Genomic DNA, 113577 nt, shown 5'->3' on the forward strand with positions numbered 1-113577 from the left:
CGCGGCCACACCCGGCCGGCCCGTCAGCGGAGGCGCTGGCTGATGACCTTCGAGACGCCGTCGCCCTGCATCGAGACCCCGTAGAGCGCGTCGGCGACCTCCATCGTCCGCTTCTGGTGCGTGATCACGATCAGCTGCGAGCTCTCCTGCAGCTCCTCCATGATCCGGATCAGCCGCTGGAGGTTGGTGTCGTCGAGGGCGGCCTCGACCTCGTCCATCACGTAGAACGGGCTGGGCCGCGCCTTGAAGATGGAGACCAGCAGGGCCACGGCGGTCAGCGAGCGCTCACCGCCCGAGAGCAGCGACAGCCGCTTGACCTTCTTGCCCGGCGGCCGGGCCTCGACGTCGACGCCCGTGGTCAGCATGTTGTCCGGATCCGTCAGGATCAGCCGGCCCTCGCCGCCGGGGAACAACCGCGAGAAGACCCCCTCGAACTGGCGGGCCGTATCGCGGTAGGCCTCCGTGAAGACCTCCTCGACCCGCTGGTCTACCTCCTTCACGACCTGAAGGAGGTCGGCTCTGGTCTTGCGCAGGTCCTCCAGCTGCTCGCTGAGGAACTTGTGCCGCTCCTCCAGCGCCGCGAACTCCTCCAGCGCCAGCGGGTTGACCTTGCCGAGCTGCTGGTAGGCCCGCTCGGCCGCCTTCAGCCGCTTCTCCTGCCGGGCGCGTACGAAGGGCTCCGGCCCGGCGTCGGGATCCGGGGCCTCCCCGTCCGCGGACGGGCTCGGCGGCACCGGCTGGTCGGGCCCGTACTCGGCGACCAGCCCCGCGGCCGCCATCCCGAACTCCTCCAGCGCACGGCTCTCCACCTGCTCGATCCGCATGCGCTTCTCGGCGCCGAGCACCTCGCCGCGGTGCACGGAGTCCGTGAGCTTGTCGAGCTCGCCCTTCAGGCCGCGGCCCAGTCCCCGGGCCTCGTCGAGCTCGCGCTCGCGCACGCCCTTCGCGTACTCGGCCGACGTGCGCTCCCCCACGGCGCGGGTCAGCGACACCTCGATGTGGGCGAGCAGCTGGCGGGCTCCGGCGGAGACGGCCGCGGCCACCTTCGCCTCGTACCGCAGCCGTTCCCGGCGGCGTTCGGCCCTGGCCCGGGCCTCCCGCTCGGCCCTGGCCCCGCGGTCGAGGGAATCGGCCCGGCCGGCGAGCCCCTTGACCCGCTCCTCATGGGTCCTGAGCTGCAGCCGGGCCTCCATCTCGGTCTGCCGTGCGTTCGCCCCGTCGGCCGCGAGCCGGTCCCTGCGCGAGGTGTCCGGCTCCTCTTCCGCGGGCATCTCCTCGGCGACGGCGAGCCGTTCCGCGCACTCCTCTACGTCGGCCAGCGCCTGCTCCAGCGCATCCTGCGCCGTGGCTGCGGCCGCGGCGGCGCGCTCGGCTTCGCCCAGCGCCCCCTTCGCCTGCCCGGCGAGCCGGCCGAGCTGCTGCGCGACCCCGGCCCGGGCCCGCTCGGCGGCCCGCCGGAGCTCCCCGAGCTCCTCGACCCGGGCCCCGGCCGCCACCCGGCGCGCATCCGCGGACTCCTTCTCGCCCGCCAGCACCAGACACCGGCCGTCCAGCCGTGCCAGCTCCGCCGCCGCCTCGTCGACGGCGGCCTGCACTTCGATCAGGCTCGGCACCCCGGCGGACCCGCCGTGCGCGAGGTGCGCCCCGAGCACGTCCCCTTCACCGGTCACGGCCACGAGTTCGGGCCGCGCGGCAACCAGCGCCTCGGCCTCATCGAGCCCCCCGACCACCACGAAGTCCCGCAACACCCACGCCACGGCCCGCACCACTTCGGCGTCCCCCTGCACGAGCCCCCCGGCAGCAACGGCACGCACGAAGTCCCCACCAACCACGGAGACCGACCCCACCCCAGCCACCCCAGCCACCACTTGAGGCACGGGGCCCGGCACACCCAACCCCGCCGCCACCTGAGGCACGGGGCCCGGCAAATTCAGCCCCGCCGGCGTTTGAGGCGCGGGGTCTGGGGCGGAGCCCCAGTTTCGGGAAGGGGCGGGGTGGGGGAAAACCGCCCCCGCCGCAACCCCACCGGCAGCCCCAACCCCGGAAACCCGCTCCAGGCCCACGGGGCCCACGCCGGCCCCCGGGCCCGAGTCCGGGGCCTGGGCCTGGGCCGGGGCCGGGGCCGGGGCCGACGCCGGATCCGGGGCCTGCCCCGGGACTCCCGCTCCGCCCCCAACCACCGAACCGCCGGAGGCCACCGCCTGCCCCGGGACTCCCGCCCCACCCCCAACCACCGAACCGCCGGAGGCCACCGCGCCGGGAGCAATCAGGAACGCGGCCCTCCCCGCCTCCCCGTCCCGCAGGTACCGAATCGCCCCGGCCGCCGCCGCCGTGGACGTGACGGCCACCGCGTCCGCCACCGCACCCAGCGCCGCCGCCACGGCGACCTCGTACCCCGGGGTCACGGACAACCGCTGCGCCGCCGGACCCAGCAGCCCCTCCAGCCGCGCGGCGAGCAGCTCCGCCGTACCGTCCTTGCGGCGCAGCCCCATCGCCAGGGCATCCCGTCGCGCCGACACCGCCGCCTTCGAACGCTCCGCCGCCGCCAACGCGTCCCGGGCCTCCCCGAGTCCGGCCTCCGCCGCCGCCAGCTCGGCCCGCGCCGCCTCGTACTCCCCCGGCCCCGAAGCGGAACCGGAAGCATCAGCCGCCCCCGGGGACCCCGGGGACTCCTCCTCCCCGACCTCCCGCGCCAGCGCCTCGTACTCCTCGCGCGCCTCTTCCGCCCGCGCCCGCGCCCCGTCCCGCGCCACGACCAGCCGGTCGATCTCCGCCTGGGCCGCGCCCGCGCGGGAGCGGGCCGCGCCCAGCCGGCCCGTCAGCCGGGCCAGCGCCTCGCGCCGGTCGGCGATGGCCCGCGCCACGTCCCGTAGCCGCCGTTCCTCGTCGGCCAGCGAGCGCTCCAGCTCGGCCCGGTGGGCGACCGTGTCCTCCAGGGCCCGCGCGGCGGCCTCCAGCGCGGCCGTCAGTTCCGCCTCCTGCTCGCGGATCCGGGCGGCCTCCTTCTCCATGTCCTGCGGATCCCGGCCGTGGCGCTCGTCCTCGGCCGGCGCCGAAGCGGAGGTGACCCGGGCGTCCGCCAGCGACACCGTCCCGCGCACCCGTTCGGCGAGCTGCGACAGCTCGTACCAGGTCTGCTGCGCCCGCTGGAGCCGTGGCGCGAGTTCGCGTACGGCCTCCTCCAGTTCGGATTCCCGCCGCACCGCCGCCGCGAGCTGCGCCTCGGCCGCCTCCTTGCGCTCCTTCAGGGCCGCCTCGTCCGCGATCTCCGCGTCGAGCGCGCCCTTGAGCGTCACGAGGTCGTCGGCGAGCAGCCGCAGCCGCGCGTCCCGCAGGTCCGCCTGGATCACCGCCGCGCGCCGGGCCACGGCCGCCTGCCGGCCCAGGGGCTTGAGCTGGCGCTGCAGCTCGTTGCCCAGGTCCTGCACGCGCGCGAGGTTGGCCTGCATCGCGTCGAGCTTGCGCAGCGCCTTCTCCTTGCGCTTGCGGTGCTTGAGCACTCCGGCGGCCTCCTCGATGAAGGCGCGGCGGCCCATCGGATCGGCGTGCAGTACGGAGTCCAGCTGGCCCTGTCCGACGATGACGTGCATCTCGCGGCCGATGCCGGAGTCGGAGAGCAGTTCCTGGATGTCGAGGAGGCGGCAGGTGTCACCGTTGATCTGGTACTCGCTGCTGCCGCCGCGGAACATGATCCGCGTGATGGTGACCTCGGCGTACTCGATGGGCAGCGCGCCGTCGGAGTTGTCGATGGTGAGCGAGACCTCGGCGCGGCCGAGCGGCGGGCGGCCGGTCGTGCCGGCGAAGATGACGTCTTCCATCTTCCCGCCGCGCAGGGACTTGGCCCCTTGTTCGCCCATGACCCAGGAGAGCGCGTCCACCACATTGGACTTGCCGGAGCCGTTGGGGCCCACGACACAGGTGATGCCCGGCTCGAAGCGCAGGGTGGTTGCGGAGGCGAAGGATTTGAAGCCACGCAGGGTCAGGGACTTGAGGTGCACGCCGCCGGACTCTACCTTTCACGTTCGGTTTCGCCCATGAAGGTGCAGGGCAGATCAGACGTTAAAGGAATGGGCCCCCACCTGGCGCAACGCCGCCTGACGGCCGCGTCCGCAGGTGGGAAAGGCGGCATGGAGCGGAACGGAAAGAAAGAAGGGACGCCGAAGCGTCCCTTGCAGATCATGCGGTTCTGTTGATCGAGCGACGAGGGAGCGCGGATCAGGTGAGCGCAGGCTCCGCCTGGGGTACGTCGAGGTCGATGCTGTCAAGCAGCGAGTCTCCGTGCTGTGCGGCGGCCGCGTTCAGAGCGTCGTTTTCGGACTGAATTCGTCCGAGCTCGGACTCGAGGTCCTGGACGCGCTGCTGAAGCCGTCGCATCTCGGCGAGGAGTCGCGGGTCGGAACCGCCGACGTAACCGAGAAGCGCCTTTGCCATGATGGATGGTCCTCCACACTGAGTGACCGACCGAAGCGGTGTGGGTCGTGAGGGAATCGCACCCGCGGATGTCCGGCAGCGACTGTCAGTCACTGCATCGATCTTTGGCTGACACTGTGTACTGCCAGCACTGCCAAACAGCTCAGGTGCGCGGGGCTTCCAGCGTCTCACCAAAAAGTTTGACGGTCAACACGATCACGCCCCGTATCGGCGGGCATCCCGGCCCCCGCAAGGGGCGTGGAGATCATCCTCGTCTCCGAGCCTTCCACGGATCGGCCGCCCCGGCAACGCGTCGGCGACGAATGCGCAGTTCCGACCGCATGCGAACCATCCGGCGATGTGTTCAGTACATGATCAGTCGATCGCTCACCGGATCGCGAACCCGTCGTAGCCGCCGCGCGGTGTGCCCCAGATCTCTGTCACCCCGTCCACGTTCCCGGGCGTGTCGGCGCCGTGCAGCCACGCCAGGAGCCGGTGGCAATTCTCACGTTGACCTTCGGCCACCACCTGTACTCGCCCGTCGTCCAGGTTGAGGGCGAAGCCGGCCAGTCCGCCGATCTCCATGGCGTTGGCCCTGGTGAACCAGCGGAAGCCCACTCCCTGTACACGGCCGCGCACCCAGGCGGTCATGCGCACATCTTCATTCATGCCTGAACGCTAACCGGGCAAACATTTCCGGGTCACCTCACCCCCTGTCGCCATGGCGTACAGTCGCGCAGCAATGAGCTCACCCATTTGGGTGAGTAAAGGTTGATCTTGAACCGCTGATCCCGCAGTGCTGATCTCAAACCCCCAGGAAGGTGAGCCGCGATGGGACGCCACCGACTCCACGCCGCGCCGCGCCCCGGCGGCAAGCGCCGCGCCGCCCTGCGAGGCGGTCTGCTCGGCGCATCCGTGGCCGTCGTCCTCGGCACGGCAGCCGTCACGACGGGCGTCGTCCCGGTCGGATCCTCCTTCCCCTACGTAGGGGTCACGACCGCGGGCTCCGACGCGAAGACCGCGGAGGCGAAGGCCAAGGCCTCGCCGAGCCCCGAGAGCGCGTTGCAGCAGCAGGGCGGCCTCGCCAACCTGTCCGGCCGGGCTTCCGCGGGAGCGAGCACCCCTTCCTCCTCCCCCACCCCCTCCGCCTCGCCGTCCCCGTCGGCCACCCCTTCCCCGTCTCCCTCCAAGGAGCCGTCGAAGACCCCGGAGGCGAGCCCCACCCCGACCCCGGTGAAGCCGAAGCCTTCCACGCCGAAGCCTTCCGCCCCCGCGGCCCCGGCGGCCCCGCCCACCTCCGCCGGCCACTCCGCCGAGGAGTCGGCCGTACTCACCCTGGTGAACCAGGAGCGCGCACAGGCCGGGTGCGGTCCGGTCCGGGCGAACCCGCCGCTGGCGGGGCTGGCCGGAGCCTTCAGCAAGGACATGGCCGTCCGTGGCTTCTTCGACCACACGGACCCCGACGGCAACAGCCCGTGGGACCGCGCCACCAAGGCGGGCATATCGGGGATGGGCGGCGAGAACATCGCCCGAGGCCAGGGCGACGCGGCGGCCGTGATGAAGGCCTGGATGAACAGCCCGGGCCACAAGGCCAACATCCTCAACTGCGAGTTCCGCACCCTGGGCGTCGGCGTGTACAACGCCGCCGGCGGCCCCTGGTGGACCCAGGACTTCGGCTTCTAGCAGCAGCTTCCGGCAGCACAACGGGCGGGGGCACGGTCGCGCGCGGCGGATATCGCCGCGCCCGACCGTGCCCCCGCCCGTTTCTCCGTACCGCGCCCCTGCCGGACGGTCAGCGCCCGGCAGGGCCGTACGTCAGACCATCAGCCCCTCAGACCGAGGCCAGGGCGGCGCGGCCGGCGAGCAGGACACGGGTCTGCTCGGTGACGCGGCCGCCGAGGTGCTCGGCGGTGGCGATGTCGGCCTTGTGGACGAACTCGGGACCCTGGTCACCGTTGGACTGGGCGGCGGCGCCGTCGAAGAAGCCGAGGCGGTTGAGGTCGTTCTCGGAACCGGTGCTGGAGTTCCAGCCCGGCTTCAGGCCCAGGTTGACCCAGCTCATGCCGTGCTGGGAGGCCAGCGTCTGGAAGTAGTCGAGGGTGTTGCCCTTGTCGCCGGACTTGGACCCGGAGTTGGTGAAGCCCGCGGCGACCTTGTCCTGCCAGCCGCCCGCGAACCAGATCTTCGAGCTGGCCTCGGCGAAGACGTGGAAGGCGCCGGAGGCGGTGCCCATGTAGGTCGGAGAGCCGAAGACGATCGCGTCGGACGCGGTCAGGAGCTCCCACTTCGCTTCATCGATCTCGTCGACCTTGATCATGTGCACGGTGGCACCGGCGTCGAGGGCGCCGGCCTTGACGGCCTCGGCGATCACGGCGGTGTGGCCGTAGCCGGAGTGGTAGGCGATCGAGATGACGGGGGTGAAGGTGGTTGCAGACAAGGCGGGTCTCCCTCGGAAAACACCGTGGGGGGTCACGGCGTTGCGCGGTGTGTTAACTACCTCGAGGAAAGCACTAACTTTTTGAAAGCGCAACCTGGATGGCTGGCGCTGCGCAGTAGTAGGCTGAAATCATGCAGACTCCAGGGTGTGGCGAGGCCGGGGACGACGGCACGCCCGAACAGGCCTCCGACTCCTTCGGTGCTTTCGATGTGTTCGCTCGCACGTGCCCCTCCCGCGAAACGCTGGAACACGTCACGGGTCGCTGGGGCAGCCTCACGGTCGGTGCCCTGTCCAAGGGGCCGTGCCGGTTCAACGAGCTGCGCCGCCGCGTGGACGGTATCAGCGAGAAAATGCTCTCCCAGACGCTGCACGCGCTGGAACGCGACGGCATAGTCAACCGGGAGGCCCAGCCGACCAACCCGCCCCGCGTCGACTACGAGCTCACCCCGTTCGGCGCGGAGGTCGCGCAGCGCGTGGACGCGCTCATCGGGCTGCTGGAGGGCAGCATGCCCGCGGTGCTTTCTTCCAGGTCCGCCTACGACGCCACGCGCGAAGGCCGCTGGCAGCGCGGGCAGAAGTAGCTCGACCGGTTCATCCAGGGCCGGCGCCTCATCGGGGTGCCGCAGCGGCGGCAGGGCTCGTCCTCCCGCCCGTAGGCATCGAGCGAACGATCGAAGTAGCCGGACTCGCCGTTGACGTTGACGTAGAGGCTGTCGAAGCTGGTGCCGCCCACGGCGAGGGCCTCGTTCATGACGTCCCGGACGTGGCCGAGGAGTTCCGTGCTCCGGGGGCGCGTGAGCGTGGCGGTGGGGCGCTCGTAGTGCAGCTTGGCGCGCCAGAGCGATTCGTCCGCGTAGATGTTGCCGACCCCGCTGATCAGCGACTGGTCGAGCAGCGCCCGCTTCACCGTGGTGCGCTTGGCCCGCAGCGCCAGGTGGTAGGCCGCCTCGTCGAAGAGCGGGTCCAGGGGATCGCGCGCGATGTGCGTGATGACGTCGGGCAGCCCGTCCTCGCTGTCGGGGACACAGGGGTGCAGCGACAGTCCGCCGAAGGTCCGCTGGTCCACGAAGCGCAGCTCGGTCCCGGCGTCGTCCCCGAACCGCACCCGGATGCGCAGGTGCTTCTCGTCGGGCGCCCCCTCGGGCTGCACGAGGAGCTGCCCGCTCATCCCGAGGTGCCCGAGCACGGAGTGTTCGCGCTCCTCCAGCGGCAGCCACAGGTACTTGCCGCGCCGCTGCGGCACCCCGAAGGTCTCCCCCGTGAGCCGCGCCGCGAAATCGGCGCCGCCGCCCTCGTGTCGCCGTACGGCCCGCGGGTGCAGGACCTCGACGGCCGTGACGGTCCGCCCGGCCACCCAGCGTTCCAGCCCGCGCCGCACCACTTCGACCTCGGGCAGCTCGGGCACGGTGTTCCTCCGGAGGGTTCGGATCGGGCTCTCTCCCGCGAGCGTACCGACTGCCCCTGCGGGGCTCGTCCCCCACCCGCCCTTCCCCGGGCCCTGCCCGGACACCCCCTGGAACCCCGGCGGGGCCGATCGCGTCCGGAAACGGGTCCGCCCCGCCACCTGCCGGAGCAGGGGGCGGGGCGGGGAGTTCCCGGAAGAACGGTTCAGGCGTTCGGCGCCGGGTCGGCGGGGGTCGTCGCCCCGTCGGCCTCGTCCGGAGCCTCGGCCTCGGTCGCGGCCGGAGCCTGGACCTCGGCCGGAGCGGCGCCGGACACGGAGCCCGCAGCGGTACTGATACCGCGCCACGCGGACTCGGCGGCCTGCTGTTCCGCTTCCTTCTTGCTGCGTCCGACACCGGAACCGTAGGAGGTCCCACCGACGCGCGCGGCGGCGGTGAAGGTCTTCTCATGGTCCGGGCCGGTCTCGGTGACCAGGTATTCGGGAACGCCCAGACCCTCGGCCGCCGTGAGTTCCTGGAGACTGGTCTTCCAGTCCAGGCCGGCACCGAGGTTCGAGGACTTCTCGATGAGCGGATCGAAGAGCCGGTGAACCAGCTCCGAGGCCGCGTCGAGGCCCTGGTCGAGGTAGACCGCGCCGATCACCGCTTCAAGGGTGTCGGCGAGGATGGAGGCCTTGTCCCGGCCACCCGTACCCTCTTCGCCCCGGCCGAGCCGGATGAAGGAGCCGAGTTGGAGGCCGCGGCTGACCTCCGCCAGTGCACGCGAGTTGACTACCGCGGCCCGCAGTTTGGCCAGTTGGCCTTCCGGCAGGTCGGGGTGGGTCGTGTACAGCGTGTCCGTGACCACCAGGCCCAGCACGGAGTCCCCGAGGAACTCCAGCCGTTCGTTGGTGGGCAGACCGCCGTTCTCGTACGCGTACGAGCGGTGGGTCAGCGCACGCACCAGAAGGGCGGACTCGAGTCGATACCCGAGCCGCCCTTCCAGAAGCACGTGGGACGAGGCCGCGTTGTTACTGACTGCCTGCTTCTCAGCGTTGGACAGCTCAGACATTGCGCCTCTCACCAGCCGCTCAGACCTCGAGGACCTGGCGCTTGTTGTAGGTGCCGCAGCTCGGGCACGCAATGTGCTGGAGCTTCGGCTCCTGGCAACGCTCACACGAAACCAGGGTGGGGACCGCAGCCTTCCACTGCGACCGGCGGTGGCGCGTGTTGCTGCGCGACATCTTCCGCTTCGGAACAGCCACGGCTACTTCTCCTGCTTCTCGGCGGCGCTCTGAACTCCGTCGGAGGCAGTGCCGCTCATATTGTCCTTCTCGACGCCCTGATCGGTGACGAGTCCCTGCAATGCCGCCCAACGGATGTCGACGGCGTCATGGTGGTGGTCCGGGTCGTCGTTCAGGCTGAGCCCGCAATCGGGGCACAGTCCGAGACAGTCCTCCCGGCACACCGGCTGCAGCGGCAGTGCAAGCACCACCACGTCGCGCAGCACGGATTCGAGGTCGAACAAACCGTCCTCGAGAAAGAGCGTGTCCTCGTCGTCCTCGGCGTCGTCGGCCGGCTCCGCCTTGGAGCGGATCCGGTCGTCGGCGTCAGGGTACGAGAACATCTCCTGGAAGTCCGCCTTGAGCTCACACTCGACGGCCTCCAGACACCTTACGCATTCCCCGGTTGCCGAGCCACGGGCGGTGCCTGTGACAAGCACCCCTTCCATGACCGACTCCAGGCGGAGCTTGAGGTTCAGCCGACTGCCTTCCGGCACTCCGATGACTCCGGCGAGACCGAGGTCCGCCGGCGCCGCGATCTCACGGGACAGCCGCAGCATGGCACCAGGACGCCGACCCAGCTCGTGCGTGTCGAACACGAGGGGGTTGCGGTGGTCGAGGTGGGTGTTCAGGGCTGTTCCCGCTTTCACAAAATCACTGGAGACTGCTGAAGATCAAGATTTCCGCCACTCAAGGGCAGCATGGATCGCGGTGCATACGCGCGACCGAAGAGCCAGGATACCCGCCGCTTCGCTCTGAGCCCAATCCAGGTCCGGAAGCGATCAGCGGCCCTGCTCGTACTGGCGCAGCTGGTCCAGATTGATCATGCTCGTGTCGAAGAAGCTGGTCTCGTCGAGCGCGGCCTGCTGGTCGTGCGTGCCCTGCTGGGGCTGCTGGTAGCCGCCGTACGGGTCGGGCTGCTGCTGCTCGTACGAGACGGCGTACGGGTCGGGCTGCTGCTGGACCTGCTGGTAGCCGGCGTAGGGGTCCTGGTACGCGTAGGCGTCCTGCTGGACGGGCTGGTGGACCGGCTGCTGGTAGGCGTAGGCGTCGTACGCCGGCTGCGGCTCCGGCTGGGCCTGTGCGGGGATCAGCGGCGCCTGCGGCTCGGCCAGCCCCGCCAGGAAGTCCGCGTCGCTGGAGGAGCGCGACTGCTGGTGCCCCGCCGCGTCCTGGGCGGCCATGTGCACGCCGAGGTCGTCGGTGGCCACGCGGCCGAGCAGCTTCTGCCGGCCCCGGCCGACGGCCTCCAGGGTCTTGGAGAGCACCGCTTCGAAGGTGGCCAGCTTGGTGTCCACGTAGTCGTCGGCCTGCCGGCGCTGCGTCTCCGGGTCGTGGCTGCGCTCGGGCGCCTCGGCGTCCGGGTAGCCCTGGTCGTCCAGGCCGGGCCCGCGGCCGAGCAGCTTCTCGCGGCCCCGGTCCACCGAGCCGATGGTCTTGGTGAGCACGACCTCGAAGTTCGCGAGCTTGCTGTCGACGTAGTCGTCGGCCTCGGCCTTGACCTCGTCCGCCTCCCGGCGGGCCTCCGCCAGGATCCGGTCCGCCTCGTCCTGGGAGCGCCGCGCGACCTCGGTGTCGGAGATCAGCGAACCGCGCTGGGCGTGCGCCGACTCGATGATCCGGTCGGCTTCGCGCCGGGCCTCCTCGACCATCTGCTCCCGGCCGCCGATGAGCTCCTGGGCCTGTGCGAGCGAGCCCGGCAGGGCTGCCCGTACCTCTTCCAGCTGGGCGAGCAGCTCCGCGCGGTTGATCACGCACGAGGCCGACATGGGCATGGACCGGGCGCTGCCGACGGCCGCGACGATCTCGTCGAGCTTCTTCTGCACGTCCATGGGTGCTCGCACTCTCTCGGCCCCGGGCGGTTCCCGAGACGGACGGGACGACTGTAAGGCCACCGGCCCGGGAGCCGACACCGGCTGACTTCGGGTCAGGGGGCGCCGGCGGCCGGGCTCAGCGCCGGGGCAGGCGCTCCAGCAGCGCCGCGTGCACGTGTGCGGGCAGCAGGTGGGCCACGTCCCCGCCCCAGGCCGCCACTTCCTTGACCAGGGAGGAGGACAGGAAGCTGTAGGTGGGGTTGGTCGGGACGAAGAGCGTCTCGACGCCCGACAGGCCCATGTTCATCTGGGCCATCTGCAGCTCGTAGTCGAAGTCGCTGACGGCGCGCAGGCCCTTGACGATGGCCGGGATCTCGCGCTGCTTGCAGTAGTCGACGAGGAGCCCGTGGAAGGACTCGACCACGATGTTCCCGTAGCCGGCGGTCGCCTCGCGGATCAGCTCGATCCGCTCCTCGACGGTGAAGAGCCCCTGCTTGGACTGGTTGATCATCACGGCGACGTGGACCACGTCGTAGAGCCGCGAGGCCCTGCCGATGATGTCGAGGTGTCCGTTGGTGATGGGGTCGAACGACCCCGGACAGACGGCGCGGCGCAACTGCATTCCCTCGTTCCCGGGTGCGGGCTTCATGACTCTTCGCTGATGGAGGCGGCGCGACCGTACCAAAGGGTGCCCTCGCCGTACTTCCTGGAGCGCAGCGGCTCGAAGCCGTCCGGCCACGGGAAGGCCCCGCTGCGGGTCCTGCGCTCCACGGTGACGAGCGCGTCGTCGGTGAGCCAGCCATTGGACCGGAGTGTGAGGAGGATCTCGCAGAGGTCGGCGTGCTCCACCTCGTACGGCGGGTCCAGGAAGACCACGTCGTACGGCTCCCCGTGCGCGGCGCCGGCCGCGATCTGCTCGGCCTTGCCGGACCGGAATTCGGCGCCGGGCAGGCCGACCGACTTGATGTTGTCCTTGATCGCCTTGGCGGCCTTGGCGTCGGGCTCGACCAGCAGCGCGTGGTCCGCGCCGCGGGAGAGCGCCTCCAGGCCGACGGCGCCGGAACCGGCGTAGAGGTCGAGGACGCGGGCCCCCTCGACTCCGTGCAGCGACTCCAAGGTGGAGAAGAGACCCTCGCGCATCCGGTCCGAGGTGGGGCGGGTGCCGGTGCCGGGCGGTACGGCGAGGCGTCGCCCGCCGGCGCTTCCGGCGATCACGCGGGTCATCTGGGGTCCTTCGGTGGGCGGGGCGGAGGATGGTGCAGGGCTTCAACGATAGGTCGTGCCCGTCACCCCTTCTCCAGGTACTGCTCGCGCTCGGTGTCCAGCAGGGCGTCCAGGGCGGTCCGCAGCCCCGGCAGCTCCGTGAGCTCGGGGTCCGCGGCGACCACGCGGGTGGCCTCCTCCCGGGCCTGGGTGATGACCTCCTCGTCCTCGATGACCGCGAGCATCCGCAGCGAGGAGCGCACTCCGGACTGGGCCTGGCCGAGCACGTCGCCCTCGCGGCGCTGCTCCAGGTCGATGCGGGAGAGCTCGAAGCCGTCCAGGGTGGCGGCGACGGCCGCGAGCCGGGCCCGGGCGGGGCTGGCCTCGTGCATCTCGCTGACCAGCAGGCACAGTCCCGGGGCGGAGCCGCGGCCGACGCGGCCGCGGAGCTGGTGGAGCTGGGAGACGCCGAAGCGGTCCGCGTCCATGATCACCATGACGGTGGAGTTCGGGACGTTCACCCCGACCTCGATGACGGTGGTGGCGACCAGCACCTTGACCTCGCCCGCGGTGAAGCGGCGCATGACGTCGTCCTTGTCGGCGGGGTCCATCCGCCCGTGCAGCACCTCGACGGACAGTCCCGCGAGCGGGCCCCGGGTGAGCTGCTCGGCGATCTCCAGCACCGCGAGCGGGGGCCGCCGGTCGCCGTCGTCCTCGGCCGCCTTCTTCTTGGCGCCCTTCGCTCCCTTGGCGCCCTTGCCGTTCTCGTCCTCCCCGTCGCCGATGCGCGGGCAGACCACGTACGCCTGGTGGCCGTTCTCCACTTCCTCGCGGACCCGCTCCCAGGCCCGGGCCAGGAAGTGCGGCTTGTCCTTGGCCGGCACCACGTGCGTGGCGATCGGGGAGCGGCCGGCGGGGAGCTGGTCCAGTACGGAGGTCTCCAGATCGCCGAAGACGGTCATGGCGACCGTGCGCGGGATCGGGGTGGCCGTCATGACGAGCAGGTGCGGGGGCTGCTTGCCCTTGGAGCGCAGGGCGTCGCGCTGTTCCACGCCGAAGCGGTGCTGTTCGTCGACGACGACCAGGCCGAGGTCGTGGAACTGCACCTTGTCCTCGATCAGGGCGTGCGTGCCGATGACGAGCCCGGCCTCCCCGGTGATCAGGTCGAGCAGCGCCTGACGGCGGGCGGGCATCCCCATCGAGCCGGTGAGCAGCACCACCTTGGTGCCCCGGTCGGAGCCGCCGAGCATGCCGCCCTCGGCGAGCTCGCCCATCATCTCGGTGATGGACCGGTGGTGCTGCTGCGCGAGCACCTCGGTGGGGGCCAGCATGGCGGCCTGCCCGCCGGAGTCGACGACGGCGAGCATGGCCCGCAGCGCGACCATCGTCTTCCCGCTTCCGACTTCGCCCTGGAGGAGGCGGTGCATGGGGTGGTCGGTGGCGAGGTCGTCGAAGATCTCCTTGGAGACGGTCCGCTGGCCTTCGGTGAGGGTGAAGGGGAGCTTGGCGTCGAAGGATTCGAGGAGGCCGCCGGGGGTGGGACGCCGGGGTACGGCCGGGAGCTGGGAGTCGGCGTGCCGGCGGCGGGCCAGGGCGACCTGGAGGACGAAGGCCTCGTCCCATTTGAGGCGGCCGCGGGCGTCCTCGATGTCGGCCTTGGTGACCGGGCGGTGGATCTTCAGCAGGGCCTCGGTGAGCGGGACCAGTCCGCGGTCCTCGCGCAGGGCCGGCGGCAGCGGGTCGACGACCTCCTGGGCCGTGGGGAGCACCGCGTCCAGGCACTTGGCGATCTTCCAGGACTCCAGCTTGGCGCAGGCCGGGTAGATCGGGATGAGCTGGCTCGCGAAGGCGGCGGCCGCGTCCCGGTCGGAGGCGTCCTCGCCGAGCGGCTCGTAGGCGGGGTGGGCGAGCTGGAGCTTGTGGTTGAACATGCCGACCTTGCCCGCGAACATCGCGCGGCTGCCGGGCAGCAGTTCCTTGTGCGGTTTGTGGACGCCGGAGCCGAAGAAGACGAGCTGGAGCCGTCCGCTGCCGTCGGTGATGGTGACTTCGAGGCGCTTCCCGCCGCCCCGGCTGCCCTGGTACGTCAGCAGCCGCGCGTCGGCGACCTGCGCGACCACCGTGACGTGTTCGTCGATCTGGTCGGCGAGTTCGGCCAGCGAGGTCAGCTCGCCGCGCTCCGCGTACCGCCGGGGGTAGTGGTGGAGCAGGTCCAGGGCCGTGTGCAGGCCGAGCTGCTCGGCCAGCACCTTCGCGGTGGCGGGGCCGAGGGTCTTCTTGAGGTCTTCGTCGAGCGCGGGCACGTGTTCCATTGCACACCATCGCGCCGACAACCCGGCTATTCCACCCCGATGAGCAGCGGCGCCGACCAGCGGCCGCCCTGATAGGTGACGGTGTCCACGGCGAGGTGGCCGTGCTGGACGTACGCCTCCAGGCGCTCGGCCAGCTCGTCCGGAACCTCGGGGCCCAGGACCAGGGTGACGAGTTCGCCGCCGGATCCGAGCATGCGGGCCAGGACGGCCTCGGCGGTTTCGGCCAGGCCCGTGCCGATGACGGCGATGTCGCCGTCGATGAGCCCGAGCACGTCGCCGGCCTGGCAGATGCCGGCCGAGGTGAAGGACTGCCGTTCGGCGATGGCGAGTTCGCCGTAGCGGGTGGCTCCGGCGGCCGCCGTCATGGCGACCACGTCCTCGTCGAAGGTGCCGTCCGGGTCGTGCACGGCGAGCGCGGCCAGGCCCTGGACCTCGGAGCGGGTGGGGATCACGGCGACCCGTACGCCTTCGGTGCGCGCCTGCTGGGCGGCGGCCGCCGCGACCGCGCGCAGTTCGGCGCCGTTCGGGAGCAGGACGACCTCGCGGGCGTGCGCCTCGCGGATGGCGTCGGCCAGTTCGGCGATGGCCGGCGGTTCTCCGGGCCGGGCGAGCAGGGTGGTGGCGCCCGCCTCTCCGCACAGCCCGGCCAGCCCCTCGCCCTGGACCACGGCGACGACCGCGCGCTGGGAGCGTTCGCCGCGGGCCCGGCGGCGTTCGTCGCCGAAGTGCGTGATGCGGATCCGGTACGGCCGCCCGGCGTCCACCCCGGCCTCCACGGCCGCGCCGGGGTCGTCGACGTGGACGTGGACGTTCCAGAGCCCGTCGCCGCCGACCACCACGAGGGAGTCGCCGAGGGCGTCGAGCCGGTTGCGCAGCCGGTCGACTTCGGTCTCGGCGGCCTCCAGCAGGTAGATCACCTCGTAGGCGGGTCCGCCGTGCTCCTCGGGGCAGGGCTCCTGCGGCCTCGGGACGGGCACGGCCCGGCCGCGTACCGGCTCGGGGGCCGGCTCCCGCCCGGACAGCGCCTGCCACAGGGCCCCGAGTACGGCGACCAGTCCGCAGCCCCCGGCGTCGACCACTCCGGCCCGGCCCAGTACGGCCAGTTGCCCCGGGGTTTCGGCGAGGGCCGCGCGGGCTCCGTCGTAGGCGGCCCCGGCCACGTCGGCTGCGGTCCCGGCGGCGCGGGCGGCGGTCTCGGCGGCTTGGGCGGCGGCGGTGGCGACGGTGAGCATGGTGCCCTCCACCGGGTGCGCGACGGCCCGGTACGCCTCCTCGGCGGCCCGGGTCAGCGCCTGCGCGAGCAGCCGTGCGGGATCGCGTCCGGCGTTCTCGTCGCCGAGTACGTCGGCCACTCCGCGCAGCAGCTGCGCGAGGATCGTCCCGGAGTTGCCCCGGGCGCCTATCAGGGCGCCGTGCGCGAAGGCCCGGACGGCCTCGGGGAGGGAGGTCGCCGCTGTGCCGTCCGTCACTGCGTCGAGGAGGTCCCCGAGCTCGCGGTCGGCCGATTCGGCGGTCAGGTAGAGGTTGGTGCCGGTGTCCGCGTCGGCGACGGGATAGACGTTGATCGCGTCGATGTCCTCGCGGGCGCGGCCCAGTGCGGCCAGGGCCAGCGAGCTCCAGGTGCGTACCGCTTCGGCGTTCAGGGGGTACGGCTGAGGCTGGTGCGCCACCGGGCGTTCCTCCTTGTGCGGGCCAGGGTTCACCGCAGGGTAACGAAGGACTGCCGGGCGGGCGGGACCCCGGGGCGGGGGCGGCCGTGGACATGGTAGTTTTCTTGGACCGAGGCAGTCGTTGTATGCTGCTCCGGTTGCCCGATGAGAGTCGGGCCATTCCCCCCGGCAAACCACTTCAGATCTCTGATACCGGTGCGCCGGGATTCACTGTAAGTGCATCTGAAGTCTTTGGAGTGACCTGTGGCTGCCAACTGCGACGTTTGCGCCAAGGGGCCGAGCTTCGGCAACAGCATTTCCCACTCGCACCGCCGCACCTCGCGTCGCTGGAACCCGAACATCCAGCGTGTCCGTGCCGTGGTCAATGGGACGCCGAAGCGCCTCAACGCCTGCACCTCGTGCATCAAGGCCGGCAAGGTCTCGCGCTGACGCCTTCCGTCGTAGCGCAGCCCTTTCCGGTTGCTGAGAAGGCCGGTCCACCTGGTGGACCGGCCTCTTGCTTTGCCTGATCGAACATGATCAAACCTGTAGGGCCTGCTCCATCCCGTGATCCACGGGGCGGAGCAGGCCCTACAGGCGTTTCGGCACGCGTTCCGGCACGGGCCGGGTTCAGCGCCACCGCCAGGCGTGGTCCACCGGTCCGATGCCCGCGCCGAGGGCGAACCCGGCGGCGATGGCACCGGTGACGTACTCCTTGGCCTCGGCGACGGCCTCCGGGACGGTCCGGCCCTTGGCCAGGCCCGCGGCGATCGCGCTGGCGAGCGTGCAGCCGGTGCCGTGGGTGTGCCGGTTGTCGTGGCGGGGGGCCCGCAGCCAGCGTTCGTCGGTGCCGTCGGTCAGGAGGTCCACGGCCTCGTCGCCGTGGGCGGCGAGGTGGCCGCCCTTGATCAGCGCCCACGCGGGCCCGTACGCGAGGACCGCGTCGGCGGCCCGGCGCATGTCGTCCTCGCTCTCCACGACGACTCCGGTGAGCTGGGTCACCTCGTCCAGGTTCGGCGTGGCCACGGTGGCCCGGGGCAGCAGTTCTTTGCGTACGGCGTCCAGCGCGGTGGCGGCGAGGAGCGCGTCCCCGTGCTTGGAGACGCCGACGGGGTCCACGACGGCCGGGGCGGCGGTCGCGGCGAGCAGCTCGGCCACGGTCTCCACGAGGGCGGCGGAGGACAGCATGCCCGTCTTGACGGCCTGGACGCCGATATCGTCCACCACGGCCCTGTACTGGCCCTTCACGGCCTCCGCGGGCAGCTCCCAGACGCCTTTGACGCCCAGCGAGTCCTGCGCGGTCACAGCGGTCACCACGCTCATGCCGTGGACCCCGAGCGCCAGCATCGTCTTGAGGTCGGCCTGGATGCCCGCGCCGCCGCCGGAATCGGATCCGGCGACGGTCAGGCACAGCGGCGGGTGCGGGCGGGGTACGGGCATCCCACTCATCGCGGGGTGTCCTCCGCGGCCGCGTCCCCGCCGAAGTGGTCCCAGCCGCCGGTGGAGGCCCAGGGGGCTCCGTCGACGGTCACCTGGGGCAGGGCGGAGCGGTTCTGGACCTCGCCGATGACCTTCCAGCGGGCCGGGAGCTTCACGTCCGGCGGGAAGGTGGCGACGATCGCGTGGTCCTCTCCCCCGGTCAGGACCCACTGGAGCGGGTCCACGCCGACGGCCTGCCCGATGTCGTGCATCTGCGTCGGGATGTCGACGGCCGCCGAGCGCAGGTCGATCCGTACCTTGCTGGCCTCGGCGATGTGCCCGAGGTCCGCGATCAGGCCGTCGCTGACGTCGGTCATGGCGGTGGCGCCGAGTCCGGCGGCGGCGGGGCCCGCGTGGTACGGCGGCTCGGGGCGCCGGTGGGCCTCGACGAAGGCCCGCGGCGAGCGGAAGCCGCGCGAGAGCACCGCGAAGCCGGCCGCGGACCAGCCGAGCCAGCCGGTCACGGCCACGACGTCGCCGGGCTGGGCGCCGGAGCGCAGCACGGGTTCGTGGTTGCGCAGGTCGCCCAGCGCGGTGATGGCCACGGTGATGATGTCGCCGCGGACCACGTCGCCGCCGACCACGGCCGCGCCGGCGACCTGGCATTCGTCGCGGATGCCGTCCATCAGCTCGGTGGGCCAGGTGGCCGGCAGCTCGGCCGGGACGACGAGGCCGAGGAGCAGCGCCGTCGGCACCGCGCCCATGGCGGCGATGTCGGCGAGGTTCTGCGCGGCGGCCTTGCGGCCGACGTCGTAGGCCGTGGACCAGTCGCGCCGGAAGTGCCTGCCCTCCAGCAGGATGTCCGTGCTCGCCACGACCCGCCGGTCGGGGGCCGACACCACCGCGGCGTCGTCGCCCGGGCCGACCCGGACCGCCGGGGTGGTGGTGAGCCGTGAGGTGAGCTCCCGAATGAGCCCGAACTCCCCCAGCTCGCCCACAGTGCCCTTCATCGCTGTGCCCCTTCTTGCCCAGTCCGCTTGCGGTCGCGAGCCGTCACAGCTCTGGGTACCGTCAACAGATACGTCAACTTCTGCTCTCCGTACGCCCCGCCCTGCGCGCGGCCGGACCCGCGGGTCTCCCCGCGGCGCTCGGCGACGCGGTACCGTGGCGTCCCTTCTTCCCCGGGCCCACCCGTCATCCCCGGGCCCACCCGAAGGGTAGGGGAAATGATCCTCGTGGCCGCCCTGGAGGTTCCGTGGTACAGGCGTACATCCTCATCCAGACCGAGGTGGGCAAGGCGTCGTTCGTCGCCGAGTCCATCGCGCAGATCGCGGGGGTGATCCAGGCCGAGGACGTGACGGGCCCGTACGACGTGATCGTGCGCGCCCAGGCCGACACCGTGGACGACCTCGGCCGCATGGTCGTGGCCAAGGTCCAGCAGGTGGAGGGGATCACCCGCACCTTGACCTGCCCGGTCGTCCATCTGTAGCCCCCGTCTACTCTTGGCCGGTGATGTCACGACACCGCCGGCCCTTCTCTCTGCTCGCCGCACTGACCGCGCTGGCCGCCGCTCCGGCGGCCCTCGCGGGCTGCGCCCCGGGTGAGTCCGGGGCCCGGGTGGAACCGCCGTCCGCTCCGCCCGCCGACGTCGCGGGTCTCTGTGCGGCGCTGCACAAAGAGCTCCCCGGGACGGTGGCGAAGCTGGACCGGTCCTCGACCGTGCCGGAGTCCGACCTGACCGCCGCGTGGGGCGGCTCGGCGATCGTACTGCGGTGCGGTGTCGGCAAACCCGTGAAGATGCTGGATCCGAAGCAGGACGGCATCGAGGTGAACGGTGTCGGCTGGCTCGTGGAGCGGCTGGACGACGGCGGGGTCCGGTTCACCACCGGGCTGCGGCTGGCGTACACGGAGGTCTTGGTCGACAAGGAGCATGCCACGGATGCGGGGATGCTGGTGGGCCTGTCCGCCGCGATCGCCAAGACCGTTCCGGTGGGCATCTCGTCTTCCTGACCTTCCCGGACCCGCCCGCGCGGACGACGACCGCCCACCACCTTCCTCGTGTGAGGGGGCGGCGGGCGGTCCTCTTCCGTGTGCGGCTTCGTTCCCGGGGCTAGCGCAGTCCGGTGGAGCGGCGCAGGGCGGCCTGGATCAGGCGGTCCACCAGCTCCGGGTACTCGATGCCCGACTTCTGCCACATCAGCGGGTACATGGAGATCGGCGTGAAGCCCGGCATGGTGTTGATCTCGTTGATGACGAAGGTGCCGTCCTCGGTGAGGAAGAAGTCGGCACGCACCAGGCCCTCGCAGGACGCGGCGTCGAAGGCCTCGATCGCGAGCTTCTGGACTTCGGCGGTCTGCTCGGGGGTGAGCGGGGCCGGCACGATTCCGGAGGCGGAGTCGATGTACTTCGCCTCGAAGTCGTAGAAGTCGTGGCTGGAGACCGGCGGGATCTCGGCGGGCACGCTCGCGCGCGGTCCGTCCTCGAACTCCAGGACCCCGCACTCGATCTCGCGGCCGCGCAGCAGCGCCTCCACGATGATCTTCGGGTCGTGGCGGCGGGCCTCGCGGATCGCGGCGTCCAGTCCGGCGGGCTCGTCGACCTTGGTGATGCCGATCGAGGATCCGGCGCGGGCCGGCTTGATGAACAGCGGCCAGCCGTGCTCACCGGCGAACTCCGCGATGCGGGCGAGGGCGCCCTCGCGGTCGTTCTCCCACTCGCGGGGGCGGATGGTCACGTACGGGCCGACGCGCAGTCCGAAGGACGTGAAGACGCGCTTCATGTAGTCCTTGTCCTGGCCGACGGCCGAGGCGAGGACGCCCGAGCCGACGTACGGGACGCCGGAGAGCTCCAGAAGGCCCTGGAGGGTGCCGTCCTCGCCGTACGGGCCGTGCAGGACGGGGAAGACGACGTCGACCTCGCCCAGGGCCTTGGGAACGGCGCCCGGCTCGGTGTAGACGACCTCGCGGCTGGCCGGGTCGACGGACAGCACGACGGCGCCGTCCTCGGAGTCCGCGAGCTGGTCGACGTTCGGGAGCGTGCCGCCGGAGATGGCCATCCGGGCGGGCTCGTCGGCGGTCAGCGCCCACCGGCCGTCCGTGGTGATGCCGATGGGCAGCACCTCGTACTTGGAGCGGTCGATGGAGCGCAGGACGGCGCCCGCGGTGACGACCGAAATGGCGTGTTCCGAGCTGCGGCCGCCGAACACGACGGCCACGCGGGGCTTGCGGCCCTGCTGCTCAGGGGTCTGGGGGAGGTTCTCGCTGCTCATATCGCCACGAGGGTACCCGCTCGTGCGTCCGGAAAGCAGTCAGCGCCGTTCCGGTTTGGCGCTGCGTCCCATGAGTTCCTTGAGCGCGACCAGGGTGGGCTTGCCGTGGTGGACGATGTCGACGACCGTGTCGGTGATCGGCATGTCCACTCCGTGGCGGCGGGCCAGATCGGCCACGGACTGGCAGGACTTGACGCCCTCGGCGGTCTGCTTGGTGACCGCGATGGTCTCCTCCAGGGTCATCCCGCGGCCGAGGTTGGTGCCGAAGGTGTGGTTCCTGGAGAGCGGAGAGGAGCAGGTGGCGACGAGGTCACCGAGGCCCGCGAGGCCCGAGAAGGTGAGCGGGTCGGCGCCCATCGCCAGGCCCAGGCGGGTGGCTTCGGCGAGGCCGCGGGTGATGAGCGAGCCCTTGGTGTTGTCGCCGAGGCCCATGCCGTCGGCGATGCCGACGGCGAGGCCGATGACGTTCTTGACGGCGCCGCCGAGCTCGCAGCCGATGACGTCGGTGCTCGTGTACGGGCGGAAGTACGGGGTGTGGCAGGCGGCCTGGAGGCGCTGGGCGGCGGCCTCGTCCACGCAGGCCACCACCGAGGCGGCCGGCTGCCGGGCCGCGATCTCGGCGGCCAGGTTGGGGCCGGTGACGATGGCGATGCGCTCGGCCGGGACCTTCGCCACCTCTTCGATGACCTCGCTCATCCGCTTGGCGGTGCCGAGTTCGACGCCCTTCATCAGCGAGACGAGCACGGTCTCGGGTGCCAGCAGCGGGGCCCAGGCGGCGAGGTTGCCGCGCAGGGTCTGCGAGGGCACGGCGAGGACCGTGAAGTCGGCGCCGGCCGCGGCCTCGGCCGGGTCGGTGGTGGCGCGGATGTTCGCGGGGAGTTCGACGTCGGGGAAATAGTCCGGGTTGGTCCGGCCGCCGTTGATGGCGTCGACGAGCTCTTGGCGGCGGCCCCACAGGACCACCTCGCAGCCGGCGTCGGCGAGGACCATGGCGAAGGCCGTGCCCCAGGAGCCGGTTCCGAATACGGCTGCCTTCACGGGACGTGTCACTTGTTGCCCTCCCCTGCGGCCTTGCGCCGCTGCTGCGCCCTGGCATTGCGATGGTCGTACGGCTGCGGGGGCGCACTCTCGCCCCGCAGTTCCTCCAGCAGCCCGGTGATGGCCGCCATGATGACTTCGGTGACCTCCCTGAGCACGTCCGGGGTGGGTTCCCGGTCGTAGTACGCGGAGAGGTCAACGGGCGGCCCGGCGAGGACCTGGAGGGTTTTGCGCGGGAACAGGCGGACCTTGTTCTCCTTGGCGTAGGGCGGCATCGCGAGATTCGCGCCCCACTGGGCCACCGGAATGACGGGGGCCCTGGTCATCAGGGCCACGCGGGCGGCGCCGGTCTTGCCGGCCATCGGCCACATGTCCGGGTCCCGGGTGAGGGTGCCTTCCGGGTAAAAGGCCACGCATTCGCCGCGTTCGATCGCGTCCACGGCGGCCCGGAATGCGTCCAGGGCGTTGGTGGACTCCCGGTAGACGGGGATCTGGCCGGAACCGCGCAGGATCGCTCCGACAATGGGGACCTCGAAGAGGGCCGCCTTGCCGAGCAATCGGGGCACCCGGCCGGTGTTGTACTGGAAGTGCGCGTAGGACAGCGGGTCCAGATACGAGTTGTGATTGACGGCGGTGATAAATCCGCCCTCGGTCGGAATGTGTTCCATTCCCCGCCAGTCCCGCCTGAAGAGCACTACCAGCGGCGGTTTCGCGATGGCCGCCGCAAGGCGGTACCAGAAGCCGATTCTGCGGCGGGACACTCGGACACCTTCCTCTAGGACCGGTGCGCGGCTTGGGCACCCCGGGGACGGACAAGTGTGGCCCCGGGTCCGGTCTCTGTCGAGAACACCGTACGCCCCGGACACCCGGACCAGACCCCGGGTCGCCCGGCATGAGGTGACAATGGGGCTCCGCATGACCCGGCCATGACCCGCACATGGTCTGAGCGGCGCGCGAGCGTGCCGGAGGGAAGGGGTCCGTCACGAACGCCGTCTGGAGTCTGGTGGTCCCGCTGAAGCCGCTCGCGGTGGCCAAGAGCCGCCTCGCGGCGGCCGTGGGGGCGTCCCGGCCGGGGCTCGCCCTGGCGTTCGCGCTGGACACCGTCGCGGGGGCGCTGGCCTGCGCGGCGGTCGCGGATGTGGTGGTCGTCACGGACGATCGGGCGGCCGGGGCGGAACTGGCGCGGCTGGGGGCCCGGATCGTGCCGGACTCCCCGGCGGCCGGGCTCAACGCGGCGCTGGCCCATGGGGCGCGGGAGATACGGGCGGGCCGGCCGGGGGCGGCGGTGGCTGCCATGAACGCGGATCTGCCGGCGCTGCGGCCACCCGAATTGCTACGCGTGCTCGAAACCGCTTCGGCATTTCCCCGGGCATTTCTGGCGGATGCGGCGGGAATCGGGACGACCCTGCTTTCCGCTGCTCCGGACGTGGAATTGGCGCCCTCGTTCGGCGGCCCCTCACGAGCCCGGCATTCGGCCTCGGGCGCCGTGGAAATGGCCCTCTGCGGCGTCGAGAGCATCCGCCGGGACGTGGACACGGGGGCGGATCTGCGCACGGCCCTGGCCCTCGGTGTGGGGCGTCATACGGCCCGATACAGTGCCCGTATGCAGGCGACCGCGTACACGTACGACTCCCAGACCCGCAGCGGCAGTGTGCTGCTGGACGACGGCACCCCGGTGCCCTTCGAGGCCCCGGCGTTCGACGCGGGCGGCCTGCGGCTGCTGCGTCCCGGACAGCGGGTCCGGATCGAGACGGACGGCGAGGGCGCGGGCCTGCGGATCACCCTGGTCACCCTGCAGACCTTCTGACGCCGGACCTCTCGCACGCACCGCGGGCCGGCTTCCCCGCCGTGGGGAAACCGGCCCGGCGTGTGTGACTCGTTGCCCTACTTGGTCTTGCGGGCGGTGGTCTTCTTCGCGGTGGCCTTGCGCGTCGCCGTCTTCTTGGCGGGCGCCTTCGTCGCAGCGGTGGCCTTCTTGGCCGCCGGGGCGGTCTTCTTCGCGGTGGCGGTGGTCTTCTTCGCCGTCGCCGCGGCCTTCTTGACCGTGGCCTTCTTGGCCGCGGGGGCGGCCTTCTTCGCCACGGCGGTCTTGGCGACCGTCTTCTTGGCGGTGGCGGTGACCTTCTTGGCCGTGGCCTTCTTCGCGACCGTGGTCTTGGCCGCGGCAGCCGCCTTCTTCGCGGGTGCGGCCTTCTTCGCGGCGGCCTTCTTGACCGTCGCCGAAGCACCACCGGTGAGGCTGCCCTTGGGCGCCTTCTTCACCGATACCTCGCCGCCCTTGGGCAGCTTCTTGGTGCCGCTGACCAGGTCCTTGAAGCCCTGGCCCGCACGGAAGCGGGGAACAGAGGTCTTCTTGACCCGGACGCGCTCACCCGTCTGGGGGTTGCGGGCGTAACGGGCCGGGCGGTCGACCTTCTCGAACGAGCCGAAGCCCGTGACCGAGACCCGGTCGCCCGCGACGGTCGCGCGGACGATGGCGTCCAGTACCGCGTCGACGGCGTCCGCGGCCTGCTGACGGCCGCCCAGCTTGTCGGCAATCGCTTCTACGAGCTGCGCCTTGTTCACGTCTTCCCCTTCGGAGACTTCGCCAGAACGAATGTGTTCAAGCTTATTTCGCACGTTAGGCGGATATATACCGCAAATCAAACACGAAACGGGCTTATCACCCTAGTGCCGCAACGTTGTAGGCCGTTACGGAGTTCCTTCGCATCAGTCGCCTTCAGGGAATCGACCCTCGTCGAGGTCCTTCATCAACCTGTCCAGGCGCCTTGCCGCGTCGGCGAGATCATGCTTCGCCACGGCCGTGACGACCAACAGCTTCCGGGACAGCGCCATCCTTACGCCCTCCGGGACTTGCAGTGTGCGCACCCTTGTGTGTGCTTCTTTCAATCGGTCGGCGACAAGTCCGTAGAGCTCAAGTTGACTGTCGCGTTCCATGCACAGATTGTGCCATCTGGGGCGAGTTGTCGCCTCACGGGGCCTCAACACACGACTGTGCCCCCTGCCGGATGGCAGGGGGCACAGTGTTGCCTATGTGATCACCCAAAGGCGAATAAGCGCTGATCAGGCTGGAATCACGCCTGAATCGTGCTCGGCTTGAAGGCCGGCCGGACGCTTTCGTAGGTGGCGATGTCCCCTTCGTTCTGAAGGGTGAGAGAGATGTCGTCCAGACCCTCCAGCAGCCGCCAGCGGGCGTTGTCGTCGAGTTCGAACTCCGCTACGACGCCTTCGGCTCGGACCTGGCGGTCGACCAGGTCGACCGTGATCTCGGCGGTGGGGTCGGCCTCGGTCAGCTTCCACAGCTGCTCGACGGTCTCCTGCGGCAGGACCACGGTCAGCAGACCGTTCTTCAGCGAGTTGCCGCGGAAGATGTCGGCGAAGCGGGAGGAGATGACCGTCTTGAAGCCGAAGTTCTGCAGGGCCCAGACGGCGTGCTCGCGCGAGGAACCGGTGCCGAAGTCGGGGCCGGCGACCAGGACGGTCACGCCGGCGCGCTCGGGGCGGTTGGTGATGAACTCCGGGTCCTTGCGCCAGGCCTCGAAGAGCCCGTCCTCGAAACCGTCGCGGGTGATCTTCTTGAGCCAGTGGGCCGGGATGATCTGGTCGGTGTCGACGTTGCTGCGGCGCAGCGGGACGGCCCGGCCGGTGTGGGTGGTGAAGGCTTCCATCGTTCTCAGACTCCTGCGGGCGCGGTAGCGGCGGACGACCCAGCCAGGTCGGCGGGCGAGGCCAGGTGGCCCAGCACCGCGGTGGCGGCGGCCACCTGCGGGGACACCAGGTGGGTGCGCCCGCCCTTGCCCTGCCGGCCCTCGAAGTTGCGGTTGGAGGTGGACGCGGAGCGCTCACCGGGCGCCAGTTGGTCGGGGTTCATGCCCAGACACATCGAGCAGCCCGCGTGCCGCCATTCGGCGCCGGCCTCCTTGAAGACCTTGTCCAGGCCCTCCGACACGGCCTGCAGGGCGACGCGGACCGAGCCCGGGACGACCAGCATCCGTACGCCCTCGGCGACTTTGCGGCCCTCGATGATCCCGGCGACGGCGCGCAGGTCCTCGATGCGGCCGTTGGTGCAGGAACCTACGAAGACGGTGTCGACCTTGATGTCGCGCAGCGGCTGTCCGGCGGTCAACCCCATGTACTCCAGGGCCTTTTCGGCGGCGTTGCGCTCCGAAGCGTCCTCGTACGAAGCAGGGTCGGGGACGTTGGCCGACAGGGGCGCGCCCTGGCCGGGGTTGGTGCCCCAGGTGACGAACGGCGACAGCGTGGTGCCGTCGATGACCACCTCGGCGTCGAAGACGGCGTCGTCGTCGGTGCGCAGGGTCTTCCAGTACGCGACCGCCGCGTCCCAGTCCTCGCCCACGGGGGCGTGGTCGCGGCCCTGGAGGTAGTCGAAGGTGGTCTGGTCGGGGGCGATCATGCCCGCGCGGGCGCCGGCCTCGATCGACATGTTGCAGATGGTCATGCGGGCTTCCATCGACAGCTGCTCGACGGCCTCACCGCGGTACTCCAGGATGTAGCCCTGGCCGCCGCCGGTGCCGATCTTGGCGATGATCGCCAGGATCAGGTCCTTGGCGGTGACGCCCTCGGCCAGCGCGCCGGTGACGGTGATGGCCATCGTCTTGGGGCGGGCCAGCGGCAGCGTCTGGGTCGCCAGCACGTGCTCGACCTGGCTGGTGCCGATGCCGAACGCCAGCGCACCGAAGGCGCCGTGCGTGGAGGTGTGCGAGTCACCACACACCACGGTGGTGCCCGGCTGGGTCAGACCCAGCTGCGGTCCCACGACATGGACGACACCCTGCTCGACGTCGCCCAGCGAGTGCAGGCGCACGCCGAACTCGGCGCAGTTCGACCGCAGCGTCTCCAGCTGGGCCCGGGAGACCGGGTCCGCGATCGGCTTGTCGATGTCGATGGTGGGGGTGTTGTGGTCCTCGGTCGCGATGGTGAGGTCCAGGCGCCGGACCTTGCGGCCGGCCTGCCGCAGGCCCTCGAAGGCCTGGGGGCTGGTCACCTCGTGCAGCAGGTGCAGATCGATGAAGAGGAGATCGGGCTCGCCCTCGGCGCGCCGGACGACATGGTCGTCCCAGACCTTCTCCGCGAGTGTCCTACCCATCGCTTTCCCTCCGGCCGGCCGGTTGTGCCGGCGCTTGATAGAGATCTTGTGCGCCTGATCGCCCGTACCCCACGTCCCGGACGACGGCTCGGACCCAGTGGTTCGTGGACCCGCACATACAGACTCGCTGGTTCTTGGAAAAATTGAACTTGCGTTTCACAGTGTGAGACGCGAATATCGTTTCATGGACAACTCTAGCGGCGTCGGCGTTCTCGACAAGGCAGCTCTGGTATTGAGCGCACTGGAGTCCGGTCCGGCCACCCTCGCCGGGCTGGTCGCGGCGACAGGGCTCGCACGACCCACGGCACATCGCCTTGCCGTGGCACTGGAACACCACCGGATGGTGGCGAGGGACATGCAGGGCCGGTTCATCCTCGGACCGCGGCTGGCGGAACTCGCCGCCGCGGCCGGCGAGGACCGCCTGCTGGCCACGGCCGGACCGGTGCTCACCCACCTCCGGGACGTGACGGGAGAGAGCGCGCAGCTCTACCGGCGTCAGGGCGACATGCGCATCTGCGTGGCGGCCGCGGAGCGGCTGTCGGGCCTGCGGGACACCGTCCCGGTGGGCTCCACGCTCCCGATGAAGGCCGGTTCGGCCGCGCAGATCCTGATGGCCTGGGAGGAGCCCGAGCGGCTCCACCGCGGCCTGCAGGGCGCACGCTTCACGGCGACGGCGCTCTCGGGTGTACGGCGTCGCGGCTGGGCGCAGTCGATCGGCGAGCGGGAGCCCGGCGTGGCCTCCGTCTCGGCGCCGGTGCGCGGCCCCTCGAACCGCGTGGTGGCCTCCGTATCGGTCTCCGGGCCGATCGAGCGCCTGACCCGCCACCCGGGGCGCATGCACGCCCAGGCCGTCATCGACGCGGCCGCCCGGCTGACCGAGGCCCTGCGCCGCTCCAGCTGATACCCCTCCCCCATTCCCCCCGGGCCCGGGGGCGCGTGAGACGCCGCACACGTCCGCACACGCGCCTCCGGGCCCGTACTTCTTGCGCCCTGTCCGGAAACGACGAAGAGGCCCTCCGCGATGAACGCGGAGGGCCTCTTCTGTGCGTACCCCCGACCGGATTCGAACCGGCGCTACCGCCTTGAGAGGGCGGCGTGCTAGGCCGCTACACAACGGGGGCTAGCTGTTACTGCGGTACTGCGCTGGGCTACCAGGACTCGAACCTAGAATAAGAGAACCAGAAACTCTCGTGTTGCCAATTACACTATAGCCCAAAGGTCTAGACCAACTAGACACCGTACCCCCGACCGGATTCGAACCGGCGCTACCGCCTTGAGAGGGCGGCGTGCTAGGCCGCTACACAACGGGGGCCCTAGCGATCCTGCATCAAAACATCCGGGTGCGACCCTGGAAATCTCGCGGGAAGGATCTGTACCCCCGACCGGATTCGAACCGGCGCTACCGCCTTGAGAGGGCGGCGTGCTAGGCCGCTACACAACGGGGGCAAGCACTGCGTCACTACTGAACTGCGCTGGGCTACCAGGACTCGAACCTAGAATAAGGGAACCAGAAACCCTCGTGTTGCCAATTACACTATAGCCCACCAAAACTCAAGACCCTGAGGGACTTTCGTTCGGTTAGCGCCTCCGGCCCGGCCTTTCGGCCCGCTCGGGCGGCGCAGAAAGAACATTACCGGATGCCTGACCGTGCTCCAAAACGGGTATCCCCGGCCAGCACCTGCGGGAGCCGGTCGAGTCCGGCGATTCGGTGCACGCCCTCCGGCCCGGGACCGCGCGATCCGTCACGGTCGAGCCACACGGCCGTCAGCCCGGCGTCACGGGCGCCGCGCGCGTCGATCTCCGGCTGGTCTCCCACGTAGACCACTTCCCCCGGCTCCAGCCCCATCTCGGCGCACGCGGCGAGGAAGGCGCCGGCCTCGGGCTTGCTGACGCCCAGCTCCACGGCGCACACCAGGACCTCGAAGCGGTCGCGCAGGCCGAGGTGGCGCAGCTTGGGGTCCTGGTTGGCCACGGAGGAGTTGGAGAGCACCCCGTGCCGGTAGCCGCCGGCCAGGGCGTCCAGTACGGGCACCACGTCGGGGAAGAGCTCCCAGGCGGCCGTGTAGTGCTCCACGTACCGCCCGAACCAGTCGTCGGCCTGTGCATCGCTCATGTCGGGCTCCCCGAGGAACTCCCGCACCCGGTCGCGGCGCTGCCCCTGGAAGGTGCCCTCCCCGGCCGCGAACCGCTCCCAGTGGCGGTCGGTGATCCGCCGCCACAGCGCGAGCGCCTCGCGCGGAGCCCCGTACCGCTCCGCGATGCCCTCGTCGGCCAGGTGCGCCGCGAGCCCGGCCCGATCGGCCCCGGTGTAGTCGAAAAGGGTGTCGTCGATGTCCCAGAGCACCGCACGGATCGCCATACGGCCGACCCTACGCCGGGGCCCCGTCCGCCGGGGGCACGACGAAGAAGTCCGTCAGGAAGCAGGTCACCTCGCCGGCCTCGTCCCGTCCCACCCAGGTCGGATAGACGCCGTCACCCCAGCCCGAGGTGAAGCCCGCGAGCGTGTCTCCGTCCGGGCCCGTCGCCAGGAACACCTCGGGGCCGTCCCCCACGGTCTCCATCGCCGCCCACACCGGGCCCTCCTCGTCCTCCGTCCCGGGGAAGGACCCGTCGGCGGACGCGTCGTAGAAACAGCCGGTGCCCGCGTCCACCCCGTAGCCGAAGAACTCGTCGTCGCCGAGCCGCGCGATGTCCTGCCCGTCCTGGAGCGCGAGCTCCCAGGTCACGGCCGGTACGTCCCGGATCACGAGGCGCGCGGCGGCGACCCGCGTGTGCGGACTCGCCGCCGGCGCCTCCCCCGGCCTGGTCAGCGTGGCTATCGCGGCCTCCACCCGGTACCGGCCCGGGGACACCTGCGTGGTGAACGGGGCGATGTCCCCCGAACCCAGGTAGACGAAGGGGTCACAGGCCACGACCCGGCCCGTGGGCAGGGACAGTTCGCCCACGGGGGCCAGGGAGAGAACCCCCCTCTGCCCGCTCTCGTACGCGAAGGAGTGGCCCGGCGTGAAGTGCAGGGCGTAGTCGGGTGCGGTCATCGGCATGGTGCGGGCCCTCCGGGGAGCGTGTGATCGACTCCGCGGACCGTAACGCCCGGCACCGACAACGCCGTAGGGGCGGCAGCCGGTTCGGCTGCCGCCCCTACGGGGGATGTGCGGGTCAGGCGGTGAGCTTCGCCAGGGTCGCGTCGATGCGGGACAGCGAGCGGTCCTTGCCCAGGATTTCGAGGGACTCGAAGAGCGGCAGTCCGATCGTGCGGCCGGTGACGGCGACACGGACCGGGGCCTGGGCCTTGCCGAGCTTGAGGCCGTGGGCCTCGCCGGCGGTGAGGACCGCCTGCTTGAGGGACTCGGGGTCCGACCAGTCGGCGGCGGCGAGGTTCTCGCGGGCCGTGGTGAGGAGGGCCGCCGGGTCGCCCTTCATCGCCTTGTCCCACGCGGCCTGGTCCTCGACCGGCTCCTTCAGGAACAGGAAGTCGACGTTGGCCGTGATGTCGGACAGGACCGTGACGCGGGTCTGGGCGTACGGCGCGATGCGCTCCCAGGCGGCGGCGTCGAAGTCCTCGGGCGCCCAGTTGGCGTGCGGGGCCTGGAGCCACGGGGCGCAGCGGTCCGCGAAGGCCTTCGGGTCGAGCAGGCGGATGTGGTCCGCGTTGATCGACTCGGCCTTCTTGAGGTCGAAGCGCGCCGGGTTGGCGTTGACGTCCGGGATGTCGAACTTCTCCACCATCTCCTCGATCGAGAAGATGTCCTGGTCCTTGGAGAAGGACCAGCCGAGCAGCGAGAGGTAGTTCAGCAGGCCCTCGGGGAGGAAGCCGCGCTCGCGGTACAGGTTGAGCGAGGCCTCGGGGTCGCGCTTGGAGAGCTTCTTGTTGCCCTCGCCCATCACGTACGGCAGGTGGCCGAAGGCTGGCACGGCCTTGGCGATGCCGAGCTCGATCAGGGCCCCGTAGAGCGCGATCTGGCGCGGGGTGGAGGACAGCAGGTCCTCGCCGCGCAGGACGTGGGTGATCTCCATCAGCGCGTCGTCGACCGGGTTGACGAGCGTGTAGAGCGGGGCGCCGTTGGCCCGGACGATGCCGAAGTCCGGCACGTTGTCGGGGGTGAAGGTCAGCTCGCCGCGGACCAGGTCCGTGAAGGTGATCGGACCGTCGGGCATCCGGAAGCGGACGATCGAGGTGCGGCCCTCGGCCTCGTACGCGGCCTTCTGCTCCGCGGAGAGGTCGCGGCACTGGCCGTCGTAGCCGGAGGGCTTGCCGGCGGCGCGGGCCGCGTCGCGGCGGGCGTCCAGCTCCTCGGTGGTGCAGTAGCAGTGGTAGGCGTAGCCGCCGTCCTGGAGCTTCTGCGCGACGTCCTTGTAGATGTCCATGCGCTCAGACTGGCGGTACGGGGCGTGCGGGCCCCCGACCTCGGGGCCCTCGTCCCAGGTGAAGCCGAGCCAGCGCAGCGAGTCGAGCAGCTGGCCGTAGGACTCCTCGGAGTCGCGGGCCGCGTCGGTGTCCTCGATGCGGAAGACGAACGTACCGCCGTGGTGGCGGGCGAACGCCCAGTTGAAGAGGGCCGTGCGGACCAGACCCACGTGGGGGTTGCCGGTCGGGGACGGACAGAAACGTACGCGGGGGGTCGCGTTAGCCACGCTTGATCACCTTGTTGGTGAGAGTGCCGATGCCTTCGATGGTGACGGCGACCTCGTCGCCGACGTTCAGGGGGCCGACTCCGGCCGGGGTCCCCGTGAGGATGACGTCGCCCGGGAGCAGCGTCATGGCCTCGGTGATGTGCACGATCAGGTCCTCGATGGAGCGGACCATCTGGCTGGTGCGGCCGAGCTGGCGCTGTTCGCCGTTGACGGTGCACTGGATGGTCAGGTCGCCGGGGTCGAGGTCCGTCTCGATCCAGGGGCCGAGGGGGCAGGAGCCGTCGAAGCCCTTGGCCCGGGCCCACTGCTTCTCGCGCTGCTGGACGTCGCGCGCGGTGACGTCGTTGGCGCAGGTGTAGCCGAGGATGACGTCCTTGACGCGCTCGCGCGGGACCTCGCGGCACATGCGGCCGATGACCACGGCGAGCTCCGCCTCGTGGTGGAGGTCCTGGGAGAAGGACGGGTAGGCGATCGGGTCGCCCGGGCCGATCACCGAGGTGGAGGGCTTGAAGAAGGTGATCGGGACGTCCGGGACCTCGTTGCCCAGCTCCGCCGCGTGCTCCGCGTAGTTGCGGCCGATGGCCACGACCTTGTTCGGGAGCACGGGCGGCAGCAGCCGGACCTTGCTCAGCGGGACCTTCGTGCCCGAGAGCTCGAAGTCCGCGAACGGGATGCCCTTGATGATGTCGAGGACGAGCTCACCTTCGGACGCCGCGAGGGCAGTGCTGCCCTCGACCGCGCCGAACGCGACATTGCCGTCGATCGAGAACCTGGCGATGCGCACGTGTTGCGTCTGCCCCTCTGTATTTCCGCTGGCTGGAGTCTGCGGGCTCCAGGCTAACGCGGTGGGGGCCGACGCTTCGCGCGGCTTTCGCCGGACACCCCCTACTGCGCGGCGGTGGCGACCGGCGCGTTCATGAGGATGGTGCGGCGCGGGTTCGCGGTCTGGGTCGGCAGCTCGACGGTGTGCTCCGGGACCGGCACCGCCTGCAGCTCCTCGGCGTCCTTGAGGTGCGCGAGGGTGGTGCGGCGCGGGTTGGCTATGTTGCGGAACATCATCGTCGTCTTCATCGGAGTGCGAAGCCCTCGGCTCACTAGGTCGGATGGTGGCGGCGGGTGCCGCCGGAATGCCTTCGGAGTGCCGCTTGTCGCTCGCGGCAACCCTGTAAAGCTCAAGGCTAAACATCTGAATCCCCCGCCGAACCGGGAAGTAATGGCCACGGCTATGTGAGTTTGCTCACCAGCGGCCAGGCATTACGGGCATAACGGGCAGTCAATTCTGCCCTACAAAACGGACATTGCGCCACTGAATGCGCCATTCCGCTCCCGATCATCGCGACTGGGACAGCATGCCAGGCGCGGGGTTTGGGCGGCGTAAGTCCGATTCCGTATGAATTGGCACGCACGACGGGTAGTGCACGCGTCACCAGACGTGACCGACTGTCCAGGGCGGGACTCGCACCTTGTTGGAGATCCGCCTCTGTGCTGGAATTCGCGGGACCGCCGCGGGAATCAGCCGGCGCGCAGATGGCGCGAGACAGCGCCGAGCGCGGCGGCAACGGAGAGGGAGACGCGCCGGTCACCGACGACCACCATGGGGCGCATTGCCCCACGACTCGACACCGTCCCACCGGTCGCCCGGCGGGACGCCTGGTCCAGAGGTTGCGACGCTAGTGCAGGGACGATTCAAGAGGGATGACAAGGGGTCTCCCCAGGCCCGTCAGGGCCGTGGGGAAGCCGCGCCGGAGCAGGACCCGCGCGGCGGGACCGACCGTGGCTCCTCGCCCCAGCACGCCCAGAACCGCGGGCCGGCTGTCGAGAGCGGGGGCCCCGACGGCTCCGCCCCGGCGAAGCCCAAGGGCCGGGCCAAGCCCAAGGCCGGCGCCAAGGCCGACGACGAGTCGGGCAGCCGCGACGTCGCGATACCCCAGACCTCCCGCGGGTCCGGTTCACGCCTGGCCATGCAGAACTGGCGCATCAGTACGCGACTGGTGTCGCTGCTGACCCTGCCGGTCGTCGCCGCCACCACCCTCGGTGGCTTCCGCATCAACGACTCGCTCAACGACATCGCGCAGCTGGAGCACATGCAGCTGCTGACGACCATGACGCGGCAGGCCACCCACCTGGCCGCCATGCTCCAGGCCGAGCGTGACAACTCCGCCGGCCCGCTGTCCGTCGACCGCTCCGGGAAGCCCAGCAGCCTCGTCACGGGCGTCCGCGAGTCGACCAACACCGCCGTCAAGGCCTTCGCCGCAGCGACCGACAAGGTCGACGTCGCCGAGGGCAACGACGAGACGCTCAGGTCGATCCGCAACAACATCCTGCAGATCGCCCACGGGCTCAACAACCTCGAAGAGATCCGCAAGGGCGCGTACCAGAACGGCGCCCAGCAGACCGTCACCGAGTACAACGCGCTGGTCGTCTCGCTGCTCTCGCTCTCGCAGGAAATGGCGCAGGCCACCTCGAACCCCGAGATGATCAAGCGCACCCGCGCCCTGGCCGCGTTCTCCTCCGCCAAGGAGTACGCCTCCATCCAGCGCGCGATCATCGCCGCCGCGCTCCCGGCCGACCCCACGAAGCCCGGCAACCTCAGCGAGAACGACCGGCTCTACGCCCGCTCCGCGCAGAACAGCGAAGAGCAGGCGCAGAAGACCTTCGAACTCGCCTACCAGGGCAAGCCCGAGGAGCTCCTCGCCTCGCTCGGCGACGGCAACCAGGAGATCGCCGACGCCGACGGCTACGCGCGCCGCGTCCTCGGGAACAAGGACCAGTTCGCCAAGGAGAAGAACCGCTCCTGGATGAACTGGTACGACTCGGACGACGTCAAGCTCCAGGCCATGGAGATCATCGAGATCACCCTGCTCGAGGACATGGAGCAGAAGGCCCGCGAGCTCAAGAACGAGTCGCAGCGCGACGCCATCATCAACGGTGCGCTGATCCTCCTCGTCCTCGGTGTCTCCCTCGTCGGCGCCTTCGTCATGGCCCGCTCGATGATCCGCTCCCTGCGCCGCCTCCAGGACACCGCGACCCGCGTCGCCCAGGACCGGCTGCCCGAGCTCGTCAAGCAGCTGTCCGAGTCCGACCCGCAGGACGTGGACACGACGGTGGAGTCCGTCGGTCTGCACACCCGCGACGAGATCGGCCAGGTGGCGGCGGCCTTCGACGACGTGCACCGCGAGGCCGTCCGCCTCGCCGCCGAGCAGGCCCTCCTGCGAGGCAACGTCAACGCGATGTTCACCAACCTCTCGCGCCGTTCGCAGGGCCTCATCCAGCGCCAGCTCTCGCTCATCTCCGAGCTGGAGTCGCGCGAGGCCGACCCGGACCAGCTGTCCTCGCTCTTCAAGCTCGACCACCTCGCGACCCGCATGCGCCGTAACGGCGAAAACCTCCTCGTCCTCGCGGGCGAGGAGCCGGGCCGCCGGTGGACCCGCCCCGTCCCGCTCGTCGACGTGCTCCGTGCCGCGGCGTCCGAGGTGGAGCAGTACGAGCGCATCGAACTCTCGTCGGTGCCCGGCACCGACGTCGCCGGCCGCGTCGTCAACGACCTCGTGCACCTGCTCGCCGAGCTGCTGGAGAACGCCACCTCGTTCTCCTCCCCGCAGACCAAGGTCAAGGTCACCGGGCACGCGCTGCCCGACGGCCGTGTGCTCGTCGAGATCCACGACACCGGTATCGGCCTCTCCCCCGAGGACCTCGCCGCGATCAACGAGCGGCTCGCGTCGCCGCCGACCGTGGACGTCTCCGTCTCCCGCCGCATGGGTCTGTTCGTGGTCGGCCGCCTGTCCCTGCGACACGGCATCCGCATCCAGCTCCGCCCCTCCGACTCGGGCGGTACGACGGCCCTCGTCATGCTCCCGGTGGACGTCGCCCAGGGCGGCAAGAAGCCGGCGCCGATGCCCGGTCAGGGCGGTCAGGGTTCCCCCGGCGCCCCCGGTCAGGGTGGCCCCGGCGGCCAGGCGCAGGGCTCGGTCCCCGCTCCCGGCGCGCGTCCCCCCGTGGGCGCCGCCCCGCAGCGCGGCCAGGTTTCCGCCGGCAGCCAGCGCGCGGCCCTGCCGGGCCGCGACGGCGGCCCCGGCGGTCAGCCCCAGGGCCCCGGCCCGCAGGGCGGACGGCCCCCGCAGCAGCAGGGCCCCGGCGGCCAGACCCAGAGCGCCTTCGGTTCGGGTGCTCCGCTGCCCGGCCGCGGCCCGGTCTCCGGTCCCGGCGGCCCGGGCGGCTTCGGCGGTCCGCAGGCCCGTCCGGCCGGCGCCCCCACGGCGTCCGGTCCCGGCGGCTTCCCGCAGGGCAACGGCTTCGAGCGCCCGCAGCAGCCGCAGCAGCCGCAGGCTCCGTACCAGCCCCAGCAGCAGGGTCAGGGGCAGCAGCAGTCCGGCGGCCCGGCCGCCCGCGGCCCCCGGCCGCAGCTTCCGCCGCGCGGTGGCGCTCCCCGTCCGGAGCTCCCGGGCGCGGTCGGCGGACCCGCCGCGATGCCCCAGACCACCAGTTGGGGTGCGGGCCAGCGCGGGCACGACGAGCCGCGCGGCCACGACGAGCTGTCGGGTCCGGGCTCCACGTCCGAGTTCCCCCGCCCCGACTTCAATGCCCCGGCCCCGCAGGCCGGCGGCAACGGCGGCCAGGCCGGCCTCGAAAACGGCGCCACGAGCCAGTTCGCCCGTCCCGACTTCGGCGACCCGGCCTCCACCACCGGCCAGTTCGCCCGCCAGGACTTCCAGGCCCAGCGGCCCGGCGGCCCCGGTGTCGGCGGCTACGCCCAGCCCGGCCAGGCCCCGCAGCCCCAGGGCCGGCAGGCCCCCGTACCGCCTGCGCGCGCCGAGGCTCCGCGGCTGCCGCAGGCGCCCCGTCCGGAGGCCCTGCCCCCGGCCGGTCCGGGCACCGGCGAGGGCCGCAGCCCGATCTTCGACACGCTGGAGTCGAACTGGTTCCGCCAGGAGGCCGCCCAGGCCCCCGCGCCGGCGCCGGTAGTGCCCCAGCAGCCGCAGCAGTCCGCTCCGGCGATCGCGGCTCCCGCCTCCCCCCAGCGTCCGCAGCAGCACCAGCTGCCGCAGCGCGGCCAGGAGCAGGCTCCGGCCGAGACCGCGCAGACGGCCACCGGCGCCGTGCCGACCGTGAGCTGGCGCTCCTCTCCGAACGACGAGCTGATGCGGCAGGCCGAGCGCGTGCGCCAGCCCGCCGCCGGCGGTATCACCACGTCGGGTCTGCCCCGCCGGGTCCCTCGGGCGAACCTCGTGGCCGGCACCGCGCAGCAGCAGGCCGAAGCACAGGCCGGCCCCCAGGTTTCGCGGTCCCCGGACGATGTCCGCGGCCGTCTCACCAACCTCCGACGCGGTATCCAGCAGGGTCGGCAGGCCGGCACCACCGGCCCGGCCACCGGCAGTTACCACATCGACCCCACTTACCAGCAGGAGCGATAGTTGAGTTCGATGAGCCAGGCGGCACAGAACCTGAACTGGTTGATCACGAACTTCGTGGACAACACCCCCGGTGTGTCCCACACCGTGGTGGTCTCCGCCGACGGCCTCCTTCTGGCAATGTCCGAAGGCTTCCCCCGCGACCGGGCCGACCAGCTCGCCGCGGTGGCCTCCGGGCTGACCTCCCTCACCGCGGGCGCGTCCCGCATCTTCGAGGGTGGCGCCGTCAACCAGACGGTGGTGGAGATGGACCGCGGATTCCTCTTCCTGATGTCCGTCTCCGACGGATCCTCGCTGGCCGTACTGGCGCACCCCGAGTGCGACATCGGCCTGGTGGGGTACGAGATGGCCCTCCTCGTAGACCGCGCCGGCAGTGTCCTCACCCCGGACCTGCGCGCGGAACTGCAGGGAAGCCTGCTCATCTGACTGCCGCTCTCCCGGCCGGACGGTACTGCCGGCCGGGGGACCGGGGCCGCAGCCCCGGAACCCAGTACCACCACCAGGCCGTCATACCGTCCCCCCACCGGCCGCCCCGTCAGACGGCACGCTGACCTTTGCTGTCCAGCCCGGAGGATCAATGACCCCGCCCCCCGCCTATTCCGATCAGTACGGAGATTCGTACTCGGAAGGCGACCAGCCGCTGGTTCGTCCGTATGCGATGACCGGTGGCCGGACCCGACCGCGCTACCAGCTCGCCATCGAGGCCCTGGTCAGCACCACGGCCGATCCGATGCACCTGTCCGGGCTGCTCCCGGAACACCAGCGCATCTGCACCCTGTGCCGTGAGGTCAAGTCGGTCGCGGAGGTCTCCGCGCTGCTGAACATGCCGCTCGGTGTCGCCCGGATCCTCGTCGCCGACCTGGCGGAGGCCGGCATGGTGGCCATCCACCAGCCGGGCAATGGAGAGGCCGGCGGAACGCCGGATGTAACGCTGCTCGAGAGGGTTCTCAGTGGACTTCGCAAGCTCTAATGGTGGAGCGGCTCCTGCTCGCTCCACCACCTCCGCGAAGATCGTGGTGGCGGGTGGCTTCGGCGTGGGCAAGACCACGTTCGTCGGCGCCGTCTCCGAGATCAATCCGCTGCGCACCGAGGCCGTGATGACGTCCGCGAGTGCGGGCATCGACGACCTGACCCACACCGGGGACAAGACGACCACCACGGTCGCCATGGACTTCGGCCGCATCACCCTGGACCAGGACCTGATCCTGTACCTCTTCGGTACCCCCGGTCAGGACCGCTTCTGGTTCATGTGGGACGACCTCGTGCGCGGCGCCATCGGGGCGATCGTCCTGGTCGACACGCGGCGCCTGGCCGACTGCTTCCCGGCCGTCGACTACTTCGAGAACAGCGGCCTGCCGTTCGTCGTGGCGCTCAACGGCTTCGAGGGGCACCAGCCCTACACCCCGGAGGAAGTCCGCGAGGCCCTGCAGATCGGCCCGGACGCCCCCATCATCACCACCGACGCCCGCCACCGCGCGGACGCCAAGAGCGCGCTCATCACGCTCGTCGAGCACGCCCTGATGGCGCGGCTCAAGTAGGGGCTGCGCGGGGCGAGGGCTTCACCGGCTGGTTTTGGGGGGCGGGCTGTGTCATGCGACACGGCCCGCCCCCTTCGTTCATAACGTTTCGACAGAGAATTGCCGGTAGTTGGCGACAGGGTGCGTTCGCCCGGTGTCACTGCGCTCACAACTGGCCCCGCTTTTGCCGCAGGACGCTCTTTATGTCCGATTTATGTGGGACATAAGGCTCTAGGAATGGCCGATTTCAACTGTTTGGAACACGGCCGTTAACCGTGCTGGAATTCAACGAACTAGCTAGTAGCACCGCCGAGAGGTTGTTGGTCGAGTGAGGCGAAGCAACTCGAGCCCCGCGGATGAACCCGCGCGCGGCAACTTCACCCCGCCGCCGCGCGCGGCCGCGTCATCCTTTGACGTACCCGTGGAACCATCCGTGAGCGGTGGCAGCACCAGCAGGTTCTCGCCCCGCAACTGGCGCGTGCCGACCCGTCTGAACGCCATCCTGCTCGTCCCGGTCCTCGTCGGACTGGTGATGGGCGGCTTCCAGGTGAAGGGGTCCATCGACACCTGGGACGAGGCCAAGGACGCCGAGCAGACCGCCGTCATCGTCCAGGCCGCGGCCGAATACGGCCAGGCGCTCCTCAACGAGCGCGACCTGACCGCCGAGGCCCTGCTCAAGGGCCAGCGCGATTCCGAGCCGGTCCTGAAGGCTTACTCCGCCACCGACGCGGCCAAGGCGAAGTTCGCCGAGGTCGCGAAGGAGCTGCCCGAGGGCCAGGGCCTGGAGCGCCGCCTGGAGCTCTTCCGCCAGGAGGAGCCGAAGCTGGAGCAGGTCCGCAAGACGGCCTACGTGAAGGACTTCGAGACGCCGAAGAAGGCCCTCCCGAAGGCGATGGGCCCGATCCCGACCGAAGAGGGGTACGTGCTGGTCCAGCACTACCTCATGCAGTTCTCGAACGAGCTGGGACTCGGCACCGGCAACGTGACCTCGTACGGCCGCATGGTCTACGCGCTCGAACTGTCCAAGGCCGCGAACTCGCTGCAGCGCTCGGTGGGCACCCACCTGCTGGTGCGGCCGAGCGAGAACGACGACATCCGCAAGGCCCAGCTCGTCGCCTTCTCCTCGTACGCGTACCTCGAAGAGATCGCCATCGGCGAGTACGTCGCCGCCGGCACCGACGAGGACGTCGCGCGCCTCAAGGACATCATGGGCGCGAAGTCCGCGGAGGGCGCCCAGAAGCTCGTCGACGCCAAGAAGGCGGCCGAGGAGGCGGGCACCGTCTTCCGGGCCCCGCCGGTGGTCAACAACTCCGCGCTCACCGGTATGACCGAGGCGATAGCCAGCGGCGCGAAGCCGGCCGCCCTCGCCAACGGCGGAACCACCCCGGCGGCCTGGCAGGCCGCCGCGACCGCCAAGTTCGACGGCTACAACCAGCTCGAGAAGGAACTCCTCGACAAGGCCCTCAAGGACGCCGTAGCCGTCTCCGACGAGGCCCGCAACGACGCCATCCTGACCGGCGCCATCGTGGTCGTGGCCCTGCTCGCCGCCTTCATCCTGGCCGGCATGATGGCCCGCCAGATGAGCAAGGCGATGCGCCGGCTGCGCAACGGCGCCTTCGACGTCGCCGAGCAGCGCCTGCCGATGCTCGTCGACCAGCTCTCGCGCACCGACCCGGGCAAGGTCGACACCCGGGTGGTGCCGATCCCGATCGACTCCCAGGACGAGATCGGCGAGGTCGCCCGCGCCTTCGACCAGATCCACCGCGAGGCCGTCCGGCTCGCCGCCGAGCAGGCCCTCCTGCGGGGCAACGTCAACGCGATCTTCACGAACCTCTCCATGCGCAACCAGTCGCTGATCGAGGGCCAGCTGAGCCTGATCACCGAGCTGGAGAACAACGAGGCCGACCCGGACCAGCTGGAGAACCTCTTCCGCCTGGACCACCTGGCCACCCGCATGCGCCGCAACGGCGAGAACCTCCTCATCCTCGCGGGTGAGGAGCCGGGCCGCCGCTGGGACCAGCCGGTCCCCCTGGTCGACGTCCTGCGCGCCGCCTCCTCCGAGGTGGAGCAGTACGAGCGCGTCGAGCTGTCGGGCGTCTCCGAGGCCGAGATCCACGGCCAGGCCGTGACCGACCTCGTGCACCTGCTCGCCGAGCTGCTGGAGAACGCCACCACCTTCTCCTCCCCGCAGACCAAGGTCCGGGTCAACGCGACGCGTCTGCCCGACGGCCGGGTGATGGTCGAGATCCACGACAAGGGAATCGGCCTGACGGCCGAGGACTTCGCGGACATCAACCACAAGCTCGCCAACCCGCCGACCGTGGACGCCGCGATCTCGCAGCGCATGGGTCTGTTCGTGGTCGGCCGGCTGGCCGACCGGCACGGCATCCGCGTCCAGCTGCGCCCCTCGGGCGAAGCGGCCGGCACCACCTCGCTGGTCATGCTCCCCGACGCCATCACCCACGGTGGCGGTGGCGAGGAGATCCCGGCGGACGACTTCACCGTCTCCCAGATGATCCCGCGCCAGCAGGCCCAGCAGCCGGCCCCGCTGCGCACCGCCGCCGAGCTCGGCTTCGACGACTCGCGCTACGAGGTCCACCGGGCCGACCAGCCGGGTTACGAAGAGCCCGCCGCCGACCCGGTCGGCCGGTCCCTGGGCCGTGAGGAGCGCCGGGCCGCGCTGGAGGCGCAGGTCGGCTACCCGCAGGCGCAGCCCCAGCCGCAGTCGCAGTACGACGAGCCCGCGGCGGACTATCCGGAACCTCAGCCGGAGCACGCGTACCAGCCGTACCAGGGCTACGAGCAGCAGCCCGTGCAGGGCTACGACCTCGGTTACGAATCCGCTCAGGCCGGGCAGGGATACGACGCGTACACCCAGCAGGATTACGCGTATCCGGAACCGGAGTACACGGATCAGCGACAGGAACTCCCGGCCTACGACGGTGGGTACGATTCCCCTTCCACAGCGGCAGAGTGGCCCCAGCAGAACACCTACTCGGGCTCCTACCAGCAGGGATACGGGACCGAATCGGAATCACCGGCCGCTCCCGAACCGGCCCCGGAGCGCGTAGGCTTCGACCGTCCGGGCGCCACGGCCGACGCCGGTCACCAGGTGACCGGGGCGGGCCTGCCGCGACGCGGCAGCCAGCCGCAGCAGCGGCCGGGACAGCAGGAAACGGAGTCCTCCGGTTCCCTCTTCGAGCAGCGGCCGCAGCGTCAGCAGCAGCCCGCGGCACCGGAGCAGGCCACCGGGGAGACGGAAGGCCCCGCCGACTGGCGCTCGAACAACGACGAGCGCTGGCAGCAGGCCGCCAAACTCCGTGAGCCGAAGGCGGGCGGGGTCACCCCGTCCGGTCTCCCTCGGCGGGTGCCCAAGGCCAACCTGGTCGAGGGTGCCGCAGAGACGACTCCGCAGGGCGGCCCCCAGGTCTCCCGGGCCCCGGAGGACGTCCGTGGCAGGTTGAGCAACCTGCGACGCGGCGTCGAGCAGGGCCGCAACGCGGGATCCGAGCAGTCAAGTAACAGCTATGACCAGGAGCGTTAGTGTGAGCGCGATGAGCCAGGCGGCACAGAACCTGAACTGGTTGATCACGAACTTCGTGGACAACACCCCAGGGGTGTCTCACACGGTGGTGGTCTCCGCCGACGGCCTCCTTCTGGCAATGTCCGAAGGCTTCCCCCGCGACCGGGCCGACCAGCTCGCCGCGGTGGCCTCCGGGCTGACCTCCCTCACCGCGGGTGCCTCGCGCATCTTCGAGGGTGGCGCCGTCAACCAGACGGTGGTGGAGATGGACCGCGGATTCCTCTTCCTGATGTCCGTCTCCGACGGATCCTCGCTCGCGGTGCTCGCTCACCCCGAGTGCGACATCGGCCTCGTGGGGTACGAGATGGCCCTCCTCGTGGACCGCGCCGGCAGTGTCCTCACCCCGGACCTGCGCGCGGAACTGCAGGGCGGACTTCTCAACTAGCAGACAGGCAGTGCGTTTCGCGTCACTGCACCATAGGGTGCGGTGGCGCGGTTCCACAGGGAGTACCGCGCACTTGGAGTCGGAGGAGGAAACGTGACAACACCCGGAGGACATCCCTATGGCGGCTCGCAGCAGCCGCAGGGTGGGCACGACCAGAACCGCTTCAACTTTCCTTCCGCTCCCAGCAACCGGCCCTCGCCGGAGCACGACCCGGCCTCCGGGCAGCCGTACCAGCGGCAGCCCTACCCGCAGCAGCAGCAGCCGCAGTACGGCCAGCCGCAGCAGCAGCCCGGCCAGTCGTCCTACCGGTCCCCGCAGCAGCCTCCGCGCGGCGGGCGCCCGCAGGCTCCGCAGGCGCACAACCCGCTGGTGCGCCCGTACGCCATGACCGGCGGCCGGACCAGGCCGCGCTACCAGCTCGCCATCGAGGCACTGGTCAGCACCACGGCCGATCCCGCGCGTCTGCAAGGGCAGTTGCCCGAGCACCAGCGCATCTGCCTCCTGTGCCAGGAGATCAAATCCGTCGCGGAGATCTCGGCACTTCTCTCCATTCCTCTTGGCGTAGCCCGGATCCTCGTCGCCGACCTGGCAGAGGCCGGCCTCGTAGCCATCCACCAGCCCGGCGGCGACGAGTCCGCCGGCGGCCAGCCAGATGTGACACTGCTCGAAAGGGTGCTCAGTGGACTTCGCAAGCTCTAACGGCGGAGCGGCTCCTGCTCGCTCCACCACCTCCGCGAAGATCGTGGTGGCGGGTGGCTTCGGCGTGGGCAAGACCACGTTCGTCGGCGCCGTCTCCGAGATCAACCCCCTGCGCACCGAGGCCGTCATGACGAGCGCCTCCGCCGGCATCGACGACCTGACCCACACCGGGGACAAGACGACCACCACGGTCGCCATGGACTTCGGCCGCATCACCCTGGACCAGGACCTGATCCTGTACCTCTTCGGTACCCCCGGTCAGGACCGCTTCTGGTTCATGTGGGACGACCTCGTGCGCGGCGCCATCGGCGCCGTGGTCCTCGTCGACACCCGCCGTCTCGCCGACTGCTTCCCCGCCGTCGACTACTTCGAGAACAGCGGCCTGCCCTTCGTCATCGCCCTCAACGGCTTCGACGGGCACCAGCCCTACACCCCGGAGGAAGTCCGCGAGGCCCTGCAGATCGGCCCGGACGCCCCCATCATCACCACCGACGCCCGCCACCGGGCCGACGCCAAGAGCGCGCTCATCACCCTGGTCGAGCACGCCCTCATGGCCCGCCTGCGGTAGCCGTCCCCGGCCTTGCACGCCCGGTCGTACGCGCCCGGTCGTACGCGAAAGCCCCCCGCACTCCGAGGAGTGCGGGGGGCTTTGCACGTGGTGCGGGCGGGGCTTGTCGTACTAGCCCTGCCAGCTGCGCGGGCCGCGGAAGCCGGGGGTGCGCTCCAGGCGGCGCCAGCCGGCCTGGGAGCTGGCGGCGGCGGCCGAGGTCTCCTCGGGGGCGGCCGCGGCGCGGGCGAGCAGGATCGCGGTGATCGCGGCCAGCTCCTCGGGCTCGGCGTTGCCCTTTTCTACCTTCAGCAGTGTGCCGGTGGCGTCGCTCATCGGTGGCAGGTCTCCTTCGACGTCTACTGGGGCGGGTTGCCGTGCTTGCGCGACGGCAGGTCGGCGTGCTTGTTGCGGAGCATCGCGAGTGCGGCGACGAGGACCTCGCGGGTTTCCGCGGGGTCGATGACGTCGTCGACGAGGCCTCGCTCGGCCGCGTAGTAAGGGTGCATCAGCTCGGACTTGTACTCCTTGACCATGCGCGCACGCATGGCCTCGGGGTCTTCGGCGTCCGCGATCTGCTTGCGGAAGATGACGTTGGCGGCGCCCTCGGCGCCCATTACGGCGATCTCGTTGGTCGGCCAGGCGTAGGTGAGGTCGGCGCCGATGGACTGGGAGTCCATGACGATGTACGCACCGCCGTAGGCCTTGCGCAGGATCAGCGAGATCCGCGGCACGGTCGCGTTGCAGTACGCGTACAGCAGCTTGGCGCCGTGGCGGATGATGCCGCCGTGCTCCTGGTCGACGCCCGGCAGGAAGCCGGGGACGTCCAGGAGGGTGATGATCGGGATGTTGAAGGCGTCGCAGAGCTGGACGAAGCGCGCCGCCTTCTCGGAGGCGTGGATGTCCAGGACGCCGGCGAGGTGGCCGGGCTGGTTGGCGACGATTCCGACGACCTGGCCGTCCATCCGCGCGAGCGCGCAGATGATGTTGCGGGCCCAGCGCTCGTGGATCTCCAGGACGTCGCCCTCGTCGACGAGCTCCTCGATGACCTTGAGCATGTCGTACGGGCGGTTGCCGTCGGCGGGCACCAGGTCCAGCAGGACGTCGGACCGGCGGTCGGCCGGGTCGCTGGTCTCGTGGACCGGGGGGTTCTCGCGGTTGTTGGAGGGCAGCATCGTGATGAGGTAGCGGACCTCGGAGATGCAGGTCTCCTCGTCGTCGTACGCGAAGTGCGCGACGCCCGAGGTCTCGGCGTGCACGTCCGCGCCGCCGAGGCCGTTCTGGGTGATCTCCTCGCCGGTCACCGCGCGGACCACGTCCGGGCCGGTGATGAACATCTGCGAGGTCTCCCGGACCATGAACACGAAGTCCGTCAGCGCCGGGGAGTAGGCCGCGCCGCCGGCGCAGGGGCCCAGCATCACCGAGATCTGCGGGATGACGCCCGAGGCCCTGGTGTTGCGCTGGAAGATGCCGCCGTAGCCGGCGAGCGCGGAGACGCCCTCCTGGATGCGGGCGCCGGCGCCGTCGTTGAGGGAGACCAGCGGGGCACCGGCCGCGATGGCCATGTCCATGATCTTGTGGATCTTCTGGGCGTGGGCCTCGCCCAGGGCGCCGCCGAAGATCCGGAAGTCGTGTGCGTAGACGAAGACCGTACGGCCCTCGACCGTGCCCCAGCCGGTGATGACACCGTCGGTGTAGGGCTTCTTGGCCTCCAGGCCGAACCCCGTCGCCCGGTGGCGGCGCAGCTGCTCGACCTCCTTGAAGGAACCTTCGTCGAGCAGCAACGCGATCCGCTCACGGGCGGTGAGCTTGCCCTTGGCATGCTGCGCTTCGGTCGCCCGGTCGCTCGGGCCGCGCCGCGCCTGCTCGCGCAGGTCGTGCAGCTCGGCCACGCGCCCGCGGGCGTCCGTCGGCTCGCTCGGAATCTGGTCCACAACGGTCATGTAATGACCTTACGAAGCCGGACCCCAAAAACCCTCCGTCGAATCCACACAGTGTCGGGTGTCTTCCGCTGTCCGTCCCGGACAGAACCGCCGGGGGTGCAGCCGGGCCCACCAGGCAGGACCTTGGTCCATTGTCGGTTTCCCACAAAACTCCCGCCAAGCCGCCTCCAAGGCACCGCCAAGCCACGCGCAAGAAACCCAGAGGTTGAAATTTGAACGGAATGGGTCTAGCGTCGTTGTTGTTGAAAGTTCAACGAGTGCCGGACATCGAGCGGCACCCCCCACCAAGGAGCAGTCATGGGTCTCTTCACCCGCCGCACGCAGGACACCGCCAACACCGCCGTCGCCACCCTCGACGTGGACCCGGCCCTCGCCGCACTCACCGGCGACTACGTCATCGACGCCTCCCACAGCAGCATCGGCTTCACCGTCCGCCACGCGATGGTCACCAACGTGCGCGGCTCCTTCGCCGACCACGAGGGCACCCTGCACCTGGACGGTGCCGACCCCTCCCGCTCCACCGCCTCCATCGACGTGAAGATCGCCTCCATCGACACCGGCATCGGCGACCGCGACGGCCACCTGCGCTCCGGGGACTTCTTCGACGCGGAGACCTTCCCGCTGATGACCTTCCGCTCCACCGAGGCGCAGCAGCTCGGCGGCGACAAGTACCGCATCACCGGCGAGCTGACCATCAAGGACGTCACGCGCCCGCTCTCCATCGACCTGGAGTTCGGCGGCTCGGCCACCGACGTCTACGGCAACGAGCGCGTCGGGTTCGAGGGCTCGGCCGAGATCCTGCGCTCCGACTGGGGCCTGACCTGGAACGCGGCGCTGGAGACCGGCGGCGTGATGGTCAGCGACAAGGTGAAGCTGACCTTCGACATCTCGGCGATCAAGCAGGCGTGACCCCGGGCGGGGCCGGGGCGGCTAGAAGTCGCCCCCGCCGAACCCGCCACCGCCGTCGAAGCCGCCTCCGCCTCCGAAGTCCCCGCCGCCGAAGTCGGACGGGTTGAAGTCGGCCCCGGAGACGTCGCCGCCGTCGAAGCCACCGCCTCCACCATCGAATCCGTTGCCGCCTCCGAAGTCGGAGGCGTAGGCCGGACTGGACATCATCGAACCGAGCATCGTGCCCATGAGCAGGCCGGGCAGGATGCCGCCCCCGAAGTAGCCGCCGGCCCAGGGACCGTACGCCGGGCCGGCGTCGTAGTAGGGGCGCGGACCGTGCTCGGTGTCGACGGTGCGGACCGCCGGGTCCTGACCGTCGCGCAGCCGGACGGCGTCCGCCGCGCAGACCGGGACCGTACGGGCGGCCCCGCCCGACGGGGCCCAGGCGGCGTCCTCGGTGCTCGGCCCGTGGCGCGGGTCGAAGAAGCAGGGTGCGCGGCGCTCGGGCAGCGGGCGGCCCTGCCGGCGCGCGTCGAGGCGGGCCAGCGCGAACCGGCCGTCTTCGAGGGCCTGGGTGACCCCCTTGACCTCCTCCGGATGCTGCACGGAGGCCATGATCTGCTTGGCCTTCTCGTACGAGTCGAGGCCCTGCTCGTAGTCCGCGCGCATGGCGTCGTCGGCGCCGGGCTCACCGGGGTGGAAGTCGAGGCGCTCCAGCTCCTCGCCGAAGGCCGTGATGTCCTCGTCGACGACCACGCTCAGCCGGGCGATGGACTCGCGCCGGAGCTCTTCCTTCTTCTTTCGGTTGCGCTTGACCAGCGCGTACGCCCCGCCACCGCCGACGGCGGCCACCACGCCGAGCCCGATCAGGGCGCCCACCGGGGCCCCGCTGTCGGTGCTCGCAGTGCCCCAGGAGGCGGGGGCCTTGCCCTTGGCCTGGGCGAGGGCCTGGTCCACGAAGGCGTTGAGCTCGGTGTTCGCGTCCGTAGCCCCGCCCGCCTTGACGGCGTCGACCAGGTTGCGGACCGCGTTGCTCGGCATGACGGCCCGGTCGGCGCCGGCGTTGAAGCCTTCCCCGAGCCGGATCGCGTAGAGCCCGGTGATGCCGGTCTCGGTACGGACCGTCTTGAGCACGCTGGCGGCCGGGAACTCGGCGGTGGCGGGCAGCACCGCCACGAACACCGGCTTCCCGGCGTCCTTGATCTTCTGCGCGAGCGCGTCCGCCTGCGCGGGCGACAGCTGCGCCTCGGCGCGGGGGTCCACGTAGACCGGGCCCTTCTTGAGGGCCTGGGCCACGGTGGTGGTCCCGTCCGCCGCCGACGCCTGCGGGGCGACCAGCAGCGCGGTCGCCGACAGCGCCAGCAGCAGAGCGGCCAGCAGCGATCCCATACGTACGGATATAAGCCTGGTCCTCATATCCATGACGCTACCCGAACGGGTGCAATCCTGTGTGAGCTGGACATAAGGGCTATCGGCCCGCGCCGGTCAGACGTTCGACCTATGCTCCCGATCCAGGGGGTGGGGCCGGTGCGGCGCGGACTACTGATGGGACTCGCACTACTGAGTGGCGGACTGCTGACGGCATGCAGCCCGCCCACGTACGACCTCGCCGGGGTGTACAAGGACGACTCGGGGCAGCTCATGGTGGAAGCCGGGCGATGCAGCAACGAAGGGGAGATCACCGGGTTCTATCTGGCCGGCCCCCCGGTGGAGGGGTCGCCCTCCACGACCCGGACCACGGGCCATGTCCGCGGGGACAGCCGCCCGGGGCCGTTTCCCCTCCTCGCCCCGGTCCCGGGTCGGAACGGGGAGCCCGGGGCTCCGCCGTCCTTGGACGCGGGCAGCTATTACCTCAGCTTCGATGTGCTGGAGGACGGCCACTGGGTCCTGTACTCCTCCGCCACCTTGTTCGAGAGCAGGGACATCCAGGCCCTGGGCCCCGGACAGGTCTGGGCCGACGGCGAGGCCATGAGCCGCAAGCGCTTCCGCGCATACATCAGGGATGCCTGCTGACGCGGAAGCGTCCCAAGGGCGGCCGGGCCTACTCCGCCGGTTCCACGCCCGCGTGGAGGAGGCCGTAGGTGAAGGCGTCTTCCAGGGCCTGCCAGGAGGCGGCGATGACGTTCGGGGCGACGCCCACCGTGTTCCACTCGCGGGTGCCGTCGGTCGTGGTGACCAGGACCCGGGTCGTGGACGACGTGCCGTGTGCGCCCTCCAGGATGCGGACCTTGTAGTCGATCAGCTCGAACTTCGCGAGCTGGGGGTAGAAGCGCTCCAGGGCGACCCGCAGCGCGCGGTCCAGCGCGTTGACGGGGCCGTTGCCCTCCGCCGTCGCGACGATCCGCTCGCCCTTGGCCCACAGCTTCACCGTCGCCTCGTTGGCGTGCGTGCCGTCGGGGCGGTCCTCGACGATGGCCCGCCAGGACTCGATGCGGAAGTACTTGCGCGCCCGGCCCTCGGCCTCGGCGCGCAGCAGCAGCTCGAAGGAGGCGTCGGCGGCTTCGTAGGTGTAGCCCTGGAGCTCGCGCTCCTTGACCCGCTCCACCACCCGGGAGACCAGCGCGCGGTCCCCGCCGAGGTCGACTCCGAGCTCCTTGCCCTTGAGCTCGATGGAGGCCCGGCCGGCCATGTCGGAGACGAGCATCCGCATGGTGTTGCCGACGCGCGCGGGGTCGATGTGCTGGTACAGGTCCGGGTCGACCTTGATGGCCGAGGCGTGCAGGCCCGCCTTGTGCGCGAAGGCGGAGACGCCGACGTAGGGCTGGTGCGTGGAGGGGGTGAGGTTGACGACCTCCGCGATGGCGTGGGAGATGCGGGTCATCTCGGCCAGCGCGCCCGCCGGGAGGACCGTACGGCCGTACTTGATCTCCAGCGCGGCGACGACCGGGAAGAGGTTGGCGTTGCCGACCCGCTCGCCGTAGCCGTTCGCGGTGCACTGCACGTGGGTGGCGCCCGCGTCCACGGCGGCCAGCGTGTTGGCCACGGCGCAGCCGGTGTCGTCCTGGGCGTGGATGCCCAGGCGCGCGCCGGTGTCGGCCAGTACGGTCGCCACGGTCGCGGTGATCTGCGCGGGCAGCATGCCGCCGTTGGTGTCGCAGAGGACCACGACGTCGGCGCCGGCCTCGTGGGCGGCGCGCACGACGGACTTCGCGTACTCGGCGTTGGCCCGGTAGCCGTCGAAGAAGTGCTCGCAGTCGACGAAGACCCGGCGGCCCTGGGAGACCAGGTGGGCGACGGTGTCGCGGACCATCTCCAGGTTCTCGTCGAGGGTGGTGCGCAGGGCCAGCTCGACGTGCCGGTCGTGGGACTTGGCGACCAGGGTGATCACCGGGGCGCCGGATTCCAGCAGGGCGCGGACCTGCGGGTCGGTGGCGGCGGAGCCGCCCGCCCGGCGGGTCGCGCCGAAGGCGACGAGCTGGGCGTGCTTGAAGTCGATCTCCGCGCGGGCACGCGAGAAGAACTCCGTGTCGCGCGGGTTGGCGCCGGGCCAGCCGCCCTCGATGAACCCCACCCCGAAGTCGTCCAGGTGCCGGGCGATCGTCAGCTTGTCCGCGACCGTGAGGTTGATGCCCTCACGCTGGGCACCGTCGCGCAGGGTCGTGTCGAAGACGTGGAACCCATCTTCGACACCGCCGGGATCGCCGGGGCCCGAAGCCGGCGCAGTCGGCTCGGTCGCCTCTGTCGTCGTCATGCTGATCTGACTCCTGTCGGATGGGTGGTTCCGGATGCCCGCCCTCGGGCAGGCCGACGCCACTGCCCCCATCATCGCGCGCTGCCCGATCCCGGCATGTTCGTGGCCGGAAAACGAAAAAACCTCTCGCGGGTGCGAGAGGTCTGCGCGCGGGTCTGAGGCACGGTGGCCGCCTCCGCGAAGTTCTTCCGCGGCTCAGCGGCCACTGGGGACCGGCGCGCTGCTGTCCATAATCATGAGCTGAGCAGGCACGTCGGCAGTCTGCCATACCGCATGCCGCGGGTGGACAGGAATCTCAGCATGCGGGCACGTCTGTCCGAGGGCCGGAGGGCGGGGCGAGCGCGGGGCCAGGGGCGGGGCCGCCGTCCCGGGCCGCGATCTCAGGCTCCGGCACCCGGGGTCAGCGCCTCGCTGAGGAACTCGCCGACGTGCTCCAGGATGTCGCCCCGCCCTATCCCGGGCAGGCCGACGGCGACCTGGATGCTGAACCCGTCGAGCAGGGCCCGCAGCCGGGCCGCGAAGCGGTCCGGGTCGACCGGGCGGAACTCTCCGCGCGAGATGCCCTCGGCGAGCAGGGCCACCAGGTCGCGGTGCCAGGCGCCCTCGATGGCCCCCTGGCGGTCCCGCTCCCCCGGTCCCGCGTTCTGCGAGCGGTTCCAGACCTCCAGCCACAGGGTCCAGTGCGGATCCCGGGCGCCCTCGGGCACGTACAGGTCCACGTACGCCTGCAGGCGCTCGCGCGCCGGTCCGCGGCGGGACAGCAGGGCGCGGCGCCGGGTGCCGAGCGCCGCCTCGCTCCACTCCAGGGTCTGCAGCAGGAGCTCGTCCTTGGTGCGGAAGTAGTAGAGGAGGTGGCCGCTGCTCATGCCGACCTGGCGGCCGAGGCCGGCCATGGTCAGACCGTCCAGGCCGCGTTCGGCGATGGTGGCCATGGCGGCGACCAGTACGTCCTCGCGCGGCGGCGCGTTCTTGCGCGCGGCACGTACCTCACCCGCCACCATGGCCCACTCCTCGTCCCGGCCGCCCTCTCGGGTCAGACCTTCGGCTGCTGCTGGGTGATGCAGTGGATACCGCCACCCCCGGCGAAAATCGTACGTGCGTCGACGAGCGTCACGGTCCGCTCGGGGAACAGACCGCGGAAGATCTCCGCGGCCTCCTCGTCGCGCGGGTCGTCGAAGGCGCACAGGACCACGCCGCCGTTGCACAGGTAGTGGTTGATGTAGGAGTAGTCGACCCACTCCCCGTCCTCTTCCAGCACGGTCGGCGCCGGGATCTCCACGACCTGGAGCTGGCGCCCCCGGGCGTCGGTGGAGGCGCGCAGGATGGCGGCGATGGTCTTGCCGCGCTCGTGGTCCGGGTGGGCCGGGTCGGGCTGGCTGTGGACCATGACCACACCGGGGCGGGCGAAGGCCGCGACGATGTCCACGTGGCCCTGGGTGCCGTAGGTGCCGTAGTCGCCGGCCAGGCCGTACGGGAGCCAGATCGCCTTGGTGGTGCCCAGGTGGGCGTGGATCTCGGCCTCGACCTGCTCGCGGGTCCAGTCGGGGTTGCGGCCCTTGCCGAGCTGCACGGTGTCGGTGAGGAGCACGGTGCCCTCGCCGTCCACGTGGATGGCGCCGCCCTCGTTGACCAGCGCGGTGCTGTAGGTGCGGGTCCCGGCGAGGCCGGAGATCTCCCGGGCGATCTTCGAGTCGTGGTCCCAGCGGGCCCACTCCTGGGCGCCCCAGCCGTTGAAGGTCCAGTCGACGGCGGCCAGCTCGCCGGCGTCGTTGGTGACGAAGGTCGGGCCGATGTCGCGCATCCAGGCGTCGTCGAGCTCGCGCTCGACCAGCTTGATGTCATCGCCGACGACGGCGCGGGCGCTCTCCGCGTCACCGGGCGAGACCACCAGGGTCACCGGCTCGTACGAGCGCACCGCGCGGGCGACGGCGCCCCAGGCCTCGCGGGCTTCGGCGAGCTCCTGCTCGTTGGTGAAGGTGGGGTTGGGGCTGGGCCAGGCCATCCAGGTGCGCTCGTGGGGCGTCCACTCGGCGGGCATCCGGAATCCGTTGTCTACCGGCTTGGCGGCGTTGCTCATGGCAGGGGTCCTTAAGGCTTACAGGAAGTACAGGCGGTTGAGGGAGACCGATTCGGCGGCTTCGGAGCGCAGCGGTTCCCCGTCGAGGGAGACGAGTCCGCTGCGCGCGTCCACATCGACCGCGCCCACCCGGGAGTTGAGGAGCAGGTCGCCGGGACCGATGCCCCGGGTGCCGCGGACGGCGACCCGGCGCCTGCGGGTCGGCATCTCGTCGCTGCCCAGGGCCGCCGCGGCGGCCGAGACGAAGGCGACGGAGATATCGGCCGCGGTGGCCCCGTACGAGCCGAACTGCGGGCCGAGGACCAGCGGTTCGCAGGTGTCGGTGGCGGCGTTGGGGTCGCCGGTGACCCCGTAGGCCGGGAAGCCGGACTTGAGGACCAGCTGCGGCTTGGCGCCGAAGAACTGGGGGCGCCACAGAACGATGTCGGCGAGCTTGCCGACTTCGATGGAGCCGATCTCGTGGGACAGGCCGTGGGCGATGGCCGGGTTGATGGTCAGCTTGGCCATGTAGCGCAGGACGCGGGCGTTGTCGTCGCCCTCGCCGTCGCCGGCCAGCGGTCCCAGCTCGCCCTTCATCTTGGCGGCCATGGCGAAGGTGCGGCGGATGGTCTCGCCGGCGCGGCCCATGCCCTGGGCGTCGGAGGAGGTGATGCCGATCGCGCCGAGGTCGTGCAGGACGTCCTCGGCCCCCATCGTGCCCGCGCGGATCCGGTCGCGGGCCATGGCGGCGTCGCCGGGGAGGTCCGGCTTGAGGTCGTGGACGGAGACGATCATCCCGTAGTGCTCGGCGACCGCGTCCCGGCCGAAGGGCAGGGTCGGGTTGGTGGAGGAGCCGATGACGTTCGGGACGCCGGCCATCTTCAGGACGTTGGGGACGTGGCCGCCGCCGCAGCCCTCGATGTGGAAGGCGTGGATGGTCCGGCCGTCCAGCACCCGCAGGGTGTCCTCGACGGACAGGCACTCGTTGAGGCCGTCGCTGTGCAGGGCGACCTGGACGTCGTGCTCCTCCGCGACCCGCAGGGCGGTGTCCAGGGCTCGGGTGTGCGCGCCCATGTCCTCGTGGACCTTGAAGCCGGAGGCGCCGCCTTCGGCGAGGGCCTCGATCAGCGGGGCCGCGTCCGAGGAGGAACCGCGGGCCAGGAAGCCGATGTTGACGGGCCACGCGTCGAAGGCGTTGAAGGCGTGCTTCAGCGCCCACGGCGAGTTGACCCCGACGCCCCAGACCGGGCCGAACTCCTGGCCGATGATCGTGGTGACGCCCGCGGCGAGCGAGGCCTCCATGATGCGCGGGGAGAGCAGGTGCACGTGGGTGTCGACGGCGCCGGCGGTGGCGATCATGCCCTCGCCGGAGACGATGCTCGTCCCCGTGCCGACCACGACGTCGACCCCGTCGAGGGTGTCGGGGTTGCCGGCCCGGCCGATCGCGTGGATGCGGCCCTCGCGGATGCCGATGGAGACCTTGCGGATGCCGAGGACGGCGTCGATGACCAGCACGTTGCTGATCACCACGTCGCAGGTGTCGCGGACGGCGGCGGCCTTCAGGTGCAGTCCGTCGCGGGCCGTCTTGCCGAAGCCGGCCAGGAACTCGTCCCCGGGCCTCTGCGAATCGGACTCCACGCGGACGGTCAGCCCGGAGTCGCCGAGCCGGACGCGGTCCCCGGCCCGGGGGCCGAAGACGGAGGCGTACTCGTGCGGGTCGATGTGCCGGCTGCCGGGTGCGCAGTGGTCACTGTGGCGGGTCTGCTTGCTCACGCCTGGTCTCCGTCCGTGGCGTCGGTTCCATCGGTCGCGTCGGCTCCGTCGGTCGCGCCGGTGCCGTCGGTCGCGCCGGTGCCGTCGGTCGCGCCGGCTCCATCGGTCGCGCCGGTGCCGTCCGTGCCGAGGTAGCCGCAGGCGGCCGCGCGGCGCAGGGCTTCGGCCTTGGCGCCCGGGGCGTCCAGCGGTCCGTCGACCAGCCCCGCGAAGCCGATCGCGATGCGGTCCCCGCCGATGGGGACGAGGCCGACCTCGCCCTCGCCGTGCGGGTCGAACCGTACGGACGAGCCCGCCGGCACGCACAGCCGCATGCCGTACGCCGCCGCGCGGTCGAAGTCGAGGCGCGGGTTGGCCTCGAAGAAGTGGAAGTGGGAGGTGACGCTCACCGGCACCGCGGCGGTGTTGCGCACGTGCAGGTGGACCACGGGCTCCGGCTGGGGGGCTCCGGGGCCGGGTACGACCGCGCCCGGGGCGTCCTCGCCCAGGCCGACGGCGCCCCGGATCGGGGACGAGACCACCGCGAGGCGGGATCCGTCGTCGAAGACGGCCTCCACGTGCACCTCGGTGACCACGTCGCTGACGCCGGGCAGCACGTCGGCGGGGCCCAGCACGGAGCGGGCCTCCTCGATGGCCTCCGCCAGCCGCTTGCCGTCACGCGCGGCCTCGCAGACCGTGTCCGCGATGAGCGCGGTGGCCTCCGGGACGTTGAGTTTGAGTCCGCGGGCCCGTCGGGCCCTGGCCAGTTCCGCAGCGCTGCGGAGAAGCAGCCGGTCGCGCTCCGTAGGGGTCAGCCGCACGCCGATCCACCACCCTTTGAGTCGATGGGTTAGAGCATCACTCTAACTCTTCATTTCCCTGCAATGAAGCATTGACCTGAGACCAAGGCTTAGGTCACATTGAGTGTCGCTCAAACATTGCGTTGCCACCCCCCGCCCTGCCAAGGGAGTCCCCCCATGCCCATCGAACAGCGCGGAGTCGACACCATTCCGGAGGAGGAACGGACGAGCGGTCCCCGTGACCTGATCTCGATCCTCCTCGGCTCCAATCTCTGCCTCGGTGTGATCGTCTTCGGCTGGCTGCCCCCGTCCTTCGGACTGGGTCTGTGGCCGTCGGTCACCGCCATCGTGACCGGCACCCTCGTCGGCATCGCCTTCACCGCGCCGCTGGCGCTCGTCTCCCTGCGCACGGGGACCAACCTGTCCACCTCCAGCGGCGCCCAGTTCGGCGTCCGCGGCCGGCTCGTCGGCTCGGTGGTCGGGCTGCTGCTCTCCCTCGGCTACACCGCGCTGACCCTGTGGATAGGCGGCGACGTGATGGTCGGCGCCCTGTCCCGGCTCACCGGGCTGCCGGACACCGGCGTCTCCCGGGCCGTGATGTACGGCGTGCTCGCCGCGTGCACCGTGGTCGCGGCCGTCTTCGGCTACCGGCTGCTGCTGCGCATGAGCAAGGTGCTCTCCATCGGCATGGTGCTGCTGCTGGCCGTCGGCGTGTTCGCCTACGCACCCGACTTCACCACCGCCGCCCCGCCCGACACCGCGTACCTGCTCGGCTCCTTCTGGCCGACCTGGCTGCTCGCCGCCGTCGCGGCCGGGCTCAGCGGGCCCGTCGCCTTCATCACCCTGCTCGGCGACTACACCCGCTACGTCTCCCCGCGCCGGCACAGCTCCCGCAAGGTGCTCTGGTCCACCGGGCTCGGCCTGCTCATCGGGCTGCTGATCCCGCAGCTCTTCGGCACCTACACCGCGCTCGCCGCCCGGGCGGGCACCGAGTACGCCGGGCCGCTGGTCGGCGCCGCGCCGTTCTGGTACCTGGTTCCGCTGCTGGTCGCCGCGGGGGCCGGATCGGTCGGCAACGCCGGGCTGATGCTCTACTCCATGGGCCTCGACCTCGACGCCATCGTCCCCAAGGCCACCCGCACCACGGCCACCGTGATCGCCGCGGCCGTGGCCACCGCGTTCGTGTTCGTCGGCTCCTTCTCGTGGGACGTACAGGCCGCGATGACCTCGTTCGTGCTGCTGCTGACCGCGATCGGCACCCCGTGGGCCGTGATCACCCTCATCGGCTACGTCCGCTGCCGCGGCCACTACGACGCCGAGGCCCTCCAGGTGTTCAACCGGCGCGCCAAGGGCGGGATCTACTGGTTCCGCGGCGGCTGGAACATCCCGGCCACCCTCTCCTGGGCCGTCGGCGCGGGCATCGGCCTGCTCGCCGTGACCACCCCGTTCTACGAGGGCCCGCTGCTGGCCCTGACCGGCGGCGTGGACTGCTCCTTCGTCCTCTCCGGCCTGACCGGCGGCCTGCTCTACGCGGCCCTGACTGCCCGTACCGCCCCCGCCCCGGCGGCGGAGGCCGTCGAGGAGCCGGTGGCCGCCTGAGCCGCCGATCAACCCTTCGGCCCGCCGTGGCGTCTCCCCGTACAGCGGTGGCCGAACAGGACACGGCCGCCACCAACGACACGGAGGGGCGTCGTGGAAGAACTCGCATACGTGGCGGGAAGGATCGTCAAGGGAGTCGCGGGCCTGGCCTACGTCTTCGGTGAGGCCCTGGTGGGCCTCGGCCCGGAGGGGAAGAACCAGGAGCCCAAGAAGAAGCGCGAGGGCGAGGCGGACGAGAAGGGCTGACCACGCCCCTCCCGTCGCCCCTCGCATCCGAAAACCCGAAGGCCCCCCGCGCGATGCGCGGGGGGCCTTCAATCCGTTCGGGACGGGACGGACTAGCCCAGCGGGTGCATCCAGCCGTGGGTGTCGGCCTTGTGGCCGGTCTGGAGGTCCAGGAGGGCCTTGCGGAGCTTCATGGTGACCTCGCCGGGCTCACCGGTGCCCTGGGTCCAGTTCGCGCGCTCCGACTTGACGGAGCCGACCGGGGTGATCACGGCGGCCGTACCGCAGGCGAAGACCTCGGTCAGGGTGCCGTTCTCGTTGTCGCGCTTCCAGTCCTCGGTGGTGATGCGGCCCTCTTCGGCGGTGTAGCCGAGGTCGCGGGCGATCGTGAGGAGGGAGTCGCGGGTGATGCCGGGCAGGAGCGAGCCGGTGAGCTCGGGGGTGACGATGCGGTCGCCGTACACGAAGTACAGGTTCATCCCGCCCATCTCCTCGATCCAGCGGTGCTCGACGGCGTCGAGCCAGACCACCTGGTCGCAGCCGTGCTCGGCGGCCTGGGCCTGCGCGACGAGGGAGGCCGCGTAGTTGCCGCCGGTCTTGGCGGCGCCGGTGCCGCCCTTGGCGGCGCGGACGTACTCCTCGGAGAGCCAGACGGAGACGGGCTTGACGCCCCCGGGGAAGTACGCGCCGGCCGGGGAGGCGATGACGATGAAGAGGAACTCGTTGGCCGGGCGGACGCCGAGGCCGACCTCGGTGGCGAACATGAAGGGCCGCAGGTAGAGCGAGGCCTCGCCGGAGTCCGGCACCCAGGCGCGGTCCTGCTTGATCAGCGCGTCACAGGCCTCGATGAACAGCTCGGTCGGCAGCTCCGGCATCGCCATGCGGCGGGCGGAGGCCTGGAAGCGCTCGGCGTTGGCCTGCGGGCGGAAGGTGGCGACGGTGCCGTCGGGCTGCTTGTAGGCCTTGAGGCCCTCGAAGATCGTCTGCGCGTAGTGCAGGGTCATGTTCGCGGGGTCCATGGACAGCGGCGCGTACGGAACCAGCTCCGCGTCGTGCCAGCCGCGGCCCTCGGTCCACTTGATCGTCACCATGTGGTCGGTGAAGTGGCGGCCGAAGCCGGGGCTCACCAGGATCGCGTCGCGCTCCGCGGCGGACAGGGGGGTCGAGGAGGGCTTCAGCTCGATCGTGGGCGTCGTCGTCATGAGTGCTTGTCCTTCACCGGTTTTGTAGGGCGGACCGCGCTCACGGCGTACTAGGACGTCCGAGCTTCCCCGTTTTCCACGGCCTCGCGTTCGATTATCGCGCGCGAGGGGCACTTCGGTGCAACGGGGTGAATGCGGCCCAGGGGAGATGGTGACACCCGGGGCCGCACAGGAAAAGCCGCCGGGTGCGGTGGTCGCGACCCGGCGGCTTCCTGGAGGTGGGGCTACCGGGTCAGCCGGCTACTCGCGCGGCGAGGGCGTCGCCGATGGCGTCGGTGGAGCGGAAGGTGCCGTCGCGCTCGGCCAGGTCGGCGGAGACCGCGTCCTCGATGCGGGCGGCCTGGGCCTCGTAGCCGAGGTGGCGCAGCAGGAGGGCGACCGAGAGGATCGTCGCGGTCGGGTCGGCCTTGCCGGTGCCGGCGATGTCCGGAGCAGAGCCGTGGACGGGCTCGAACATGGACGGGAAGGCGCCGGTCGGGTTGATGTTGCCCGAGGCGGCCAGGCCGATTCCGCCGGTCACGGCGGCGGCCAGGTCGGTGAGGATGTCACCGAAGAGGTTGTCCGTGACGATGACGTCGAAGCGCTCCGGCTGGGTGACGAAGAAGATCGTCGCGGCGTCGACGTGCAGGTAGTCGGTGGTGACCTCGGGGTACTCCTGGCCGACCTTGTCGAAGATGTTCTTCCACAGGTGACCGGCGTAGACGAGGACGTTGTTCTTGTGGACCAGCGTCAGCTTCTTGCGCGGGCGGCCGTTGGCACGCTCGTACGCGTCACGGACCACGCGCTCGACGCCGTACGCCGTGTTCAGGCTGACCTCGGTGGCCACCTCGGCCGGGGTGCCGGTGCGCAGGCTGCCGCCGTTGCCGGTGTACGGGCCTTCGGTGCCCTCGCGGACCACGACGAAGTCGATCTCCGGACGGCCGGCGAGCGGGGTGGCCGTGTTGGGGAAGAGCTTCGACGGGCGCAGGTTGATGAAGTGGTCGAAGGCGAAGCGGAGCTTCAGCAGCAGACCGCGCTCAAGGACGCCCGACGGGACCGAGGGGTCGCCGATGGCGCCCAGCAGGATCGCGTCGTGGTGCTTGAGGGCCTCCAGCTCCGCGTCCGGGAGGGTTTCACCGGTGCGGTGCCAGCGCTGGGCGCCGAGGTCGTATTCCTTGGTCTCCAGCTTCACATCCTGGGGCAGGACCGCGGTAAGGACCTTGAGGCCCTGAGCCACGACTTCCTGGCCGATGCCATCACCGGGGATCACTGCGAGATTGATGCTGGTCGACATGGTGGAACCGTACTCCTTGTCCCATCCCTCAGACATATCGCGTCCACCATGTGGACGCGATATGTCCCGGGCCGGAGGGACGCTCAGCGGCGGGTCAGTGGCTGGTCAGCGGCCGGGCGGCAGCTGGTCGACGACCGGGCCGCAGCTGGTCAGTGACCGGTCGAGCCGCCGTTGTCGCGGCGGTCCAGCGCGCGCTGGAGGGCGGCGGCGGCGTTCTTGCGGTCCGCGTCGGCGGCGGCGGAGCGGCGGACGCGGCGGGCGGTGGTGGAGGGGGTGTGCGTCATGGTGATCGACTCCTTGAGATCACGGCGTGGCGGGGCCACGGATGAGGGGTTCCTTCAAGGCGCCGGAAGAGGCGGGGAGCGGTGCGCGGCAGGGGTTGCCTGCCATGGGGCGCGCGCTCTCGACCGCCATTCGCCGGATCGGCGAGACGTTCGGCTTCTACAACGTAGGCCAGCTCCCGCTGTATGTCTCCGCAATTACTCGGACTTCCTACTATCTGAGACGCCGTACGGCCCGAAAGGCCCCTGCGCGGGCTCCGATTTCAGCCGCCTACGGCACGAAGTTCCCTGATCAGAGCCCGTACGGCGAGGGTGGCGGCGGATTCCGGTGTGGTGACGTACCCCACGCGCCTCACCGGCCCCTCGGGGCCCAAACCGGTGACGTCGACCGCTCCGGTCGCCTCCCTGAGCGACAGCTCGGGCATGATCGCCATCCCGAGCCCCCGGCCGACCATGGTCAGCACCATCGCGTCGTCCTCCGCCTTGACGGTCGCCCGCGGGATCCAGTCCTGCGCCAGCCACCAGGTGCGGGTGTGGGAGCCGCAGTTCTCGTCCCAGTCCATCAGGGGCAGCGCCTTCGGGTCGGGATGCCCGGCCGGATGCACCAGGGCGTACGCCTCCTCCACGAGCACCCCGCTCAGCAGGCCGGGCGGCAGCCCCCGCGCCACGCCCAGCGTCGCGATGCCGAGGTCCGCGCGGCCCGCGGCCACCTCCCCGGCCGCGCCCGCGCCGAGCTCGCGCACCACCCGGACCTCGGGGCGGATGCCGGGGTGGCGGGAGGTGAGCCGTTCCAGGGCGGGCGGCAGCAGGTGCAGGGCCGCACTGCGGAACGCGGCGATCCGCAGCACGCCGTCCAGTGCCACCGGATCGGCGGCCCGGCCCGCGCCCCTCGTCTCCGAGCCCATGACCTCGTAGAGCCGCAGGATCCGGCGGGCGTGCCCGACGGCCCGCTCCCCCGCCGGGGTGGGCGAGGCGCCGGTCCGGCCGCGCTCGAAGAGCACCGCGCCGAGCTTGGCCTCGCTGCCGCGCACCGAGTGCGAGACGGCCGACTGGGTGAGGCCCAGCGAGGCGGCCGCGGCGGAGAACCCGCCGCGCTCGGCGACGGCCACCAGCACCCGCAGTTCCTGCGGGAGGAGCTCGGCCACGGGGCCTCACCTCGTTCTATGAGCGTCGTTCATGGGCCTGCGGCTTCCATGAGCCAAACCCCCTGCCCGGCCCGGCGATTCCCTCCTAGCGTCCTCGCCATGACCACGAACACCGCTCACGCCGTCCACCAGATCGCCCGGCCGGCCGGCTTCCCCGCCGCCGGCGACTTCGCCTACGTGCAGAGCCCCGTGCCCCGGCCGGGGCCCGGCACCGCCCTGGTGGAGAACCTGCTGCTCTCCGTGGACCCGTACCACCGCGGCCTGATGGACGGTGACGAGGGCGGCTTCGCACTCGGCGCCCCGCTGGAAGGCCGCTCGGTGGGCCGGGTCATCGCCTCGCGCGACCCCGGCCTCGCCGAGGGCGACCTGGTCTTCCACCGCGAGGGCTGGCGCACCCACGCCCTCGTCACCCTGGGCGCCGGCGGCACCCGCAAGCTGCGCGGCCACGAGGGCGTCCCGCTGGAGGCGTACCTCTCCGTCCTCGGCGGCACCGGCCTGACCGCGTACGCCGCCCTGACCCGCACCGCGAGCCTGCGCGAGGGCGAGGACCTCTTCGTCTCGGCCGCGGCGGGCGGGGTCGGAACGGCCACCGGCCGCATCGCCCGGCTGCTCGGCGCCCGCCGGATCGTCGGCAGCGCCGGGTCGGCGGCGAAGGTCCGCCACCTCACCGGGGTCCTCGGCTTCGACGCGGCCTTCGACTACCACGACGGGCCGGTCGGCGAGCAGCTGGCGCAGGCCGCACCGGACGGCATCGACGTCTACGTGGACAACGTCGGCGGTGACCACCTGGAGGGGGCGATCGGCGCGCTGCGCGAGTACGGGCGGATCGCCTGGGTCGGCGGGATCTCGATGTACAACGGCGACCGCTCCCCCGCAGCGCCCCGCAACCTCTTCGAGGTCGTACACAAGTCGCTGCGCCTGGAAGGGGTATTGGTTCGAAATCACACCAATCTGCAGGACGAGCTGGAGGACTTTCTCGTCCCCCACCTGCGCAGCGGCCGGATCGGTACCGACACCACCGTTGTACAGGGGTTTGATCACACGGTGGAGGCCTTCCGGGGCATGCTCCGAGGGGAGAATCTGGGCAAGATGCTCGTACGGGTCGACGGCTGAATCCAGCCAACCGGATGTTCACCGAGTTCTTACCGCACGGATGTAGACCTTTGGCGCTGCTGCCGCCACTCTTGCCGTCAATGTGCCAGCGGGGCACTTGAGTTGGAGGCGAGCAGCCAGTGACACCTATCAGCCGCAGAGGATTCGTGGGGATCGGCGCCGGGCTGATGGCAGGGGCGACCCTGCCCGCGATCGCGCCGACCTCGGCGGCCGCGGCCACCGCGTCGGGCACGATCACCGACGTGAAGCACGTGGTGATCCTGATGCAGGAGAACCGCAGCTTCGACCACTACTTCGGCAGGCTGAAGGGTGTCCGCGGTTTCGGTGACCGCGCGGCCGGCAACATCCCGGGCGGCTGGGGCATGTTCAACCAGCCGAACTGGGGCGGCCGCCAGTACCCGTGGAAGCTCAGCTCCACCCCGCCGGCGGGCGGGGTCGACGGCGAGACCCTCGCCCAGTGCAACGGCGACCTCCCGCACAGCTGGACCTCGCAGCACGCGGCCTGGAACAAGGGCCGCATGGACAACTTCGTCACCGGCGTCGGCAACACCCGCACCCTGGGGTACCTCGACCGCGGCGACATACCGTTCCACTACGGCCTCGCCGACAACTACACCATCTGCGACGCCTACTTCTGCTCCACCCTGAGCGCGACCGGCCCCAACCGCACCTTCCTGTGGAGCGGCAAGATCGACGCCTCCAGCAAGGACGGCGGCGACGAGTCCGGGCTGACCTGGGAGACGTACGCGGAGGCCCTGCAGCGCGCCGGGATGAGCTGGAAGGTGTACCAGAACGCCCAGGACAACTACGGGGACAACGGGCTCGCCTACTTCAAGAAGTTCACGGACGCCGCCCCCGGCAACCCGCTGTGGGACCGCGGCATGGGCTCCGTCCCCAAGGTCACCGGCTCCACCCCCGACGACATCGCCGCCGCCATCCGCGCGGACGTCGTCGCCGGCACCCTCCCCCAGGTCTCCTGGGTCGTGGCGAACGAGGCCTTCTCCGAGCACCCGTACGCCCCGCCCGGCGACGGCGCGCACTTCGTGGACCTGGTCTACCGCGCGCTCTCGGCGAACCCGGAGGTCTTCGACTCCACCGTCCTCTTCCTCAACTACGACGAGAACGACGGCTTCTTCGACCACGTCCCGCCGCCGGTCGCCCCGCCCGGCACCGCCGGCGAGTACCTCGACGGCGTCCCGATCGGTCTCGGCTTCCGCGTCCCGATGATCGTGATGTCCCCGTGGACCCGCGGCGGCTGGGTGAGCTCCGAGGTCTTCGACCACACCTCCGTGCTGCGCTTCATGGAGAAGTGGACGGCCGCGCTGGGCACCCCCGCGAACTGTCCGAACATCAGCGCGTGGCGCCGCAAGGTCACCGGCGACCTGACGGGCGTCTTCGACTTCGCGCACCCGGTCTACGGGGTTCCCGCGGGTCTGCCCTCCACGGCCAAGGTCATCGGCCAGTCGACCTGCGGCCCGCTCCCCAACCCGGTTCCGCAGGACAACGCGCAGCCGGCCCAGGAGGCGGGGACGCGGCCCGCCCGGGCCCTTCCATACCAGGTCAACGGGAACCTGGACCGCTTCGAGTTCGGGTCGGGCGGCAAGATCCTGGCCTGGTTCTCGATGACGAACGCGGGCGCCGAGGCGAAGCAGGCGGCCCACTTCTCGATCCACCCGCACCAGCACCGGGACACAGCCGCCTGGCAGTACACGGTGGACGTCGGCGCCACGTCGACGGACTACTTCAACATCGGCACCGGCAGCGGCTCCGGCAAGTACGACATCTCGATGTACGGGCCGAACCGCTTCCTGCGGCGCTTCATCGGCGACGCGTCGAAGGCGGGCAAGTCGATCGAGGTCGCGTCCCGCTTCGCGGTGGAGCCGGGCACCGGCAAGACGGCGCTCTACCTCAAGATGACGAACGCCTCGGCCTCGCCGGTCACCTTCACGATCCGCGCGAACGCCTACCGCACGGACGGCCCGTGGACGTACACCGTGCCGGCGAACTCCTCGCGCGAGGACTACTTCAACGCCGTCGCCTACAACAACGGCTGGTACGACCTCACGGTGCTCGCCGACTCCGACGGCACCTGGTCGCGCCGCTACACGGGCCACATCGAGACGGGCGCCCCGAGCATCAGCGGCAGCTAGAGCACATCGCCCTCGCGCCAGTCGAAGGACAGCGGCCCGGCGGTGGGATCGAGCAGCACCCCACCGCCGGGCGGCGTCCACACGTACGTCGACCCCTCCTCCTCGGGCAGCCGCTCGGGCCCGCGCGGCCCGAGCACCCCGATCTCCCCGCCCCACACCCGCCAGCCGCGGCCCGCGTACAGCCGGGCCCCGTCGGCGGAGGCGCTGAGCGCCCCGAGCACGTAGGCCCGCTCGACGACCCCCTCGACCGCCTCCATCACCACGCCGCCGAGCCCGCGCCGGCGCCGGTCGGCCCGTACGGCCACGGCCTCGACGTAGCCGGTGCGCAGCGCCCGCCCCCGGTGCAGCACCCGCCGCTGCACGACGCTCCCGTGCGCCACGAGCTCCCCGCCCTGGTGCACCAGCACGTGCATCCCGCCCAGCGCGTGCTCGAAGTCCTCGTCCCCGAAGTCCCCCTCGAAGGCCCCGCCGAGCAGCTCCCGCACCCGCCGCAGCTCCCCCTCGGCCAGCTGCGCGGTGTGGCGCAGCGATACCTCGTTCACGCCTGCCCCTCCAGCCATCCGGTGTACCAGGTACGGAAGTCGGGGCTCTCCGGCGTACGGCTGCCGAAGTCCTGGTCCAGGAACCAGACCTCGCCGGTCAGCGGTCCGTTGACGACGAGCCGGGAGTACATGCCGCAGCCGTGGTCGGCGAGCACCAGCGTGCCCAGCGTCAGGCCTTCGTCCGGGTCGTACCTCAGTCCCTCGTCGAACGGCCGGGGCTCCCTCATGGGGCAGGGGGCGGCCAGCCGGCCCGGCCTCCGGTCGTCCGCCCACTCCCCCTCGGCGGCCCCGTCCTCGTCAGTGGACGGGTGCGGGGTCACGAGCGGCATCAGTCCGTACGCGGGACCGGCGGGACCGTCACCCACGCGGGCGACGAAGGAGCGGTACTCCGGGGGCAGCCGGCATCCGTGCTCCTCCTCGAAGGCACGGATCTCGGCCTCGGGAAGCGGCGGAGCCAGCTCGTACCGGTGATTGCGGGCGCCGTGGCGCAGGGCCCCCGGGTCCTGCGCAGCCATCTGCCGCAGCCTCGTCCGTACGGCTCGCGCGTCCCATTCGCCCATGGCGCGACCGTAGCAAGCGCCGTCCCCCCACCGCTCGTATCCGCTATGCGGACATGAAATATCGCCCACCGGCCGGATTGGGCCGACGCGGCTCTGGCGGTCTGGACCATTGGCTCGGCAGACTCGGCCCCATGTCTCCCGATACCCAGCAGTGGACCCCGATCCACGGCCAGCCGTACCGTCCCGCGCCCTACCGCCCCGAGCGGATGCCGAGCGGGGAATCCCTCGCGCGGGCCGCCGAGTTGCGGACGCGGATGGACGAGCGCAGGACCGTACGCCACTTCTCCCCCGACCCGGTGCCCGAGCAGGTGGTCCGGGACGCCATCGCGTGCGCCGCGACCGCGCCCTCGGGGGCGCACCAGCAGCCGTGGACCTTCGTCCTGGTCAAGGACCCCGCCGTACGGGAGCAGATCCGCGCGGCCGCCGAACAGGAGGAGCAGCTGTCCTACGACGGCCGGCTCGGCGACGAGTGGCTGGCGGCCCTGCGCCCGATCGGCACGGACGCCGTGAAGACCCACCTCACCGACGCCCCGGCCCTGATCGTGGTCTTCCAGCAGCGCTACTGGCTCGGCGAGGACGGCACGAAGCACAAGCACTACTACGTCGACGAGTCGGTCGGCATCGCGGTCGGCATGCTCCTGTCGGCCCTCCACCTCTCCGGCCTGGCCGCCCTGATCCACACCCCGAGCCCGATGCGCTTCCTCTCCCACGTCCTGAACCGCCCCGAGAACGAGAAGGCCTTCGCGGTCATCCCGGTCGGCTACCCGTCGGACGACTGCGAGGTCCCGGACCTGATCCGCAAGTCCCTGGACCAGGTCATCGTCGAGGTCTAGGCGGACCGCCGGACATGAAACCGCCCCCGCTCCGGACTTGGGGGTACCGGAACGGGGGCGGGGTTCAGCGGGGCTGGGATCAGCCCATGTGGGGGTAGCCGTAGTCGGTCGGGGCCACCAGGGTCTCCTTGATGGAGCGGGTCGAGGTCCAGCGCATCAGGTTCGAGGCCGCGCCGGCCTTGTCGTTGGTGCCCGAGGCGCGGCCGCCGCCGAAGGGCTGCTGGCCGACGACAGCGCCGGTCGACTTGTCGTTGATGTAGAAGTTGCCCGCGGCGAAGCGGAGCTTCTCCATCGCGTCGGCCGCCGCGTAGCGGTCCTGCGCGATGACGGCGCCGGTCAGGGCGTACGCCGAGACGGACTCCATCTGGGCGAGCATCGCGTCGAAGTCGGCGTCCTCGTAGACGTGAATCGCCAGGATCGGGCCGAAGTACTCGGTCGTGAAGACCTCGTTCTCCGGGTCCGTGCACGCGATGACGGTCGGGCGGACGAAGTAGCCCTCCGAGTCGTCGTACGTGCCGCCCGCGACGATCTCGCAGGTCGGGTCCGCGATGGCGCGGTCGATCGCGGCCTTGTTCTTCGCGAAGGAGCGCTCGTCGATGACCGCGCCGATGAAGTTCGTCAGGTCGCGGACGTCACCCATGGTGATGCCGTCGACCTCGGCCGCGAAGGCCTCCTTGAAGCCGTCGTTCCAGATCGAGGCCGGGACGTAGGCGCGCGAGGACGCCGAGCACTTCTGGCCCTGGTACTCGAAGGAGCCGCGGGTCAGGGCGGTCTTCAGGATCGCGCGGTCCGCGGACGGGTGCGCGACGACGAAGTCCTTGCCGCCGGTCTCGCCGACCAGGCGCGGGTAGGACTTGTACGTCTCGATGTTGGTGCCGACGGTCTTCCACAGGTACTGGAAGGTCTTGGTCGAACCGGTGAAGTGGATGCCCGCGAGCTCGGGGTGGGTCAGCGCCACCTCGGAGACGGCGATGCCGTCGCCCGTCACGAGGTTGATGACGCCCTTCGGCAGGCCGGCCTCCTCCAGGAGCTCCATGAGGAGGACCGCGGAGTGGGTCTGCGTCGGGGACGGCTTCCACACGACCACGTTGCCCATCAGGGCCGGGGCGGTGGGCAGGTTGCCCGCGATGGCCGTGAAGTTGAAGGGGGTGATCGCGTAGACGAAGCCTTCGAGCGGGCGGTGGTCGCTGCGGTTCCACACGCCGGCGGAGTTCGCGACCGGCTGCTCGGCCAGGATCTGGCGGGCGAAGTGGACGTTGAAGCGCCAGAAGTCGACGAGCTCGCACGGGGTGTCGATCTCGGCCTGCTGCGCGGTCTTCGACTGGCCCAGCATGGTGGAAGCGGCCAGCTTCTCGCGCCACGGGCCGGACAGCAGCTCGGCGGCGCGCAGGATGATCGCGGCGCGGTCGTCGAAGGACATCGCGCGCCAGGCCGGGGCGGCGGCCAGCGCGGTGTCGACGGCTTCCTGGGCGTCGGCCTGCGTGGCGTTCGCGTAGGTGCCGAGGACCGACTTGTGGTCGTGCGGCTGCACGACGTCGAAGCGCTCGCCGCCGCCCATCCGCTTGACGCCGTTGATCGTCATCGGGAGTTCGATCGGGTTCTCGGACAGCTGCTTCAGCTGCGTTTCGAGACGCGCGCGCTCCGGGGTGCCGGGGGCGTACGAGTGGACCGGCTCGTTGACCGGCACGGGGACCTGGGTTACAGCGTCCATGATGCGGGGTGCTCCTTGAGCTAGTGGGAGGGCCTAGTTCTTGGTGATCATCGAGCGGAGGAAGAAGAGCAGGTTGGCGGGCTTCTCCGCGAGGCGCCGCATGAAGTAGCCGTACCAGTCGGTGCCGTACGCCGTGTAGACGCGCATGCGGTGGCCCTCGGCGGCCAGCCGCAGGTGCTCCTCGCCGCGGATGCCGTACAGCATCTGGAACTCGTACTCGTCCAGCTTGCGGCCCGCCTTGCGGGCGAGCTCCTGGCCGATGGCGATCAGGCGCGGGTCGTGGGACCCGATCATCGGGTAGCCCTCGCCCTCCATCAGGATCTTCAGGATGCGGACGTACGCCTTGTCGATCTCGGCCTTGTCCTGGTACGCGACCTCGGCGGGCTCCTTGTAGGCGCCCTTCACGATGCGCACGCGGCTGCCGGCCGCGGCCAGGCGGCGGGCGTCGGCCTCGGTGCGGAACAGGTACGCCTGGATCACGCAGCCGGTCTGCGGGAAGGTGCGGCGCAGCTCCTCGTGGATGGCGAACATCGAGTCGAGGGTGGTGTGGTCCTCGGCGTCCAGGGTCACGGTGGTGCCGATGGCGGCGGCGGCCTCGACGACCGGGCGGACGTTGGCGAGGGCCAGCTCGTGGCCGCCTTCCAGCGCCTGGCCGAACATGGACAGCTTCACCGACATCTCGACGGTCTCGCCGAGGCCCAGGTGCGCCAGCTGCTCGATGAGCTGGAGGTAGGCGTCACGCGCGGCGTGGGACTGCTCCACCGTGGTGATGTCCTCGCCGACGACGTCGAGGGTCACCTCCAGGCCCTTGCCCGTCAGGTCCTCGACGATCGGGATGACCTGGTCGACCGTCTCACCGGGGATGAACCGGTTCACCACGGGCTTGGTCACCGGGGCGGCAGAGACGATTCGGCGCATCTTGTCGCTGCGCGAGGCGGCGAGGATCGCGGGACCCAGCACGGGGTACCTCCAACGGGGGCGGACAGAAGGAGACATTCAGCCCGCGCCGGGACGACGGAGGCCATAAGGAAAACGCAAGTAAAACCACCGTGAAACCTAGGGATCTCCCCGATCCTCTGCCATCGACAGCTGTCACGCATCCGTGGCCCGGATCTCATACATCTGTCTGAAGAGCGGCTTCGGGGGTGGGAGAATGTGCGAGTGAAAGGCGATTACCAGGACCTGGTGGACGAGATTTCGGCGCTGCTCGGCGCTCCGGCGACGCTGGAGAACCGGGACTTCCGCCTCATCGCCTTCGGCGCGCACGACAGCGATGACGATCTGGTCATGGATCCGGTACGGACCCGCTCGATCCTGACCCGCCAGTCGACGGCGGCCGTCCGGGCCTGGTTCGAGGGCTTCGGCATCGCCCGCGCCACCGGCCCGGTCCGGATCCCGGCCGCCCCGGACGCGGGCGTCTTCCGGGGGCGGATCTGCCTGCCGGTGCGCCACCGCGGGATCGTCCAGGGCTACGTATGGCTCCTCGACCAGGAGCCCGGCCCCGACGCGGAGTCCCTGGCCGCCGCCATGGAGGTGGCCCAGCGGATCGGGCTGCTGCTCGCGGAGGAGGCCCGGGCGGGGGCAGACCTGTCCCGGGAGTTCCTCGCCGTGCTCACCGCCGGGCGCGGCTGGCACCAGGACATGGCCGTGGCCGCGCTACGGGCGGCACTCGGCCCGGGCGCCGAAGGACCGCACGCCGCGGTCTGTGTGAGCCCGTGGTCCGGCGAGGCCCCGGCTTCGGTCCCGGGAGCGGCGGCCGTGTGCGTGGCGCCGGCGCGGGGGGCCGGCGAGCAGGAGCCCCGCCCGGGCGGCGGCGGGCCCGCGGGGCAGTCCCTCGCGGTGCTGATCAGGCTGCGCGGCGCGGACCCGCTGGCTCCGGCCCTCACGGCGATCTCCCGCCTGATGCCCCGCACGGCAGCCGGGGCAACCGCGGCGGCCGCGTCCGGCGGGGCGGCCGGAGCGGCCGGAGCGGCCGGGCCGCGCGGCGGCAAAGCAGCCACCCCCGGGGCCGCCACCGGAGTGACCGCCGGGGTGTCCGACCCCGTGCGGGCGCTCACCGAACTGCCCGCCGCCTGGCAGCAGGCCACCGCCGCCGCCCGGGCCGCCGCCGCCGGGCCGAGGCTCGGGCCGGTCGCGCAGTGGTCCGCGATCGGGCCGTACCGCATGCTGGCGTCCGTCGCCGAGGAGGCCCTGGACGACCCGGTGGCCCGCGCCCTGCGCGGCCCGGCCAATCCCGAACTGGCCCGGACCGCCGAGGTGTTCCTGGACTGCGCCGGCCAGGCGGGCCGCGCGGCGGCGGCCCTGGGGATCCACCGCCAGACCCTGTACTACCGGCTGTCCCGGGTGGAGCAGCTGACCGGCCTCGACCTGGACGAGGGCGAGGACCGCCTGCTCCTGCACATGGCCCTCAAGGCCGCCCGCCTGCACGGCTGACCGGGCCCCCGGCGGCGGGCCCCCTCAGCCCCCCTCAGCCCCCCGAGTACCCCAGCGCACGACCCGACACCGCGTCGATCAGGACCCGGTTCCCGAGCGGCCGGGTCAGCGTCACGGGGACCGTGGCCTTCAGCAGGATCGCCGGACACGCCGCGCCCTTCGGATGCTTCTCGGAGGGCAGGATGCGGGCGCCGAGGACCACCGTGTCGGCGCCTTCCAGGACTTCGACGGCGACTCCGCCGTCGCAGGCCCCGTGTCCGGATTCCACGGTGAAGGCGGCGCCGGTGGGGTCCACCACTCCGTGGCCGAACACCTCGGCGACGCCCCCGTCGAAGGGCTGCCGGGGTTCGATCGGCGGCCCGGGGGGCTCCGCGTTCGCCAGGGCGACCCGGGCGAGCGGTTCGGTGTACCCCTCCAGCTCGAAGAACCACACCGGGACGAGGGCGGGCCCCCGGCTGGTGTTCAGGGTCAGCTCGCCGGAGCGGGCGCCCGTGACGGTCAGAGGGCGTTCACGGGTGGGCGCCCGGCCGGTGAGCGCCTCGTACGTCGCGGTCGCGCTCAGCGTCGTGACGTCGAGGCCCGTGCCGTCGGACCAGCGGATCCGGACGGACTGCCCGGGCCGCGCGGGCAGTTCGCCGCGCAGGGCGAAGTTGCGCTCCGCGTAGGCGGTCTTGTCGTACCCGTCGCGGAAGGCGCCGGACGGCAGCCGCACGGGGTCCTCCAACAGGTGGAACCCCTCGCGCCACTCCTTCAGCGCCGCCGAACCCTCCCAGGCCCGCGCCACCTCCGCCATCCGCGTACGGAGGCCGGGCGCGCCGCCCCGCGCTCCGCCCGCGCTCCCGCAGCCGGCCACCGCCACCGCCACCGCAAGGAAGAACACCACCGCCGCGCTCACCGTACGTCTCACAACTCCCCCTCCACCCGGTCTGGTTCGGGAGTGGGACGGGGCCGGCGCGGCGGCGGTTCCGACTCCGCTTACGCGTCCCCGGCCGGCCCGTCCGAGACCTTCGCCTTCCCCATCGCCGCCACCGCCCGCCGCATCCCCTCCGTCAGTTCCGCCGGGGTCGCGGCCGACGCGGGGTCGAAGAGCCACTGGAGCATGAACCCGTTCAACAGGGCCTGGTAGAAGGCGCCCGCGGTCCGCAGGTCCTCCTCCGTCAGGTCCTCCTCGGGCAGGCCGGTGAACATCGAGACCAGCCCCTTGCGCCCCTCCCCCTGCGAGGCGGCGAGCATCGACCGCAGCTGCGGCATCCGGTCCCCGGCGAGGGCGATCTCCATGCTGGCCGACCAGACCGGCCCGGATGCCTCGTGACTGGCGTGCACTCCGTCCCATACCGAGCGGAAGCGCTCCAGCGAACCCCCCTCGCCCTCCACCCCGGCCGTGAACTGGTCACCCCATTCCTGGATGACGGCGATGTAGGCCTCCGTCATGAGGGCGTCCTTCGAGCCGTAGTGGTAGCCGATCGAGGCCAGGTTCGCGCCCGAGGCCTTGACGATGTCGCGGGCCGTCGTGCCCACGAAACCCTTCTCGACCAGGCACTTCTTGGCGCCTTCCAGCAAGTCTTCGCGATGTCCCATGCCGTCACGGTAGCCAAGACACCCGTCCAAGACAAACGTCCTACACAATCGTTCTATACAGCCGTACTAGACAGGTGTTTATGACGCTTGTACATTGCTGCTCATGACGAACCCCCAGAACCCCGCAGCGCGTCTCGCCGGTCGCAGGGAATGGACCGCCTTCACCGTTCTCCTGCTCCCCCTGCTCCTGGTCTCGATGGACGTCTCCGTCCTCTACTTCGCCATCCCGGCCATCACCCGGGAGCTGGACCCCAGCGCCACCCAGCAGCTCTGGATCTTCGACAGCTACGCCTTCGCCCTCTCGGGCCTGCTCATCACGATGGGCTCGCTCGGCGACCGGATCGGCCGCCGCAAGCTGCTGCTGGCCGGCGCGGCCGCCTTCGGACTCGCCTCCGTCGCCGCCGCCTACGCCTCCAGCGCCGAGATGCTCATCGCGGCCCGGGTGCTGCTCGGTATCGGCGGCGCGACCCTGATGCCGTCCACGCTCGCCCTCGTGCGCAACCTCTTCCAGGACGAGCGGCAGCGCGGCAAGGCCATCGCGCTCTGGTCCGGCGCCATGACCGGCGGCGTCGCCCTCGGCTCGGTCATGAGCGGAGTGATGCTGAACCACTTCTGGTGGGGCTCCGTCTTCCTGATCAACGTGCCCGCGATGCTGCTCCTGCTGGTCCTGGTCCCCGTGCTGGTCCCCGAGTTCAAGGACCCGGCGCCCGGCCGCTTCGACCTGCTGAGCGTGCCGCTGTCGATGGCCGCCGTGCTGCCGGTGGTCTACGGCCTCAAGGAGATCGCCGCCGAGGGCTTCGGCCCGCTCCACGCCGGCTGCCTCGCCGCCGGCCTGGCCTTCGGCTGGCTCTTCGCGCGCCGCCAGCGCACCCGCGGCGACGCCATGGTCTCCCGGACCCTCTTCCGGGGGCGCGGCTTCGGCGCCGGCATCGGCCTGAACACCGTCGCCGCCTTCGCCATGATGGGCTCGGCCTACTTCACCACCCAGTACCTGCAGTCGGTGCTCGGCATGGACACCCTGGAAGCCGCCCTCTGGAGCCTCGCCCCCTCGCTCCTCATCGGCGCCGCCGCCCCCGTCGGTGCGGCCCTCGCCCAGAAGACCGACCGGGCCTACGTCGTCTCGGGCGGCTTCGTCCTCGCCGCCGCCGGGTTCGCCCTGATCAGCCTGGTGGACACCGACTCGCTGTGGCTGCTGCTGACCGGAGCCGGGGTCCTCGCCTGCGGCATCGTCACCGTGATGGCCCTGGTCTCCGACATGGCGCTCGGCTCCGCCCCCGCCGAGAAGGCCGGCTCGGCCGCCTCCCTGCTGGAGACCGGCCAGGAGTTCGGCGGCGCCCTCGGGATGGCCGTCCTGGGCAGCCTGGGCACGGCCGTCTACCGCTCCGACCTGGCCGGCTCCGAGCCCGCCGTGCGGGAGACCCTCGGCGGGGCCGTGGCCACCGCGCAGGAGCTCGGCGGCGCGGCCGGCGGGCAGGTCCTGACGGCAGCCCGGGAGGCCTTCGTACACGGAATGCAGTACGCGGCCTGGGGCGGTACGGTCCTGCTCCTCGCGGCGGCGGTGCTCGCCACGGCCCTGCTCCGGGGACGCGGAGCCCCGGCCCCCGCCCCGGCTCCGGCGGAGCCGGCCCCGGCCGGCGAAGCGCTCGCGCGCTGAGCGGCGTAACGGGGCGGGACACACGAAAGGGCCCGGGGTCTCCCCCGGGCCCTTCGCTCTGTCCGCTGCCGCAGCGTCAGCCGAGGCTGACCGTACGGGCCGAGACGGCGCCGATCTCGGTGGCGATGTCCGCGAGGACGTTCACCGGGGCCTCGGCGTCGACGGTGAGGACCGCGAGGGCCTCGCCGCCCTCTTCGGCGCGGGCGACCTGCATGCCCGCGATGTTGAGGCCGGCCTCGCCGAGGATGCGGCCGACGGTGCCGACCACGCCCGGGCGGTCGGCGTAGCGCAGGACGATCATGTGCTCGGCGAGCGCCAGGTCCACGTCGTAGTCGCCGATGCCGACGATCTTCTGCAGGTGCTTCGGGCCCACGAGCGTGCCGGAGACCGAGACCTCCTGGCCGTCCGACAGGGTGCCGCGGACGGTCACCACGTTGCGGTGGTCCGGGGACTCCGAGGAGGTGGTCAGGCGGACCTCGACACCGCGCTCCTGCGCGAAGAGCGGGGCGTTGACGTAGGAGACCGTCTCGTCGACGACGTCCTCGAAGACACCCTTGAGCGCGGAGAGTTCGAGCACCTTGACGTCGTGCTGGGTGATCTCGCCGTAGACCTCGACGTCGAGGCGGACCGCGACCTCGCCCGCCAGCGCGGTGAAGATGCGGCCGAGCTTCTCGGCGAGCGGCAGGCCCGGACGGACGTCCTCGGCGATGACGCCGCCCTGGACGTTGACCGCGTCGGGCACGAGCTCGCCGGCGAGCGCGAGGCGCACCGACTTGGCGACCGAGACACCGGCCTTCTCCTGGGCCTCGTCCGTGGACGCGCCGAGGTGCGGGGTGCAGACGACCTGGTCGAGCTCGAACAGCGGGGAGTCCGTGCAGGGCTCCTTCGCGTACACGTCGAGGCCGGCGCCGGCCACGCGGCCTTCCTTGATGGCCGAGTACAGCGCGGCCTCGTCCACGATCCCGCCGCGGGCGGCGTTGACGATGCGGACGGACGGCTTGACCTTGTGCAGGGCCTCGTCCCCGATGAGACCGAGGGTCTCGGGGGTCTTGGGCAGGTGCACGGTGATGAAGTCGGCGACCTCGAGCAGCTCGTCGAGCGTCAGCATCTTGACGCCCATCTGGGCGGCGCGCGCGGGCTGCACGTAGGGGTCGTACGCGACGATCTTCATGCCGAAGGCCGACATGCGCTGGGCGACCAGGACGCCGATGCGGCCGAGGCCGACGACGCCGAGGGTCTTCTCACTGAGCTCGACACCCGTGTACTTGTTCCGCTTCCACTCGCCGTTCTTCAGGGCGGTGTTGGCCTGCGGAATGTTGCGGGCCGTCGCGACGAGCAGGCCACAGGCCAGCTCGGCGGCGGTGACGATGTTGGAGGTCGGCGCGTTCACGACCATCACGCCGGCCTTGGTGGCGGACGAGACGTCGACGTTGTCGAGACCGACGCCCGCACGGGCGACGACCTTCAGCTTCTTGGCCGCGGCGATGGCCTCGGCGTCGACCTTGGTCGCGGAGCGGACCAGGATCGCGTCGACGTCCACGATCGCGGGGAGCAGCTCCGCGCGGTCGGCACCGTTGCAGTGCCTGATCTCGAAGTCCGGGCCGAGCGCCTCGACAGTGGCGGGCGACAGCTCTTCGGCAATGAGTACGACAGGTTTCGAGCTCACGTGGGTCATCCTCACAAGTCCAGTGCGGACGGCCGTCCCGACGGCCGCAGGCGGTGGAGGGGGGTAGCCGCGTGGAAGACGCACGACACTGTGGGCCTGACGCGTTGTGTTGAGCAGTGTAGTGGCGGATCCGGAAGGGAATTCCGCCTGTACGGAAGGATCACCCGCACGAGATTGGCCGGGGTGGACAAGCGGTCCCCCGGAACCCGGTCGGGGCCCCCGTCGTACGGGTGCCTGAGCCGATGTGCCGCGGGGCCGGGACGCACCGTCCCGGCCCCGCGGCGGAGCGGATCAGCTCTCGTCGTTGTCGACCCAGCTCATCAGCTTGCGCAGCTTCTTGCCGGTGGTCTCCAGCAGGTGCGCCTCGTCGGCGCTCTTGTACTCGTTGTACTTCGGCAGACCGGCCTTGTACTCGGCCATCCAGGTGTTGGCGAACTCGCCGCTCTGGATCTCCGCGAGGACCTTCTTCATCTCGGCCTTGGTGGCGTCCGTGATGATGCGGGGACCGGTGATGTAGTCGCCCCACTCGGCGGTCTCGGAGACCGACCAGCGCATCTTCTCCAGGCCGCCCTCGTACATGAGGTCGACGATGAGCTTCAGCTCGTGCAGGCACTCGAAGTACGCGATCTCGGGCTGGTAACCGGCCTCGGTCAGCGTCTCGAAACCGGCCTTCACCAGCGCGGAGGCGCCACCACAGAGAACGGCCTGCTCACCGAACAGGTCGGTCTCGGTCTCCTCGGTGAACGTGGTCTTGATGACGCCGGCGCGCGTGCCGCCGATGCCCGCCGCGTACGACAGCGCGAGCTCGAAGGCGGAGCCGGTGAAGTCCTGCTCGACGGCGGCGATGCAGGGCACGCCGCGGCCTTCCTCGTACTGACGACGGACCAGGTGACCCGGGCCCTTCGGCGCGACCAGGGCGACGTCCACGTTGGTGGGGGGCTTGATGAAGCCGTAGCGGACGTTGAAGCCGTGGCCGAAGAAGAGCGCGTCGCCCTCTTCCAGGTGCGACTCGATGGAGGCGGCGTAGATCTCGGCCTGGAGCGGGTCCGGGGTCAGGATCATGATGACGTTCGCCCAGGCCGCGGCTTCGGCGACGGGCAGGACCTTCAGGCCCTGCTCCTCGGCCTTGGCCTTGGACTTCGAGCCCTCGTGCAGGCCGACGACGACGTCGACGCCGGAGTCACGGAGCGACAGCGCGTGGGCGTGGCCCTGGCTGCCGTAACCGATGACCGCGACCTTGCGGCCCTGGATGATGGACAGGTCGGCGTCGTTCTCGTAGAACAGCTCGGCCACTGGGATATCTCCTTGGTGCGCTGGTGTTGCTCCCACCGTACGGCGGGGAACGGAATACGTGGTTCTCGGTCTCGCCATACGAGCGAGCGAGAAACGGACGGGCGGGACACGACCGGGCCGGAGTCACCGGCCCGGCCGGTCTCAGGCGCTGCGGTCGAGCGCGCGCAGGCTGCGGTCCGTGATGGACCGGCCGCCGCGCCCTATGGCGATCGTCCCGGACTGGACGAGCTCCTTGATGCCGAAGGGCTCCAGCATCTTGAGCATCGCGCCCAGCTTGTCGGTGCCGCCGGTGGCCTCGATGGTGACGGCCTCCGGGGAGACGTCGACGGTCTTGGCGCGGAACAGCTGGACGATCTCGACGATCTGCGAGCGCGTCTCGTTGTCGGCGCGGACCTTCACCAGAACGAGTTCGCGCTCGATGGCGTTAACGTGCTCCAGCTCGACGATCTTGAGCACGTTGACCAGCTTGTTGAGCTGCTTGGTCACCTGCTCCAGCGGGAGGTCCTCGACGTTCACGACGATGGTGATGCGCGAGATGTCGGGGTGCTCGGTGACACCGACCGCGAGGGAGTCGATGTTGAACCCGCGTCGGGAGAACAGTGCGGCGATCCGGGCGAGGATGCCGGGCGTGTTCTCGACCAGGACGGAGAGCGTGTGCTTGGACATGTGAGTCGTTCTCTCTCTCAGGCTCTCTCGGCTCAGTCGTCTTCGTTGTCGCCGAAGTCGGGGCGGACGCCCCGTGCGGCCATGACCTCGTCGTTCGAGGTGCCGGCGGCGACCATCGGCCACACCATGGCGTCCTCGTGGACGATGAAGTCGATGACGACCGGACGGTCGTTGATCGCGTTGGCCTCGGCGATGACCTTGTCCAGGTCGGCCGGGTCCTCGCAGCGCAGTGCCACGCAGCCCATGGCCTCGGACAGTTTGACGAAGTCCGGGACGCGGGTGCCCATGCGGGGGGCGGCCGACTCACCGAGCTGGGAGCCGACGGCCGTGTCGGTGCCCGTCTCGCCCGCGTGCAGCACGGTGTTCGAGTACCGCTGGTTGTAGAACAGGGTCTGCCACTGGCGGACCATGCCCAGCGCACCGTTGTTGATGATCGCGACCTTGATCGGGATGTTGTTCAGGGCGCAGGTGGCCAGTTCCTGATTGGTCATCTGGAAACAGCCGTCGCCGTCGATCGCCCAGACGGTGCGCTCCGGCATGCCGACCTTGGCGCCCATCGCGGCGGGGACCGCGTAGCCCATGGTTCCGGCGCCGCCGGAGTTCAGCCAGGTGCGGGGCTCTTCGTAGTTGACGAAGTGCGAGGCCCACATCTGGTGCTGGCCGACGCCGGCCGTGTAGATGGTGCCCTTCGGTGCCAGCTGGCCGATCCGCTCGATGACCTGCTGGGGGGAGAGCGTGCCGTCCTCGGGCAGGTCGTAGCCCAGCGGGTACGTGTCGCGCCAGCGGTTGAGGTCCTTCCACCAGGCGGTGTAGTCGCCGGCGTTGCCGTCGTTGACCTCGGCCTGGACGGCCTGGATCAGGTCGGCGATGACCTCGCGGGCGTCACCGACGATCGGGACGTCCACGGCGCGGTTCTTGCCGATTTCGGCCGGGTCGATGTCCGCGTGGATGACCTTGGCGAAGGGGGCGAAGCTGTCCAGCTTGCCGGTGACCCGGTCGTCGAAGCGGGTGCCGAGCGCGATCAGCAGGTCCGACTTCTGGAGCGCGGTCACGGCGGTGACGGCACCGTGCATGCCGGGCATGCCGACGTTCTGCGGGTGGCTGTCCGGGATGGAGCCCAGGGCCATCAGGGTGGTGACGACCGGGACGCCGGTGAGCTCGGCGAGGACCTTCAGCTCGGCGGTCGCGCCGGCCTTCATGACGCCGCCGCCGACGTAGAGGACCGGCCGCTTGGCGGCGGCGATCATCTTGGCGGCCTCGCGGATCTGCTTGGCGTGCGGCTTGGTCACCGGCCGGTAGCCGGGGAGGTCCTGGGTCGGCGGCCACGAGAAGGTGGTCTTCGCCTGCAGGGCGTCCTTGGCGATGTCGACCAGGACCGGGCCCGGGCGGCCGGTGGAGGCGATGTGGAAGGCCTCGGCGATGGTCCGGGCGATGTCATCGGCCTTGGTGACCAGGAAGTTGTGCTTGGTGATCGGCATGGTGATGCCGACGATGTCCGCCTCCTGGAAGGCGTCGGTGCCGATCGCCTTGGAGGAGACCTGGCCGGTGATCGCGATCAGCGGCACGGAGTCCATGTGCGCGTCGGCGATCGGCGTCACCAGGTTCGTGGCCCCCGGACCGGAGGTGGCCATACAGACGCCGACCTTTCCGGTGGCCTGCGCGTAGCCGGTGGCGGCGTGGCCGGCGCCCTGCTCGTGGCGGACCAGGATGTGGCGGACCTTCTTGCTGTCCATCATCGGGTCGTACGCCGGGAGGATGCAGCCTCCCGGAATGCCGAAGACGGTGTCGCACCCCACCTCTTCGAGAGAGCGGATGAGGGACTGCGCACCCGTGACGTGCTCAACTGCGGCGGTCTGGTGTCCGCCGGAACGGGGCCGCGGCTGCGGATGGTGGGCCCCGGTGGCCTGCTCGGTCATCGGCATTCTCTTCTCGAAGCTGAGGGTTTTGCGAGGAGTGTTTTACGAGATTCGACGTTGCCAGTGCAACAAAAAACCCCTCGTGCCGGGAGGCAAGCGAGGGGAGCGCGTCGGGTGCGTTGAGCGGGGACATGCTGGTCCCAGCTTCAGCCGACGCGCTTTCCAAGTACGAGAATTCGGGTGCGCATGGCATTGACCCTCCCTCCGGCGGGAGGGTGATGTCAAGCGGGTGGGACGGGCGTCTCATTATGTGAGCCTCTGTGGATAACCATCGAGCCCCCTGGGGAACCACCGGCCAACGCGGGTTGGGCCGCGCCGCCCGGTACTGGGAACGTACCGCGCACGAGCGCTCGCCGCAGCCTGTACTCGTCCAGGGGTCCGGAGAAGGCCATTCCCTGCCCATGGCTGCAGCCCATCGCGCGCAGTGCCATGACCTGCTCCGGGAGGTCCACGCCCTCCGCCACCGACTGCATGCCGAGGTCGTTTGCGATCCGCAACAGACCCGCGGTGATCTTGTGCAGCCGGGGGGACTCCACGACCCCCTCGACCAGCCCGCGGTCGAGCTTGAGCATGTCCACGGGGAGCCGGCGCAGCGCGCTGATGGCCGCGTAACCGCTGCCGAAGCCGTCCAGGGCGATCAGTACCCCGAGCCGGCGCAGTGCCGCCAGGCGGCGCTCCAGGTCGTCGAAGGGCACCCTGGGGTCGGAGACGGCGAGCTCCAGGACGAGCGCGCCCGACGGCAGCCCGTTGCGGGTCAGCAGGGCCTCCACGGAGCCCAGCGGCATCGACCGGTCCAGCAGCCGCTGCGCGGTCATCCGTACGGCCACGGGGACGTCGTGCCCGGCCCGGTGGCGCTCGGCGGCCTGCCCGACGGCCTCCTCCAGCAGCCAGCGCCCCAGCTCGGCGGTGCGGGAGGCGTCCGGCACGGCCGGATGCCCGCCCTCGCTGTACTCGGCGACCCGCAGGAACTCGGCGGGGGTGAACAAGATCCCCTGGGCGGAACGCCACCGGGCCTGCGCCACCACGGCCGAGATCTCCCCCGAGGCCAGGGAGACCACGGGCTGGTGCAGCAGGGCGAACTCTCCGTCGTGCAGCGCGGTGCGCAGCCGCCCCGCCAGCTCGGCCTTGCGGACGACCTCGGCCTGCATCTGGGGCGCGTACATCTCGACCCGGTCCTTGCCGGCCGCCTTGGCCCGGTACATCGCGAGATCCGCGTTGCGCATCAGGTCCGAAGGGGTGATGCCGGGGTCCGCGAAGGCCACGCCGATGCTGGCGGCGACCCGGACCTCGCTGCCGGCGATCCGGTAGGGCTGGGCGAGGGTGGTGCGCAGCCGGTCGGCGATCTCGTGGACCTGGTACTCGCGGGCGCTGCGGTCGCGGTTGCCGTCGCCCAGGATCAGTGCCGCGAACTCGTCGCCGCCGAGGCGGGCCGCGGTGTCCCCGGCGCGGACCGAGTCCTGGAGCCGGCGGGCGGCTTCGATGAGCAGCTCGTCGCCGGCCTGGTGGCCGATGGTGTCGTTGACCGCCTTGAACCCGTCGAGGTCGATGAAGAGCACGGCGGTGCTGTGGTCCCCGGCCCGTCGGCCGCTGAGGGCCTGGCGGACCCGGCGGGTGAACAGGGCCCGGTTGGGGAGGTCGGTGAGCGGGTCGTGCTCGGCACTGTGCTGGAGCTGGGCCTGGAGCCGGACCCGCTCGGTGACGTCGCGGCTGTTCAGGATGAGGCCGCCCTGGTGGCGGTTGACGGTGGACTCCACATTGAGCCACTCGCCGTCGCCCGATCTGAACCGGCACTCGATGCGGGTGGTCGGCTCCTCGGCAGGCGGCGCGGCCAGGAAGCGGCGCACCTCGTGGACGACGCGGCCCAGGTCCTCCGGGTGGATCAGGGTGGCCAGCTCGGTGCCGACCAGCTCCTCCGCCTCGCGGCCGTAGACCCCGGCGGCGGCGGGGCTGACGTAGCGCAGGGTGCCGGTGGGCGCGGCGATCATGATGACGTCGCTGGAACCCTGGACCAGGGAGCGGAAGTGGTTCTCCTTCTGGGCCAGTTCCTGGGTCAGCGCGATGTTGTCGAGCAGCATGATGCCCTGGCGGATGACCAGGGCGAGCACGACCGTGCAGCCCGTGAAGACGACGACCCGGTCGACCTTCCGGCCGTCCACCACGTTGTAGAGGATGCCGAGGGTGCAGACGGCCGCCGCGAGGTACGGGGTGAGGGCGGGCAGGGAGCCGGTGATGGGGCGGCTGTGCGGCCGCTCGACGCGCGCGTGGGCGACGGGGTCGTGGCCGGAGCCGGGGCCGGGGTGCATGCGGCGGGCGCCCCAGGGCGCGTACGCGAGGAGGAGCGAGCCGGCGAACCAGCCGGCGTCGAGGAGCTGGCCCGACTGGTACTCGGCGCTGAGCAGCGGCGAGGTGAACAGCGCGTCGCTCAGCACGGTCAGGGCGAGGGCCGCGATGGCGGTGTTCACGGCGGAGCGGTTGGTCTCGGAGCGGCGGAAGTGCAGCACCAGCACCATCGAGACGAGCGCGATGTCCAGGAGCGGGTAGGCCAGCGAGAGGGCCGCGCGCGGGACGCTGCCGGGGGCGCCGGACTGGGCGGTGCGCGCGGCGTGCGCGAGGGCAAGGCTCCAGGAGAGGGTGAGCAGGGAGCCGCCGATGAGCCAGGAGTCGAGGCCGAGGCAGACCCAGCCCGCTCGGGTGACGGGGCGCTTCGCGAGGACGAGCAGGCCCACGATGGCGGGCGGCGCGAAGCAGAGGAAGGCGAAGTCGGCGAGCGAGGGCTTCGGCACGGCCTCGCCGAGGACCACCTCGTACCAGCCCCAGACCGCGTTGCCGCAGCAGCCCATGAGCGAGGAGAACGCGAACAGCAGCCAGGCCGGACGCTCCCGGCTGTCGATGGCGCGGGCGTAGGTGAAACAGGAGACGGCGGCCAGCAGGCCGGCGGCGCTGAGCCCGAAGTCGCCCATGATCTCGGCGAGTTCCTCGGAGCCCCAGCCGAGGGCGGCGCCGACGGCGTACCCGCTGCTGACCACCGCGAGGAGGAGCTGCATCGCCAGCGCCTTGCCGCTACTGCCACCACCGCCGCCGGTGAGGGGCCTGCGGGTCAGCAGCGCCGCCCCCGGGGTGCTCACCGGTCCCCCTCGCTGGCTGGTTCCGGCGCGGTCCAGTCCCGGCACCGTCGCCTCCGGCGGCTTCGCCGCATCGGATCCTTCGTCCATTGGCCGTGCATCGCCCGTCGCCCCCCAAAGTGTCCGATCACTCCCCAGCGCCAGACGTTCGTGGCGCAGCCCCTTGTTCCGGACGATACACCACTTTCGTCACTCAGGGACATAGTTTCTCTACGCTCCGTCACCAACAGGGGAGTTGGGCCCACGGAGCGCATCCGGACGAACGCGGAGCGTGCGCGTCGCGCGCTATTCCGTGATCAACACCGTGTTGTCCACGGGCTCTCCGGCGGCGAACTTCCGGAGCTGACGGGCCACCAGGCGCTTGGCCCGCGGCTCGAACGCCGAGCTGCTTCCGCCCACATGGGGTGTGATCAGGACCCCCGGAGCATGCCAGAGCGGATGGCCTGAAGGCAGCGGTTCCGGATCGGTGACGTCCAGCGCGGCGCGCAGCCGGCCCGACTCCACCTCCGCGAGAAGGGACTTGGTGTCGACGACGGGTCCGCGGGCCACGTTCACGAGCAGCGCGCCGTCCTTCATGCGGCCGAGGAACTCCGCGCCCGCGAGCCCCCTCGTCTCCTCCGTGAGAGGTGTGGAAAGGATCACCACGTCGGCCCCGGGCAGGAGTTGGGGCAGCTCGGCGAGGGCGTGCACCGGCCCGCGCGCCGTGGTGCGCGCCGTCCGCGCGACCCGGACGATCCGCTCGCACTCGAAGGGGGCGAGCCGGTCCTCGATGGCCGCGCCGACCGCTCCGTAGCCGATGATCAGTACGGACTTGTCCGCGAGGGCCTCGTAGAACCCGAAGCGCCACTCCTCGCGGTCCTGGCCGCGCACCATGCCGGGGATCCCGCGCAGGGAGGCCAGGATCAGGGTGAGGGTGAGCTCGGCGGTGCTCGCGTCGTGGACGCCCTTGGCGTTGCACAGCCGTACGCCGGGGGCCAGGTCACCGAGGCCGCCCAAGACGTGGTCGACCCCGGCGGTCAAGGTCTGGACGACCCGCAGGTGCGGCATCGCGGGCAGCGGGCGCAGGGTGACGGCCGGGGACTTCATGTACGGGGTGACGTAGAAGACGCAGGCGGCCGGATCGGCCGGGAAGGTCTCCTCACCGTCCCACTGCCGGTAGCGGAAGGAATCGGGCAGTCCCTCGACCTCCTCGGCGGGGAAGGGGAGCCAAACGTCGAGGGTCTCGGGAATCTCTGCGGTCATGATCAGGAGGCTATGCCAGGGGATCCGGATCGAGCCGTTAGTTTGTGTGCCGGACCGGGAGGACCAGGGGGGACGCACGGTGGAGCGCAGGTCGATCGGGGCGGGGGCGCTGACGGTGGGTGCCGTCGGCCTCGGCTGCATGCCGATGAGCGGGGCGTACGCGCCTTCGCGAAGGCGGCGCGAGGACTCGCTGCTCACCGTGCACACGGCCCTCGACCTGGGGGCGAACCTGCTCGACACCGCCGATCTGTACGGCCCCTACACCAACGAGCTGCTGCTCGGCCGGGTGCTGCGCGAGCGCCGCGCCGACGCCTTCGTGTCCGCGAAGGCGGGGCTGCGGGCCGACGGGGTGCACGTGGTGGCCGACGGGCGCCCCGGGTACCTGCGGCGGGCCTGCGACGCCTCGCTGCGGCGGCTGCGCACCGACGTCATAGACCTGTACCAGCTGCACCGGGTGGACCCGGACGTGCCGGTCGAGGAGTCCTGGGGCGCGCTGGCGGAGCTGGTGGGCGCGGGGAAGGTGCGGGCGCTGGGCTTCTGCGCGCTGGGGGCGGGCACCGGGCCGGGCGCGGGGCGGCGCGGGGACCCCGCGTACGAGACGACCGTGCGGCACCTGGAGCGGGCGCAGCAGGTGTTCCCGGTGAGCGCGGTGCAGGCGGAGCTGTCGGTGTGGTCGCCGCAGGCGGCGTGGCGGCTGCTTCCGTGGTGCGCGGCGCGGGGGGTGGGTTTCCTGGCGGCGATGCCGCTGGGGAGCGGGTTCCTGACCGGGACGCTGGTCCCGGGCGAGGGGTTCGAGCCCGAGGACGTACGGGCCAGGCATCCGCGGTTCACGGCGTACGCGATGGCGGCGAACCAGGTGCTGGTGGCGGGGCTGCGGCGGGTCGCGCGGCGGCACGGGGACGGGGTCACGGCGGCGCAGGTGGCGCTGGCGTGGGTGCTGGCGCAGGGTCCGCAGGTGGTGCCGGTGCCCGGGGCCGGGCAGGCGCGCTGGGCGGCGGAGAACGCGGGGGCGGCACAGGTGCGGCTGACCGCCGAGGACCTGGTGGAGCTGGCGGAGCTGCCGGTGCCGATGGGGGCCTGAACCACTCGATCGAGTGTACGAGTGGCGGAACTTGGGGCATGGTCGGCGCTGTTGAGTCGTGTGAGGGCACGATCGGAGGACCGGAGGGGAGTACGGCGATGCGATACGGACACGAGCAGGGACAGGGACAGGGACGGGAACCGGAGGGGGCGGGGCCGGACCTGGAGCGGGTGCAGGGTCGGGCGGGGGCGCCGATGCGGTCGTACGGCGCCCCGCGCGGCCGGGCCCGTGGGGTACTGGCGGCGTTCGCCCTGGCGGGATGCGGGGCGCTGCTGGCGGCGGGGTGCGCCCCGCCGAACGGCGCCGGAGCCCGGCCGAGCGATGCGCCACCGGGCACGAAGGCGGGCTCCGCGCCGCCGGCGGCCTCGGGCGCTCCCTCCGCCTCCGCTTCGGCCGCGGGGCCGCCGGCGCCGCCTGCAAAGGGCCAGGTGACGGTGACCGGCGTGGCCGCCCAGGGCCTGGAGTCCCCGTGGGGGGTGGCTCCGCTGCCCGACGGGAACCTGCTGGTCGCCTCGCGGGACAAGGGCACGATCAGCCGGGTCGACGTGGGCACGGGCGCCGTGACCCCCGTCGGCAAGGTGCCCGGGGTGGCCCCGGGCGGCGAGGGCGGGCTGATGGGCCTGGCCCTGTCCCCTTCCTTCGCCTCGGACCTCATGGTGTACGTCTACTTCACCACCGAGTCCGACAACCGCATCGCCCGGCTGCGCTATGACGAGAAGAGACCGGCCGGCGAACAACTGGGCGCGCCCGACACGGTGTTCAGGGGGATCCCCAAGGGGCTCATCCACAACGGCGGACGGATCGCCTTCGGCCCGGACAAGATGCTCTACGCCGGGACGGGCGAGACCGGGGAGACCGGGCTGGCCCAGGACAAGAAGTCGCTCGGCGGAAAGATCCTGCGGATGACCCCGGACGGGGAGCCGGTGCACGGCAATCCGGAGGCCGACTCGGTCGTCTACTCGTACGGGCACCGCAATGTGCAGGGCCTCGCCTGGGACAAGGACAAGCGGCTGTGGGCGGCCGAGTTCGGGCAGAACACCTGGGACGAGCTGAATCTGATCGAGCCCGGCGCGAACTACGGCTGGCCGGAGGCCGAGGGCAAGGCGGGCAAGCCGGGGATGCGCGATCCGGTGGCGGTGTGGAAGACCGACGAGGCCTCACCGAGCGGGATCGCCTGGGCGCAGGGCTCCGTCTGGATGGCCGGGCTGAGGGGGCAGCGGCTCTGGCGGATTCCGCTGGCCGGGGCGGAGCCGGCGGCTCAGCCCGAGGCGTTCCTGGCGGGCGAGTACGGCCGGCTGCGCACCGTGGTGCCCCTCGGTGGGGACAGATTGCTGCTGGTCACGAGCGAGACGGACGGGCGCGGGTCGCCGGAAACCGGCGACGACAGGATCCTGACACTGACGGTGCGATGACCGGCGGGCCCCGGCAGGGGGACGAAAGGTGCGGTGGACGCGATGTTCAACATGATCGAGGAGCTGTTCAGTCCGGGGCGCAAACACACGGACGAGGAGAAGAAGCGGCTGGAGCTTTCCCGGATCGACGTGAATGACGGCGACCCGGGAAAGGGTCCGATAGACCTGGACTCCGGCAAGGTGCTCATACGCCCGAAGGAGCACCCGGCGGCCTGAGGCCTGATGCCTGATGCCCAGCGGGACGTCGCCTGTACCTACACCTTCGCCTTCACCGTTGCCATCACCGCGTCCCGGCCGGCTGGTGGGCGGCGGGGCCGAAGAGCCGTAGCCGGTGGGCCAGGGCGGCGGCCTCGCCGCGGCCCGCGACGCCGAGCTTCGCCAGGATGTTCGAGACGTGAACGCTGGCCGTCTTCGGGGAGATGAAGAGCTCCTCGGCGATCTGGCGGTTGGTGTGGCCCGCCGCGACCAGGCGCAGCACGTCCCGTTCGCGGCTGGTCAGGCCCAGCGCCTCGACCGGGTCGGCCTCCGGAGCGAGCAGGGCCTTGGCTGCGGCGTCCACGGGGATGAGGGGCAGCCTGGCGCGCTGCGCGAGCAGGGCCAGGTCCTCGCGGAGCCTGCGGGCGCCGAGCTGCTCCGAGGCGGCGTAGGCCTCCTGGAGCAGTCCTGCGGCGGCCTCGCGGTCCCCGCCGGCCGCCAGCAGAGACTCCACGAGCCGGTACCGGGCCCTGGCGAGCAGGTAGGGGCGCTCCAGGGGGCGTACGGCCGCTTCCACGGCCGTCCAGTCGGCGACGGTGTCCCGGGCCTCGGCCCGCAGCAGCTCGGCCCTGAGGTACTCGGAGTGGGCGGTCCACACCGGGGCCGGGGTGGCCAGGGTCCGGGCTGCGGCGCGCAGCACCGTCAGTGCCTCCTCGCGGCCGGCCTCCGCGACCGGCAGGCCACGGGCCTCGGCTTCGGCCGAGGCGGCGGCGAGCAGCAGCGGCCAGGCGTAGCGGTGGTTGCCGAGCGGGAAGCCGTAATCGATGACGGCGGCCACCTCGCTGCGGACGTCGGCCATCCGGCCCTCCCCCGCCGCGACGCCGATCGCGAGGCGGAACAGCGGGATCCGGTGCTGGGGCTGGCCGTCGTGGGACCCGAAGTGGGCGCGGGCGGCGGTGAGCTGGCCGGCGGCCTCGGCGAGTTCGCCGCGGGCCAGGGCCAGGTAGGCCAGCCGTACGACGGCTGCGGCGCGCGGGGCGGCGCTGCTGACGAGGGTCAGGGTGCGCCGGGCCTGCGTCGCGGCCTCCTCCCACCGGCCGACGCTGTACAGGCTCTCCGCCAGGTTCCCCCGGATGTAGGCCTCGGAGTCCATCAGATGGGAGTTCTTGACCAGCTCGGCACCTTGTTCGGCCAGTTCCACGGCTTCGCGGGACCGGCCCAGGCCTTCCAGATGAGAGGTGAGGTTCACGTGCGCACGTCCCACCAGCATGGCGAGTCCGAGTTCGGCGGCCCGGTCCTTGACCGCGTACATCTCGGCGAGGCCGCGCTCGGGGTCCCCCGAGTCGACGAGCAGGCTGCCGACGGTGATCCGGGCGTTGAGCTCGGTGTCCTCGGCACCGACCATCCGCGCGTACTCCACGGCGCGTTCGGCGGCGACCAGGTTGTCGGGCCCCGGCTTGTGGAGCATGCCCCAGCTCGCGGCCCGGACCAGGACGTCGGCGTGCACCTGGGACGGGGGCAGCCCGCGGACGAGCTCCTGCGCCTTGGCGAGCTCCTCCCAGCCGTCGCCGCGGGCGAGGCTGGCGATCATCCGGGAGCGTTCGGTCCAGAACCAGGCGGCGCGCAGTGGGTCGTGGCCGTCCTCAAGGAGCCGCAGGGCCGTCTTGGTCAGCTTCAGCGCGCGTTCGCGCTCGCCGCCGAAGCGGGCCGCGACGGTGGCTTCGGCCAGCAGGTCGAGGCGTTGCAGTGGGGTGGTCGCCGGGTCGCAGCCGCAGGGCGGGTAGACCTCGGTGTAGTCCGCCGGGCGCAGTTCGGTGCGCACGTCCTCCGGTACGGCCTCCCACAGCTCCATGGCCCGCTCCAGCAGGCGCAGCTGCTCGGAGTAGGCGTGCCGGCCCCGGGCGGCCACCGAGGCCGCGAGCACGGCGGGCAGGGCCTTGACCGCGTCGTTGGCGTAGTACCAGTAGGTGGCGAGGCGGATGACCCGCTCCTCCGCGCGGATCAGCGAGTCGTCCTGTTCGAGCTCCTCGGCGTAGCGGCGGTTGACGCGGGCGCGCTCGCCGGGCAGCAGGTCGTCCGAGACGGCCTCGCGGACCAGGGAGTGGCGGAAGCGGTAGCCGTCGCCGTCGGAGGTGGCGAGGAGGATGTTGGCGCCGACCGCCGCGCGCAGGGCCTCGATCAGTTCGTCCTCGGTGAGCCGGGTGACGGCGCGCAGCAGGGGGTACTCCACGGTGGAGCCGCCCTCGGCGACGATGCGCACGACGCGCTGCGCGGCGTCCGGGAGGACTTCGACGCGGACGAGGAGCAGGTCGCGCAGGGATTCGGTGAGGCCGGTGAGGCAGCCACTGGCGCGGGAGGCGACGAGTTCCTCGACGAAGAAGGCGTTGCCGTCGGAGCGGTCGAAGACCGATTCGACGAACTCCTCGTCGGGCTGCGAGGCGAGGATCCCGGCGAGCTGGCGGCGCACTTCGGCCCGGTTGAAGCGGGACAGCTCGATGCGCTGGACGGTGCGCAGCCGGTCGAGCTCCGCGAGGAGCGGGCGCAGCGGGTGGCGGCGGTGTACGTCGTCGGCGCGGTAGGTGGCGACCACGACGAGCCGGCCGCTGCCGAGCGCGCGGAAGAGGTAGGAGAGCAGGTGCCGGGTGGAGGTGTCCGCCCAGTGCAGGTCTTCCAGGACCAGGACGACGGTGCGGTCGGCGGCGAGGCGTTCCAGCATCCGGGCCGTCAGTTCGAAGAGCCGGGCGGTGCTCTCCTCGTCGTGCGGGCCGCGCGGGGTCTCGCCGAGTTCGGGGAGGATGCGCGCGAGTTCGTCCTCCTGGCCGACGGCTGCTGCGGCCAGTTCGCCGGGGAGCAGGCGGTGCAGGGTGCGCAGCGCCGTCGAAAACGGGGCGAAGGGAAGTCCCTCCGCCCCGATCTCCACACAGCCTCCGACGGCTACGACCGCGCCGCGGCGGTCGGCCTCGCAGAGGAACTCCTCGGTGAGGCGGGTCTTCCCGACCCCGGCCTCGCCGCCTATGAGCAGTGCCTGCGGCTCCTGGCCGGCGGCGCGCGTCAGGGCGTCGGTGAGTACGGCCAGTTCGTCGGCTCGGCCGACGAACACCGGGCTGACAGATCTGGTCTCCACGTCGCCGAGCATCGCACAGAGGCCCTGGCCATCGGCACTGGATATTGCTGCGCTTCTCATCACGTGCCGGTTCGCACGGTCTCGCGACGCGGGCTACGCGGCGCGGGTGAACCGGCCGCGCTGCCCTCTCACCGACCCCTCCGGTTCCTGGCTCCGGGAGAAGGAACGGCGGGCCTTCTTCGCTTCCCGGACCAGACGGTAGGCGTCGGCCTCGCGGATGAGGTCTTCGCGGCGGGCGGTGGCGATCTCGTACTCGAACATCTCGTGCTCCCTGGTTCGCGTTTCTCGGACACCTCGTTCGGTGTGATCCAAGATTCGCGCCCCAGGGGGTGCCGGCACATCGGGAGCATGCCGCATCTGCGGGAGCCGGGGGGCCTTAGGCCGGGACCCGAGGTCCCTGAGGTGGCCTAAGGCAGTACCTAGGCGGACCGCCGGACGGCAGCGAACGGACTAGGCGGCGGGGGCCGTCGGGAGGGCGAGGACGTACATGAACGCGAAGGCGATCACGCCGATGGCGGCGACGACGACGGCCGCCCAGGACACGGAGCGGACCCAGGCCGGGAGGGTGCGGCCGGGGGTGCCGAAGGCCGGGCGGGCCAGCACGAAGACGGCGATGAGCAGCGCGATCGTCGACAGGACGCCGTTGAACAGGGCGGTCATGTGCCAGGCGTTGCCGTACAGCGCCTCGATCTTGTCCTCGGTGGTGGTGGCGGTGGCGGAGCTGATCTGGCCCTTCAGGGTCTCGCGCTCGCCTATGACGCGGGAGGTCCAGCTGCCGCTGAGGGCGACCAGGCCGAGACCGGCGGCGACGATCGCGGAGGCTCCGGAGGCGACACCACTGCTCGGCTCCTCGTCGGCCGCGGCATCGAGTTCGTCGAACTCGGCGTCGAGGTCGGCGGCGAGCTCCTCGCCCTGGACCTCCTCGGCGGCGGCGGCGGTGTCCGCGGCGGCCGGGGCGGTCGTCTCGTCGGTGGCGGCCTTCTTCAGGTCGGCCGGGGAGTCCGCCTCGGGAGCGGTCGGGGCGGGGGTCTTCGTGGTGTCCATGCGGGGCACCGTAGGCGGCTTTTCTGAGAGGTTCCTGAGAATCCGGCCGGGCAGCGGGCGGCGCCCCGCCCCGGTCCCCCGGGAGAACCGGGGCGGGGCGGGGGCGAGCGCGCGCGGGGGGTGGTCAGGCGGGGCGGGCCGCGGACCACTCGTGGGTGAGGAGCGCCCAGATCTCGGTGTCCTGGCGGACGCCCCGGTGCAGGTGGTTCTGGCGCAGGACGCCTTCGCGGCTCATGCCGAGGCGCTCGGCCACGGCGAGGCTCTTCTTGTTGCCGGTGGCGGCGTGCCATTCGACGCGGTGCATGCCGCGCTCGCCGAAGGCGTAGTCGATCAGGACGCGGCAGGCCTTCGTCACCAGGCCGCGGCCGGCCGCGGCGGGCTCCAGCCAGCAGCCGATCTCGCAGTTGCCCGTCCCCGCGTCGAACGCCGGGAAGAGCACCCCGCCCACGAGGGTGCCATCGAGCCGGATCCCGAAGAACCGCGCGCCGTCCTCCCCCGCCGTGAGCGCGTACTTGGCCAGCAGGGCCCGGGCGGACTCCAGGTCGGACGACCGGTCCGGGAAGCCGACGTACTGGCCGATGAACTCGCGTCCGCGTTCGATGTGGGCGAAGAACTCCTCCGCGTGCCGGGCTTCCAGCGGGAACAGCTGGGCGTCGTCGGCGAGGTCTATCGAGAACATGCGCGTTCTTCCTTGGCTATCGAGCGGCGGGTGGCCGGATCACCGGGAGCTGGTCGCGGGCTCGGCCGCGTCCTCGCTCGTGGCGGGGTCCGCGCCGGGCCGCTGCAGGGGAAGTTTCGCATGCGGGCGGCGTTCCGGGGGCTCGATGCTGATCTTCGGGAGCCGGCGGTCCAGCCAGGCCGGCAGCCACCAGTTGGCTCCGCCGAGCAGGTGCATCAGGGCCGGGACGAGGAGGGTCCGCAGGACGAAGGCGTCCAGGGCCACGGCCGCGGCGAGCGCGATGCCGAACATGGCGATGATCCGGTCACCGCTGAGTACGAAGGCCAGGAAGACGGAGATCATGATGACGGCCGCCGAGTTGATCACCCGGCTGGTCTCGGCGAGGCCGACGCGCACCGCCCGCTTGTTGTCCCCCGTCTCCAGCCACTCCTCGTACATCCGGCTGACGAGGAAGACCTGGTAGTCCATGGACAGCCCGAAGAGCACCGAGACCATGATCACCGGCAGGAAGGGCTCGATCGGGCCCGCGCTGCCCAGCCCCAGGGGTTCGCTGCCCCAGCCCCACTGGAAGATCGCGACGACGACTCCGAAGGAGGAGGCGACGGCGGCGACGTTCATGGCGGCCGCCTTGACCGGGATGCCTATGGAGCGGAAGGCCAGCAGCAGGAGCACACAGCCGAGTGCGATGACCACCCCGACGAAGAGCGGCAGCTTGCCGACGATGACCTCGGCGAAGTCGTCGTACCCGGCGGTCACGCCGCCGACGTGCACCTGCATGGAGCTGTCCTGGCCGGCGCGCGGGATGACGTCCTCGCGCAGCCTGTCGACCAGCTCGCTCGTGGCCCGGGACTGCGGGGAGGAGTCCGGTATGACGGTGACGACGGCGGTGTCGCCGCTGCGGTTGAAGACCGCCGGCCCGGCAGCGGCCACGCCCCTGGTCGTACGGAGCGACTCGGCCAGCGCGTCCACGGCGACCCGGTCGCCGGCCCCGCCCAGGCGGGCGACGACGGTCAGCGGGCCGTTCATCCCCGGGCCGAAGCCCTCCGCGAGCAGGTCGTAGGCCTTGCGGGTGGTGGACGTGGCCGGGTTGTTGCCCTGGTCGGAGGTGCCGAGGTGGAGGGAGAGCGTGGGCAGTGCCAGTACCACCATGACCGCCGTGGCGACCAGGCCGAGCAGCTTCGGGTGGCGCTCGACGAAGGCCGACCAGCGGGCGGCGAAGCCGGTGACCGCCTCGGGCCGCGGACCCTCGGCGGCCAGCTTGCGGCGCTCGCGGCGGGACAGCGCGCGCATGCCGATGTACGAGAGGAGCGCGGGCAGCAGGGTCACCGAGGCGGCGACGGTCAGGACCACGGTGAGGGAGGCGGCGATGGCGACGCCGTTGAGGAAGTTCAGCCGGAGCACCAGCATGCCGAGCAGCGCGATGCAGACGGTGGCCCCGGCGAAGACCACGGCCCGGCCGGTGGTGGCGACGGCGCTTTCGGCGGCTTCCGCGACCGGGAGCCCGCGCTGGAGGCCCTTGCGGTGGCGGGTGACGATGAACAGCGCGTAGTCGATGCCCACCCCGAGGCCGACGAGGGTGCCGAGCATCGGAGCGAAGTCGGCGACCGGCATCGCGTGGCCGAGCAGGGTGATGCCGAAATAGGCGGTGCCCACGCTGACCAGGGCGGTCGCGATGGGCAGCAGGCTGGCGGCCAGCGACCCGAAGGCCAGGAACAGCACCAGCGCGGCGATGGCCACGCCGATGACCTCGGCGAGGTGGGCGGAGGGGGCTTCGGTGAGGCCGATGGCCCGGCCGCCGAGCTCGACTTGCAGCCCGTCGGCCTGGGTCGCCGGGTTCCTCGCGGCGTCGACGACGGCCTTCGCCTCGCCCTTCGGCACCGAGTCGGCCTGCCGGTCGAAGGTGACCACGGCGTAGGCGGTACGCCCGTCGGGGCTGATCCGGGCCCCGCTGTCGGGCCCGGGACCATAGGGACCGGCGACCGATCCGACACCGGGCAGCCCGGCTATGGAGTCGAGGGCCCGCGTCATGCGCTCCCGCACGGCCGGCGTCCGCACGCTCTGCCCGTCCGGGGCCCGCCACACGATGGTGTCGGTATCGCCACCCTGCCCGTGGAAGCCTTCCCGCAGCAGGGCGTGCGCCTTGGCGGACTCGGTGCCGGGGACCTCGTAGTCATTGGAGAACGCCGTCCCGGCGCCGACCGCGGCAGCGGCGGTCCCGCCGAAGGCGAGGAGCCAGAGCAGGACGGCGACGAGTCGGTGCCGCATGCACCAGCGTGCGAGGGCTGACAACGGACGGGCTCCCTGGTGGTTCGGATCTTTACCGGGGAACGGTCCGTCGGAAAGAACGCGTGAACGCTGAAAACTGAACGCTGGACTTCTGGAATTTTCGGTACGTGCGGGACGTGCGGGACGTGCCGTGTGTGGGACGTGCTGTGCGGGCGGCTGCCGCCGCTTGCATGGTCTACACCTCCACGATCGCAGCGCGGCGTGATCGTTGGCGGCCTTCGTGGGCAGCGTCACAGGTGTTCGGGCAGGCGCGGGACCATGGTCACACGGGGTTCGGAACGGAGGTCCGGCCGGATTGGCCTTCGGGCTCTCAGTCCTCGTCGCCGTCTTCGTTTTCGTCCCCTTCGTCGGCGCGGTAGCCCGGCAGCGAGGGCCAGCGCACGGTGAGCACCACCGAGTCCTCCTCCGCGTACCAGGAGTGGTCGACCCCGCGTCCCCACACGACGTAGTCCCCCTGCTCGGCCAGTACGACGCTCCGGCCGGGGAACTCCAGCCGGAACCGGCCGCTGATCAGCACCTGCAAGGCCGTACGGGACTCCCCGCGCACCCACTGCGCCCGCTCCTCACCCTTGGGGTGGACGCCCCACTTGATCTCCACGTCCGCGCTGTGGCGGGGATCGCCGGGCTCCTTGAAGTGCCCCAGCAGCCAGCCCCGGTCGACGGCGGCGTCGGGGGTGGCCTTGCCGGTGTAGATGGCGGGGTGGGTGGGGTGCGCGGGATTGGTGGGGTGCGTGGGATTGGTGGCGTGCGTGGGGTGCGTGGGATGCGTGGGGTCGCTCACGGGGTGAGGTTAATGCAGTTGTCGGAGCCGTCGGCGGCTGGTGAGCTGGCCCGATGACGATGGATCCGGATGACCTGCTGAAGGTGCGCGCCGAGTTCGACTCCGTGATGCGACGGGATGCGCGGCCCGACACGAGTGACGCGCGCGTGGAACGGGCGGGTGCGGTCGTACGGCAGATCGTGCCCGGCACCGGAGGGAACATGGTGCTCTGGTCGGACCTCGACGAGCACACGGCGGATGCGGCGATCGCGGAGCAGGTGGCGTTCTTCACGGAGCTCGCCGGCCGGGGCGAGGTCCCGTCGGCGGAGTTCGAGTGGAAGCTGTACGGCCACGACCGCCCCGCCGACCTCGGGGACCGGCTGCGCGCGGCCGGCTTCGTGGCGGAGCCTGCGGAAACGCTGCTGGTGGGGCGGGTGGAGGAGCTCGCCACCCTGTCGGTGGAACCGCCGGAGGGCATCACGCTGCGGGTGGTGACCGACGAGGTGGGCGTGGACCTGATGATGGAGGCCCACCGCCGCGCCTTCGGCGCGGATCGCCCGCGCATCAGAGAGCTGATGCTGAACCTGCTGCGGGACGAGCCGGACACGATCGAAGCCGTCGTCGCGATGGCGGGCGACACCCCGGTGAGCGCGGCCCGGATGGAAATGCGCCCGGGCAGCCCCTTCGCGGGCCTGTGGGGCGGCGGCACGGTCCCGGAATGGCGAGGCCACGGCATCTACCGCCTCCTGGTGGCCCACCGCGCCCGCGTGGCGGCGGACCGGGGCATCCGGTACCTCCAGGTCGACGCATCGGAGGACAGCCGCCCGATCCTGGAACGGCTGGGCTTCGATGTGCTGGGGGTGACGGTGCCCTGGGTTTGGGAGGGGTAGGGGCCGGTCCTTGGCTGCGTGGGGTTCCGGGGGGCGTCCCGGCAGTCCAGTGTCCTTTCGGTGTGGGACGGTCCCTCAAGGGCGCTCCCTTTGGTCGCGTCGCTTCGCGATGGCCTTCGGCCACCCTTGACCGACCGACCCACACCGAAACGCCACAAGACTTCCGGGATCCCCCCGGGGAATGGCCGGGGGGAGGAGTGGGGAGGAGCGGCCTCGTCTGAGATGCGCAGCCCCCTTTGGTCGGTGGGCATCCGGATAGGGCTCCGGCAGGACCGTGAGCTCAGCCGGTACGGACGCGCGGGGCGATCAGAGCATCCAGGGCCGGGCGTCTGGACACCCTTCCCGTGACCGTCGACCGCCACCCCGAGCGCAAGGACGCCCACAAGCCCCTCAGGGCCGGTGGGCGCGACAGATCGCTACGTACTCTCGCTCGGCTTAGCGACTAGCGACCGGCCGTGGCTGATCTAGCCGAACTGGCCGATCTCGCCGATCTCGGCGGTCTCGGCGGTCTCGTCGGTCTCGGCGGTCTCGGCGGTCTAGGGGGTGGCTGCGAGGGCGGTGTGGGACGGACGGTGCCGCACGGTGGGAGCTATGGCGGAGGGGAGGGTCAGGAATTGGTGTTGAGGAAGCCGATGGTTACCGCGCCCCACCAGCAGAGCTGGGAGATGAGGGCGGTGGCTCCGCCCCAGAGCAGGAGGCGCGGGGTGGCGGCGGGTGCGGCCGCGAGACGGTGGCCGAGGATGCCTGCCTGGAGACCGTTGAGGGTCAGGAGGACGACGAGCCCGAGCTTGGCGAGGGTGAGGGGCGAGTTGAGATCGGGTTCCAGCATCATCCCGCTCACGACAAGACCACCGAGTCCGGCCCAGATCGGAATGTGAAGCCGGGACGTCGCACCGACCACCTCAGCGAGGGTGCAACGCCTCATGGCCCACAGCAGACCGTAGTAGTCGGCGGACAGAACCGCGCCGAAGCCGACGACGAGCGAGGCGAGGTGCGCGAAGAGCGCCGCCGTGTGCAGCGCCGGATCGGTCTTCACGTGAACGGAAACCCACAGCCCGACCGTCAGAACGATCATCGCCCCAAGCCCTGCGGCCACGACCGTCCACCAAGAGTCGTACAGGCGGACAGGACGAGCAGACAGATCAGCGGCGGGGGACGACATGGCGATGAGCTCCGAAGGCAGGGCAGCCGCGAGCGCGACTTGGGCGAGGTAAGGCTTACCTAAACATCCCATAAGGTCAAAGCCCGTCCACCGCCCAAGACGGATGACACCGCTTCTCCACCCTTTGCCCTCAAATATTCGGCCACACATATCAAGCCATGGGACGGCCTGCAGTCGCCAAGCCGAGTGGGAGGAGAACCGGCCGCGTGCGGCTTATGTCCAGCCAAGGCCGGTCGCTAGCCGCTAAGCCGAGCGAGAGTACGTAGCGATCTGTCGCGCCCACCGGCCCTGAGGCCCTTCTCGTCCACCTTGCGCTCGGGGTGGCGGTCGGCGGTCACGGGAAGGGTGTCCAGACGCCCGGCCCTGGATGCTCTGATCGCCCCGCGCGTCCGTACCGGCTGAGGTCACGGTCCTGCCGGATCCGTGCACAGATGCCCACCAACCAAAGGGGGCTGCGCAACTCAGACCAGGCCGCCCCTCGCTCACTCCCCCCTGGCCATTCCCCGGGGGGATCCCGGAAGTCTTGTGTTTTTCCGTGGTGGGACGGTCCGTCAAGGGTGGCCGAAGGCCATCGCGAAGCGACGCGACCGCAGGGAGCGCCCTTGACGGACCGTCCCACCACGGAAGGACGCTCGACTGCCGGGACGCCGCCCGGCCCCCACGCAGCCAAGGACCAGCCCGCAGCACAGGCCCCCACCCCCACCAAGATGGGCCCGCAGGTAGGGGCGAACGCCTTCCGCCCACCGGGACCAACGGGGCAAGATCTCAGCCATGGCAGCAACGACAGGATCCGCCCACCGCGTCGCCCCTCCCCTCGCCGGGGGCGAGCGCGAGACGCTCCGCGCGTACCTCGACTTCCACCGGGCCACCCTCGCCTGGAAGTGCGAGGGCCTCACCGACGAGGAGTTGCGCCGTCAGGCGTCCCCGCCCTCCACGCTGTCCCTGCTCGGACTGGTCCGGCACATGGCGGAGGTGGAGCGGCACTGGTTCCGGCGCACCTTCGGCGGGGCGGAGGTGCCCCACCTGTGGTCGGACACCCACGACTTCCAGGCCGCCTACGACGCCTCCGGCTCGACCCGCGCCGAGGCCTTCGCGGCTTGGCGGGCGGAGGTCGAGCACGCCCGCACGGTGGAGGCGGCCGCCGAGTCCCTCGACGTGACGGTGCGCGTCGAGAAGTGGGAGGAGGACGCCTCGCTGCGCCTGCTCATGCTGCACATGATCCACGAGTACGCCCGCCACAACGGTCACGCCGACTTCCTCCGCGAGGCAGTCGACGGCGCCACGGGCGCCTGAGTCCACTCCCCGGCGTCGGCCGGTCGACGCCGACGGCGCCGCGGCCGGCGGCCAGGGGCGTCCGGGACCGGCTCACCGGCCCACCGGCCCACCGGCCCTCCGGCCCACAAGCCCATCGCCGCAGAACTTCACCCCCTGGCCACCCTGGCCACAGCTTGACCAGCACCCTCCCGCCCCGGGAAGCTGATGCCCACTCAAACCACCGGCGCTGGGGGGAAATTGACCAGCCAGAATCTACACATCGGGCCGGACGCGGCAGCGGACCGCTACCGCTTACTCCGGTCCATCGGGCGCGGCGGGGAGGCCGTGCTCTATCTCGCGGAGATCGAGCTCGCGGGAGGATCCGAGCCCGTCGTCGTGAAGGTGCTCGACTCCAAGACCACGATCACCCCGGACGTCTTCGACCGGATCAGCCAGAAGTGGAACGAGCAGGCGGAACTGCTGCGCTTCGTCCACCGCCCCGGTGTCGTGGGCGTGCGGGAGCATTTCGAGGGGCCGCCGATCCACCGGCCCGGGGAGTCCTCGACGCTGACCGGGCGGGCCCTGGTCCTGGTCATGAACCACGTCGACGGACTCGACCTGCGGGACTGGCGGGCCGAGCGGACCCTCGCCACGGCCGCCGAGCGGCGCGAAGTGATGCGCACGCTGGAGCAGTTGGCCGACGTACTGGACTGGCTGCACTCGGGGAAGGCCACCCCCTCCGGGCGTCAGGTGATCCACGGTGACCTTTCCCCCGGCAATGTCATGGTCGACGCGCACGGGCAGGCCACCCTGGTGGACTTCGGCCTCAGCAAACTGACCGCCGACCACCAGACGGCCGAGGTGTGGTTCACCCAGGGCTACGCGGCGCCGGAGGTCTTCGAGGGGAAGCGGACCCCGGGCGCGGACCGGTACGCCTTCGGGGCCCTCGCGTACTTCCTGCTGAGCGGGGAGTCCCCGCCCTCGACGCCCGAACTGCTGGCCGGGGCCCTCGTACGGCTGCCGCAGTTCGCCGTACTGGACGCGGAGCAGCGGGCGCGGATCGCCTCCATCTACGCCGCCGACCCGCTGAAGCGTCCGGTGAACCTGGCGGGCTGGATGAAGGACATCCGCCGCGCGGTGGTGTCCACGACCTCCTCCACCTCGCAGCGCGTGGTCCACGACGCGGTGCCGGTACCGCCGGTGGCTCCCGCGGCCGCGGCCCCTGCCCCGCCGAAGCCCGTGGCCCCGCCGCAGCAGCCGTCACAGCCGCCGTCCGCGCCGGTGGCGGCCCCGACGCCGGCCCCGGCCGTCCCGGCGAGTCCCCCGGCGCAGCCGGTGTACGTCCCACCGCCCGTCGAGCCGGTCTACACCCCGCCGCCGGTGCAGGCGAGCGTGCCCGACGGGTACGGTCCCGCGGCCGTGTCCCGTACGGAACCGCTCCCCGAGCCGCCGCCGGCCCCGCGCAAGAAGCGGCGTACCGGGCTGGTGCTCGGGGCGCTGCTCGCCGTGCTGCTGGTGGCCGCGGGCACGGTGGTCGGCGTAAAGGTGCTCGGAGACAAGAAGGACGCGGACGACTCGAACACGGCGTCCGGCGGGGACAAGGCCGCCTCGTCCCCAGCCGTGACGCCGACCGCTTCCGCGGAGCCCACGCCCAGTGATTCCGCTCCCGAGAACTCCGCCGCTCCGTCGGACTCGGCGAGCCCCTCGGCTCCGGGGGTGCCGAAGGACACCAACGTCGCCGATCTGACACTGCTGCCGTCGGTCGGACAGGACAACGACTTCAAGGTCGGCTCCGCCAAGCTGAACACGCGGGAGTACGGGGCCGCCCTCCTCGGCAGCTGCTACTACGGTGCGACCGTCGAGTACGACGTGAACCGCGCCTGGTCCACGCTGGAGTTCACCGCGGGCATGGACGACGGCTCGACCATGGAACAGGCCCGCATCAGCATCTCCGTGGACGATCAGCCCGCGCTCTTCTCGGAGGTGGTCCACCTGGGCAAGCCGGTCACCAAGTCCTTGGACATCAAGGGGGCCCTGCGTCTGCGGCTGAAGGTGGAGACGGGCTGCAAGGACTCCGGCAACGCCGTCATCGCCGCTCCCCAGCTCAAGCGGTAGCCCCGCCAGGCCCGCACGAAGGCGGCCCCGCACCGGAGAACCGGTGCGGGGCCGCCTTCGTGCGTACGGTGCGACTACTCGGAGACGCCCAGCCGCTCCAGGATGAGCTCCTTGACGCGTGCCGCGTCGGCCTGGCCGCGGGTGGTCTTCATGACCGCTCCGACCAGCGCGCCGACGGCGGCGATCTTGCCGCCGCGGATCTTGTCGGCGATGCCCGCGTTGCCCGCGATGGCCTCGTCCACGGCCGCGCCGAGCGCGCCCTCGTCCGAGACGACCTTCAGGCCGCGCTTCTCGACGACCTCGTCCGGGGTGCCCTCGCCGGCGAGGACGCCTTCGAGGACCTGGCGGGCCAGCTTGTCGTTGAGCTCACCGGCCGCCACCAGGGCCGCGACGCGCGCGACCTGGACGGGGGTGATGGGCAGCTCGTCGACGACGACGCCCTGCTCGTTGGCGTTGCGCGCCAGCTCGCCCATCCACCACTTGCGGGCGGCGGTCGAGTCGGCGCCGGCCTCGATGGTGGCGACGATGGAGTCCACCGCGCCCGCGTTGAGGATCGACTGCATGTCGTGCTCGGTGACGCCCCACTCCTGGAGGAGGCGGTTGCGGCGCACGCGCGGCATCTCCGGCAGGCCGGAGCGCAGCTCCTCGACCCAGGTGCGGGCCGGGGCGATCGGGACCAGGTCGGGCTCCGGGAAGTACCGGTAGTCCTCGGCGTTGTCCTTGATGCGGCCGGCCGTGGTGGAGCCGTCCTCCTCGTGGAAGTGCCGGGTCTCCTGCACGATCGAGCCGCCGGAGGAGAGCACCGCCGCGTGGCGCTGGATCTCGAAGCGGGCGGCGCGCTCGACGGAGCGCAGCGAGTTGACGTTCTTCGTCTCGCTGCGGGTGCCGAACTCGGACTCGGGGGTGGGGCGCAGCGACAGGTTGACGTCGCAGCGCATCTGGCCCTTGTCCATGCGGGCCTCGGAGACGCCGAGCGCCTTGATGACCTCGCGCAGTTCGGCGACGTACGCCTTGGCCACCTCGGGGGCGCGCTCGCCCGCGCCCTCGATCGGCTTGGTGACGATCTCGATGAGGGGGATGCCGGCACGGTTGTAGTCCAGCAGCGAGTGGGACGCGCCGTGGATGCGGCCGGTGGCGCCGCCGACGTGCAGCGACTTGCCGGTGTCCTCCTCCATGTGGGCGCGCTCGATCTCCACGCGGAAGATCTCGCCGTCCTCCAGCTGGACGTCGAGGAAGCCGTTGAAGGCGATCGGCTCGTCGTACTGGGAGGTCTGGAAGTTCTTCGGCATGTCCGGGTAGAAGTAGTTCTTCCGGGCGAAGCGGCACCACTCGGCGATCTCGCAGTTCAGCGCGAGACCGATCTTGATGGCGGACTCGATGCCGATCTCGTTGACGACCGGCAGCGCGCCGGGCAGGCCGAGACAGACCGGGCAGGTCTGCGAGTTGGGGTCGGCGCCCAGCTCGGTCGAGCAGCCGCAGAACATCTTGGTCTTCGTGCCGAGCTCGACATGGACCTCCAGGCCCATGACGGGGTCGTACGACGCGAGGGCGTCCTCGTACGACAGCAGTTCAATGGCAGTCACAGTGGAAATTCCCTCTCAGCCCAGCAGGACGTCGTCGTCGCCGAGACGCTTCAGCTCGCGGTACAGGATCGCGAGGCCGGTGACGATGGCGGCGGCGGACACGACGGCGTCGATCAGCTTCAGCGTGTCGTGCTCGGTGCGGGCCTTCTTGGCCTGCTTGACCACGCTGAGGGCACCGAAAGCGGTGGTGCCGATCGACAGGTACGTACCGGACTTGGACTTCCTGAAGCCCTTGGCCTTGGACAGCGCACTCGTGTTGGAACTCACAGCGACGGAGCCTCCTCAAGCAGCGGGTGGCCCCAGCGCTCGACGAAGGCGGCCTCGACTGCGGCACCCACCTTGTACAGGCGGTCGTCCTTCATCGCCGGGGCGATGATCTGGAGCCCGACCGGCAGACCGTCCTCCGGGGCCAGGCCGCAGGGCAGCGACATGGCGGAGTTGCCGGCCAGGTTGGTCGGGATGGTGCACAGGTCCGCGAGGTACATCGCCAGCGGGTCGTCGGTGCGCTCACCGATCGCGAAGGCGGTGGTGGGCGTGGTCGGGGAGACGATCACGTCGACCTGCTCGAAGGCCTTCTCGAAGTCCCGCGTGATGAGCGTGCGGACCTTCTGGGCGGAGCCGTAGTACGCGTCGTAGTAGCCGGAGCTGAGCGCGTACGTGCCGAGGATGATGCGGCGCTTGACCTCGTCGCCGAAACCGGCTTCGCGGGTCAGGGCGGTGACGTCCTCGGCGGACTTGGTGCCGTCGTCGCCGACGCGCAGGCCGTAGCGCATGGCGTCGAAGCGGGCCAGGTTCGAGGAGCACTCGGACGGCGCGATCAGGTAGTACGCGGCCATCGCGAGGTCGAAGGACGGGCAGTCCAGCTCCACGATCTCGGCGCCCAGCTCCTTGAGGAGGGCGACGGACTCGTTGAACCGCTGGACGACGCCGGCCTGGTAGCCCTCGCCTGCGAACTGCTTGACGACACCGACGCGCATGCCGGCGACGGACCCGTTGCGGGCCGCCTCGACGACCGGCGGGACCGGGGCGTCGATGGAGGTCGAGTCCATCGGGTCGTGGCCGGCGATGACCTCGTGGAGGAGGGCCGCGTCCAGGACCGTACGGGCGCAGGGGCCGCCCTGGTCGAGGGAGGAGGAGAAGGCCACCATGCCGTAGCGGGAGACGCCGCCGTAGGTGGGCTTCACGCCGACGGTGCCGGTGAGGGCGGCGGGCTGGCGGATGGAACCGCCGGTGTCCGTGCCGATGGCCAGCGGCGCCTGGAAGGCGGCCAGCGCGGCCGCGGAGCCGCCGCCGGAGCCGCCGGGGACCCGGGTGAGGTCCCAGGGGTTGCCGGTGGGCCCGTAGGCGCTGTTCTCGGTGGAGGACCCCATGGCGAACTCGTCCATGTTGGTCTTGCCGAGGATGACGACGTCGGCTTCCTTCAGCTTGCGCGTCAGGGTGGCGTCGTACGGCGGGATCCAGCCTTCGAGGATCTTCGAGCCGACGGTGGTGGGGATCCCGACGGTGGTGAAGATGTCCTTGAGGGCGAGCGGTACGCCGGCCAGCGGGCCGAGCTTCTCGCCGCGCTCGCGCTTGGCGTCGACGGCGGCCGCCTGGGCCAGCGCGCCCTCGCGGTCGACGTGCAGGAAGGCGTTGACCTTCTCGTCGGTCGCCCCGATGCGGGCCAGGTGGGCCTCGGTGACCTCGACGGCCGTGAGCTCGCCGGAGGCGATCTTCTCGGCGGTCTGGGCGGCCGTGAGCCGGATGATGTCGATGGTGCTGTTGATGTCAGCCATGGTGATTAGTCCTCCCCCAGGATCTGCGGCACCTTGAAACGCTGCTGCTCCTGGGCGGGAGCGCCGGAAAGCGCCTGCTCGGGGGTGAGCGACGGACGGACCTCGTCCGCGCGCATGACGTTCGTCAGCGGCAGCGGGTGGGAGGTCGGCGGGACGTCTTGGTCGGCGACCTCGGAAACGCGGGCGACCGCGCCGATGATGTCGTCGAGCTGTCCAGCGAAGTGGTCGAGCTCTTCGCTCTTCAGCTCCAGACGTGCCAGCCGAGCGAGGTGGGCGACCTCCTCGCGCGTGATGCCAGGCATGCAGCGATCCTCTGGGGGTTCGAGTGTGTAGGTTTCGGCCCCAATCCTATGGGGCCCCGCCCCCGCCCGGCGCCCCGGTTTGCCGCCGGGGCGGTACGAAGGCCCCGCGCGGGCCGATTTCCGCCATGGGGCGGGCCGCCCGTGGGACCGGGCACCGCCCGTGCCCGGCTGCGGATGCACCGCTGCGCGGGGCGAAGTCCCCGCTGCGACCCTTGCCGCTGCGCGGGGCGGAGTTCCCCTACCCGCCCTTCCCCCGTTCCCCGGGCTCCGCCCGGACCCCCTGGGGCTCCGCCCCAGACCCCGCGCCTCAAACGCCGGCGAGGCTGGAGTGTGCCGCGCAGCGGCATCTCCAGCCCGTCCGGCGTTTGAGGACCGGGTCCGGGCGGAGCCCGGAGAACGGGGGAAGGGCGGGTAGGGGACGGCCCCGCAGGGCAGGCGTCAGGACGGGACGGTCAGCTCGGCGCGGGCGGCCGCCACGGTTTCGGGCAGGGTGGAGTGGACCGTGAGGTCCGGCCTCGAGAGGGACAGCTGCGTGACGACGTCCGCACGCCGCGGGTAGCCGGGGTCGGCGCCGACGACCAGGCGGCGGCCCGGGGTGGCCGCGGCCGCGCCGAGTTCGTACAGGGTGATCGGCTGGACCGTGAGGGACGCGTCGCACGCCGGGAACCAGAACAACGTCAGGTCCGCCCGCAGCAGGTGCGCGTACTCCCACGCGATCTGGACGTCCGTCTGCGAAGGGTCGGACACGTCGAAGTCCGCCCGCCGCGGGTTGAGCACGACGAAGTCGGCCAGAGCGGCCGCCGCCTGGGGCTGCCAGCGCGGACAGTGCGTGATCCCGCCCGCCAGGAAGACCGACGGCGGGTCGCCCGGCGCGGGCCGGTGCACCGCCGGTGCCTCCACGTACCTCACGGGGACTGCGCCGCCGCCGCGGACGCCGCCTCCGCGGCCAGCTCCGCCGTGATGTCCGCCGGCCGCCGCCAGCCGCGCTCCCCGCGGGCCAGCAGCCAGGCCGTGGCCTCCTGCGGAGGCATCGCGGCGGCGACCAGCCAGCCCTGGACGGCGTCGCAGCCCAGGTCGCGCAGGCGCTCCCACGTCTCGTCGTCCTCGACGCCCTCCGCGACGACCAGCAGGCCCAGCGAGTGGGCGAGGTCCACCGTGCAGCGGACGATCTCCGCGTCCTGGGCGTCCACCGCGAGCCTCGCCACGAACGACCGGTCGATCTTCAGTTCGCTGACCGGCAGCCGCCGCAGGTGGACGAGGGAGGAGTAGCCCGTGCCGAAGTCGTCGAGGGACATCTTCACGCCGTGGCCGGTCAGCCCGGCCATGGTGTCGGCGGCCCGCTGCGGGTCCTCCAGCAGGACGTGCTCCGTTATCTCCAGCTGGAGCCCGCTCGCCGGGACCCCGTGCCGGGCGAGGCGCGCGGCCACGGCGCCCGCGAAGCCGGGGGTGTGGACGTCGCGCGGCGACACGTTGACGGCGACCGGGACCTTGAGGCCCTGGGCCCGCCACCGGGCGACCTGCGCGAGCGCGGTCTCCAGTACGTACTCGGTCAGGTGGGGCATCAGCCCGGAGGTCTCCGCGATCGCGATGAACTCGTCCGGGGAGACCCGCCCGCGTTCCGGGTGCACCCAGCGCACCAGTGCTTCCAGCCCGGCCACCTTGCCGTCGAAGCGGACCTTCGGCTGGTAGTGCAGTTCCACCTCGCCCGCGTCCAGCGCCCGGCGCAGGTCGCCCAGCAGGCCGAGCCGGTCGGGGGTGTTGCTGTCGCGCTTGGACTCGTAGACCTCGACTCCGGTCCGGTCCCGCTTCGCCTGGTACATGGCGACGTCGGCGCGGCGCAGCAGTCCCTCCGCGTCCAGCGCGTGGTCGGGGAAGACGGCGAGGCCGGCGCTGGCTTCCAGGACCAGGGTCAGGCCGTCCAGGTCGAGGGGGGAGCTGAGTTCGGCGACCAGGTTGCGGGCGATCCGCTGGGCGCTGGTGGTGGAGTCCGCGATGGGCAGGAGGACGGCGAACTCGTCGCCGCCCAGCCGGGCCGCCTCGGCGTCCGGGGGCAGGGCCTGGCGCAGCCGGTCCGCGATCTGCAGGAGCAGCCGGTCGCCGGCGAGGTGGCCGAGGGTGTCGTTGACCGCGCGGAAGCGGTCCAGGTCGATCAGGACCAGCGCCGCGCGGGTGCCCGACCGTTCGGCCTGGTCGAGGGCGCTCCAGGCCCGCTCCAGCAGCCACTGCCGGTTGGGCAGTCCGGTGAGCGGGTCCCGCAGCTGCTCCTCGGCGCGCGCCCGGGCGATCCACAGCGTGGAGTCCAGGGCGATCAGCGGTACGGCGAACAGCGGCAGCAGTACGGGCTGCGATTCGGCGACCACGCAGATCAGCGGGGCGATGCCGAGGAGCGCGACGGCGACCAGGGCCTGGCGCAGCAGCGCGGTACGGGCGACCGTGGGCAGTCCCCCGCCGCTCGGGGCGAGCGCGAGCCACAGCAGGAGGCGGGTGACGAGCAGGTAGGCGAGCGCGACGAAGACGACTTCGGGTACCGCGTCGAGCTCCCAGCCGGTGGGCTTCCACGGATCCTCGACGGAGGGCGACTCGCCGAACGCGGCGAGGACGAGGGCGCCCGCGCCGATGCCGAGGATGTCGGTGGCTCCGTGCAGCAGGCCCTGGCGCCAGCGGTGCCTGCGGGCGGCGCCGACGAGGGAGACCACGGCGAGGGAGACCAGCCCGGCGGGGACCCATCCGTAGAGGATGAGGACGCCGAGGGTGAGGGCCGCGCCCGATCCGGTGCCGCCCCACCAGCGGTCGCGGCCGAGGGCGACGAGGTGGCCGACGATGATGCCGGTGAGCAGGGCGAGCGCCCAGCCGACCGGGCCGCCGGGGAACAGGGCGTGACGGCTGGTCAGCGCGGTGACGACGCCGATGCCGAGCACGAGGGCGGCGAGGCCCACGACGGCGAAGGGCAGCGCGGCGCGGCGGCCGGTCGGGCCCTGGCCCGCGCCGGTGTCGAGCGGTCGCGCTTGCGGTGTCCTGGAACCCAGGACACCGAGCCGGCCCGTCCGCATGGACGGGAACTCCCCGCCGAAATCTGGTGACGGGTCGGCGCTTTCGGTGGGTTTCATGCCCGTCCCTCTCACAGCCGGCGATGCCGATGCCACGCGATGGCCCCGATGTCATGCCATCACGGCCGGAATCGTGTCAAGCAGCCGTGCACGACAGGCGCACCCCTCAACAGTAGGACGCGGGAGGCGCCCAGGGGCAGCGGTCGGCGGCGGTTGCCCGAATACGACCCAGCCATCCTCATCAGTACGGTATCCGCCGAACGGGTGAGTTTGGACCAGGACCCTCCGGCCACCCGTCCGATGATCCGACAGGCCACGGGCCCGCCACCAGCCTTGTACCGGCCTCGCGGGGGCCCGGTACCAGCCGTGCCCCCGCGGATGTCACCGCCGTCCGCGCCCGGCGCGCGCCCGCTCGTACGGCCGCACGCCACGCATCCGTTCGCCTTCGCTACTCCGCTTCGGCGTCGCCGTCCACCGGAAGCGCGGCCTCGCGCGCCGCGTCCGGGCCCTCTTCCAGCAGGACGGCGAATCCGGCGTCGTCGAGGATCGAGAGCTTCAACTGCACTGCCTTGTCGTACTTCGAGCCGGGGTTGTCGCCGACCACGACGAAGGAGGTCTTCTTCGAGACGGACCCGGTCACCTTGGCGCCGCGGCTCTGCAGGGCTTCCTTCGCGCCGTCCCGCGTGTGGCTCTGCAAAGTGCCGGTGACGACGACGGTCAGCCCCTCCAGCGGGCGCGGCCCTTCGTCCTCGCCGGAACCTTCCTCCTCCATCCGGACGCCGGCCGCCCGCCACTTGCGCAGGATCTCCTGGTGCCATTCCTCGGCGAACCACTCCTTGACCGAGGTCGCGATGATCGCGCCGACCCCGTCGGTGGCGCCCAGTTCCTCCTCGGTCGCCTGCTCGATCCGCTCGATGGAGCGGAACGCGCGGGCCAGCGCCGCCGCCGCGACCGGGCCGACGTGCCGGATCGACAGGCCGTTGATGATGCGGGCCAGCGGCTGGGTCTTGGCCGCCTCGATGTTCGCGAGCATGGCCAGCGTGTTGGCCTTGGGCTCGCCCTCCTTGTTCGCGAAGAAGGTGACGATCTTCGGCTCGCCGGTCTTCGGGTCGATCTTGGGCTGACCCGAATCCTGGTCCCGTACGTAGGAGGTGATGGGGAGCAGCTGCTCCAGGGTGAGACCGAAGAGGTCGCCCTCGTTCGCCATCGGGGGGACCGAGGGCTCCAGCGGCTGGGTGAGGGCGGCCGAGGCCACGTACCCGAAGTTCTTGATGTCCAGGCAGGCGCGGCCGACCAGGTAGAAGAGCCGCTCGCGCAACTGGGCGGGGCACGTCTGCGCGTTGGGGCAGCGCAGGTCGATGTCGCCCTCCTTCATCGGCCGCAGCGGCGTCCCGCACTCGGGGCAGTCGGCGGGCATGACGAACTCCCGCTCGCTGCCGTCGCGCAGGTCGACCACCGGCCCGAGGATCTCGGGGATGACGTCGCCGGCCTTGCGCAGGACGACGGTGTCCCCGATGAGCACGCCCTTGGCCTTGACGACCTCCTGGTTGTGCAGGGTCGCGAACTCCACCTCGGAGCCCGCGACCGTCACCGGCGCCACCTGGGCGTACGGGGTCACGCGCCCGGTGCGGCCCACGCCGACCTTGATGTCGATCAGCTTGGAGTTGACCTCTTCGGGCGCGTACTTCCAGGCGATGGCCCAGCGCGGTGCGCGCGCGGTGGAGCCGAGCCGGCCCTGGAGGGCGATCTCGTCGAGCTTGACGACGACGCCGTCGATCTCGTGCTCCACCGAGTGGCGGTTCTCGCCGAAGTAGGCGATGAACTCGCGGACCTCGGCGAGGGTGGAGACCACCTTGTTGTGCTGGGCGGTGGGCAGGCCCCACTCGTGCAGCAGCTCGTACGCCTGCGACTGGCACTCGATCTCGAAGCCCTCGCGGGCGCCGATGCCGTGCACGACCATGTGCAGCGGGCGGCTCGCGGTGACCTTCGGGTCCTTCTGGCGCAGCGAACCGGCCGCAGCGTTGCGCGGGTTGGCGAAGGGCTTGCCCTCGGCCTCAACGAGCCGGGCGTTGAGCTCCTCGAACTTCTCCATCGGGAAGTAGACCTCGCCGCGGATCTCGACCAGGGCGGGGATGCGGTCGCCCCTCAGCCGGTCGGGGATGTCGGCGATGGTGCGGACGTTGGGCGTGATGTCCTCGCCCGTGCGGCCGTCGCCGCGGGTGGCGGCGCGGGTCAGGCGGCCGTTCTCGTAGGTGAGGTTGACGGCGAGGCCGTCGACCTTCAGCTCGCACAGGTAGTGGTAGTCGGAGGTGTTGGCGTCCCGGGCCACGCGCTCGGCCCAGGCCGCCAGTTCCTCGTCGTCGAAGGCGTTGTCGAGGGAGAGCATCCGCTCGCGGTGCTCCACGGAGGCGAAGTCCGTCTCGTACGCCCCGGCCACCTTCTGGGTGGGCGAATCGGGCGTGCGCAGCTCCGGGTACTGCTCCTCCAGTGCTTCCAGCGAGCGCAGCAGCTTGTCGAACTCGGCGTCGCTGACGACCGGCTGGTCGTTCACGTAGTACCGGAAGCGGTGCTCCTCGACCTGCTCGGCGATCAGCGCGTGCTGCTCGCGCAGTTCCGCCGGTACGGCCGATTCGCTGCCCTGCTTCTGTTCGGCTGCCATGCCGTGTCCTCCCGTGACCCGTCTCGATCCATCACTCAGGGTTGTCGGCGAGCGACCTCGCCGCCCTGACGCAGTGCGCCTGAACCGCCCGTGCGTAGGCGGGCGAAGCGCCCGCCAGACCGCACGCCGGGGTGACCACGACGGACTCCGCCAGAGTCCCCGGGGTCAGCCCCAGCCTGCGCCAGAGCTTCCTGACACCCATGACGCTACCGCCCGGGTCCGACAGCGGGCCGTCGGTCCCGGGCACCACTCCGGCGAAGAGTTTCGTACCGGCTTCGACCGCTTCCCCGATGGCGTCATCCTCGCGCTCGGTGAGCAAGGAGAAATCGAACGACACGCCCGAGACCCCGGCGCGTCGCAGCAGTCCGAAGGGCACTTCGGGGGCGCAGGAGTGGACGATCACCTCGCCGTCGTGGACGGCGAACAGCTCGCGCAGCGTCCCCTCGACGACCTGCCGGTCGACGGCGCGGTACGTGCGGTAGCCGCTGGCGGAGCGCACCCGCCCGAGGAGGACCGCGGTGAGCGAGGGCTCGTCGTACTGGAGGACGATCTCGGCGCCGGGGATCCGCTTGCGCACGTCGGCCAGGTGCTCGCGCACGCCCTCCGCGAGGGACCCGGCCAGGTCCCGGCAGGCGCCCGGGTCCTGGAGGACGGCCTCGCCGCCGTGCAGCTCCAGGGAGGAGGCCAGCGTCCACGGCCCGACGGCCTGGACCTTGAGCCGGCCCTGGTACCCCTGGGTGAACTCCTCCAGGGCGTCCAGGTCCTCGCCGAGCCAGGAGCGGGCCCGCTTGCTGTCGCGGCCGGGGCGGTCGCTGATCCGCCAGCCGCTGGGCTCGACGTGCGCGTACATGTCCACGAGCAGCCCGAGGGAACGGCCGATCATGTCCGCGCCGGGGCCGCGGGCGGGCAGCTCGGCGAGGTACGGGAACTCCTCGAAGGAGCCGGTGACGGTCTTGGCGGCCTCGCGGGCGTCGCCGCCGGGCAGCGAGCCGACTCCGGTGGCTCCGCCGGGGCGGCTCGCGCTCATCGGCCGGGCCTGACGGTGAGGTCGGTGACCACGGCGTCGCGGGGCAGGTCGACGGCCATCACGATGGTGGTCGCGACGGACTCGGGGTCGATCCAGTCGGCGGCGTCGTAGGACTCGCCCTCCTGGGAGCGGACCTTGGCCTGCATGGGGGTGGCGGTGCGGCCGGGGTAGACGGAGGTGACGCGGATGCCGTTCTCCTTCTCCTCCGCCCGCAGGGAGTCGGCGAGGGCCTTCAGCCCGTGCTTGGAGGCGGCGTACGCGCTCCAGTCGGCGTGGGCGGCGAGCCCGGCGCCGGAGTTCACGAACACGATGGTGGTGTGGGAGGCACGCAGGGTCGGCAGCAGGAGCCGGGTGACCTCGGCGGGGGCGATGAGGTTGACGTTGAGCTGCTGGTGCCAGGTCTTGGGGCGCAGCTCCCCCACCGGGCCGAGGTCCACGATGCCGGCGATGTGCAGGAGCGAGTCGATCCGCTCCGGGATCGCCTGCTTGGAGAAGGCCCACGACAGCCGGTCGGGGTCGGCGAGGTCTCCGACGAGCGCGCTGGATCCGGGGTACCGGTCGGTGAGCTGCCGGGCGCGGGCGGCGTCGCGGGCGAGCAGGACGAGGTCGTCGCCGCGGGCGTGCAGCCGGGCGGCGACGGCGGCACCGATGCCAGAGCCGGCGCCGGTGATCAGGTGAGTAGCCATAGCGCCCATGCTCGCATCCGGGCCGGGCCCCCGGTCCAACCGTCCGAACCCCAGCGGACCGGGTACCGGCGACCGGGGCACGGCAGCCCGGTCCGGCGCACGGTGCCGGTCCCCCGATCCGCGCCCGTCGTCACGGACCGGCGGCCTCGCGGTACGCCCTCTCGATCGCGGTGCGGGCGGCGGCTGCCGTGGCGACCCGAACGGCGGGTGCGAAGCCCCGGCCGACGGGGACGTGCGGGAGCCGGGCGACCAGCGCGGCCCGCGCGTCGCTGCGCGGCCCGGCCCACCGCTCCAGCGCCAGGTCCCGTACCTCGACGAGCGCGGCCGCCCGGTCCGACGCGGGCGGGTCGAAGCGCCCGCCGCAGGCCGCGCGGTGCTCGGACCAGCGGTCCTCCCAGAACTCCACGGTCCAGCCGGGCCATCGGCCGCCGACCGTACGGGCCCGGTCCCGGGCCGTGTTGAGCCACCAGCCGACCCGCCGCCGCTCCGGGTCGACGTGGATCCCGGCATCGGCCCACGACCGGTGGCTCCCGTGGTCCGGGGCGTCCCGGAGCCGTTCGAGCAGGGCGGGCCCCTCCTCGACGGGGTGGTCGTCGATGTCTGCGAGGAGGTGGCAGCGGCCGGGCCCGGGGCCGATGGTGACCACCGCCACGAGCGGGTCCGGGTCGGACAGTTCCTCGCCGTCCACCTCCAGCGCCGGGCCGGGGTACACGTCGCGGGACTCCTCCCGTGGGTCGAGGCCCAGGTGGGCACGCAGGCCGGCCTGCCCGTCGTGGAGCCACCGCACCTCCCAGCCGGGCCACGCGCACCGCAGCAGCTCCAGGGTGGCGGCCCGGGTGCGCGAGGAGGCGGCGGGCCCTTCCCAGGCGAAGAGCAGCAGGAGCCGCCGGGACGGGTCGGCGAGGACGCCCGCCTCGACCATGCCGTCGTCGTACCAGCCGTCCTGGGGTGCGTGGTCACGGAGGAAGGGCAGGGCCACGTCCGGGCCGGCCAGCAGGTCGAGGTCCAGGCCGATCGCTCCGAAGGACGAGTGGTGACGGGTCGGCCCGGCGGGGCCGGCGATCACGAAGACGGCCCGGTTGCCCACGGTCAGAGCCCGGCGGCTTCGCGGAGGCGGTCGGCCGTCTTCGAGGCGTCGTAGTCCGCCGGGACCCCGTCGACGAGGATGATGTCGCCCGCGATGTGGTCGGCGCGCAGCGGGATCAGGGCCTGGTAGGGGGCGGACGCGTACCAGGCGCGGGCCCGCTCCAGGTCCGGGAAGGCGATCACGACGATCGTGCCGGGCCAAGTGCCCTCCACGACCTCGACCTCCTTGCCGTGGACGAGGAAGCGGCCTTCGAAGGGGTCCATGGTGGCCTGGATCTCCTCGATGTAGCGCAGGACGTCCTCGTGCATGGTCTCGGGGCGTATGTGGGCGATGGCGTAGGCGGTCATCTCGGGCCTCTTCTTCCCTGCGGATCGGCTTGTCGGTCCGATCCTGCCTTCCGGTTGCCCCCAAGGCGATTACCTGGCAGGTCATCGGTCAGTGGCATTGACGACCTGAGCCTGCGTCAGTGGTGCGCAGGAGCAGCCGAATTCGGCTGGAAGGTGCGCCGGTAGGCGATCGGGGAGATGCCGAGTGCGGAACGCATGTGCTGGCGCAGCGAGTTCGCGGAGCCGAAGCCGGAGCGGTGGGCGACCAGGTCGACGGGGAGATCGCTGGTCTCCAGCAACTGGCGTGCCACTTCCAGGCGTTGACCGGTGAGCCACTGCACCGGGGTCATGCCGACCTCGTCGCGGAAGCGGCGGGTGAAGGTGCGCAGGCTCATCCGGGCGTGGGCGGCCAGCTCGGCCAGGGCGATCGGCTCCCCGAGGCGCTCCAGGGCCCAGGCCCGGGTGGCCGTGGTGGTGGCGACGGTGGGTTCGGGGACGGGCCGGTCGATGTACTGCGCCTGGCCGCCGTCCCGCCACGGCGGTACGACGCACAGCCGCGCGGCGCGGTTGGCCACGGCCGTGCCGTGGTCCTGGCGGATCATGTAGAGGCAGAGGTCCACGCCGGCGGCGACCCCGGCGGAGGTCAGGATGTCCCCGTCGTCGACGAAGAGCACGTCCTCGTCGAGCTTGACGCGCGGGAAGGCCCGCTGGAAGGCGGGCGCCTTGATCCAGTGCGTGGTGGCGGGCCGGCCGTCGAGCAGGCCGGCGGCGGCGAGCACGTAGGTGCCGGTGCAGATCGACACCAGCCGGGTGCCGGGGCGGATCGCGGCGAGGGCGTCGGCGAGCGGCCGGGGCAGGGGTACGCCCTGCTCCAGCGCCATCATGACGTTGGTCGGCGGGATGATCACCGTGTCGGCGGCCGCGAGGGCCTCGGGCCCCGCCGAGACCCCGACCGTGAAGCCCGCGTCGCTGGTCACGGGCTGCCCGTCGACGGTGCAGACGGTCACCTCGTAGAGCGGCTTCCCGGAGTCGTCGACGGCGTTGCCGAACACCCGGGACGGCATCCCGAGCTCGAACGGAGGGACGCCTTCGAGGGCGAGTACGGCGATCCTGTGCATGGCCAGATCCTGTCACAGGGTGGCCGTACGGCCAACACCATGGCCTCGCTCCGGGAACGAAGCTGGTCCGGCAGCAACAGCGGACACACGTCCGGACACACTTGAGGAGAAACACATGCGCGCCATCGTCGTCAGCCAGTGGGGCGGACCCGAGGTACTGACCGAGACCGAGCTGGACCGGCCGGAGCCGGGCATGGGCGAGATCCTGGTACGGGTCCACGCGGCCGGGGTGAACCCGGTGGACTGGAAGACCCGGGCCAGCGGCGCCCTCATCCCCTGGGGCCCGGTCCCGGCCGTCGGCTGGGACGTGTCCGGCACGGTCGAGGCCGTCGGACCCGGGGTGACCGTCTTCCAGCCGGGCGACGAGGTCTTCGGCATGCCGCGCTTCCCGCACCAGGCGGGCGCCTACGCCGAGTACGTGACGGCCACGGCCCGGCACTTCGCCCGCAAGCCCGAGACGCTCGACCACGTCGAGGCGGCGGCCCTGCCGCTGGCGGCGCTCACGGCGTGGCAGGCGCTGAACGACACCGCCGGCGTG

General features: G+C 71.4%; 100 protein-coding genes, 5 tRNA genes and 1 pseudogene (1 of these 106 only partly in view). 31 read left to right on the plus strand and 75 right to left on the minus strand.

The window, feature by feature from the left end:
• Window positions 1-23: 23 nt before the first annotated feature.
• The 3 genes from OG276_RS09945 to OG276_RS09955 all read right to left on the minus strand — a co-directional run bounded on the left by OG276_RS09945 (window position 24) and on the right by OG276_RS09955 (window position 5079).
• Window positions 24-3998 carry a chromosome segregation SMC family protein gene (locus OG276_RS09945; RefSeq protein WP_266904095.1) on the minus strand — a complete coding sequence of 1325 codons (3975 nt, stop codon included), beginning with the start codon at window positions 3996-3998 and terminating at the stop codon, window positions 24-26.
• A 217-nt stretch (window positions 3999-4215) separates the two neighbouring features.
• The gene (locus OG276_RS09950; protein WP_030227372.1) at window positions 4216-4431 is read right to left on the minus strand and encodes a hypothetical protein; all 216 of its coding nucleotides are present in this window, start codon (window positions 4429-4431) and stop codon (window positions 4216-4218) included.
• A 366-nt stretch (window positions 4432-4797) separates the two neighbouring features.
• On the minus strand, window positions 4798-5079 hold the full coding sequence (locus tag OG276_RS09955; RefSeq protein WP_266904096.1) for an acylphosphatase: 282 nt from the start codon (window positions 5077-5079) through the stop codon (window positions 4798-4800).
• 162 nt (window positions 5080-5241) lie between these two features.
• Here OG276_RS09955 and OG276_RS09960 point away from each other — a divergent pair, with 162 nt between their 5' ends.
• Window positions 5242-6093 (plus strand): CAP domain-containing protein, encoded by an 852-nt coding sequence (locus tag OG276_RS09960; protein WP_266904097.1) that lies wholly within the window; start codon window positions 5242-5244, stop codon window positions 6091-6093.
• A 148-nt stretch (window positions 6094-6241) separates the two neighbouring features.
• Here OG276_RS09960 and OG276_RS09965 read toward each other — a convergent pair whose 3' ends face one another.
• On the minus strand, window positions 6242-6847 hold the full coding sequence (locus OG276_RS09965) for a flavodoxin family protein (RefSeq protein ID WP_266904098.1): 606 nt from the start codon (window positions 6845-6847) through the stop codon (window positions 6242-6244).
• Window positions 6848-6978: 131 nt separating this feature from the next.
• Between OG276_RS09965 and OG276_RS09970 the strand changes: the two genes are divergently transcribed.
• The gene (locus OG276_RS09970; RefSeq protein WP_266904099.1) at window positions 6979-7428 is read left to right on the plus strand and encodes a helix-turn-helix domain-containing protein; all 450 of its coding nucleotides are present in this window, start codon (window positions 6979-6981) and stop codon (window positions 7426-7428) included.
• On the opposite strand, the gene mutM is transcribed toward OG276_RS09970, so the two are convergent.
• From mutM to OG276_RS10015, 9 genes are all read right to left on the minus strand, one after another.
• On the minus strand, window positions 7383-8252 hold the full coding sequence (mutM, locus tag OG276_RS09975; RefSeq protein ID WP_266904100.1) for a bifunctional DNA-formamidopyrimidine glycosylase/DNA-(apurinic or apyrimidinic site) lyase: 870 nt from the start codon (window positions 8250-8252) through the stop codon (window positions 7383-7385). The two genes, OG276_RS09970 and mutM, sit on opposite strands and share 46 nt — an antisense overlap.
• A 203-nt stretch (window positions 8253-8455) precedes the next feature.
• Complete coding sequence (gene rnc / locus OG276_RS09980) at window positions 8456-9301, minus strand: ribonuclease III (protein WP_266904101.1); 846 nt, start codon at window positions 9299-9301, stop codon at window positions 8456-8458.
• Window positions 9302-9320: 19 nt separating this feature from the next.
• Window positions 9321-9494, minus strand: a complete 174-nt coding sequence (gene rpmF / locus OG276_RS09985) for a 50S ribosomal protein L32 (RefSeq protein WP_003965982.1) — start codon at window positions 9492-9494, stop codon at window positions 9321-9323.
• 2 nt (window positions 9495-9496) lie between these two features.
• Window positions 9497-10162 carry a DUF177 domain-containing protein gene (locus tag OG276_RS09990; RefSeq protein WP_266904102.1) on the minus strand — a complete coding sequence of 222 codons (666 nt, stop codon included), beginning with the start codon at window positions 10160-10162 and terminating at the stop codon, window positions 9497-9499.
• A gap of 132 nt (window positions 10163-10294) precedes the next feature.
• Window positions 10295-11344 carry a DivIVA domain-containing protein gene (locus OG276_RS09995; protein ID WP_266904103.1) on the minus strand — a complete coding sequence of 350 codons (1050 nt, stop codon included), beginning with the start codon at window positions 11342-11344 and terminating at the stop codon, window positions 10295-10297.
• Window positions 11345-11462: 118 nt separating this feature from the next.
• Window positions 11463-11942, minus strand: a complete 480-nt coding sequence (gene coaD, locus OG276_RS10000; RefSeq protein WP_266912663.1) for a pantetheine-phosphate adenylyltransferase — start codon at window positions 11940-11942, stop codon at window positions 11463-11465.
• Window positions 11943-11971: 29 nt separating this feature from the next.
• Window positions 11972-12550 (minus strand): 16S rRNA (guanine(966)-N(2))-methyltransferase RsmD, encoded by a 579-nt coding sequence (rsmD, locus tag OG276_RS10005; RefSeq protein ID WP_266904104.1) that lies wholly within the window; start codon window positions 12548-12550, stop codon window positions 11972-11974.
• 62 nt (window positions 12551-12612) lie between these two features.
• Window positions 12613-14841, minus strand: a complete 2229-nt coding sequence (gene recG / locus OG276_RS10010; RefSeq protein ID WP_266904105.1) for an ATP-dependent DNA helicase RecG — start codon at window positions 14839-14841, stop codon at window positions 12613-12615.
• 26 nt (window positions 14842-14867) lie between these two features.
• On the minus strand, window positions 14868-16511 hold the full coding sequence (locus OG276_RS10015; RefSeq protein ID WP_266904106.1) for a DAK2 domain-containing protein: 1644 nt from the start codon (window positions 16509-16511) through the stop codon (window positions 14868-14870).
• A 243-nt stretch (window positions 16512-16754) separates the two neighbouring features.
• Here OG276_RS10015 and rpmB point away from each other — a divergent pair, with 243 nt between their 5' ends.
• A complete protein-coding gene (rpmB, locus tag OG276_RS10020; RefSeq protein ID WP_073911113.1) occupies window positions 16755-16940 on the plus strand; it encodes a 50S ribosomal protein L28 in 186 nt (61 codons plus the stop codon).
• Between the two features lie 180 nt (window positions 16941-17120).
• Here the strand turns inward: rpmB and thiD are convergent, their stop codons facing one another.
• Window positions 17121-17939: a bifunctional hydroxymethylpyrimidine kinase/phosphomethylpyrimidine kinase gene (gene thiD, locus OG276_RS10025; protein ID WP_266904107.1), complete on the minus strand. Its 819-nt coding sequence runs from the start codon at window positions 17937-17939 to the stop codon at window positions 17121-17123.
• Window positions 17936-18919, minus strand: coding sequence for a thiamine-phosphate kinase (locus tag OG276_RS10030; protein WP_266904108.1), 984 nt, complete (start codon window positions 18917-18919; stop codon window positions 17936-17938). The genes thiD and OG276_RS10030 overlap by 4 nt, the downstream gene beginning before the upstream one ends.
• Window positions 18920-19164: 245 nt before the next feature.
• On the opposite strand from OG276_RS10030, the gene OG276_RS10035 reads away from it, so the two are divergent.
• Together OG276_RS10035 and OG276_RS10040 are read left to right on the plus strand one after the other, a co-directional pair.
• Window positions 19165-19398, plus strand: coding sequence for an Lrp/AsnC ligand binding domain-containing protein (locus OG276_RS10035; protein ID WP_112450218.1), 234 nt, complete (start codon window positions 19165-19167; stop codon window positions 19396-19398).
• A 23-nt stretch (window positions 19399-19421) separates the two neighbouring features.
• Window positions 19422-19919, plus strand: coding sequence for a DUF3515 domain-containing protein (locus OG276_RS10040; RefSeq protein ID WP_266912665.1), 498 nt, complete (start codon window positions 19422-19424; stop codon window positions 19917-19919).
• 100 nt (window positions 19920-20019) lie between these two features.
• On the opposite strand, the gene OG276_RS10045 is transcribed toward OG276_RS10040, so the two are convergent.
• The 3 genes from OG276_RS10045 to OG276_RS10055 are packed head-to-tail and all read right to left on the minus strand — an operon-like array spanning window position 20020 to window position 22976.
• Entirely contained in the window at window positions 20020-21177 is a 1158-nt protein-coding gene (locus OG276_RS10045; RefSeq protein WP_266904109.1) for a D-alanine--D-alanine ligase family protein, read from the minus strand.
• A gap of 39 nt (window positions 21178-21216) precedes the next feature.
• Window positions 21217-22227, minus strand: coding sequence for an NAD(P)H-dependent glycerol-3-phosphate dehydrogenase (locus OG276_RS10050; protein ID WP_266904110.1), 1011 nt, complete (start codon window positions 22225-22227; stop codon window positions 21217-21219).
• Window positions 22224-22976 carry a 1-acyl-sn-glycerol-3-phosphate acyltransferase gene (locus OG276_RS10055; RefSeq protein WP_266904111.1) on the minus strand — a complete coding sequence of 251 codons (753 nt, stop codon included), beginning with the start codon at window positions 22974-22976 and terminating at the stop codon, window positions 22224-22226. The genes OG276_RS10050 and OG276_RS10055 overlap by 4 nt, the downstream gene beginning before the upstream one ends.
• A 239-nt stretch (window positions 22977-23215) precedes the next feature.
• Between OG276_RS10055 and cofC the strand changes: the two are divergent.
• Window positions 23216-23815 (plus strand): annotated as a pseudogene (cofC, locus tag OG276_RS10060) (2-phospho-L-lactate guanylyltransferase); the annotation flags it as partial.
• Window positions 23816-24099: 284 nt separating this feature from the next.
• Here cofC and OG276_RS10065 read toward each other — a convergent pair.
• From OG276_RS10065 to leuC, 4 genes are all read right to left on the minus strand, one after another.
• Complete coding sequence (locus tag OG276_RS10065) at window positions 24100-24780, minus strand: HU family DNA-binding protein (protein WP_266904112.1); 681 nt, start codon at window positions 24778-24780, stop codon at window positions 24100-24102.
• 144 nt (window positions 24781-24924) lie between these two features.
• On the minus strand, window positions 24925-25152 hold the full coding sequence (locus tag OG276_RS10070) for a hypothetical protein (RefSeq protein ID WP_243337737.1): 228 nt from the start codon (window positions 25150-25152) through the stop codon (window positions 24925-24927).
• A gap of 137 nt (window positions 25153-25289) precedes the next feature.
• Window positions 25290-25883 carry a 3-isopropylmalate dehydratase small subunit gene (leuD, locus tag OG276_RS10075; RefSeq protein WP_266904113.1) on the minus strand — a complete coding sequence of 198 codons (594 nt, stop codon included), beginning with the start codon at window positions 25881-25883 and terminating at the stop codon, window positions 25290-25292.
• Between the two features lie 5 nt (window positions 25884-25888).
• Window positions 25889-27322, minus strand: coding sequence for a 3-isopropylmalate dehydratase large subunit (leuC, locus tag OG276_RS10080; RefSeq protein ID WP_266904114.1), 1434 nt, complete (start codon window positions 27320-27322; stop codon window positions 25889-25891).
• A gap of 184 nt (window positions 27323-27506) precedes the next feature.
• Here leuC and ndgR point away from each other — a divergent pair, with 184 nt between their 5' ends.
• Entirely contained in the window at window positions 27507-28223 is a 717-nt protein-coding gene (ndgR, locus tag OG276_RS10085) for an IclR family transcriptional regulator NdgR (protein ID WP_112450208.1), read from the plus strand.
• Between the two features lie 147 nt (window positions 28224-28370).
• Here ndgR and OG276_RS10090 read toward each other — a convergent pair.
• From OG276_RS10090 to OG276_RS10135, 10 genes are all read right to left on the minus strand, one after another.
• Window positions 28371-28443 (minus strand) — tRNA-Glu (locus OG276_RS10090).
• Window positions 28444-28465: 22 nt separating this feature from the next.
• Window positions 28466-28537: transfer RNA gene (locus OG276_RS10095), tRNA-Gln, on the minus strand.
• A 24-nt stretch (window positions 28538-28561) separates the two neighbouring features.
• Window positions 28562-28634: transfer RNA gene (locus tag OG276_RS10100), tRNA-Glu, on the minus strand.
• Window positions 28635-28695: 61 nt separating this feature from the next.
• Window positions 28696-28768: transfer RNA gene (locus OG276_RS10105), tRNA-Glu, on the minus strand.
• Between the two features lie 26 nt (window positions 28769-28794).
• Window positions 28795-28866, minus strand: a tRNA-Gln gene (locus tag OG276_RS10110).
• An 86-nt stretch (window positions 28867-28952) separates the two neighbouring features.
• Complete coding sequence (locus OG276_RS10115) at window positions 28953-29681, minus strand: HAD family hydrolase (RefSeq protein ID WP_266904115.1); 729 nt, start codon at window positions 29679-29681, stop codon at window positions 28953-28955.
• A 10-nt stretch (window positions 29682-29691) separates the two neighbouring features.
• On the minus strand, window positions 29692-30363 hold the full coding sequence (locus tag OG276_RS10120; RefSeq protein WP_266904116.1) for a DUF4241 domain-containing protein: 672 nt from the start codon (window positions 30361-30363) through the stop codon (window positions 29692-29694).
• A 115-nt stretch (window positions 30364-30478) separates the two neighbouring features.
• The gene (gene gltX / locus OG276_RS10125) at window positions 30479-31954 is read right to left on the minus strand and encodes a glutamate--tRNA ligase (RefSeq protein ID WP_266904117.1); all 1476 of its coding nucleotides are present in this window, start codon (window positions 31952-31954) and stop codon (window positions 30479-30481) included.
• Window positions 31947-32738: a fumarylacetoacetate hydrolase family protein gene (locus tag OG276_RS10130; RefSeq protein WP_266904118.1), complete on the minus strand. Its 792-nt coding sequence runs from the start codon at window positions 32736-32738 to the stop codon at window positions 31947-31949. The genes gltX and OG276_RS10130 overlap by 8 nt, the downstream gene beginning before the upstream one ends.
• A gap of 101 nt (window positions 32739-32839) precedes the next feature.
• Entirely contained in the window at window positions 32840-33025 is a 186-nt protein-coding gene (locus tag OG276_RS10135) for a hypothetical protein (RefSeq protein WP_266904119.1), read from the minus strand.
• 602 nt (window positions 33026-33627) lie between these two features.
• Here OG276_RS10135 and OG276_RS10140 point away from each other — a divergent pair.
• The 8 genes from OG276_RS10140 (at window position 33628) to OG276_RS10175 (ending at window position 44114) form a co-directional block, all read left to right on the plus strand.
• The gene (locus OG276_RS10140) at window positions 33628-37365 is read left to right on the plus strand and encodes a nitrate- and nitrite sensing domain-containing protein (protein WP_266904120.1); all 3738 of its coding nucleotides are present in this window, start codon (window positions 33628-33630) and stop codon (window positions 37363-37365) included.
• 9 nt (window positions 37366-37374) lie between these two features.
• On the plus strand, window positions 37375-37788 hold the full coding sequence (locus OG276_RS10145) for a roadblock/LC7 domain-containing protein (RefSeq protein ID WP_008739864.1): 414 nt from the start codon (window positions 37375-37377) through the stop codon (window positions 37786-37788).
• 151 nt (window positions 37789-37939) lie between these two features.
• A complete protein-coding gene (locus tag OG276_RS10150; RefSeq protein WP_243337752.1) occupies window positions 37940-38332 on the plus strand; it encodes a DUF742 domain-containing protein in 393 nt (130 codons plus the stop codon).
• Entirely contained in the window at window positions 38313-38900 is a 588-nt protein-coding gene (locus OG276_RS10155; RefSeq protein ID WP_254385735.1) for an ATP/GTP-binding protein, read from the plus strand. Before OG276_RS10150 ends, OG276_RS10155 begins: the two co-directional genes overlap by 20 nt.
• 307 nt (window positions 38901-39207) lie before the next feature.
• Entirely contained in the window at window positions 39208-42423 is a 3216-nt protein-coding gene (locus OG276_RS10160) for a nitrate- and nitrite sensing domain-containing protein (RefSeq protein ID WP_266904121.1), read from the plus strand.
• A gap of 10 nt (window positions 42424-42433) precedes the next feature.
• Entirely contained in the window at window positions 42434-42847 is a 414-nt protein-coding gene (locus tag OG276_RS10165; RefSeq protein WP_243337850.1) for a roadblock/LC7 domain-containing protein, read from the plus strand.
• A gap of 93 nt (window positions 42848-42940) precedes the next feature.
• Window positions 42941-43546 carry a DUF742 domain-containing protein gene (locus OG276_RS10170; protein ID WP_266904122.1) on the plus strand — a complete coding sequence of 202 codons (606 nt, stop codon included), beginning with the start codon at window positions 42941-42943 and terminating at the stop codon, window positions 43544-43546.
• Window positions 43527-44114, plus strand: coding sequence for an ATP/GTP-binding protein (locus OG276_RS10175; protein WP_073911148.1), 588 nt, complete (start codon window positions 43527-43529; stop codon window positions 44112-44114). Before OG276_RS10170 ends, OG276_RS10175 begins: the two co-directional genes overlap by 20 nt.
• A 111-nt stretch (window positions 44115-44225) precedes the next feature.
• Here OG276_RS10175 and OG276_RS10180 read toward each other — a convergent pair whose 3' ends face one another.
• Together OG276_RS10180 and OG276_RS10185 are read right to left on the minus strand one after the other, a co-directional pair.
• On the minus strand, window positions 44226-44429 hold the full coding sequence (locus OG276_RS10180) for an acyl-CoA carboxylase subunit epsilon (RefSeq protein ID WP_266904123.1): 204 nt from the start codon (window positions 44427-44429) through the stop codon (window positions 44226-44228).
• 23 nt (window positions 44430-44452) lie between these two features.
• A complete protein-coding gene (locus OG276_RS10185) occupies window positions 44453-46036 on the minus strand; it encodes an acyl-CoA carboxylase subunit beta (protein ID WP_266904124.1) in 1584 nt (527 codons plus the stop codon).
• Between the two features lie 297 nt (window positions 46037-46333).
• Here OG276_RS10185 and OG276_RS10190 point away from each other — a divergent pair, with 297 nt between their 5' ends.
• A complete protein-coding gene (locus OG276_RS10190) occupies window positions 46334-46945 on the plus strand; it encodes a YceI family protein (protein ID WP_266904125.1) in 612 nt (203 codons plus the stop codon).
• Window positions 46946-46966: 21 nt separating this feature from the next.
• On the opposite strand, the gene OG276_RS10195 is transcribed toward OG276_RS10190, so the two are convergent.
• A complete protein-coding gene (locus OG276_RS10195; protein WP_266904126.1) occupies window positions 46967-48340 on the minus strand; it encodes a hypothetical protein in 1374 nt (457 codons plus the stop codon).
• Window positions 48341-48469: 129 nt separating this feature from the next.
• Here OG276_RS10195 and OG276_RS10200 point away from each other — a divergent pair, with 129 nt between their 5' ends.
• Window positions 48470-48937: a hypothetical protein gene (locus OG276_RS10200; RefSeq protein WP_266904127.1), complete on the plus strand. Its 468-nt coding sequence runs from the start codon at window positions 48470-48472 to the stop codon at window positions 48935-48937.
• A 28-nt stretch (window positions 48938-48965) separates the two neighbouring features.
• On the opposite strand, the gene cimA is transcribed toward OG276_RS10200, so the two are convergent.
• From cimA to ureA, 5 genes are all read right to left on the minus strand, one after another.
• Complete coding sequence (cimA, locus tag OG276_RS10205) at window positions 48966-50615, minus strand: citramalate synthase (RefSeq protein WP_266904128.1); 1650 nt, start codon at window positions 50613-50615, stop codon at window positions 48966-48968.
• 380 nt (window positions 50616-50995) lie between these two features.
• Window positions 50996-51616, minus strand: coding sequence for a TetR/AcrR family transcriptional regulator (locus tag OG276_RS10210; protein WP_250742438.1), 621 nt, complete (start codon window positions 51614-51616; stop codon window positions 50996-50998).
• A gap of 32 nt (window positions 51617-51648) precedes the next feature.
• Window positions 51649-52692 (minus strand): agmatine/peptidylarginine deiminase, encoded by a 1044-nt coding sequence (locus OG276_RS10215; protein ID WP_266904129.1) that lies wholly within the window; start codon window positions 52690-52692, stop codon window positions 51649-51651.
• An 18-nt stretch (window positions 52693-52710) separates the two neighbouring features.
• The gene (locus OG276_RS10220; protein WP_266904130.1) at window positions 52711-54444 is read right to left on the minus strand and encodes an urease subunit alpha; all 1734 of its coding nucleotides are present in this window, start codon (window positions 54442-54444) and stop codon (window positions 52711-52713) included.
• Window positions 54441-55244 carry an urease subunit gamma gene (gene ureA, locus OG276_RS10225; protein ID WP_266904131.1) on the minus strand — a complete coding sequence of 268 codons (804 nt, stop codon included), beginning with the start codon at window positions 55242-55244 and terminating at the stop codon, window positions 54441-54443. Before ureA ends, OG276_RS10220 begins: the two co-directional genes overlap by 4 nt.
• A gap of 156 nt (window positions 55245-55400) precedes the next feature.
• Here ureA and OG276_RS10230 point away from each other — a divergent pair, with 156 nt between their 5' ends.
• Together OG276_RS10230 and OG276_RS10235 are read left to right on the plus strand one after the other, a co-directional pair.
• The gene (locus tag OG276_RS10230) at window positions 55401-56822 is read left to right on the plus strand and encodes a cytosine permease (protein ID WP_266904132.1); all 1422 of its coding nucleotides are present in this window, start codon (window positions 55401-55403) and stop codon (window positions 56820-56822) included.
• 93 nt (window positions 56823-56915) lie between these two features.
• The gene (locus tag OG276_RS10235) at window positions 56916-57068 is read left to right on the plus strand and encodes a hypothetical protein (protein WP_266904133.1); all 153 of its coding nucleotides are present in this window, start codon (window positions 56916-56918) and stop codon (window positions 57066-57068) included.
• 92 nt (window positions 57069-57160) lie between these two features.
• On the opposite strand, the gene OG276_RS10240 is transcribed toward OG276_RS10235, so the two are convergent.
• The 4 genes from OG276_RS10240 to OG276_RS10255 form a co-directional block, all read right to left on the minus strand.
• Window positions 57161-58249: a branched-chain amino acid aminotransferase gene (locus tag OG276_RS10240; protein ID WP_266904134.1), complete on the minus strand. Its 1089-nt coding sequence runs from the start codon at window positions 58247-58249 to the stop codon at window positions 57161-57163.
• 232 nt (window positions 58250-58481) lie between these two features.
• Entirely contained in the window at window positions 58482-59522 is a 1041-nt protein-coding gene (locus OG276_RS10245) for a 3-isopropylmalate dehydrogenase (protein ID WP_250742445.1), read from the minus strand.
• 149 nt (window positions 59523-59671) lie between these two features.
• Entirely contained in the window at window positions 59672-59806 is a 135-nt protein-coding gene (locus OG276_RS10250) for a hypothetical protein (protein ID WP_266904135.1), read from the minus strand.
• Between the two features lie 260 nt (window positions 59807-60066).
• A complete protein-coding gene (locus tag OG276_RS10255) occupies window positions 60067-60948 on the minus strand; it encodes a LysR family transcriptional regulator (protein WP_266904137.1) in 882 nt (293 codons plus the stop codon).
• Window positions 60949-61047: 99 nt separating this feature from the next.
• On the opposite strand from OG276_RS10255, the gene OG276_RS10260 reads away from it, so the two are divergent.
• Both OG276_RS10260 and OG276_RS10265 read left to right on the plus strand, forming a co-directional pair.
• Window positions 61048-62061: an NADP-dependent oxidoreductase gene (locus OG276_RS10260; protein WP_266904139.1), complete on the plus strand. Its 1014-nt coding sequence runs from the start codon at window positions 61048-61050 to the stop codon at window positions 62059-62061.
• A 119-nt stretch (window positions 62062-62180) separates the two neighbouring features.
• Window positions 62181-64211, plus strand: a complete 2031-nt coding sequence (locus OG276_RS10265) for a phosphocholine-specific phospholipase C (RefSeq protein WP_266904141.1) — start codon at window positions 62181-62183, stop codon at window positions 64209-64211.
• Here OG276_RS10265 and OG276_RS10270 read toward each other — a convergent pair.
• Complete coding sequence (locus tag OG276_RS10270; RefSeq protein ID WP_266904143.1) at window positions 64208-64753, minus strand: GNAT family N-acetyltransferase; 546 nt, start codon at window positions 64751-64753, stop codon at window positions 64208-64210. The two genes, OG276_RS10265 and OG276_RS10270, sit on opposite strands and share 4 nt — an antisense overlap.
• A complete protein-coding gene (locus OG276_RS10275) occupies window positions 64750-65313 on the minus strand; it encodes an SMI1/KNR4 family protein (protein ID WP_266904145.1) in 564 nt (187 codons plus the stop codon). The genes OG276_RS10270 and OG276_RS10275 overlap by 4 nt, the downstream gene beginning before the upstream one ends.
• A gap of 131 nt (window positions 65314-65444) precedes the next feature.
• On the opposite strand from OG276_RS10275, the gene OG276_RS10280 reads away from it, so the two are divergent.
• Window positions 65445-66146: a nitroreductase family protein gene (locus tag OG276_RS10280; RefSeq protein ID WP_266904147.1), complete on the plus strand. Its 702-nt coding sequence runs from the start codon at window positions 65445-65447 to the stop codon at window positions 66144-66146.
• Between the two features lie 79 nt (window positions 66147-66225).
• On the opposite strand, the gene pruA is transcribed toward OG276_RS10280, so the two are convergent.
• Entirely contained in the window at window positions 66226-67857 is a 1632-nt protein-coding gene (pruA, locus tag OG276_RS10285) for an L-glutamate gamma-semialdehyde dehydrogenase (RefSeq protein WP_266904149.1), read from the minus strand.
• 33 nt (window positions 67858-67890) lie between these two features.
• Window positions 67891-68817: a proline dehydrogenase family protein gene (locus OG276_RS10290; protein ID WP_266904151.1), complete on the minus strand. Its 927-nt coding sequence runs from the start codon at window positions 68815-68817 to the stop codon at window positions 67891-67893.
• Between the two features lie 201 nt (window positions 68818-69018).
• On the opposite strand from OG276_RS10290, the gene OG276_RS10295 reads away from it, so the two are divergent.
• Complete coding sequence (locus tag OG276_RS10295) at window positions 69019-70290, plus strand: CdaR family transcriptional regulator (RefSeq protein WP_266904153.1); 1272 nt, start codon at window positions 69019-69021, stop codon at window positions 70288-70290.
• Between the two features lie 34 nt (window positions 70291-70324).
• On the opposite strand, the gene OG276_RS10300 is transcribed toward OG276_RS10295, so the two are convergent.
• Together OG276_RS10300 and OG276_RS10305 are read right to left on the minus strand one after the other, a co-directional pair.
• Complete coding sequence (locus OG276_RS10300; RefSeq protein ID WP_266904155.1) at window positions 70325-71197, minus strand: hypothetical protein; 873 nt, start codon at window positions 71195-71197, stop codon at window positions 70325-70327.
• Between the two features lie 68 nt (window positions 71198-71265).
• Window positions 71266-71868: a TetR/AcrR family transcriptional regulator gene (locus OG276_RS10305; protein WP_266904157.1), complete on the minus strand. Its 603-nt coding sequence runs from the start codon at window positions 71866-71868 to the stop codon at window positions 71266-71268.
• 103 nt (window positions 71869-71971) lie between these two features.
• Here OG276_RS10305 and OG276_RS10310 point away from each other — a divergent pair, with 103 nt between their 5' ends.
• A complete protein-coding gene (locus OG276_RS10310; RefSeq protein ID WP_266904159.1) occupies window positions 71972-73522 on the plus strand; it encodes an MFS transporter in 1551 nt (516 codons plus the stop codon).
• Between the two features lie 76 nt (window positions 73523-73598).
• Here OG276_RS10310 and serA read toward each other — a convergent pair whose 3' ends face one another.
• The 6 genes from serA to OG276_RS10340 all read right to left on the minus strand — a co-directional run bounded on the left by serA (window position 73599) and on the right by OG276_RS10340 (window position 83427).
• Window positions 73599-75188, minus strand: a complete 1590-nt coding sequence (gene serA, locus OG276_RS10315) for a phosphoglycerate dehydrogenase (RefSeq protein WP_266904161.1) — start codon at window positions 75186-75188, stop codon at window positions 73599-73601.
• A gap of 291 nt (window positions 75189-75479) precedes the next feature.
• Complete coding sequence (ilvC, locus tag OG276_RS10320) at window positions 75480-76481, minus strand: ketol-acid reductoisomerase (protein WP_266904163.1); 1002 nt, start codon at window positions 76479-76481, stop codon at window positions 75480-75482.
• A 141-nt stretch (window positions 76482-76622) separates the two neighbouring features.
• Complete coding sequence (gene ilvN / locus OG276_RS10325; RefSeq protein WP_266904165.1) at window positions 76623-77147, minus strand: acetolactate synthase small subunit; 525 nt, start codon at window positions 77145-77147, stop codon at window positions 76623-76625.
• A 32-nt stretch (window positions 77148-77179) separates the two neighbouring features.
• Window positions 77180-79069, minus strand: coding sequence for an acetolactate synthase large subunit (locus OG276_RS10330; protein ID WP_266904167.1), 1890 nt, complete (start codon window positions 79067-79069; stop codon window positions 77180-77182).
• A gap of 215 nt (window positions 79070-79284) precedes the next feature.
• Entirely contained in the window at window positions 79285-82107 is a 2823-nt protein-coding gene (locus OG276_RS10335; RefSeq protein WP_266912667.1) for a bifunctional diguanylate cyclase/phosphodiesterase, read from the minus strand.
• Between the two features lie 363 nt (window positions 82108-82470).
• A complete protein-coding gene (locus tag OG276_RS10340) occupies window positions 82471-83427 on the minus strand; it encodes a 2-hydroxyacid dehydrogenase (protein ID WP_266904169.1) in 957 nt (318 codons plus the stop codon).
• A 79-nt stretch (window positions 83428-83506) separates the two neighbouring features.
• On the opposite strand from OG276_RS10340, the gene OG276_RS10345 reads away from it, so the two are divergent.
• The 3 genes from OG276_RS10345 (at window position 83507) to OG276_RS10355 (ending at window position 86136) form a co-directional block, all read left to right on the plus strand.
• Entirely contained in the window at window positions 83507-84508 is a 1002-nt protein-coding gene (locus OG276_RS10345; RefSeq protein WP_266904171.1) for an aldo/keto reductase, read from the plus strand.
• 194 nt (window positions 84509-84702) lie between these two features.
• Window positions 84703-85920: a sorbosone dehydrogenase family protein gene (locus tag OG276_RS10350; protein ID WP_266912669.1), complete on the plus strand. Its 1218-nt coding sequence runs from the start codon at window positions 84703-84705 to the stop codon at window positions 85918-85920.
• A gap of 42 nt (window positions 85921-85962) precedes the next feature.
• Complete coding sequence (locus OG276_RS10355) at window positions 85963-86136, plus strand: DUF6191 domain-containing protein (RefSeq protein ID WP_254385853.1); 174 nt, start codon at window positions 85963-85965, stop codon at window positions 86134-86136.
• Window positions 86137-86200: 64 nt separating this feature from the next.
• On the opposite strand, the gene OG276_RS40795 is transcribed toward OG276_RS10355, so the two are convergent.
• The 6 genes from OG276_RS40795 to OG276_RS10390 all read right to left on the minus strand — a co-directional run bounded on the left by OG276_RS40795 (window position 86201) and on the right by OG276_RS10390 (window position 93942).
• Window positions 86201-89251, minus strand: coding sequence for an AAA family ATPase (locus OG276_RS40795; RefSeq protein ID WP_323182407.1), 3051 nt, complete (start codon window positions 89249-89251; stop codon window positions 86201-86203).
• Between the two features lie 81 nt (window positions 89252-89332).
• A complete protein-coding gene (locus tag OG276_RS10370; RefSeq protein ID WP_266904173.1) occupies window positions 89333-89500 on the minus strand; it encodes a hypothetical protein in 168 nt (55 codons plus the stop codon).
• 189 nt (window positions 89501-89689) lie between these two features.
• Window positions 89690-90283 carry a hypothetical protein gene (locus OG276_RS10375; protein WP_266904175.1) on the minus strand — a complete coding sequence of 198 codons (594 nt, stop codon included), beginning with the start codon at window positions 90281-90283 and terminating at the stop codon, window positions 89690-89692.
• Window positions 90284-90407: 124 nt separating this feature from the next.
• A complete protein-coding gene (locus tag OG276_RS10380) occupies window positions 90408-90962 on the minus strand; it encodes a GNAT family N-acetyltransferase (protein WP_266904177.1) in 555 nt (184 codons plus the stop codon).
• 39 nt (window positions 90963-91001) lie between these two features.
• Entirely contained in the window at window positions 91002-93251 is a 2250-nt protein-coding gene (locus OG276_RS10385; RefSeq protein WP_266904179.1) for an MMPL family transporter, read from the minus strand.
• Between the two features lie 307 nt (window positions 93252-93558).
• A complete protein-coding gene (locus OG276_RS10390; RefSeq protein ID WP_266912674.1) occupies window positions 93559-93942 on the minus strand; it encodes a signal peptidase I in 384 nt (127 codons plus the stop codon).
• A gap of 146 nt (window positions 93943-94088) precedes the next feature.
• Between OG276_RS10390 and OG276_RS10395 the strand changes: the two genes are divergently transcribed.
• The gene (locus OG276_RS10395) at window positions 94089-94898 is read left to right on the plus strand and encodes a GNAT family N-acetyltransferase (RefSeq protein ID WP_266912676.1); all 810 of its coding nucleotides are present in this window, start codon (window positions 94089-94091) and stop codon (window positions 94896-94898) included.
• Between the two features lie 607 nt (window positions 94899-95505).
• On the opposite strand, the gene OG276_RS10400 is transcribed toward OG276_RS10395, so the two are convergent.
• Window positions 95506-95973: a hypothetical protein gene (locus tag OG276_RS10400; protein ID WP_266904181.1), complete on the minus strand. Its 468-nt coding sequence runs from the start codon at window positions 95971-95973 to the stop codon at window positions 95506-95508.
• 858 nt (window positions 95974-96831) lie between these two features.
• On the opposite strand from OG276_RS10400, the gene OG276_RS10405 reads away from it, so the two are divergent.
• A complete protein-coding gene (locus OG276_RS10405; protein WP_266904183.1) occupies window positions 96832-97353 on the plus strand; it encodes a DinB family protein in 522 nt (173 codons plus the stop codon).
• Between the two features lie 219 nt (window positions 97354-97572).
• Window positions 97573-99429 carry a protein kinase gene (locus OG276_RS10410; RefSeq protein WP_266904185.1) on the plus strand — a complete coding sequence of 619 codons (1857 nt, stop codon included), beginning with the start codon at window positions 97573-97575 and terminating at the stop codon, window positions 99427-99429.
• A 74-nt stretch (window positions 99430-99503) separates the two neighbouring features.
• Here OG276_RS10410 and gatB read toward each other — a convergent pair whose 3' ends face one another.
• The 12 genes from gatB to OG276_RS10470 all read right to left on the minus strand — a co-directional run bounded on the left by gatB (window position 99504) and on the right by OG276_RS10470 (window position 113039).
• A complete protein-coding gene (gene gatB / locus OG276_RS10415) occupies window positions 99504-101012 on the minus strand; it encodes an Asp-tRNA(Asn)/Glu-tRNA(Gln) amidotransferase subunit GatB (protein WP_266904187.1) in 1509 nt (502 codons plus the stop codon).
• A 15-nt stretch (window positions 101013-101027) separates the two neighbouring features.
• Window positions 101028-101279 (minus strand): hypothetical protein, encoded by a 252-nt coding sequence (locus OG276_RS10420; RefSeq protein WP_266904189.1) that lies wholly within the window; start codon window positions 101277-101279, stop codon window positions 101028-101030.
• Window positions 101276-102787 carry an Asp-tRNA(Asn)/Glu-tRNA(Gln) amidotransferase subunit GatA gene (gene gatA, locus OG276_RS10425; protein ID WP_266904191.1) on the minus strand — a complete coding sequence of 504 codons (1512 nt, stop codon included), beginning with the start codon at window positions 102785-102787 and terminating at the stop codon, window positions 101276-101278. Before gatA ends, OG276_RS10420 begins: the two co-directional genes overlap by 4 nt.
• Before the next feature lie 5 nt (window positions 102788-102792).
• Window positions 102793-103089, minus strand: a complete 297-nt coding sequence (gene gatC / locus OG276_RS10430) for an Asp-tRNA(Asn)/Glu-tRNA(Gln) amidotransferase subunit GatC (RefSeq protein ID WP_007266718.1) — start codon at window positions 103087-103089, stop codon at window positions 102793-102795.
• A gap of 438 nt (window positions 103090-103527) precedes the next feature.
• Window positions 103528-103998: a nucleoside 2-deoxyribosyltransferase domain-containing protein gene (locus OG276_RS10435; RefSeq protein ID WP_266904193.1), complete on the minus strand. Its 471-nt coding sequence runs from the start codon at window positions 103996-103998 to the stop codon at window positions 103528-103530.
• Window positions 103995-106196, minus strand: a complete 2202-nt coding sequence (locus OG276_RS10440; protein WP_266904195.1) for a bifunctional diguanylate cyclase/phosphodiesterase — start codon at window positions 106194-106196, stop codon at window positions 103995-103997. Before OG276_RS10440 ends, OG276_RS10435 begins: the two co-directional genes overlap by 4 nt.
• 388 nt (window positions 106197-106584) lie before the next feature.
• Window positions 106585-108795, minus strand: a complete 2211-nt coding sequence (ligA, locus tag OG276_RS10445) for an NAD-dependent DNA ligase LigA (protein ID WP_266904197.1) — start codon at window positions 108793-108795, stop codon at window positions 106585-106587.
• A gap of 31 nt (window positions 108796-108826) precedes the next feature.
• Window positions 108827-109822, minus strand: a complete 996-nt coding sequence (locus OG276_RS10450) for a methionine synthase (RefSeq protein ID WP_266904199.1) — start codon at window positions 109820-109822, stop codon at window positions 108827-108829.
• Entirely contained in the window at window positions 109819-110508 is a 690-nt protein-coding gene (locus OG276_RS10455; protein ID WP_266904201.1) for an SDR family oxidoreductase, read from the minus strand. The genes OG276_RS10450 and OG276_RS10455 overlap by 4 nt, the downstream gene beginning before the upstream one ends.
• Window positions 110509-110638: 130 nt before the next feature.
• On the minus strand, window positions 110639-111595 hold the full coding sequence (locus OG276_RS10460) for a hypothetical protein (RefSeq protein WP_266904203.1): 957 nt from the start codon (window positions 111593-111595) through the stop codon (window positions 110639-110641).
• Window positions 111596-111597: 2 nt separating this feature from the next.
• Complete coding sequence (locus tag OG276_RS10465) at window positions 111598-111942, minus strand: DUF1330 domain-containing protein (RefSeq protein ID WP_266904205.1); 345 nt, start codon at window positions 111940-111942, stop codon at window positions 111598-111600.
• A gap of 116 nt (window positions 111943-112058) precedes the next feature.
• Window positions 112059-113039 carry a GlxA family transcriptional regulator gene (locus OG276_RS10470; protein ID WP_266904207.1) on the minus strand — a complete coding sequence of 327 codons (981 nt, stop codon included), beginning with the start codon at window positions 113037-113039 and terminating at the stop codon, window positions 112059-112061.
• A 115-nt stretch (window positions 113040-113154) separates the two neighbouring features.
• Between OG276_RS10470 and OG276_RS10475 the strand changes: the two genes are divergently transcribed.
• A protein-coding gene (locus OG276_RS10475; RefSeq protein WP_266904209.1) for an NADP-dependent oxidoreductase crosses the window boundary here: on the plus strand, window positions 113155-113577 show its 5' end (the start). It continues 501 nt past the right edge of the window; the window shows 423 of its 924 coding nt (coding positions 1-423); the start codon lies at window positions 113155-113157; the stop codon falls past the right edge of the window.

Origin of the sequence: Streptomyces sp. NBC_00086, assembly GCF_026343255.1 — a bacterium.
GTDB lineage: Bacteria > Actinomycetota > Actinomycetes > Streptomycetales > Streptomycetaceae > Streptomyces.

Coding starts and splice junctions, on each gene's coding strand:
- OG276_RS10405 (WP_266904183.1), top strand. CDS start 96,832: ATGGCAGCAACGACAGGATCCGCCCACCGCGTCGCCCCTCCCCTCGCC.
- OG276_RS09950 (WP_030227372.1), bottom strand. CDS start 4,431: ATGGCAAAGGCGCTTCTCGGTTACGTCGGCGGTTCCGACCCGCGACTC.
- OG276_RS10375 (WP_266904175.1), bottom strand. CDS start 90,283: ATGGACACCACGAAGACCCCCGCCCCGACCGCTCCCGAGGCGGACTCC.
- OG276_RS09955 (WP_266904096.1), bottom strand. CDS start 5,079: ATGAATGAAGATGTGCGCATGACCGCCTGGGTGCGCGGCCGTGTACAG.
- OG276_RS10215 (WP_266904129.1), bottom strand. CDS start 52,692: ATGAGCAACGCCGCCAAGCCGGTAGACAACGGATTCCGGATGCCCGCC.
- OG276_RS10310 (WP_266904159.1), top strand. CDS start 71,972: ATGACGAACCCCCAGAACCCCGCAGCGCGTCTCGCCGGTCGCAGGGAA.
- OG276_RS10240 (WP_266904134.1), bottom strand. CDS start 58,249: ATGACGACGACGCCCACGATCGAGCTGAAGCCCTCCTCGACCCCCCTG.
- ligA (WP_266904197.1), bottom strand. CDS start 108,795: ATGGCAGCCGAACAGAAGCAGGGCAGCGAATCGGCCGTACCGGCGGAA.
- OG276_RS10305 (WP_266904157.1), bottom strand. CDS start 71,868: ATGGGACATCGCGAAGACTTGCTGGAAGGCGCCAAGAAGTGCCTGGTC.
- OG276_RS10245 (WP_250742445.1), bottom strand. CDS start 59,522: ATGTCGACCAGCATCAATCTCGCAGTGATCCCCGGTGATGGCATCGGC.
- OG276_RS10350 (WP_266912669.1), top strand. CDS start 84,703: ATGCGGTCGTACGGCGCCCCGCGCGGCCGGGCCCGTGGGGTACTGGCG.
- ilvN (WP_266904165.1), bottom strand. CDS start 77,147: ATGTCCAAGCACACGCTCTCCGTCCTGGTCGAGAACACGCCCGGCATC.
- leuC (WP_266904114.1), bottom strand. CDS start 27,322: ATGGGTAGGACACTCGCGGAGAAGGTCTGGGACGACCATGTCGTCCGG.
- OG276_RS10260 (WP_266904139.1), top strand. CDS start 61,048: ATGACCACGAACACCGCTCACGCCGTCCACCAGATCGCCCGGCCGGCC.
- leuD (WP_266904113.1), bottom strand. CDS start 25,883: ATGGAAGCCTTCACCACCCACACCGGCCGGGCCGTCCCGCTGCGCCGC.
- OG276_RS10455 (WP_266904201.1), bottom strand. CDS start 110,508: ATGGCTACTCACCTGATCACCGGCGCCGGCTCTGGCATCGGTGCCGCC.
- OG276_RS10450 (WP_266904199.1), bottom strand. CDS start 109,822: ATGAGCGCGAGCCGCCCCGGCGGAGCCACCGGAGTCGGCTCGCTGCCC.
- rnc (WP_266904101.1), bottom strand. CDS start 9,301: ATGTCTGAGCTGTCCAACGCTGAGAAGCAGGCAGTCAGTAACAACGCG.
- OG276_RS10150 (WP_243337752.1), top strand. CDS start 37,940: ATGACCCCGCCCCCCGCCTATTCCGATCAGTACGGAGATTCGTACTCG.
- rsmD (WP_266904104.1), bottom strand. CDS start 12,550: ATGACCCGCGTGATCGCCGGAAGCGCCGGCGGGCGACGCCTCGCCGTA.
- OG276_RS10030 (WP_266904108.1), bottom strand. CDS start 18,919: ATGAAGGGCACTGTGGGCGAGCTGGGGGAGTTCGGGCTCATTCGGGAG.
- OG276_RS10115 (WP_266904115.1), bottom strand. CDS start 29,681: ATGGCGATCCGTGCGGTGCTCTGGGACATCGACGACACCCTTTTCGAC.
- OG276_RS10370 (WP_266904173.1), bottom strand. CDS start 89,500: ATGTTCGAGTACGAGATCGCCACCGCCCGCCGCGAAGACCTCATCCGC.
- OG276_RS10400 (WP_266904181.1), bottom strand. CDS start 95,973: ATGATCGTTCTGACGGTCGGGCTGTGGGTTTCCGTTCACGTGAAGACC.
- OG276_RS10045 (WP_266904109.1), bottom strand. CDS start 21,177: ATGAGCAGCGAGAACCTCCCCCAGACCCCTGAGCAGCAGGGCCGCAAG.
- OG276_RS10280 (WP_266904147.1), top strand. CDS start 65,445: ATGTCTCCCGATACCCAGCAGTGGACCCCGATCCACGGCCAGCCGTAC.
- OG276_RS10335 (WP_266912667.1), bottom strand. CDS start 82,107: ATGCAGCTCCTCCTCGCGGTGGTCAGCAGCGGGTACGCCGTCGGCGCC.
- OG276_RS10040 (WP_266912665.1), top strand. CDS start 19,422: ATGTCACGACACCGCCGGCCCTTCTCTCTGCTCGCCGCACTGACCGCG.
- OG276_RS40795 (WP_323182407.1), bottom strand. CDS start 89,251: ATGCTCGGCGACGTGGAGACCAGATCTGTCAGCCCGGTGTTCGTCGGC.
- OG276_RS10380 (WP_266904177.1), bottom strand. CDS start 90,962: ATGTTCTCGATAGACCTCGCCGACGACGCCCAGCTGTTCCCGCTGGAA.
- OG276_RS10340 (WP_266904169.1), bottom strand. CDS start 83,427: ATGACCGCAGAGATTCCCGAGACCCTCGACGTTTGGCTCCCCTTCCCC.
- OG276_RS10465 (WP_266904205.1), bottom strand. CDS start 111,942: ATGACCGCCTACGCCATCGCCCACATACGCCCCGAGACCATGCACGAG.
- OG276_RS10395 (WP_266912676.1), top strand. CDS start 94,089: ATGGATCCGGATGACCTGCTGAAGGTGCGCGCCGAGTTCGACTCCGTG.
- OG276_RS10070 (WP_243337737.1), bottom strand. CDS start 25,152: ATGGAACGCGACAGTCAACTTGAGCTCTACGGACTTGTCGCCGACCGA.
- OG276_RS10470 (WP_266904207.1), bottom strand. CDS start 113,039: ATGCACAGGATCGCCGTACTCGCCCTCGAAGGCGTCCCTCCGTTCGAG.
- OG276_RS10330 (WP_266904167.1), bottom strand. CDS start 79,069: ATGCCGATGACCGAGCAGGCCACCGGGGCCCACCATCCGCAGCCGCGG.
- OG276_RS10200 (WP_266904127.1), top strand. CDS start 48,470: ATGGGACTCGCACTACTGAGTGGCGGACTGCTGACGGCATGCAGCCCG.
- OG276_RS10165 (WP_243337850.1), top strand. CDS start 42,434: ATGAGCCAGGCGGCACAGAACCTGAACTGGTTGATCACGAACTTCGTG.
- pruA (WP_266904149.1), bottom strand. CDS start 67,857: ATGGACGCTGTAACCCAGGTCCCCGTGCCGGTCAACGAGCCGGTCCAC.
- OG276_RS10230 (WP_266904132.1), top strand. CDS start 55,401: ATGCCCATCGAACAGCGCGGAGTCGACACCATTCCGGAGGAGGAACGG.
- OG276_RS10355 (WP_254385853.1), top strand. CDS start 85,963: ATGTTCAACATGATCGAGGAGCTGTTCAGTCCGGGGCGCAAACACACG.
- OG276_RS10250 (WP_266904135.1), bottom strand. CDS start 59,806: ATGACGCACACCCCCTCCACCACCGCCCGCCGCGTCCGCCGCTCCGCC.
- OG276_RS10180 (WP_266904123.1), bottom strand. CDS start 44,429: ATGAGCGACGCCACCGGCACACTGCTGAAGGTAGAAAAGGGCAACGCC.
- OG276_RS10195 (WP_266904126.1), bottom strand. CDS start 48,340: ATGAGGACCAGGCTTATATCCGTACGTATGGGATCGCTGCTGGCCGCT.
- OG276_RS10120 (WP_266904116.1), bottom strand. CDS start 30,363: ATGCCGATGACCGCACCCGACTACGCCCTGCACTTCACGCCGGGCCAC.
- ndgR (WP_112450208.1), top strand. CDS start 27,507: ATGGACAACTCTAGCGGCGTCGGCGTTCTCGACAAGGCAGCTCTGGTA.
- OG276_RS10190 (WP_266904125.1), top strand. CDS start 46,334: ATGGGTCTCTTCACCCGCCGCACGCAGGACACCGCCAACACCGCCGTC.
- gatA (WP_266904191.1), bottom strand. CDS start 102,787: ATGGCTGACATCAACAGCACCATCGACATCATCCGGCTCACGGCCGCC.
- OG276_RS09960 (WP_266904097.1), top strand. CDS start 5,242: ATGGGACGCCACCGACTCCACGCCGCGCCGCGCCCCGGCGGCAAGCGC.
- OG276_RS09970 (WP_266904099.1), top strand. CDS start 6,979: ATGCAGACTCCAGGGTGTGGCGAGGCCGGGGACGACGGCACGCCCGAA.
- recG (WP_266904105.1), bottom strand. CDS start 14,841: ATGGAACACGTGCCCGCGCTCGACGAAGACCTCAAGAAGACCCTCGGC.
- gatC (WP_007266718.1), bottom strand. CDS start 103,089: ATGCCTGGCATCACGCGCGAGGAGGTCGCCCACCTCGCTCGGCTGGCA.
- cimA (WP_266904128.1), bottom strand. CDS start 50,615: ATGACGACGACAGAGGCGACCGAGCCGACTGCGCCGGCTTCGGGCCCC.
- OG276_RS09995 (WP_266904103.1), bottom strand. CDS start 11,344: ATGGACGTGCAGAAGAAGCTCGACGAGATCGTCGCGGCCGTCGGCAGC.
- thiD (WP_266904107.1), bottom strand. CDS start 17,939: ATGAGTGGGATGCCCGTACCCCGCCCGCACCCGCCGCTGTGCCTGACC.
- OG276_RS10275 (WP_266904145.1), bottom strand. CDS start 65,313: ATGGGCGAATGGGACGCGCGAGCCGTACGGACGAGGCTGCGGCAGATG.
- OG276_RS10210 (WP_250742438.1), bottom strand. CDS start 51,616: ATGGTGGCGGGTGAGGTACGTGCCGCGCGCAAGAACGCGCCGCCGCGC.
- OG276_RS10185 (WP_266904124.1), bottom strand. CDS start 46,036: ATGACCGTTGTGGACCAGATTCCGAGCGAGCCGACGGACGCCCGCGGG.
- OG276_RS10145 (WP_008739864.1), top strand. CDS start 37,375: ATGAGCCAGGCGGCACAGAACCTGAACTGGTTGATCACGAACTTCGTG.
- OG276_RS10440 (WP_266904195.1), bottom strand. CDS start 106,196: ATGAAACCCACCGAAAGCGCCGACCCGTCACCAGATTTCGGCGGGGAG.
- OG276_RS10135 (WP_266904119.1), bottom strand. CDS start 33,025: ATGAAGACGACGATGATGTTCCGCAACATAGCCAACCCGCGCCGCACC.